Source organism: Halorubrum californiense DSM 19288, from assembly GCF_000336875.1.
Taxonomy (GTDB): Archaea; Halobacteriota; Halobacteria; order Halobacteriales; family Haloferacaceae; genus Halorubrum; species Halorubrum californiense.
Genome location: NZ_AOJK01000063.1, coordinates 57,672 through 170,151, shown reverse-complemented (window position 1 = coordinate 170,151; position 112,480 = coordinate 57,672). Strand labels below are relative to the sequence as shown.

Genomic DNA, 112,480 nt, shown 5'->3' with positions numbered 1-112,480 from the left:
GCCCGCGGCCTTCGAGACGCCGTAGAGGTTGCCGGGGCGGGGGAGCTCCTCGCCGTCGAGCCGGTAGTCGTCCTCGGGGCGGTACAGGTCCGGGGTCCGGTCTTCCGTCTCGTAGCCGCCGACGGCGTGATTCGAGGAGGCGAACGCGAACTTCTCGACGCCGGCCTCGGCGGCGGCGCGCATCACGACCTGCGTCCCGTCGATGTTGTTCCGGAGGACGGAGTCCCACGGGGCCGTCTTCCGCGGGTCGCCGGCGAGGTGGATCACGGCGCCGACGTCGGCGACCGCCTCGCGGACGGCGCGCTCGTCGGTGATGTCGGCGACGTACCGGTCGGCGTCGGTGACCCCGTCGGGCACCTTCGCGGCCGGGAGCGGCTCCCGGTCGAGGAGCCGCCAGTCGTAGTCGTCGCCGAGACCGCGGAGGATGGCCTGCCCCACCCGTCCGCCGGCGCCCGTCAGCAGGACCGGCTCGTCCATTCGACTCTACGTGGGCGGGAGAACGGCATATATGACACGGTTCGACCGGTACGGCCGAATACGGACCGGGAGAGCGGGACGACGGGAGAAGAACTGCGACGAGATCGCCGGAATGCGGCGCCTACAGCTTCTGTCGGGAGACCTTGACGCCGGTCGGGGTGACGATGATCTGGTCGTCGCCCTTCTGGACGATGTCGCCGTCGACCTCCTCGACCACCTGTCGGAGTTCGTCGTAGACGTGTTCTATCGTCCGGTCCGACGTGGAGTGGCGGGTGATGTCGGCGATGACGAAGTCGCCGTCGTACACCGCGTCCTTGATCGGAATGATGTCGCTCTGGTCCCCGATCTCCGCGAAGTGTACCTGCGTGCCCGTCTCCGCGTGCGCGTCGGCGAAGTCGTCCGTATCGAGTTCGACGTAGTCGTCGACGGAGCGGCTCCCCCCCCCGCCGAGGATCTTGCTCATGATGCCCATACACACCACACAAAGAGGGTAGACATTAGTTCTTACGTCAGACGCACCCGCGTCCGTCCCGAAGAGCGGTCAGTCGAGCCGCTCTTGCCACTCCTGGACCCGCGAGAGCAGCTCCACCGGGGTCGTCTCCGCGACGTCGACGTCGCTCAGTTCCTCGATCACGGCGCGGGTCTCGGGGTCGAGTCGTTCCGCCGCCTCGGCGTCGGTCGCCGCGACGGCCGACGACGACTCGGCCGCGGCGGGCGATTCCGCGTCGGTCGCGGCGGTCCCGTTCCGCGAGGCCGAGTCCGATCCCCGGTCGGAGTCGGACGCTCCGTCGCCCGCGAACGACCCCGACGAGAGGTCGAACACGACCTGCTGCGTCCCGCCTTCGCCTTCGCCGCCGGCGCCCGTGCCGCCCGCGTTATCCCCGCTCCGCGAGCCGCGGGCCTCGATGGCCTTCTCCTCACGGAGGCGGTCGAGGACCTCGTCCGCGCGGGAGACGACGGGGTCGGGGACGCCCGCGAGGTCGGCCACGTGGACGCCGTACGACCGGTTCGTCGGGCCGTCGCGGACGGTGCGGAGGAACGTCACCTCGCCGTCGCGCTCATCGACGGCGACGTGGACGTTCGCGACGCGCGGGAGGTGGTCCGCGAGCGTCGTCAGCTCGTGGTAGTGGGTGGCGAAGAGCGTCCGCGCGCGCACCTCGTTGTGGAGGTACTCGGTCGCCGCCCACGCGATGGAGATGCCGTCGTAGGTGGCGGTGCCGCGGCCGACCTCGTCGAGGATGACCAGCGAGTCCGCGGTCGCGGAGTGGAGGATGTTCGACAGCTCCTGCATCTCGATCATAAACGTCGAGCGCCCCTGCGCCAGCTCGTCGAGCGCGCCGACGCGCGTGTAGATGCCGTCGACGAGCCCGACCTCGGCCGCGCGGGCGGGGACGAACGAGCCGGCCTGCGCGAGCAGCTGGATCAGCGCCGCCTGTCGCATGTACGTCGACTTCCCGCTCATGTTCGGGCCGGTGACGATGAGGAAGCCGCGGTCGGCGTCGAGCCGCAGGTCGTTCGGGACGAAGTCGGTCGTCCCCTCGACGACGGGGTGGCGGCCGGCCTCCACGTCGAGCTGCCGCTCCTCGGTCAGCTCGGGCCGCGTCCAGTCGCGGCGGGCGGCGTGGGTCGCGAGCGAGGCGAGCGCGTCGAGTTCCGCGATCGCTCGCCCGGCGTCCTGGAGCAGTTCGGCGCGCTCGGCGACGCGCTCGCGCAGCTCCTCGAACAGCTCGTACTCCAGCTCGCCGCGGGCCTCTTCCAAGCGGAGGACCGCCCGCTCCTTCTCGGCCAGCTCGTCGGTGACGAACCGTTTCGAGTTCTTCAGCGTCTTGATCTCGCGGTAATGTTCGGGCACCTGATCCGCGACCGACTTGCCGACCTGAACGTAGTAGCCGTCCGTCTTGTTGCGGTCGACCGTGACGTGGCTGAGCCCGTGCGTTCGCTTCTCGCGCTCCGCGAGCCCGTCGAGCCACGACTTGACCGACTCGTGGCGCTCGATCAGCTCGTCAAGCTCGGCGTCGTACCCCTCCTTCAGCAGCCCGCCGCCCGTCTTCGCCTTCGGCGGGTCCTCGGCGAGCGCCTCGGCGAGCTCTTCCCGGAGCCCGGCCGCGCGCTCGCGGTCGACCCGGTCGAGGACGGCGGCCGCGGGCGAGTCGGCCAGCGCGGTGTCGTCGACCGCGTCGGCGAGGTCGGGGAGCAGCCCGAGCGTGTCGCGGACCGAGAGCAGTTCCCGCGCGCCAGCGCTCCCGCTCGTCGTGCGCGCCGCGAGCCGTTCGAGGTCGTACGCGTCGCCGAGGACCTCGCGGATCCGGTCTCGCGCGAGCGCCGCGGACGCCAGCGCCTCGACCGCGTCGAGCCGGGCCGCGAGCGTCTCGCGGTCGCGCCGCGGGCGGGTGAGCCACTCGCGGAGCAGCCGGCCGCCGGCGGCCGTGACGGTGTGGTCCACCGTGTCGAACAGCGAGCCGTCGGCGTCGCCCCGCATCGTCTCCGTGATCTCGAGGTTGCGCTGGGTGGTCGCGTCGACGTCGACGCGGTCGTCCGCGCCGTACGCGGTGAGCCGGGTCATCGAGGCCAACACGCCAGCGCCCGTCTCCTCGACGTACGAGAGGACCGCGCCCGCGGCCCGGACCGCGAGATCCGAGTCGAGGCCGACGCTGTCAGTCGTCTCGCGGCCGAACTGCTCTCGGACGGCGTGTCTCGCCCGGCCGGTCGCGAACGCCTCCGCGTCGAAGGCGGTGACGCGCCCCGAGAGGTCCTCGCGGACCGCCCCGAGGAGGCCGTCGTCGTTGCGGACCCGCGGCCCCGGGAGCACCTCGGCCGGGTCGAACCGGTAGAGTTCGGCGCGCAAGTCGCCCCCGTCGTCGACCGTCGTGGCGAGGAACCGGCCGGTGGTCACGTCGGCGAGCGCGAGTCCGTAGGGGCCGTCTTCGGAGTCGTTCCCTTCCTCCCGGACCACGGCCGCGAGGTAGCGCGCGTCGTCGTCGCTCGTCTCCAGCACCGTGCCCGGCGTGACGACGCGGACGATCTCGCGGGCGTGGTCGCCGCCCTCGGTCTCGTACTGGTCGGCGACCGCGACCCGGTAGCCGCGCTCGACGAGGGCGTTCACGTACGGCGTCAGCTCCGAGAGCGGCACGCCCGCCATCGGGTACGACGAGCCGTGAGAGGACTTCTGGGAGATCGACAGATCGAGCTCGTCGGCGACCAGCTCGGCGTCGTCCGCGAAGAACTCGTAGAAGTCGCCGCACTGCATCGCGAGGACGTCCGCGTCCGTCTCGGCCTTCAGGTCGAGGAACTCCCCGACGATCCCCGTTGCCATATGTCCGTACTCCCGCCGTGCGCGGCTAAAACCCTGCGGGTGTCCGCCCGATCGGGGCGGCCGGTTCCGGGGAGAGGCGCGCCGTCATCCCAGCCGGTTCCGCTTCGTCGACGCCCGGTGAGCGATCCCGGACGCCCCGAACACGAGCGCGAAAAGCGCCGCGTACGCGTACCCGGAGACCACGCCGAACGGGGCGGTCCCGGTCCACCCCGCCGCCGCCAGCAGTCCGCAGACGACCGCGAGCCCCGCGTAGTACTCGGCCCAGAGGATCTCGTTCTCGGAGACGATCTCCAGATACACTTCCAGCTGTCGGCTCTCCTCGGTGAGCGACACCAGCCCTCGGTCCGACTCGTAGTCGATGAACCCGCTCGCCGCCAGCTTCGGCAGGTGCGACTGGTGGAGCGCGGTGTACACGCGCTTGCGCTGCTTGTACGTCACCGCCGGAATCTCGACATCGTTCTCCCACGCGGCCAGCTGCTCGGCGATGTCCCTGACGCGCGACTCGGCGCCGTTGATCTTCAGGTACTTGATGACGTTGCGACGCCGCCGGTTGCTCAGCGCCGTGAACACCTCGTCGCGCGAGGGGCCGTCGCTCTCGGACTCCGACGATTCCGCCTGTTTGGTGATATGTGGTGTCATGACTCACGCATAGATATAGTGAGTACGATCCGTTCTGGAGGATATATCACTTCTTATTATAGTCTGAGAGGTTTGTAGATGAAATATAGATGGTTGAAATGTGGCTATTTGTGTCCTACAACCCTCTTTTAGACATTCGAGACGCGTGAGGAGCGACTCTGTCACTGACTTTTGTCCGAACGCTGTAACGAGCTTCGGCTCGGCGAGCGGCGCGTCGGAGGCGGTAGGCGGCGCATACATAGGTCGGCGTGTCCCGTCCGGACCGGTATGAACGCGTCACGAGACACCGACTCGGACCGCCTCCGACAGTCAGCGCTCGCCGCCGTCGGTCGGCTCCGGCGGCCCGAGTACACCGGATCGAATCGCTGTCTCCCGTGTACGGCCGTCAACGTCGTGATCGCGGCGGCCGGGGCGGGAGCGGCGGCCGCGGTCGGCGCGCCGCTGCTCGGCGCGGTCGGGTTCGGCGGCGCGCTCGCGGTCATCTGGCTCCGCGGGTACCTCGTTCCCGGGACGCCCGAACTCACGAAGCGCTACCTCCCCGAGCGGGCGCTCGCGCTGTTCGGCAAGGCGCCCGGCGGCGTCGAAGCCGGCGCGTCCGGAGACGCGTCGATCGATCCCGAGGCGTACCTCCACGACGCGGGCGTCCTCGTCGAGACGCCCGCGAGCGACGACTTCGCGTTCGCCCCCGACTTCGCCGCGGCGTGGCGGGCGGCGGCCGAAGGCGAGGCGGGGGCGACGCCCGGCGAGGGGGCGAGGGACGGCCGCGACGACCTCGCGGCGCTCGCGGGGCTCACCGGGCTCGACCGGGACGAACTCTCGATCGACTGGCGGGGCGGCGCGGGGTTTGCGTACGCCGGCGACGAGCGGATCGGTCACTGGGAGTCGCGGCCGGCGTTCCGGGCCGACGTCGCGGCCGACCGCGTGCTGACGGAGGGCGACCGCGACTGGGCGGGTCTGCCGCTCGACGAGCGGAGCGCGGCCCTCGGCGCCCTTCGGCTGTTCGTCGAGGAGTGCCCGACCTGCGCCGGGGACGTGGCCCTTGAGGAGCGCGTCGTCGAGTCCTGCTGTTCCAGCTACGACGTGGTCGCCGGTCGCTGTGCGGGCTGTGACGCGCGGCTGTTCGAACTACGGCTGCCGGCGTCGCTCGCGGCCGGAAGCGAGTAGGCCGGCGGAGAAGAGCGATGTTTCGAGTTTCAGTGGTCGAGACGATTCACCGAAGCCGCAGCTGTCGGAGCACCGAGAAGCGGTTGACCCACAGCTGGACGGCGCTGGCGGCGGCGAAGGCGCCGAGCGCGAGGCTGGTCCACAACACCGGATCGACCGCCGACACGAGCGGGACGTCGAGGAGCGTGGCGAGCACGACGAGGAGCGATCCGACCGCGAGCGCGCGGTACAGCTCCGACCACGTCGCGCCGCCGGGCGCGAGAATCTCCGTGTACAAGCGCACGTCGCGAGCGCGCCGCGAGAGTTCGAGGGTCTGCGACTCGCGGTCGTACGATATCACGCCCGCGTCGGCCAGCCTCGGCAGGTGCGTCTGGACCAGCGAGGTGTACACGCTCTCGCGAGAACGCTTCGGCGGCGGGGTCTCCCCCGTCTCGCGGCATGCGACGAGCGTCGACAGCTCGTTGACCGAGACCGTCCCGCCGGCGGAGCCGAGCTGTTCGATGGCGCACCGTCGGCGCTCGTTCGCGAGGATGGCGTACACCTGTTCGGCCGGAAGTACGTCGTTTCGGAGTTTCATGGAGATGGGCTCCAGGCGGCCGCGCTCGGCGGCGCCCGAGTTCTGCCGTCTCCTGCGTCAGACGAGGGGATATGTATGCGCCGGCTACCCGGGAAGGCCCCGTTCGAAGCCGAAAAGTACGGGACGCCTGCCGGATTCGACCAGCGAGTACGGCCCCCGTGCCGCGACCGGGGGTGTGGGTACGAACCGCATGCGGTCGGTGGTCACCGCGGTAGGGGCGACGGACCGCCGGTCGAAGGTGACGTTCGATCGGTTCTGAGAGACCTTCTATCGGTTGGAATCGGTCGTTCGACGGTGACGTGGTTGCTCCTAACTACGTGGGTATCCATCGGAGGGGGAAGTAACCGATTCGGGTGCCCGTCGGGGCGGGTCGGGGAGAAACCATGAGCCAAGACACGAACGACACGATCGGACTCTCGCGACGCAAGCTGCTCGCCGGCCTCGGGGCCGTCGGCGTTGCGTCCGCGGGTGCGGGACTCGGCACCACGGCGTACTTCAACGACACGGAGACGTTCGAGGGCAACACGCTCACCGCGGGCGAACTGGACCTGAAGCTGGACTACAAGTCGACGTACCTGGGCGGCCCCGGCCGTCTCGACGACATTCAGGCGATGGGGTACGGTGGCGGAAATGAGGAGTTCCTAGCACAGGACCTCGGCGACGGGCAATACCTGCTCGGGCAGGCCCCAAGCCCCGGTGACATGCAGGAGTGGGAAAATTACATACAGGAAGAGGAAGACTTCAGCTTCTGTTCGGACGAAGCCGACCAGTACCTCGTCAACGGCGACGGGATCCCGGTGTTCACGCTGGACGACGTGAAGCCCGGCGACTCCGGTGAAGTGACGATCAGTCTCCACATCTGTGACAACCCCGCGTACGTGTACCTCGCGGGCGAGATCACAGAGAACCTGGAGAACGGGCAGTCCGAGCCCGAACTGGACGAGGAGGGCGAAGACACCGACGGGATCGGCGAACTGGCCGACGCGATCGAGGTCTGCGTCTGGTACGACGAGGACTGCGACAACGTGTACGAGCCCACGGGCACGGGCGAGCAGAACGAACTGGAAGTCGCCTTGGTCAGCGACGTCTCGGGCTCGATGTCCCAGGAGATCGGTGACCTACAGTCCGCCGCGAAGGACTTCGTCGACAACCTCTCCAGCCCCGACGAGGCGGCGGCCATCTCGTTCTCCGACGGGGCCACTCTCGACCAAGAGCTGACGACCAACTACCAGTCGGTCAAGGACGCCATCGATCTGTACACCGCGGGCGGCGGGACGGACATGGGTCAGGGTATCTCCACCGGGTCCACCGAGCTCCTGACCGGGACGAACGCGACGGCCGGCGCGTCGAAGGTGATGATCGTCCTCACCGACGGCCAGCCGTCCAGCCAGAGCGCGGCCACGACCGCCGCGACGACGGCGAAGAACGCGGGTATCCGCGTCTTCACCATCGCGCTCGGCTCGGGTGCCGCGACGACCTACCTCGAGAACAACATCGCGTCCACCCCCGGCGACGCGTTCGTCGCTCCCGATCCGGCCGACCTCGATACCGTCTACGCCGAGATCGCACAGATCGTCCTCGCCGGCGAACAGAAGATCGCCGAGGGGACGATGACCGAGGTCTTCACCCAGCTCGCCGAGGGCGTCGCGCTCAACGGCGACCGCCAAGAGGAGGAGCGGCAGCCGTACCCCGGCGCGACCACGCAGTGCATCGGCTTCGAGTGGACGCTCCCGGCGGAGGTCGGCAACGAGGTCCAGACCGACTCCGTGAGCTTCGACATCGGCGTCTACGCCGAGCAGTCGCGGCACAACGACAACCCGGACGTGTCGGTCAACGGGACGAACGTGACCAGCAACAGCACCGGCAACGTGTCGAATTAGACGCGGAGACTTCGGGCGGGGAGACCCCGCTCACGCCCGGGCGACGCGCCCGGTTCCCGCTTCGGCGCCTTCGGGCGGCCGACGCGGCGGTTCGCGACCGCCGTCGGGAGTTCCCCATTGGGGACAACACATCATGAACGACGACAAAATCGGACTCTCGCGGCGCAAGATGCTGGTCGGACTCGGGGCGGTCGGCGTCGCCTCCGCGGGCGCAGGACTGGGAACGACGGCGTATTTCAACGACACGGAGACGTTCGAGAACAACACGCTGACGGCGGGATCGCTCGACCTGTTCGTCCACGTCGACTACTCCGAGGACCAGGGCAGCTACGGGGATTACTCGACGGAGCCGGGTACGTTCGTCGACGGCAACGTCGTCGGGATCGACGGCCAACAGACCGACGGCGAGCCGCTCAGCATTCAGGTCTCCGACCTGAAGCCCGGCGACTCCGGCGAGGGCGAGTTCTGCTTCTCGATCGTCGACAATCCCGCGTACATGTGGATGTGCGGTGAGCTGACCGCGAACGACGAGAACACGGTCTCCGAGCCCGAGGCAAGTGCGGAGGGAGAGACCAACCAGCTCGGCGACGACAGCGACGGGCTGATCGCCGGCGAGGGCGAACTCGCCGACGCGATGCAGGTAACCGTCTCGTACTGTACCGACGATGGCGAGGGCGGAAACGTGATCGGCGACGAGATCGTCTCCGGATCGCTGGCGGAGGTCATGCTGGCGCTCCAAGCAGGCGTCGCGCTCTCCTCCGACGGCGACTCGGGCGCGTCGCTCGCGGACCGCCCCGCGTTCGATGGCGTCGCGGAGCCGTTCGTCGAGGGCGAGCCGAACGTCGACGAACAGTGCGTCTGCTTCAGCTGGGAGGTGCCGACGAGCGTCGAAAACGAAATCCAGACGGACTCCGTCGAATTCGACTTCGAGTTCTACGCCGTCCAGTCGCGTCACAACGACGGGACACACAACCCCTGCGTCGACGAGACGGTCGTCACCGCGTACGACAACGACTGGAAGGGCTCGTCGATCGCGAACCCCACCGACGGGAACGTCTACACCAGCGTCTCGTTCGGCCAGAACCAGACCGTTCTGAGCTTCACCTTCGTCGACGACGGCGACGGCGTGGACTTCTTGGACACGGCGGACTACTCCAGCACGAATCTCCCCGTCATCGTCGACGCGGACGCGGACGGCACGCACGACTGGCAGGTCATCTGGCAGCCGAACGCCGGCTTCCCCGACGACCCGTTCGGGTACCAGCCGAACAACGGCGGGAGCTACGGCGCGACCGAACAGCTCCCGGCGGGCTTCGTCGCGTCGAAGGTCGGGAACACGATCCTGTTCGGGGTTCCGAACGCCGAGATCTCGTCGACGTTCCGCCTGCTCGGGTACGGGAGCACGGGCGGTGGAGGCCCCGTCGCGAAGGTCAACGCCGACCCTACCGTCGGGCCGGACTTCTACGACAGCAGCGACGCGGTCGAGTTCAGCGACTGACGTGCTGAATACGCCGCCGCGTCGGGCGGCGTGACCGCATCTCCCATTCCGGACCCGCGCGGGCGGCCGAGACGACGGTTCGACTCCGTCGGTGGGACTCCCTTCGGGGAATCACAATCATGACAGACAGAGACAACAAGGACACCATCGGACTCTCGCGGCGGACCGTGCTGGCGGGCCTCGGCGCGGTCGGCGTGGCCTCCGCGGGGGCGGGCCTCGGCACGACGGCGTACTTCAACGACACCGAGTCGTTCGAGGGCAACACCCTCACCGCCGGGCAGCTCGACCTGCTCGTCGACTGGCAACAGACGTACGACTTCGGCGAGGGCCGGCAGTTCGTCAGCGCGCACCCCGACCACGACCGCGACGGCGAGCAGTCGGTCGAGATCGACGGCACGGAGTTCAGCTACAGCGACTTCCCGGACGACACCGACGAGGACAGCAACGGCGCGAACCTCCCGATACTGGACTGCGAGAACATCCCCCCGCTGTCGGAGGCCGACTTCGGGACGGACCCCGTCACCGGCGAAGAGATGGAGACGCTCGTCCAGCTCACCGACGTGAAGCCCGGCGACTCCGGCGAGATCACCTTCTCGCTTCACCTCTGTGACAACCCCGGCTACATCTGGATGCAGGCGGACATGGTCGACGGCGACGGCGGGACGGCCACCGAGCCCGAGCTGGCGGTCGACCCCGACAACCTCGGCGACCTCGGCGACGCCATCGAGGCGACGCTCTGGTACGACGAGGACTGCGACAACGTGTATGACGGCGCGGAGCCGGTCGACATCATGCTGACGCTCGACTTCTCGGGCTCGATGCTGTACGAGGAGTTCGGCGGCGTGGTGAGCGGAGACGAGATCACGGTGGGCGGGAGTACCTACGACGAGACGACGAAGATCGACCTCGTCGAACTCGGTACCCGCCGGTTCGTCGACTACCTCGGGTCGCAGGGGTCGGACGTCCAGGTCGGCGTCGCGTACTTCGACGGCGAGGGGAGCGGCGACACCGAGCCCAGGACCGGGATCCTCCAGTCGCTGACCGCCGACCTCAACGACGTCGACGACGCGCTCGACGGGCTCCGGAAGAAGATCGCGAACGTCGTCAGCGGGACGAACAACGACCCCGACGTCGACGACAGCGACGCGGACCCGTTCTCGAACGCGAGCGGCATCGCAACGGGGACGTACATCGGCGAGGGCGTCGACGACGCACAGGCCGAACTCGACGCGAACGGCCGCGGCGGCGTCGAGTTCCGGAACATCGTCCTCTCGGACGGGGAGTCGTTCAACGGGACCGGCAGCACCCAGTTCTCCGACCCCGTGGACGCGGCCGACGACGCCCGCGCGGCGTCGCCGAACCCCGCGACCAACGTGTACACGATTTCGGTCGGGAGCGCGGACGATGCGGTGCTGTCGTCGATGGCCGGCCCCGCGGGGGGGTCGGGCGGCGATCCGGCGTTCTTCAACGACGTCGACGACCCGCTCGTCATTCCCTCGGTGTTCGGGAACCTCGCGGCACAGACCGGACGGGAGAAGGTCATCGTCGATGGCTCGCTCGCGGACGTGCTCGACGAGCTCGAGAGCGGCGACGGGATCCCGCTCGACGGGAACCGCTCGACGCCGTACGACGAGCTGACCGATCCGGCCGACGACGAGAACCGCGACCCGTTCGCGGGCGACGGCGTGATGCACTGCGTCGCGCTCGAATGGGAGCTCCCGATCGGCGTGGGTAACGGGGTCCAGGGCGACACGCTCGGCTTCGACCTCGGCTTCTACACCGAGCAGGCGCGCCATAACGACGGCTCGGGCCCCGAACAGCCGGCCTGATCCGACGACGGCCGGGACGGCCGCCCGCCGATCGCTTCGCTGCGACGGATCGGTATGTGGCTCGTACCGCTCGGGTACGGCCACCGGGCCGGGCGGGTAGGACGCGCATACATACGAGCGCGGTTGGAGTACGTAGGGTATCGACGACACGGCCGTCCGGAGCCGGAACGACACACAATGACACAGAAGGAATCGAGACTCACGCGGCGGGAGGCACTCGCGGGCGCCGGAGCCATCGGCTTCGCGGCGGTCGGGGCCGCCTCCGGACGCCAGACGGGAACGGACAACTGGGACGAGTACACCGACTACACGTACGCCCAGACCGACACGCCGTTTAATCTGCTCGTCGGGTGGCGCCGCACGGAGAACGGGACCGCGGTCGATTCGAGTCCGGTCGGCGCGATCGACGACGTCGACGCGGCCGGAATCCGGCTCGTCGACATCGAGAACGCGCTGCCGCACGATCGCGGGACCGCGAGCGTCGGGCTCCGACTCGAAGACCCCGAGGACACCGCCCGCGTGTGGCTGCGGGTCGACCCCGACCTCGACGGCCTCGACCCCGCGAGCGCCGCGCTCGCGGAGCGCGTCACGCTCACCGTCCGGCAGGACACCGGGATATTCGGCATCGGCAGCTGCGGCGGCGCCGAGGGCGAGTTCGCGAGCGCCGGGGAACTGATCACCGACGAGACGCTCGCGGACATCGACGGCTCCGCGCTCGCGGACGGGGTCGAACTGCGCCCGGGACTCCTCGGCGACGGCTGCCTCGGCCCCGGCGAACAGCGCTGCCTGACCTTCGCCTGGGAGTTCGACGGCGAGGGAGGCAACGCGGGGCAGGGCGGCGCGGTCGACTTCGACGTGGAGTTCATCGCGGACGAGTGCGACGCCGAGGGGAACCCCTTCGAGATGGACGACGGGTCCGACGCGAGCGGTTCGACCGACGCCGACGGAGGGGCCGCATGAACCCCGACAGCGACGACGGACGGCGCCCGAGCGGACTGAGCCGGCGCCGCCTGCTCGCCGGGATCGGCGGCGTCGGCGCAGTCGGGATGGCGAGCGGACTCGGAACGGGCGCGTACCTCGCGGACCGGGAGGCGTTCCCGAACAACGTCTTCGGCGCGGGCGAGGTCGGACTGACGGTCGACGGGAACCCCACCGACGGGACCGTCACCGTTGGTCCGTTCCCCGTTAACCGGACGACGTTCGACGAGCGCCCCGTTCCCGGGACGTTCGAGATAGGGGCGTCGGCGAACCCAGTGCGGGTGTGGCTCGCGACGGACTGTCCTGAGGACGACCCGCTCGGGGACGCCCTCGAAGTCGAGGTCGTCGTCGACGGTGAGCCGCTGACGGACGGCCACCGGCCCCTCGACGAGGTCGAACGCCTGCTCGCGGGCGGGCGACGGATCGACGACGGGTGTCTTGAAGCCGGTCCGGACGGCGGTTCGATCCTCGTCGAGGTGTCCCCGTATCTCCCGGCCGACGCGCCCGACGAGGTCGCCGGCTCGGAGACCGATCTGACCTTCCGACTGTACGCCGAGCAGTGTCGTCACGTCTCCGAGGCCGACGCCGCGGGGTCGAACCCCTTCGCGGGGACCGAGTGCGCCTCCGCGTGCGTCCCCTGCGAGGACGAGAACGGCGTCGCGGTCGGGTCGCTCACGCTCCGGTACCTGGGCGACGACCCGGCGACCGTGGTCGTCGTCGCCACCGGCGGCGGCGCGGGCGGCAACGGCACCGGCGGAACGACCGTGTTCGACGGCGACGTGGCCCCGGACGAGACGTTCGTGATCGACGGGACCGCCTCGCCGACCACCGGTGACCCGGGGTGGATCGGCCCCAACATCTACCTCGATGACGGGGCGAGCGCCGATCCGGAGACCGGCGGTGGCGGGGGGAACGGCAACGGCGGCGGCAATGGCAACGGAAACAGCGGCGGGAGTCAGGCGGGCGTCAACATCCACACGAGCTGTTCGGTCCCGCTCCGGGTCGGCGACGTCTACGGCGGGCTCTACGAGATCGTTGCGGCCGCGACCACGGACGGCGAGCCGCTGTGCGGCACGGAGGAGAACTGATGATCCAACTACTCACATCACCACGGACGAAACGCGCGGCAAACGTACTCGGTATCGTCCTGCTGATCGCGCTCGTCGCGCCGTTCGCGGTGTACGCGGCCCCCGAGGTCGTCGGCGCCGACGAGAGCTTCGTCGTGCTCACGGCGAGCATGACGCCCGCCATCGCGCCGGGCGACGTGGTGATCGTCGCCGAGCGCGACCCGACGGCGATCGCCGAGGGCGACGTGATCACGTTCGTCCGGGGCACGAGCGAGGTGCCGGTGACCCATCGCGTCATAAGCGTGGTCGACGAGGCCGGCACGCTCGCGTTCGAGACGATGGGCGATGCCAACGAGGGACCGGATCCGGGGCTCGTCGTCGCCGGGAGCCTCGTCGGCGTCGTGACGCTGACGATCCCGTACATCGGCTACGTGATCCAGTTCGCGGGCACCCGGATCGGCTTCGTCACGCTGGTCCTACTGCCATTCGGCCTCCTCGCGGTCACGGAGATCTGGTCGATCGTCGGCGGGCGCGGCGACTCGGAGCCGCAACCGGCGAGGACCGTCGATCCCGTGGACGAGCCGAGCGACGGTGAGGGTCCGGCGGCGGAGAGCGATTCCGCGGTCGCGGCCGAACCGACGGGGACGGCGGACGCGGCGGACGAGCCCGGCGGGGTCTCGGTCGACGCGGTCGGCGGCGCGGCTGCGGTGCTCGCCGCGTTCGCCCCGTACGCGGTGTCCGTCGCGCTCGAACTCCGGACCGCTGCCGCGATATCGGTCGCGATCGGCGCGTCGACGCTCCTGCTCGGCGCGCTCGCGGAGTGGGTGCCGGCGAGCGGGGTCCTCGACCGGAGCGGTCGGGGCGCGACGGCAGCCCCCGAGGCCGAGACGGCGGAACAGGCCGCGGCCGCCGACGGTGGGGATGCCGAGGCCGGGCTGCCCGCCGGCGAGGGCGGTGAGGAAGCGGACGAGAGTGATACGGAAGCGAGCGAGAGCGGGACGAAAGCGAGCGAGAGCGATGCGGACACCGACAGCGATGGCACGGAGGGGATCATCGAGGAGGCGGAGCCCGACGGGTCGAGTCGCCACGTGTCCGCGACGACGCCGCCGCACCCGGAGCCCGCGGGGGAGGGTGACTGATGACCGCGAACCGCAGGCTCGTCGCGCTCGTCGCGCTGGCCGTGCTGGTGTGGGGCGTCGCGTTCGCCGGCGGGGCCACCGTCGCGCTCCTCACGGCGGGCGTCAACGTGACGACGACGTTCGAGACACCGGACGAACTGCGCCAGATCGACGAGTCGGCCGACACCGAATTCGCGGCCGGCGGCGGGAACGAGACGAAATCCGGCGGCGGGAACGGGACCGCACCGTCGGAGAACGCGTCCGAACCGAAGCGGAACGACTCGTCGCCCGTTGGAGGTAACGCCTCCGATCCCACCGGTAACGCATCGGCACCCACCGACGGCAACGTCTCCGGACCCACGGGCGGCAACGAATCTGCGCCCACCGACGACAACGAATCTGCGCCCACCGACGACAACGAATCTGCGCCCACCGGCAACGCCTCGGAGCCGGCGGTCGACAGCCCGGAGCCCGAGCCCGCGCCGCCGGCGAAGGGGTCGGACGCCGGAAACGCGTCGAGTCCGTCCGAGTCGGCGCCGAATCAGCCGGCAAGCGCGAGCGAGCCGGCGGCGAACGAGTCGGCGACCGCGGAGAACGCGAGCGATCTGTCGGCCCCGCTGACCGCGGTAGGCCCCGGGCCGGCCGCGGTCGATCGACTGTCCGCGTCGGAGCGCTCGCGGGCGGGGGGTCTGCCGTGAACGCGCCGATCCGTTCGGGGGGGGGCGACGGGAAATGCTGCGGGGGCTCGCGCGGCCTCCGACGCGCGTCGGGGACGAAGCTCACCGTGCTGCTGCTCCTCGCGACGCTGTTTCTGATCGTGTTCGTCGTCGGCCTGGTTCGCGGTCTCGGCTGAGGTCGCGTTCGGCACGGGACGTCGGACGATTCCCGGAACGTAGGGGCGGCCGCCGAAGTTATCACCCGGATCGGCGTAGTACCACGCGAGCGATGATCTCCCTCGACGCCTCCGCGTTCGTGTTCGTCGCGGGACTGGTCACGGCGCTGGCGACCGGGATCGGCGCGCTTCCGTTTTTCTTCTTCGAGACGATCAGCGACCGCGGGAACGTGGCGCTGTGGGGGTTCGCGTCGGGGATCATGCTGTCGGCGTCGCTGTTCGGACTGGTCCAGGAGGGGCTCGCGGAGGGGACGCCCGCCGAGATCGGGATCGGCATGCTCGCGGGCGTCGTCCTCGTCATCGTCGCCCACGAGGTGCTGCTGGACGCCGAGATCGACCCCAAGGAGTACGAGGAGGCGGACTTCAGGAAGCTCGTCCTGATCCTCGGCGTGTTGACCGTCCACAGCTTTCCGGAGGGGATCGCGGTCGGCGTCTCCTTCGCGGACCTCGGGCTCGAGGGCGGCACGGCGCTGTTCGGCTTCACGGTCCCCCTCTTGGCCGTGTTCATGACCGTCGCCATCTCGATCCACAACATTCCCGAGGGAACCGCTATCTCGATCCCGCTGCGCGCGATGGGCGTCTCGAAGTGGAAGATGGTGTGGTGGTCGGTGTTCTCCAGCCTCCCGCAGCCGATCGGCGCCGTGATCGCGTTCGCGTTCGTGCGGTACGCCCGCGAGTTCCTCCCGTACGGCTTCGGCTTCGCGGCGGGCGCGATGATCTACCTCGTCCTCTCGGAGTTCATCCCCGAGGCGCTCGAAACGGGCGCCGACCTCCCGCACGGCGGCAAGCGCGTCCTCGCCGGCGGCAGCGCGCTCGGCAGCGCGCTCATGGTCCCGCTCGCGTACTTATAAGCGACCGAGAGCGACGGCGAGGTGTTTAACCGAGAGTGGCCGGCAGCGACTGCGATTTATCACTGGGCGATGCGGTGGCGCGTGCCTGCGAGCGGCCGCCTTTTGCGGCCGCGAGTCAGCACGCGCGAGGGAGTCGGGCGCGACGAGGGCGACCGGCGGGAGCCCGAAGACGCGCCCGACGAGGCTGGGGAGGCGTGAGGTGCTGTGCGGTTGCGGTCGGGGTGGGACTCGAAGGGGCAGTCGCGAGGGCGGCGCAGGCGACGCGAGCACCGCAGGAGCGAGTGAAACGAGCGACGAGGAGCGCGGCGAGCGTGCGCCGCCCTCGCGACTGGGGCTGTGGAGGCGTTCGTCGCCGATCCGGCAGTAACAATGTGTAACCGAGCGTCAGGGACTGCGGCGACGTTCGACTCGGGACGTACCGAATACGAAGCTCCGTCTCGGCCGATCTCGGTTCACTCTTCGCCCAACGCCGTCGGGTTGACCGCGCCCGGGCCCTCGCCCACGTCGTAGCCGCGCCGGACCGCCTCGGTCATCTCCTCGACCGCGGCGCCGACCGCCTCGCGGAGCGGCTCTCCCTTCGCCAGCCGCGCCGCGATCGCGCTCGATAACGCGCAGCCGGAGCCGTGCGTCGCGTCGGTGTCGATCCGCGGCGTCTCGAAGCGATCGACGGTCGGGTCGGTCCCGTCGCCGCCGGCCCCGTCGGCGCCGCCGGCACAAACGAGCGTGTCGACGACGACATCTCGATCGCCCGACTCGCCGTCGAGGTGCCCGCCCTTCACCAGCGCCGCGTCAGCGCCGAATCCGATGAGCGCTCGCCCGGCCGCCTCGGCGTCGGCCGGGGTCTCGACCGGCTCGTCGGTCAGCACCGCGGCCTCGTCGGCGTTCGGCGTGACGAGCGTCGCGGCCGCGACCAGCGCCTCGTACGCGTCCTCCGCGGCCGGCGAGAGCAGTCGGTCGCCGGTCGCCGCGACCATCACGGGGTCGACGACGAGGGGCGCGTCGGCGTCCGCGACCGACTCCGTCACGCGCGCGACGAGTTCGGCGGTCGCCAGCATTCCCGTCTTGATCGCGCCGACGTCGAAGTCGTCGGCGACCGCCGCGTACTGGCTCGCCACGTGGTCGGCCGGGAGCGGGTTCACGTCCTCGACGCCGCGGGTGTGCTGGGCCGTCGTCGCGGTCACGACCGACGTGCCGAACACGCCGTGCGCGCGCATCGCGGCCAAGTCCGCCTGAACTCCCGCCCCGCCGCCGCTGTCGCTGCCGGCGATCGTCAGCGCGACCGGGGGGTCGACCGGGTCGTACTCGGGCATGTGCGGTGGTACAACTTAGTGATATTAATTGGTGGTGGTCTCGTAGCGCCCCCCGCCCGACCGCCGCCTGCCGTCGCCGAACGACCTTTTCGGCTCCGCGGCGTAGCGGGCGGCATGGCAACCGACTCCGACGCCGCGACCGGCGCCGACGGGAGCGAGGCGATCACCGTCTACTCCGACTACGTCTGTCCGTTCTGCTACCTCGGGCGGCGGTCGCTCGCGAACTATCAGGAGACGCGCGAGGAGCCGCTCGACATCGACTGGCACCCGTTCGACCTCCGCGCGGGCCAGCGCGGGCCCGACGGCGAGATCGACCACGACGCCGACACCGGGAAAGACGAGGAGTACTACGAGCAGGCCCGCGAGAACGTCCGGCGGCTTCAGGAGGAGTACGGCGCCGACGAGATGGAGCTCGAACTCGCGAGCGACGTGGACTCGCTGCCCGCGCAGATCGTCTCGGTCCGCGTGCGCGAGACCGCCCCGGACGCGTGGCTCGCGTTCGACGAGGCCGCCTTCGACGCGCTCTGGCTGGCGGGGCGCGACATCGGCGACCGCGACGTGCTCGCCGACATCGCGGCCGACGTCGACGGGCTCGACGCCGCCGTCGTCGACGCGGCGCTCGACGACGACGACCTCCGCGGGCGCGTCACCGACATGTTCGACGCCGCGAGGCGGCAGGGCGTCACGGGCGTCCCGACGTTCGCGTACGACGGCCACGCCGCCCGGGGCGCGGTCCCGCCGGAGCAACTGGAACGGCTCGTCGAGGGCGTCTGATCACGACGGAGCCGAGAGCGAGGATCAGTCGTTCCCGTCGGTTCTGATTCGCCGATCAGGCGCTCGCGTCGATCTTGGATCCGGAACGCCCGCCGTCCCCGGTGTCGCCCGATTCGGCGGCGTCGTCGCGGGGATCCACGAACCGGTAGGCGAGCGCGACGCAGCCGAACGCGAGCGCGAACCCGGCGACGACGTCCGTGAGCCAGTGGATGCCGAGGTACATCGTCGCGACGACGACGGACAGCGAGAGCGGGACCGCGACCGGCGTCCACAGCGGGTACTCGTCGCGGGTCAGCACCGCGAACGTCCCCACGGTGACCGACAGCGAGGTGTGTAGCGACGGGAAGACGTTCGAGTTCTCGTTCACCTCGCTCGCGAGCAGTATCACGTCCGGCTGGTTGGTGAAAAGCAGCGGCGTCACCATGTCGGGCATCACGTTCCGCGGCCCGTGTGCGAACACCAGCGTGTACAGCACCAGCCCGATCCCGTAGTTGAGCGCGTACGCGACGAGCAGCCGCCTGAGATCCGCGGGGCGGGGCGACGTGAGGTACGCGACCGGCGGGAACGCGAGCAGGAACGCGTAGCCGTACACGTACACCCGCGAGAAGTACGCGGTCAGCGCGGGCGACGCGAACGTCGCCTGGACCCACGCGACGAAGCCGCCCTCCAGCCCGTAGATGAGCGCCGTCGCCTGAATCCCGAAGAGCTTGGAGACGTCCAGCAGCGGCGGGCGGCCGACCGCGCTAGCGAGAAGCACCACGCAGACGAGCGCGACGGCCCGACGCGCGTCCCAGATCCGGTCGCGGAGCCCGCTCCACGTCTCGCGGAGCCGGGCGGGACCGATCACCGCGAGGCTCGCGACGGCCAGCATCGCCCCGACCCACGCCACGACCGACGTGAGGACGGACAGGAACGGCGTCATTGCCCCCGCGAGAGCAGCCGTCCTTCGTCGTCGAAGCGATACCCGATGTCCCGCAGCGCCTCGCGAGCGGCCTCGACGTCCAGCGACCCCCCGTCGTCGAAGAACGGGTGAACGGGGTCGGTCCCGTCGGTCCACGCCAGCGACTCGGGGACCGCGTCCGGCGAGGCCGCGAGCGGGGAGGCCGCCGCCTGCGCGTAGCCGTCGAAGGTGTTGTCGACGATAGCGGACTTGTCTATCAGCCGCGCGATCACCGCCCGGAATCGGGGGTTCGACAGCGGGCTCCGCCGCGCGTTGTAGCCGACGTGGTAGAACGCCGCCGACTGGCCGCTCACGAGCCGCGTGTCGTCCGAGCGGCCGATCCGCGGGACCGACTCGGGGCCGAGGTTCGAGACGGTCGCGTCCGCGAGCCCCCCGGCGACCGACTCCACGGCCGAGATGTCCGAGGGCAACACCTCGACCCGGATCCGGTCGAAGGCCGGCTTCCCGTGGTACCGGGGCGGGATCCCCGCTCGCGGGTCCGCCGTCTCCCCCGAGGAGTCCGAGTCGGCGCCGGGCGCGGGGCGGACGAGGAAGTGGTCGGGGTTGCGCTCGAAGACGACCGACTCCCCGGCGGTCGCCTCGACGAAGCGCAGCGGCCCGCTCCCGACCGGGTCGGCGTTGTTCGAGACGACCGCCTCCGTGGTCTCGAAGTCGAGCTCGAAGCCCGCGATGGTCGCCGCGTCGGTCCGCTCCGACCAGACGTGTTCCGGGAGGATCGGCACCTGAAGCGCCCGCGCGGCGACCGTCTCGTTGACGTCGGGCACCGTGAGTCGGACCGTCGAGTCGTCGAGGACCCGCTCGTCCTCGACGAGGGAGCTCCGCCCGCGGAACCGCGGCGTCGGCACCGACGTCTCGACGCTCCCCAGCGAGGTGTCCCGGAGGAACCGGTAGGTGAACGCGACGTCGCTCGCCGTCACGGGCTCGCCGTCGTGCCACCGGGCGTCGCGGAGCGCGACGTCGAGGGTGTTCGCGCCGGGGCGCTCCCAGTCGGCCGCCAGCCACGGGACGGTCGACCGGTCGTCCGTGCGGACGAGCGGGTCGTACAACAGGCCGGTGAACGTGCCGTACTTCCGGTACTCCGCGGCGATCGGGTTCCAGTTCTCCGTGATTCGGGCGTCGGTCGTCACCAGCTGGAGGGCGGCTCCGCCCTCTTCGTCCGCGTCCGCCGCGTCGACCGTGGCGTTGCCGTCCGTCGCGTTGCCGTCGCCCGATCCGTCGCTCCCGTCGGCGTCGGGGACGGCGTCGAGGCCGAGGAGTCCGGTGACCGACACCGGCTGGCGGTCCTGTGTCCACCCGTCGAATCGGTCGCCCCGGACGGCGGTGAGCGCGTCGGGGAACGCGACGACGGAGAAGGGTTGGCGGTCACACACCGTCTCCTGAAGCGCGTCGACGGCGTCCGATCGGTCGGTCCCGGTCGCCCGGCGCTGTCGCTCCAGCAGGTCGTCGACCGCGATCTCCGTGAACCCGAAGGGGTTCTGCCACCCCGGCTCCGCGACGAACTGCGAGTGCGTCAGCCCGTACAGCGCGTCGGAATCGAAGGGCTCCGTCTCCACGAACTGCCCGACGTAGAGGTCGAAGTTCTGGTTGACGAGTACCTTCCGCCACAGGTCGGTCTGTCCGACCGTGTTGAGGCGGACGTCGATGCCGACCGCGGTCAGGTGCTCTTCGAACTGTCTCGCGATCCGGATCCCGTTCGGGTCGCCGTCGGCCGGCGTGGTGTTGATCTCGAGCGTCAGCTGCTCGTGCGGGTCCCTCCCGGCGATGTTCTCCGTCCGACCGAGACAGCCGGCGCTGGCGGCCGCGAGGCCGAGCCCAGCGAGCGCCGCCCGTCGACTGATCGGTCGCGTCATCCGTTCGTCTCCCCCTGTTTTCCGTCACCGTGTATATCTCTTCTGTGCTGTCGCCGCGCCGAAAGGTCGCGCCGATGCGACGGATCCCCCACACTCGGCCGAACCGACCGCACCAGTGCCGGAACGATCGCATCAGAGCCGAATTGATCGCATCAGAGCCGAATTGATCGCATCAGAGCCGAATTGATCGCATCAGATCACGTCCGCCAGCGGAAGCGCCAGCCCGACCGCCCACGCCAGCAGTCCGAGGACCGCCAGCGGTCGGTCCGCGGCCGCCCGCCCGATGGCGACGACGCCGAGCGCGGCGAGGAGCGCCACCCGGTGGACGATGAGGTCGGCGGGAACCGCCACGCCGAGCGCCGCGAAGTCGGCGACGAAGCCGCCGCCGAGGCCGGCGACGACGGCCAGCGCGGCCGCCGTCGGGTCCGACCGCGGCGCGCGCCGGACGACCAGCGCGGGCAGCCCGACCGCGAGGACGAGGTACAGCGGCGCCGCGATCGCCTTCGGCGACACCCCGGGGAGCACCGTCTCCAGCGCCACGCCCGCGAACCGGACGCCGACGAGGACGGTGCCGAGCGCGAGTCCGAGCGTCGCGGCCGCCGCGTGTCGCCCCGCGTCCGTCCGGAGCCGGCCGAGGAGGTCGTCGGCCGCCTCCCGGGTCCGCCGGCGGAGCAGTGCCCCGGCGAGCGCCGCGGTCGCTGCCAGCTCGATCACCGAGAGCCAGCCGTCGCTGCGGCCGCCGTCGATGCCGCGGTACTCGCGGCGGACGTCGCTCGCGCGGCCCGACTCGATGAACTCGTCCTCCAGCCGGGTCGCGGGGGCGTCGATGTCCGGAACGGTGTGGCGGAGCCGGAACCAGTCGTAGTACTCCTCGTGGGCCTGGACCGCGGTGTAGGCGCCGTCGGGCGACTCGTACGCGCGGAGGTGGTCGCGCACCCCGAGGTACGCCCCGTCGTGGAGCTCGAACGTCTCGGTCAGCCAGACGCCGCCGCTCGGCCCCTCGACGTACGAGTAGCGGAGCGAGCTGCGGGCGTCGCGCCAGTCGCGGGCAACGAACTCCCCGACCTGATCGCCGTCGTCGATCGTCGCCGCCGCCTCGTCGGGGTCGGTCTTCTCCCAGTTCGCGGCCGCGTCGCCCTCGATCGCCGCCCGGGTCGCCTCGGCGTCGGCGTGGAACACCACGTTGATCGCGAGCGTTCGCCCCTCGACGCTCCGGCTTCGGCTCGTGTACGGCCAGAGCCGGTAGTCGCCGTCGACCGCGATGAGGCGGTCGTCCGCGACATCGTCGACCGTCGGCTCCTCGGCGACACCGGCGAAGAACCCGGAGAGGACGAGGCCGACCCCGACGACGGCGAGGAGGGCGACGACGACGGCGACCCGTTTCATGCGCCTCACCAGCACACCCGGAAACAAACGCCTTCGGGTCGGCCCGCCGCGCTACCGCGAAGGGGCGTCGCGACGGGTCCCGACGGTCACCACGTCTCGACGACGCCGTCGCGGACGTCCTCGGCGCACCCCTCGCAGTCGGGGTGGCCGGAGTCGAAGCAGGCGGGGCGCCCCTCGGCGTCGACCGGGACGGTCCGGCGCTCCGCGTGGCGGCGGCAAACGATGCGAGCCGCGCCGGCGTCGTCGGTCGGGAGGTCGAACCGGGCCGCCGCGGCCGCGTCGCCCTCGGGGTCGTCGCGGCCCTCCGCGTAGGCCCGTCTGGCCTCCTCGAACTGCTTGCCCGCCTTCCGGAGCTGCTGGCGGATGACGCGTTCGAGCCGGTCGTCCATACCGCCCGTTTCGGCGCGGCGGATATAGGTCCGTTGGCGGAAGGGAGCCGGCGGACCGCCCGACGCCGGTCGGCCCCGGGAAACCGCGGCCCGGGAAACCTTGATGAGACGCCCGAGCGATCGCTCGGGTATGTCCGACGACTGCATCTTCTGTTCGATTGTCGCCGGGGACATCCCGGCGCGCACCGTCTACGAGACCGATTCCGTGCTGGCGTTCCTCGACGCGAACCCCCTCTCGCGCGGGCACACGCTCGTGATCCCCAAGTCGCACGCGCAGCACGTCGGCGACCTCGACGCCGCCCTCGCGAGCGACCTGTTCGACGCCGTCGCCGCGCTCACGCCGCGGATCGAAGCGGCCGTCGACGCCGACGGCGCAAACGTCGGCGTCAACAACGGCGAGGCGGCCGGGCAGGAGGTGCCGCACGTCCACGTCCACGTCGTCCCGCGGTTCGAGGGCGACGGGGGCGCGCCGATCCACGCGGTTGCGGGCGCCCGGCCCGACCTCTCGGACGACGAACTCGACGCCGTCGCCGACGAGGTCGTGGCCGCGATAGACGGATAGGGCAAAGAGGCGGCGACGGCACCGCGGCCCGCGCCGCCGCTCGGCTTCGCGGTTTTTACAAACTGGCTCCGACGAGACCGGGACATGCAGGCGACGACGCTCGCGCTGGTCGGGGCGACCGGCGGCGCGGGGACGACGCGGACCGCTGTCGAACTGGCGGCGATGGGCGCGCGCGACGGGAACGACGTGGCCGTCGTCGACGCCGCGTTCACGACGCAGGGGCTCTCCGAGTACGTGGCCGGGCGGATCGACCCCGACCTCACCGCGCTCCTCACCGACGATCCGGACGCGGCGCTGTCGGCGGCGGCGTACCCCGTCGTCGGGACCGGCGCGGGCGCGGAGCGGTCGGGGTTCGGCGGCGAGGGGAGCGGCCGAAGCGAGCGCGACGCGCCGGCCCTCCCGGGACGCGTCGACGCGATACCCGCGAAGGCGCCCTTCGAGCGCGTCGCGCGGGCGAAGACCGCGGAGGCCGCCCGGAAGCTGGAGCGGCGGATCGACGAGGCGGCGACGACGTACGACGCGGTGGTCGTCGACGCCGCGCCGGTCGGATCGAACGAGGCGGTCGCGGCCGCGACGACCGTCGACCGCGCGGTCGCGGTCAGGCCGGCGACCGCCCACGGGCTCGACGCGGCCCAGCGGCTCCGCGGGCGGATCGCCGACGTCGGCGGAAGCCTCGACGCGACGCTCGCGGTCGAGCGAGCGGAGGCCGGCGCGGACGACGGAGGTGAAACGGAGGGCGCCGGCGTCGTCCGGATGCCGGCGACCGACCCCGAGGTGGCGGCCGCGCCGACCGCGGCCGCCGAAGCCGACGCGTACGCGCGGGCGGTCGCGACCGCCTACGAGACCGCGTTCGACGCCTCACTCGACGTGGAGTTCCCGGAGCCGGGGCTCGTCGAACGGGTGACGCCCTGAATCGGCCGCAGAGAAGGATCGACGCTCAGCGGAGCCCGTCGGTGGAGCCGAGCGCGTCGCCGAGGGGGTCGTCGGCGCCGAGGCCGTCGCCCAGCGGCGCGGAGCCGGCGACCTGCGCGTCGACCGCCTCCGCCACGGGCTCGACCGGATCGTGGGTCTCGACGTACGTCGCCAGCGCGAAGTCTGCCTCGTCGCCGCCGGCCAGTTCGACCGCCTCGCTGCGGGCGATCCGGCCGGCGAGCCAGTCGCGGACGACGTCGCGGCCGGTGGGCGAGAGCGGACAGACACCCGCGACGCCGCACCGGTGGAGCGCCTTCGCGGCCGTCATCGGAGAGACCCCGGCCTCGCGGGCCGCGTCGCCGACGCTCCGCCCGGCGGTGTAGGCGTCGACGAGCGTGGCGGTCGCCTCGGGCGTACACGGGAGCGACTCGGCGTGGGCCGACAGGCGGTCGACGAGCGGCGTCTCCGTGTCGTCCGCGAGGGCGACTCCGCGATCGCGCTGGCGCGAGGTGACCTCGACCCCCGCCGCGATCTCCGACAGCGTCATGCGAAGGGATGGCTCTCACGGAGGGTTAAAACCACCGTACTGCGCCGACCTCACCCGTCCGATCACCGACCGATAACCGGTCGGTTCGAGCGCCGCGAGTCGGCCGATCGACCGCCGATCCGCCCGGGTTTAACTAAGGCATCGGGCCGGAGTTCGACGTGTGATGAGTGACGCACGCTCGACCCGCGTTCGTTCGCCCCGGACCGAGACCGACGACGCCGCGACCGCCGACCGCGCCGCGACCGCCGACCGCGCCGCGGACCCGAAACGTACCGCGGCGCACGAGGAATCCGAGACTGCGGCCACGGCCGAGACCGGCGACCGCGAGACCTGTCCCGAGTGCGGCGGCCGAACGCGCGTCGACGGCGCGGAGCGCGTCTGTACCGACTGCGGGCTCGTCGTCGAGGCCGACCGGATCGACCACGGCCCCGAGTGGCGGTCCTTCGACGACGACGACACGAACCCGAAGCGCACCGGCGCGCCGCTGACGCGCTCCCGCCACGACCGCGGCCTCTCGACGGAGATCGGGCGGTCGACGAAGGTGAAGGGGCGCAAGCGCCGGCGGCTCGCCCGGATGCGGACCCAGCACAACCGCGCGCAGATCTCGACGAAGCGCGACCGCAACAAGGTGTACGCCTACACCGAGATCCGGCGGCTCACCGGCGTCATGGGGCTGCCGGACAGCGTCCGCGACGCCGCCTGCGCGCTGTTCGACTCCGCGCAGGAGGAGAGCCTGCTCCGCGGGCGCTCGCTGGAGGGGTTCGCGGCCGCCTGCGTCTACGTCGCCTGCCGCACCGCCGACGTGGCCCGCACGGTCGGCGAGGTGTGCGCCGAGGCGAAGGCGACCGAGGACGAGCATCGGGCCGCCTTCGACGCCATGAACCGCGAGCTCGGTCTCCCGATCGCGCCGAGCGGCCCCGCGGAGTACCTCCCGCGGTTCGCCAGCGACCTCGACTGTGACCCGGCCGTCGAGCGCCGCGCCGGGGAGCTGGCCGACCGCGCCGTCAAGGAGGGGATCGCCAACGGCCGCAACCCGGTCGGCGTCGCGGCCGCCTGCCTCTACACCGCGGCCCGCGAGCTCGACGCCGAGTGTACCCAGCAGGAGGCCGCCGACGTGGCCGACGTGACGCCGGTGACCGTCCGGCGGACGTACGTCGACCTCACCGAGGAGTGAGTCGGAGAAACACCGACGGGAGGTCCGTCGGCCGTGACGGTCCGCCGGGCGGGCGCGGCGGCGTCAGCGGGGACCGGTCGCCGCGGAGGGAGCGGCGGCGACCGGGAACCGATAGCGGGCGGGCGGCCTGGAGGGCAGGGAGGGCAGTGAGAGCGCCCCGACCGCCCGGCGGGCGTCACGCAGTTGAATCGAGGTGCGGGGGATAATTCTACGTTAGCCGTCGGCAGTACGGACAGACCGTACAATCGGTTCGGATCGGACGGACCGCGTCTCGCGTGTCGATCGCTCACCGAACGTCGACCGAGCGAACTCCGGCTACTCGTCTATCTTGTGCTTGAAGGCGAAGAAGACGCGGCGGCCGGTCTCCGTGAGCCGGACGGTGTCGGAGCGGCCGACGTCCTCCAGTTCGACGTAGCCGCGGTCGCGCAGCGGCGAGAGGACGTGCGTCTCCAGCGCGCGGTACTTCGCGGTCCGGCTCTCGCCGGCCCCGCGCAGGAACGCGAGGTCGCGCTCGCGCGCCCACTCGATCAGGTTCCACTTGTCCGTGGTCACGTTCCCCTCGGCGCGCTCGTGGAGCCGGCCGAGCACGGCGACCTGATCCCGCGTCGGTGCGTCCATCGGGTAGATCGGGAGGTCGACGGTGCGCTCGACGCCCTCGGTGAGGGGCTCCTCGCGCCGGTCGTGGCGGTGGCGTTCAGGCTCGACGCTGTAGGGGCGCGCGCCGACGATCATACAGGCGAGGGCGACGCCGACCGCGGCGATCCGCGGGCCGGTCGAGACGTTGCCGAAGAGGCGGTCCCCGTCCGCTGCGCTCGCTTGGTGACGGGCGGCGACCGTCGTCGTCACGCCGAGCACGTCGTACACGTCCGCGAGCGCGACGGGGATCGGTCGGACGTCGGCGAACTCGGCGACGGCCGTCCACGCGTCGCGCTGGTAGTCGGTGAGGTCGTCGGGGTCGACGCGGGTCGACGCGGGGTCGGCGGCGCCGGCCGCCCCGAAGTCCACGTCGCCGCGGGCCCCCTCTCGGTCGGGGGCGTCGACGAGGAGGTAGGCGACGTCGGCGCCGTGGCGGCGGAGGGGCTCGACGATCCGGTCGCGCTCGTACCCGAGCGGGACGGCGTGGACGCGGCGTTCGGCGACGCTGGGGACCGAGGTGTCCATACCGACCTTCCCCGCGGCGGTCGGTTAAATCACCCGCCCGGGTCGACCGGGGCGCGCTCCGGCGCGGCTCCGGAGCGCTCGGTACCGATCACGTGTCGTGGGGCCACGTACCACGAAAACCGTTAAGCCCGGCTGTCGCCTACGGAGCGGTATGAGCGCTGACCGGTCCGCCCTCAGGCGGGCCATCGAGCGCGGCGAGCGGGACGGCGGCGCGATCGAGTTCAAGGAGCGGCTGACGCGCGAGGTCCACCTCGCCGACGGGCGCATGGAGTCGCTCGTGGCCCAGCTCCGCCACCGCGTCCTCTCCGGCGACGGCGAGGCCACCTACGTCCTCGGCGTGACCGACGACGGGGGACTGGCGGGCGTCTCCCCCGACGCCTTCTCCGAGACGATGGACGTGCTCTCGCTTTTGGCCGACGAGGCGGAGGCCCACATCGCCGACGTGGAGACGTGGAGCGCCGGCTCCGGCGGCGACGGCGACGAGGCGGGGCTGGTGGGGCTCGCCACGCTCCGCGACGGCGGCGTGTTCGAGGCCGACGAGGACCACCTCGTGGTCGGCACGGCGGGCCACGTCGACCACGGCAAGTCGACGCTCGTCGGGACGCTCGTCACCGGGCGCGCCGACGACGGACAGGGGGGCACGCGCGGCTTCCTCGACGTCCAGCCCCACGAGGTCGAGCGCGGCCTCTCGGCCGACCTCTCGTACGCGGTGTACGGCTTCGCCGACGGCGCGGACGAGCCGGTGAGGATGGACAACCCGCACCGCAAGTCCGACCGCGCGGGGGTCGTCGAGGCCGCCGACCGGCTTGTCTCCTTCGTCGACACCGTCGGCCACGAGCCGTGGCTCCGGACGACGATCCGCGGGATCGTCGGGCAGAAGCTGGACTACGGGCTCCTCGTCGTCGCCGCCGACGACGGCCCGACGAAGACCACCCGCGAACACCTCGGGATCCTCCTGGCGACCGAGCTGCCGACCACCGTCGCGATCACGAAGGCGGACGCCGTGAGCGACGAGCGGCTCGCCGAAGTCGAGCGCGAGGTCGAGTCGATGCTGCGCGACGCGGGACAGACGCCGCTTCTGATCGACCGTCACGGGGTCGACACCGCGGTCGCGGAGGTCGGCGACGGGGTGGTTCCCCTGCTGCGGACCAGCGCGGTGACGAAGGACGGAATCGAGACGCTCGACCGCCTGTTCGAGCGGCTCCCGAAGCGCGCGACGCCCGATCGCGAGACGTTCCGGATGTACGTCGACCGCAGCTACAAGGTCACGGGCGTGGGCGCGGTGGCGTCCGGCACGGTGAACTCGGGGACCGTCGAGACGGGCGACGAACTCCTGCTCGGCCCCATGCCCGACGGGTCCTTCCGCGAGGTGGAGGCGCGGTCGATCGAGATGCACTACCACCGGGTCGACAAGGCGACCGCCGGGCGGATCGTCGGCATCGCGCTGAAGGGCGTCGACGAGGCGGAGATCGAGCGCGGGATGGCCCTGGTGCCCCGCGGGAGCGACCCCGAACCGGTCCGCGAGTTCGACGCCGAGGTGATGGTCTTGAACCACCCGACCCGGATCCAGGAGGGGTACGAGCCGGTGGTCCACTTGGAGACGCTCTCCGAGGCGGCCGCGTTCTTCCCGGACGAGGGGCGGCTGCTCCCGGGCGACACGGGGAACGCGCGCGTCCGGTTCAAGTTCCGGCCGTACCTGATCGAGCCGGGACAGCGGTTCGTCTTCCGCGAGGGATCGAGCAAGGGCGTCGGGACCGTGACGGGTACCGGGGGGACGGAAGCCGACACGCCGGCCGACGACCGCTGACCGACACGGTGTCGGCCGGCGCCGGCCCCGAAACCGAGAGTGCCCGGGCCGAGTTATCGCGGGACCGACTACTCTCACGGCGGGTGCGCGCGAGCGTTCGGTCCTACATGATCGATCCAGATTTCACGGGCGGCGGTCGGAAACCCCCGATAACGGCGGACGGCTCACCGATTCGGACGGTGTTCGGCGGGATGAGATGTACAAAAAGACAGCGCAGCGAACAGAAGTGACCGTACGGACGGGGTAAGCCAAAATACTTATTTGATAGAAACAAGAGGTCGCCTGTATGCGTCGACAACACACACAACGCATTTCGCGACGGAAGGTCCTCGCCGGCGGAGCAGCCGGCACCTCCCTCCTGCTCGCCGGGTGTGCCGGCGGAGGAGACGGCAGCGATGGCTCCGACGGGTCCGACGGCGGCGATGGCTCCGACGGGTCCGACGGCGGCGATGGCTCCGACGGGTCCGACGGGTCCGACGGCGGGAGCGCGTCGAGCCTGTACTTCGCGCAGGCGAAGGGACCGCTCGACATGGACCCCGTCGTCATGAACGACGTGCCGTCCGCGCAGGTCGCCGGACAGATATTCGACGGGCTCTACGAGTACAGCGACGGCGTCAGCCTGGAGCCGAAGATCGCCGCGGAGATGCCGACGGTCGAACGCGAGGGCACGCGGTTCATCGTGCCGATCCGGGAGGACGCCCAGTTCCAGAACGGTGACCCCGTCACCGCGGAGGACGTCGTCCACACGATTATGGCGCCGGTCGAGGAGCAGACCGAGAACGCCTCCGAGGTGGACATGGTCGACACCGGGGAAGCGATCGACGAACACACCGCGCAGTTCGACCTCAAGTACCCGTACGGTGCGTTCACGATCGCCATGGCACGGAACGTCGTCAACGCCTCTGTCCGACAGGAGGACACCGAGGCGTACAACACGGAGCCGGTCACCTCCGGGCCGTACCAGCTCGCCGAGTGGGAGCCGGAGGGCTTCGCGACGCTGGAGCGGTGGGACGACTACTGGGACAGCGACAACCTCCCGGAGATCGGCACGGTCGAGTTCGAGCCGATCGTCGAGCAGACGACGCGGGTCACCGAACTTGAGACCGGAAACGTCGACATCATCGAGTCGATTCCGCCGCAGCTGTACGAGACGGTCGAGGCGAACCAGAGCGCCACGCTGACCGAAGAACCCGGTATCGGGTACTTCTACCTCGCGTTCAACTGTAACGAGGGTCCGACGAGCGACCCCCTCGTCCGCGAGGCGGTCGACTACTGCGTCTCGATGGACCAGGCGGTCGAGAACTTCGTCGAGCCGGCCGGCGTCCGCCAGTCCAGTCCCTACCCGTCCTCGATCTCCGAGGAGTGGGACTTCCCGACCGACGAGTGGTCGGACATTCAGCACGACCAGGACCTCGAGGAGGCGCAGGCGCTGTTCGAGGAGGCCGGCGTGCCGATGGACTACAACTGGCGGATCATCGTGCCGCCGGACAACAAGCGCGAGCAGATCGGCATCTCCATCGGTGACGGGCTCCAGAACGCTGGCTTCCAGAACGTCGAAGTCCAGCGTCTCGACTGGGGCACGTTCCTCGACACGTACAACACCGGGAGCGAGAGTGACTACAACATGTACACGCTCGGTTGGTCGGGCTCGCCGGACCCGGACACGTTCGCGTACAACCTGCTGAGCCAGGAGACGGAGGGCGTCACGAACGGGACGTTCCACGGCTACGACGAGGCCTCGCAGAAGCTGACGCAGGCTCGCGAGTCCGCCGATCGCGAGGAGCGCCGCCAGCTCTACGTCGACGCGACGACGTCGCTGCTCGAGGGACGCGTCCACCTCCCCGCGTACAACCTGAACAACTCCTACGGCGTGCGCAACGTCGTGGAGGGCTTCAGCTCGCATCCGATCTCGACGGAGATCCAGCTGGACGGCGCCACCGTGTCCCGGTAACTCGGTCGCCTCGACGGAGCCCGGGCCGCCCGCGCTCCGACGACCGGGATCAGCGTGAAAGGCCCCTCCGAAGCGGTCGCGGTCACCCTGACCGGCTGCCTACGGCCCGTATTGGTGTGTCGGCGGGAGCGAAACGGATAAGCGACAGCAAAAACCGAATCGAAGCAACGAGGATTCCACGACAGTGAGTTTACTTCGGTACACACTCCGGCGGTTCGCACAGGCGATACCCGTACTGATAGGTATCGTGACGATAACGTTCTTCCTAGCAAACCAGATCCCCGGCGATCCGGTCGAGATCATGCTGGGGCCGACGCCGGCACAGGAACAGGTCGAGGCGATCCGCGCGCGGTACGGCCTCGATCGCCCGATACACGTGCGGTACTTCGCGTACCTCAGTAGCGTCGCGGTGGGCGATCTCGGCCAGAGCATCTACTACGACCGCCCCGTCCTCGAGATGATCATCCTTCGGCTGCCGGTGACGCTGCTGCTCATGCTGTCGGCGTTCGCGTTCGCGGTCATCACCGCGATCCCGCTCGGCGTCATCTCGGCGAAGCGGCGGAACGAGCCGGCCGACCACATCTCACGGATCATCTCGCTCATCGGCGTCTCGACGCCGTCGTTCTGGATCGGGCTGGTGTTGATCATCGTCTTCGCGTTCTACCTCGGGTGGTTCCCAGCGCGAGGACTCGTCCTCCCGTGGGCCGACCCGTCGACCGTCCGCGGGGCGGCGACGCAGATGGAAGTGATCCGGCAGACGGCGCACCACCTGTTCCTCCCGATGATCGGGCTCGGAACGCTTCAGATGGCGCAGATCACCCGCATCGAGCGCTCGTCGATGGTCGACTCGCTTCAGGGCGAGTACGTGAAGCTCGCTCGGGCGTACGGCGTGCCCGAATCGACCATCGTCCGCAAGCACGCGTTCCAGGTGGCACAGCTTCCGGTGATCACCATCATCGGCCTCGGGCTCTCGACCGCACTCGGCGGCGCCGTCCTCACGGAGACCGTCTTCGGGATCCAGGGCATGGGGAGACTGATCATCACGGCGATCCAAAATCAGGACTACGAGCTGATCATGGGGACGACGCTCGTGTTCGGGTTCGTCTACGTGATCGGCGTGATCATCACGGACATCACGTACAGCTACCTCGACCCGCGGGTCACCTACGGTGACGAGTAATGTCGGTTAACAGCGCAACTTCGGACGACGACGTACCGGACGACGGCGAGGAAAGCGGCGGCGGGCCCGACGNCACCTACGGTGACGAGTAATGTCGGTTAACAGCGCAACTTCGGACGACGACGTACCGGACGACGGCGAGGAAAGCGGCGGCGGGCCCGACGAGGTCGAGGCCCGCGTCGGCCTGCGATACACGCTGAAGCAGGTCAAACAGGACACGACGGCGCGGATCGGGACCTACATCGTCGGGGTCATGACGTTCGTCGCGATCTTCGCCGCGTTCGACTACTACGTGCTCGACTACGCGATCGCGGAGGCGGTGCTGTACAACCCCGAGACCGATCCGGGGAACGTCCGGCGGCTGCTCCCGCCGGTCGGCATGGAGAACCAGTTCGGGCAGGGCGTGCTCGAACACCCGCTCGGCACCGACCACCGGGGGCGCGACCTGCTCTCCCGGACCATCTACGGGACGCGGATCGCGATGACGGTCGGGTTCCTCGCGACCGCCATCGGCCTCGGCGGCGGCACCGTCATCGGCGCGGTCTCCGGCTACTACGGCGGCTGGATCGACGACGTGCTCCAGCGGGTCACCGAGACCATCTACGCGATCCCGTTCCTCGTGCTGGTCATCGCGTTCATGACCGCGTTCGGGCGGAACCTCACGTTCGCGATGATCGGCGTCGGGATCACGGCGATACCCGTCTTCAACCGGCTCATCCGATCACGAGTCGTCTCCATCCGCGAGGAGGACTACGTCGAGGCCGCTCGGGCCGCCGGGGTGAAAGACCGAAACATCATCTTCAGACACATCATCCCGAACAGCTTCGCGCCGGTGCTGGTCCAAGCGACGCTTCAGGTCGGGGTGAGCATCCTCATCGTCGCCGGCCTCTCGTTCCTCGGCTTCGGCGCGCAGCCGCCGACGCCGTCGTGGGGACAGATGCTGTCGGCCTCGCGCGGGTACATGCTTCCCGCGCCGACGTTCAGCATCTTCCCCGGTATCGCCATTCTGATCACCGTCATCGGCTTCAACATTCTCGGCGACGGTCTGCAGGACGCCCTCGATCCGCGGATTAACAACTGATATGAGCGAACCACTACTCAGCGTACGCGATCTCAAGACACAGTTCTTCACCGAGGACGGGACGGTCCGCGCCGTCGACGGCATCTCCTTCGACGTCCACGAGGGGGAGATCGTCGGCCTCGTCGGCGAGTCCGGCGCCGGAAAGTCCGTCGCGACCTCCAGTATCCTCCGGCTCGTCGACAGCCCCGGCGAGATCGTCGGCGGCGAGATCGAGTTCAAAGGCGAGACGATCTTCGGGGTCGAAGAGGGCGACGACGGCGAACTCCGCCCGCGCGACGAGATGCTCACCGAGGAGGAGATGCGCAAGCGGATCCGCGGCCGCGAGATCGCGATCATCTTCCAGGACCCGATGGAGTCGTTGAACCCCGTGTTCACCGTCGGGGGACAGCTCCGGGAGTTCATCGAGATCAACCGCGACCTCGGCGCCGCCGAGGCGAAAGAGGAGGCGATCGACATGCTCCGGGAGGTCGGGATCCCCGCGCCGGAGTCGCGGTACGACGAGTACCCGCACCAGTTCTCCGGCGGGATGCGGCAGCGCGTGCTGATCGCGATGGCGCTCGCCTGCCAGCCCGACCTGATCATCGCCGACGAGCCGACGACCGCGCTCGACGTCACGGTCGAGGGCGAGATATTGGAGATGGTGACCGATCTCCAGGAGAAGTACGACACGTCGTTCATCTGGGTCACCCACGATATGAGCGTCGTCGCGGAGATCTGCGACCGCGTCAACGTGATGTACCTCGGCGAGATCATCGAGCAGGCCGAGGTGGACGACCTGTTCTACGACACGAAACACCCGTACACGTCGGCGCTGCTCGACTCGATGCCGCGGCCCGACCGGACGGTCGACGAGCTCAGACCGATCCAAGGGGTGATGCCGGAGGCGATCGATCCGCCCGCCGGCTGTCGGTTCCACTCGCGGTGTCCCGAGGCCCGGGAGGTGTGCCGCGAGGTCCACCCCGAGCCGCGGGAGCTGAGCGAGGAGGGCGGGGCGCCGCACACGGCCGCGTGCGTGAAACACGACGCGTTCGACGTGGGGTACGACGAGAGCCCGCCGATCGATACGCGGGCCACCGGCGGGTTCTCCGCCGGGTTCACGGAGACCGGGGGTGAGGCGGAATGACCGAGGTCGGCCCGCCGGAGTCGGACCCCGAGGCGCTGTTACAGGTCCGCGACCTCTGCAAGTACTTCGACAACGAGAGCGGGCTGCTGGCCGGCGTCCAGCTCGACGACGAGTTCCCGTACGTCTCCCGGTCGACCTCCGACGTCCGCGCCGTCGACGGCGTGAACTTCGACATCAAGCAGGGCGAGACCCTCGGGCTGGTCGGCGAGTCGGGCTGCGGGAAGTCGACGCTCGCGCGCACCGTCCTCCGGCTGCTCGAACCGACGAGCGGGAGCGTCTACTTCCAGGGCGAGGACCTCGCGTCCCTGTCCGGCGAGCCGCTGCGGCGGATGCGGAAGGACATGCAGATGATCTTCCAGGACCCGCAGTCGTCGCTCGACCCCCGGATGAAGGTCGGGCCGATCGTCGAGGAGCCGATGAAGGCCCACGGCATGCTCGACGAGGAGGGCCGGGAGGCCCGCGCGAAGGAGCTGTTGGAGAAGGTCGGACTCGACCCGCAACACTACAACCGGTACCCGCACGCGTTCTCCGGCGGGCAGCGCCAGCGCGTGAATCTCGCGCGGGCGCTGTCGGTGAACCCCGACTTCATCGTCTGCGACGAGCCCGTGTCGGCGCTCGACGTGTCGATTCAGGCGCAGGTCCTCAACACGATGGAGGAGCTGCAAGAGGAGTTCGACCTCACGTACCTGTTCATCGCGCACGACCTGAGCGTCATCCGCCACATCTCCGACCGCGTGGCGGTGATGTACCTCGGGAACATCGTCGAGCTGGCCGACAAAGAGGAGCTGTTCGAGAACCCGAAACACCCGTACACACGAGCCCTGCTCGACGCCATTCCCGTCCCGGACCCGCGGAGCGGCGGGCGGACGGCGCTGCTGTCCGGCGACGTGCCGTCGCCGATCGACCCGCCGTCCGGCTGCCGGTTCCGGACGCGGTGCCCCGAAGTGATCCAGCCGGACGAGTACGACATGACGGAGGACGCCTGGCGGAACGTCGTGGAGTTCCAGCGGGCGGTCGAGCGCCGGGCGTTCGAGGAGACCGACCCCGACATCCTCCGCTCGCGGTACTTCGAGGACGCGGTGCCGAGCGGCGACGCCGGCACCCTGCTCGACGAGGCGCTCGGACACATCGAGCGCGACGAGTTCGAGGACGCCGAGCAGATCCTCGTCGAGCGGTTCGCGGACCAGAGCGTCTGCGCGACGACGACGCCGGCCTACGAGGTGCCCTCGGACCTCACCGACGGCCGTCACTACTCGGCGTGTCACCTGCGTCGCGACGAGGCGCTCGCGAGCGCCGTCGACGAGCCGGCGGTGGACGACGCGGCCCGCCCCGGCGCGGGGGCGACCGAAGCGGACGACTGATCGGCCTCGTTTTTCGCCGTTCGGTTCAGAAGCGAAGCCGACCGCGAGATCCCGGCGACTCCCGGCTACCGGATCCGTATCTGCGTGGCGTCCTCGTGGCGCTCGTCGGCGCTGGGGACCGGCACGAACACGGAGACCGTGTGGTCGCCGCGCTCGGCTCGGACCGACCGGTCGAGCCCGTCGGCGCCGTCGGAGCGGCGGAACCGCCCGTTCCACGTGACCGTCGCGCGTTTCGTCTCGCCGGCCCGGAGCGACAGCGAGGACCCTTCGTCGGGCACGTAGCGACGCTCGTCCGTGGCCTCCACGACGCCGTCGACCGCCCATCCCCACAGTCGGCGGGTCGTCGTGGGCACCTCGATCGGGACCGGCAGGCGGTTGCGGATCGCGACGGTGATCGCGACCGGCTCGTCGGGCGCGTACTCGGCGGCGTCGGTGCTGACGGTCACCTCGATCGCTCTGCGGGCCACCGACCGCGGTACGACGCGGCCGATGGCCTCCGAGAGGTAGTTCTTCGTCTCGTCGAAGCCGGTTCGGTCCGTCTGGCTGTCGTGGCGTCTGTCGACCATGTGGGTCTCTGAGAGCGGGGAATTCGGAGCTTCGGCCGCCTTCGGGGCACGCCGCGGCCGACCTAATGCGCTCGGTTCACTCGCCTCTCACACCCCGGTCCGCTAAACCGTTTCGGGCACGGTCGCGAATCGGTGCCGTCGATCCGATCAGACGGTGTCGGTCCGCCGACGCGGTCCGCCCGAAACAAAAAAAGCCCGGCAGAACCGCTCAGACGTACTCGAGGATATCGCGGAAGTTGATCGCGACGGCTAACGCGAGACTGATGACCAGCACGATGATCGTCGCCATCGGGTCCATCGCCTCCGTGCCCTGGGAGTACACCACCATCCCGTACATCTCCTTGGTGAGCGCGTCCATCGTTCCGCCGACGAAGAAGACGCGGATGAAATCCTCGAACGATCGGAGCCAGGCGAACACGAAGCCGGCCGCGATCGCGGGAGAGATGATCGGAAGGGTGACGTCTTGTAGCACGGCGCGACCGTCCGCACCGAGGTCGCGCGCCCCTTCCTCGAGGTTGCGGTTGAACACGGCGAGCCTGGCGACCACCGGCAGGACGATGAACGGCAGCCCGTACACGGAGTGAGCGAGCACGGTCGTGAAGAAGCCGGACGAGAGTCCGACGACGCGGAACAGGATCAGGAGCGAGATCCCCATGATGACCCCCGGCATCAACAGCGGGACGATGACGAGACCCCTGAGCAGCGACTTCCCGCGGAAGCTATGCCGGGCGATGGCGAACCCCAGCGGGACGCCGAGCAGCGTCGCGACCCCGGCCGATACCGTCGCCACGAACGCGCTCTGTCTGGCCGCCGCGAGGAGCGACTCGTTGGTGAACAGGCTGACGTAGTTCTGGAGCGTGACTCCCCCGAGCGGGAACAGCACCGAGTTCTCAGTGAACGAGAGCGCGACGATCTGCGAGAGCGGGAGCCAGAGGAACACGACGATCCCGATCGTCAGCGCCCATATGCCGTACGAGGCGAACGCGGAGACGATCCGGTCGACGGAGACGGTCTCCGTGAGCCCGGGGCGCCCCACGAGACGCGACAGCCGGCTGTATTTCTCACTGTCCGACATGAGTCACCCCATCGCCTCCAGGCTGGTGGTACGCATCACGATCGCGAACGCGATGATCGTCGGGATGATGAGGAACAGCGACCCCGCCGCCCCGTAGTTGATCGCGTACAGCTCGTTTATTCTGCCCGTGAGCACCTCGGCGATCATGAGGAACTTCCCCCGGGCGAGGAACTGCGGCGTAATGAACGTTCCGAGCGCCGGGACGAACACGAAGACGCACCCGGTGATGAGTCCCTGTGCCGACAGCGGGACCACGACGTCCTTCGCGATCTCCAGCCGCGTCGCTCCGAGGTCACGCGACGCCTCGATGACGCCGTAGTCGATCCCTTCTAGGCTCGAGTACAGCGTCAGCAGCATGTACGGGAAGAAGGCGTGGGTGAGCGAGATGATCACCGCCAGTTCCCCGTACTCGAAGGCCCCGACCGGTTCGGAGATGAAGGGCATCGCGACCAGCGCGTTGTTGATCAGCCCCTGGCTGCCGAACAGGGAGAGCCACGAGTAGATGCGCACGATGAAGATGGTGAAGAACGGAACCAAGACCGCGAACAGCAGGATCTTGAACCGCCGCCCGGAGAGCCGCGTGAGCAGGTACGCGACCGGGTACGCGAGGACGACGGTCAGGAACGTGGTGACGGCCGAAATGCGCAGAGAGAGGATAAAGGAGTCGACGAACGGGGTCTGGAACAGCCCACTCTCCCCGATGAACAGCTCTCTGTAGTTCGACACCGAGAAGGACCACACCACGTCGTACGAGCTATTGATCTCGGCGAAGCTCACCATCACGAGGAACGCCGCCGGGGCCAGTATCAGCGTGAGCAGCCATCCGACTCCTGGCCCCGCCATGAGCGCGAGTTTCGCCCGTTCGCTCCGCCCTCCGAACGCGTCGTCGAGTTTTTTGAAGCTGCTCATCGTGCGCTCACGCGTTCTTGATCCGTTCGAACATCTCGATCCACTGGTCGTCCTTCTCGGCGGGCTTGAACGGGATCATTCCGTCGAGCACGCCCGGTTCGATCTGGAGCGCCTCCGCTTCGATGTTGTCCATCGCGTCCTGCGAGGTGTTCATGATGTTCCGGTTCTCCGAGAGCGCCGCGCCGGTCTCGGGGGAGATGTACTCGTTCAACACCTGGAAGGCGGCCTCCTTGTTCGAGGAGCCGGCTGTGACGACGGCCCCCTCGAACCAGGTGAGCTCCTCTTCTTTCGGCTGGGAGAACTCCACGCTGTCGACGTCGTTCATGATCCCCACGTGGGTGCTCCGGTTCGCGAACGACGCGACGATGTTTCCGTTCTGATAGTCCTGTGTGAGCGTCTCCTCGTCGTGGACGAACCCGAGGAGGTTCGGCTTGAAATCGATCAGCGTCTCCTCGATCGTCGTGAGCTGCTCCTCGGTGAACGAGACGGTGTCGCCCTCGAACGCATCGGTGTAGCCGAGCGCGAGCCCCGTCGCCATGATCGACTTGTAGTAGCCGTCGTACAGCGTGATGGCGCCGGTGAGGTCCACGCCTTCGTACTCCTCGCTGAAGAGGACGTCGTAGGAGTGCTCGTGGTCCTCCGGGAGCTTCGAACTGTCGTAGCCGTACGCGTACCACCCGAACTGGACTGGCATCCCGTAGACGTCCTCACCGTCGGAGAACTGTCCCTCCGCCGCGCTCTGGAACGTGGGATACAGCGCGTCGAAGTTTGTCATAATGTCCATGTCCACCGGCGCCGCCAGGTCGGCGTCGATGAACCGCGGGACGTACTCGTTGTTCGGGATGACGATGTCGTACTGTTCGCCCCCTCCCGCGTTCACCGTGGAGAACATGTTCGCGGAGCCGTCGGCGATCGAGATCTCCAGCTCGACGCCGTCGAGTGCCTCCTCGACCTGATCGTTGACCGCGTCGTATCCGGTCCACGTCAGAATCGAGACCGTCGTCGATCCGCCACCGCCCATACACCCGGACAGCCCTGCCATACCCGTAACGCCGGTCGCGCCTGCCGCTTTGATGAATTGCCGTCTGTGTACCATCGTCGTGAATCGACTTCTGCTTCTGTGTAATAAATCTACTCTGAGTAATACATGTTCATTGAGATATTGTCTTAATATACTTCTGAACGTTATATTCCTAACGTATTCATGGATCGATCATCATATTCTATTCGGCACCGTGAAGAACCCGCTCTCGGCCGCGAGACAGAGGAAACGCACAAGAATCCAACGATCACTGTTTTTATCCGAATTATTGTGCCTATTTACATATATAAGGACCGAGAATGTGTATACAGTATTGGGAATATGCCATCTAATTGGAAGAAAGCTTGAATAGTCGTGGTCTGGACGGTCGGGATATGACGACACCAACGACGGCAGTACAGCTCGACGGCATCCGTAAGGAGTTCGGTGACACGACCGCCGTCGACGGGATCGACATCGACCTCCAACGCGGTGAGTTCTTCTCGCTTCTCGGGCCGTCCGGGTGCGGGAAGACGACCACGCTGCGGATGATAAGCGGCTTCGAGACGCCGACCGACGGCTCGATCCGCATCGAGGGCGAACACGTCGTCCACCGGCCGCCGAACAAGCGGAGCACGAACCTGGTGTTTCAGGGCCTCTCGCTGTTCCCGCACATGACCGTGGCCGAGAATGTCGGGTACGGACTGAAGAAGGAGGGCGTCGACGCCGACGAACGCGAGCGGCTCGTCGAGAGGTATCTCGACATCGTGGACCTCTCCGGATACGGAGATCGGAAACCCCAGGACCTCTCGGGGGGACAGCAACAGCGCGTGGCCATCGCGCGTGCGCTGGTGAACGAACCGGACATCCTGCTGTTGGACGAGCCGCTCTCGAGTCTCGACCGCAAACTGCGCCAACAGATGCAGGTCGAGCTACAGGAGATCCACGACCGCGTCGAGAGCACGTTCTTCTACGTGACACACGATCAGGACGTGGCGATGAGCATGTCCGATCGCCTCGCGGTGATGAACGACGGGCAGATCGAACAGATCGGGACGCCCAAGGAGATCTATCGCGAGCCGGCGACCGCGTTCGTCGCCGATTTCATCGGCGACACGAACCTTCTCGACGGCGTCGTCGAGAACACGACGCACCCGCCGCGGCTCGAGCTCGACGCCGGAAGCGAGGTGACCGTCGAACTCGGCGACGCGTCCGCGAACGGCGACGTGGTCGCGTCCATTCGACCCGAAGAGGTAGAGGTCACGGAGCCGGGCGCCGGCGCCATCGACGGCACGGTCGTCAACCACTACTTCCACGGGGAACGGACGAACCTCGTGATCGAACCCCACGACGAGTCGCTCCCCAACCTCGACGTCGCCGTTCAAGGTCGGGCGAACGTCCCCGACTCCGGAGAGGTCTCGGTTGATCTCAATCCCGACGCGGTGAGCGTGTACGCCAAGTAGCCGTCCGGTTCGGCCGGCCGCGCGACCCGCGACGGTCGACGGGTCGGTCGTCGACCGGGCGCTCCGAATTCCAGAACACCGAACGTGAACGCAGACATCACTCCCGATCCGAACGGACGTATCGAACTCGCATGAACGAACGCATCGACGCGGCCACCGACTCCGGGGAGACGAACGTGTTGCTCCACCACAGCGTCTCGGCCGTCTTCGGCGACGACTTCGTTGAACGGTTGCGTTCCCGAGTCGACGGGGCGCTCCCGTCGGGCGATCGGGTCGAGACGGCGACGACCGCGGAGGAGTCCCACGCGGCCGTCGGCGACGTGGACATCGTCTTGACGATCCGATCGGTCAGCGAGGAACTCCCCGACGGAACGGCGCCGAACTGGATACAGACGCTTAACTCCGGAGTCGACTCGTACGACCTCGAGACGCTCGCGGAGCGGGAGGTCGCGGTGACGAACGCCGCCGGCGTCGCGGCCGAACCGATCGCCGAGCAGGTGCTCGGCTACCTGCTGGTCTTCGAACGCCGGATTCATAAGGGGATCCGCAGACAGGAGCGCGACGGCGTCTGGCGGCGGTACTCCGCGGGCGAGCTCAGCGGAAAGACCCTCGGGATTGTCGGCGTCGGCGCCATCGGCACGCGCGTCGCAGAGTTGGCCTCGGCGTTCGACATGGAGGTGATCGGCACGAAACGCACGCCCGAGACGGCCCCCGACGTCGTCGACGAGGCGTATCCGCCCGACCGACTCACGGAACTGCTCGCCCGTTCGGACTATCTCGTCCTCGCCTGTCCGCTCGTCGAGGCGACGCGCGGGCTGATCGGCGCCGAAGAGTTCATGTCGATGCGGTCCGACGCGGTGCTCGCGAACGTCGCCCGCGGGGAGGTCGTCGAGGAGGCGGCGCTCGAGACCGCCCTCCAACAGAACCGCATCCGCGGGGCCGCCCTCGACGTGTTCGAGGAGGAGCCCCTCCCGCCGGAATCGCCACTGTGGGACCTACCGAACGCCGTGATAACTCCACATATGGCGGGATCGACTCCGAAGTACGCCGACCGAGTCGGGTCGCTGTTCGAGGAGAACTACCGGCGCTACGCCGCCGGCGACCTCGAGGCCCTCCGGAACCGGATCGTCTGATAGATGGGTCGAGGAGGGCTCAGTCGCCCGCCTCGATCGTGGGCGCCTCGGCACGGACCGCGGCTGCCAACGCCGCGATCCCTTCGTCGATCTCGGCGGGCGAGGCGTGACTGAACGACAGTCGCGCGTTGCGCGTCCCTCCCTCTTCGTGGTAGAAGAACGACCCCGGGAGGTACGCCACGCCCTCGTCGATGGCGTCGTGGAGCATTCCCTCGGCGTCGACTCCTTCTGGGAACTCCACCCAGACAAAGAAACCTCCGTCCGGTTCGCTCCACGTTGTCCCCGGAGGCATCCGTTCGTCGAGACTCTCTAACATCCGATCGCGCCGCTCGCGGTACCCCGCTGACAGCTCCCCGACCGCCCGGTCGAGCCGGCCGTCCTCGGCGTAGCGAGCGATGAGGCCGCGGGTGAAGCTCGGCTCCCCGCCCGCGTTGATCCGGTCGAACTGCTTGACGAAGGACGGAGCGGCGATGATCCACCCGGTCCGGACGCCCGGAGCGATGGTCTTCGAGAAGGTGTTGACCCGGATCGCTCGGCCGGTCTCGTCGAGTGCCTTGATCGGCGGCGGCTCGGCGCCGTCGTACCGGAGCTGTCCGTACGGGTCGTCCTCAAGGACTAAGAAGTCGTACCGCACCGCCAACTCGAGCAGGCGCTCGCGGCGCTCCGCGGAGAGGGTCACGCCGGTCGGATTATGGAAGTTCGGGATGGTGTACAGGAGCTTCGGCAGCGGCTCGCCGGCCGCCTCGCGCGCGGCGAGGTCGTCGGCGAGCGCCTCGACATCGAGCCCCGACTCGTCCATGTCGACGCCCTCGATGTCGACGCCGTAGTTACGGAGGAGGCGCAGCGCGCCCATGAACGTGGGGGACTCGACGAACACCGTATCGCCTTGGTCGAGAAAGGTCTGACACACCGTGTCGATCGCGTTCGTCGCGCCGTTCGTCAGGTGGATCTTCTCGGTCGTACAGTCGATCCCCCGATCGCGGGCTCGATCGACGATCACCTCCGGGAGGGCGTCGGCGTACTCGCCGCCGCCGTATTGGAGCGCACAGTCGCCTTCGGCGTCGAAGAGGGATTTCGCCGCCGACACCAGCTCTCCGTTAGGGAACGAGTCCGGATAGGGGAAGCCGAAGCTCAGTGGGACGGCCTCAGGGTCACGGATTCCCCGCCACGCCCCGTATACGGAGCTGTCCATCGTCTCTTGAACGGTCTCGGTGAATAGGTGATCGAGCCCGTCCGACTGGTCGGGTTCGCGCATTCGATTTCGTCTGTTTACAATAGTGTCCGAAACATAAATCTATGGGGCAGATAGGATCCAAAACAACTACATATTAACAATATGGCTACCCTGTTAGTAATTTATGCTCGCCAATACTGATCGTTCTTAAGAGATCATCGTCGATCGCGTGATGGACGCACGCCGCCGATCAGTCGTCGCCGATCGAGACTATCTCCATCAGAGGGTAGCCGTCGGTCATCGTCATCCGTGTGTGGACGGTGACGCCCTCGTGTTCGATCCGCATCTCGACGTCCATCAACGAGCCCGTGAGCTCGGTGTAGTCGTTCTCATGGTCGATCGCGTCGGCGACGCGGTCGTCGCGGATGGCGACGGTCACCGACTCGCAGAAAGGCTGGTTCTCGATCGATTCCGCCATCGCCGCCTCAAGGCTCCGCGTGCTCGACGGGCTGACGGGGGTGCCGGCGAACTGGTGGTACAGCGAGCCGAACTTGATCCCCGCCTCGAAACACGCCTGCTGGGCGTCGGTTGCCATGGCGGAACGCGGCCGCGGGCGGGCAAGAAGGTTCGGACGGGAAGCGGGCGGAACGAGCCGGGGGAGGCGGACCGCGGTTATCGGTCGACGGCCAACGGGAGCAGTCCGCCGTCGTCGTCTCCGGAATCGTCGTCGGTCGTGTTGTCGCCGTTAGTGGTGTTGTCGTCGGAGGTACCGTCGTCGCCCGTGTTGCCGTCGCTCGTATCTCCGTCGCTCGTCCCGCCGTCGTCGGTCGTGGTTCCGTCGTCGCTCGTTCCGTCTCCCGAGCCGTCCGAGTCGGTCGTGTTTCCGTCGTCGGCCTCCTCGCCCCGGTCGATCCCCTCGTCGAAGATGTCGGTCTCGATCGTCTCCTCGTAGGTCAGCGCGTCCAGCGGGACGGTGACCGACTCGCCGCCGGGGAGTTCGACCACCGCGTAGAACTCGATCTGGAGGTCACTCACCTGGTGGCCATTGTCCGACTCGTTGAGGTGGGTCACCCACCAGTCGTCGAGGCGTTCGTTGCGGAGCGCGGCCGACAGTTCGACCGTCTCGGAGCCGTACGAGGGGATGACGTACTCTTCCTCGGTCGAGCCGGACCCCATCTCGACGCCGTTCATCGTGACGTCGTAGCCGATCTCGGAGACCACGTACGGTTCGAGGTTGGGGTTGTACACGTCGAACTCCATCTCGATCGGCGTCTCGGCCTCGCTCACGGTCCCCCAGCGCCCCCGCGTCTCGTTGACGTAGAGGACCGGGTCGTCGACCAGCGGCGCGTCGGCGTTCACCGGGCGGGTCTCCTCGGAGGTGAACGCGCCGATGAGGTCCGTCTCTATCTCGCGGGTGCGGGTGAGGTTCGTGCCTCGACCGAGGAGGTCGGAGGTGACCCGGGCGTCTATCGCGACGGTCGTCCGCTCGCCGTTGCGGACGTGGCTGGTCCACCACGGCGGGATCGCGTCGTTGTCCAGTTCCGTCTCGAACGCGAGCGAGGAGTTGCCGGACGCGACGCTGACGCCCTCGCGGCCGCCGCGGGCCATCTCGACGTCGTTCATCGAGACGGTGTAGTTGACCGAGACGCCGTCGAGGCCGATCCCGATGGGGTTCGGGTTCGAGACGACCAAGTCGGTCTCGACGACCGTCGTCTCGTTCGTCACGTCGCCGAAGGAGTTGTTCACGGCGGCGACGCTCGGGACGCCGAGGACGCCGAGGGCGAACGCCCCGCCGACCGCGGCGGCGACGACGAGCAGTCCGACGAGCGCGATCCGGAGCTTCCCCGCGGTGAGCGCCGAAACGATGCCCTTCAGAGCCATACCGGCCTGATTCGATCGGCGGATAAAGTCGTGTCGCTCGGGGAAGCGGCGTCGACGAGCGAATCGGTCGCCGACCGCGGTCGACGTGCGGGAACGAGGAACCGAAGGCGTTTGGTGCGGCGGGCGGAACGGGCGGACATGAACTACCTCCGCGTCAGCGGCGGACGAGTGCTCCGGCCCGACGGCCGGGTCGAGCGGGCGGACGTCGCGGTCGACCGCGACGAGGGGACGATTCGGGCCGTGGGGTCGCCGGACGAGGTCGACGAGGCGGTCGGCGAGGGGGCCGCCGAGACGCTCGACGCGTCGGGGTCGCTCGTGATCCCGGGGCTCGTCAACGCCCACACGCACGTCGCGATGACGCTGCTCCGCGGGTACGCGGACGACAAGCCGCTCGACCCGTGGCTCCGCGAGGACATCTGGCCGGCGGAGGCCGAACTGACGCCCGCCGACGTCGAGGCGGGCGCGGAACTCGGCGCGCTGGAGATGATCCGGTCGGGGACGACCGCGTTCGCGGACATGTACTTCGCGATGGAGCGCGTCGCGGACGCCGTCGACCGCGCGGGGCTGCGCGCGCGGCTCGGGCACGGCGTCGTCACGGTCGGGAAAGGCGACGCGGACGCCCGCGCGGACGTCGAGGAGAGCCTCGCTGTCGCCCGCGAGCTCGACGGCGCGGCGGACGGCCGGATCCGGACCGCGTTCATGCCGCACTCGCTGACGACGGTCGGCGAGGCGTTCCTCCGCGAGGGCGTCGCGGAGGCGCGCGAGGCGGGCGTGCCCGTCCACCTCCACGCGAACGAGACGACCGACGAGGTCGCCCCCATCGTCGACGAGCGCGGTGAGCGACCGATGGCGTACGCCGACGACCTCGACGCGCTCGGTCCGGACGACTTCTTCGCGCACGGCGTCCACGTCGACGACTCGGAGATCGACCGGCTCGCCGGGTCGGGGACCGCGGTCGTCCACTGCCCGGCCTCGAACATGAAGCTCGCCAGCGGGATGGCGCCGGTTCAACGGCTCCGCGAGGCGGGCGTGACTGTCGCGCTCGGCACCGACGGGGCGGCCTCGAACAACGACCTCGACGTGTTCGACGAGATGCGCGACGCCGCCATGCTCGGGAAACTGGCCGCGGACGACGCGAGCGCGGTCCCCGCCGGCGCCGTCGTGGAGATGGCGACGCGGGGGGGCGCGGACGCTCTCGGGCTCCCCGGCGGCCGGATCGAGGCTGGCGCGGCCGCCGACCTCGCGGTTGTCGACCTCGACGCACCGCACCTGACGCCGGTCCACGACCCCGTCTCGCACCTCGCGTACGCGGCCGGCGGGAGCGACGTGCGCCACACCGTCTGCGACGGCCGGATCCTCATGCGCGACCGCGAGGTGCTGACGCTGGACGCCGAGGCGGTTCAGGAGCGCGCCGCGGACGCCGCGAGCGACCTCGTCGACCGCGTCGAACCGGCGTAGCGGATGCGCAGCTGGTTATAAATAGATCCGCGGTGGCGCGCGCCTCCGAGTGGCCGACAGGCCACGAGGAGCGCGTGCGAGGGAGTCGCTGGCCCCGGAGCGAAGCGGAGGGTGCCAGCGACGAGGCTGGGGAGGTGTGAGGTTGCGGTGCTGTGCGTTCCCGCGAGCGAAGCGAGCGGGAGCACGGAAGTCGCAGCCCGCGCAGCGAAGCGAGCAGGAACGTCTTCCGGAGGGGCGGGACTCNGTGCGTTCCCGCGAGCGAAGCGAGCGGGAGCACGGAAGTCGCAGCCCGCGCAGCGAAGCGAGCAGGAACGTCTTCCGGAGGGGCGGGACTCAAAGGGGCAGTCGCGAGGCGGACGCAGGCGACGAAAGCACCGCAAGGAGCGAGTGAAACGAGCGACCGAGGCGCGCAGCGAGCGTGCGCCCGCCTCGCGACTGGGGCTTTGGAGGCGTTCTCGGTCGATCTTCGGTCAACTGTTCATAGGCGAGCGGCTAGGCATTTGAAGATGTTCTCTGCGAGAACGACTCGAAGTGAACCTGCGCGAACGTGTCGCGCGCGAGCGACGGGCGACCCGAAATCGGGGGTAAATCCGGGTTCGATCGCGGGCAGATCCGCGGTCGAACGCCAGATAGACAGAATAGCTGTTTCAGCGCCGTTAACCCGGATACAAACCGAATTAAACCGCGTTAAGGGACTTCGCTTCTTATCCGATAACAGGGGGTGGACCCGAGTGGACATGAGCGAACACATCACAGCGATCCTACTGGTCGCGGTCGTCGCGCTCGGCGCGATGACCGGCGTTGCGGCCGCCGACGGCCACCTCGAAGTGGGCGTCGAGCAGGACGCGGACGGCACAGCGACGGTCACGGTGACCGAGAACGACACCGCCGTCGAGAACGCTTCGGTGGTAGTGAGCGTGGTCGACACCGAGAACGAGTCGTACGCGGGAGCGGGCGAGTACGAGACGGACGCCAACGGCACCGTCGACCTCTCCGCCCCCGAGGAGGACGTGACGGTCGATATCACGGCCGCCGCGGGTAACGACACCGCCTCGACGACGGTCGATCTGGAGGCGCCCGACGGCCTCGAACTCGACGTCGAGAACACCGGCGGCGAGCCCGTCGTCACGGTGACGGACAACGACACCGCCGTCGAGAACGCCTCGGTGAACGTCACGACCGCCGACGAGAACGCCTCCTACGCCGGCGAGGGCGACTACGAGACGGACGCCAACGGCACGGTGACGCTGCCCGCCGCCGAGGCGGACGTGACGGTGAACGTCACGGCCGAGTACGAGAACGAGAGCGTCTCCGAGACGATCGAGCTGACCGCCGAAGAGGAAGACGACGAGGCCGAGGCGCAGCCGTTCGGCCAGCTCGTCCAGGACTTCATCGAGGGGCTCGAGAACCGCGAGGGCGGCATCGGCGCCGCCGTCTCAGACTTCGTGACCGAGAACAACCCCGGTAACGCGCCGGACCACGCCGGCGGCCCCGGTGGCCCCGACGACGCCGACGACGAGGACGCGGAGAACAAGACCGACGCGCCCGGTAACGCGCCGGACGGCGTCGGTCCCGACGGCGAGCAGGGCCCGCCAGACCACGCCGGCGACGACGCGGAGGACGGTGAGGACGACGCTGACGACGAATCCGAAGAGGACGGTGAGGACGACGACGCGGACGAGGACGAAACCGAGGACGACGACGCTGAAGAAGACGAAGCGGAAGAGGACGACGCGGACAAGGACGAAGCCGAAGAGGAGGACGGGGAAGATGACGACGAGGACGACGAAGAGGACGGCGAGCAGGGCCCGCCGGACCACGCGGGCGGCCCGGGCGGTAACTGACGACGCGGTCGGTGACGGGAGCGACGGTCGCTGACGTTCGGTTTTTTGTTTTCCGAGCGCACTCCGGTGTCGGCAGGGTTTAGTGCGCCGTGAGCGAACCGAGAGGTATGAGCGAAACCGCGTATCCGCCGGTGTCACAGCACCTCTCGGACGTCGAAGCGGCCCGAGAGGAGGGGCGCCGGAAGATGGACTGGGCGCTCCAGCACATGCCGATCCTGAACGCCCTCCGCGAGGAGTTCGTCGACGAGCAGCCGCTCGCCGGCGAGACGATCGCGATGGCGATGCACGTCGAGGCGAAGACGGCGAACCTCGTCGAACTGCTCGCCGAGGGCGGCGCCGAGGTCGCGATCACCGGGTGTAACCCGCTCTCGACGCACGACGACGTGTCGGCCGCGCTCGACGCCCACGAGTCGATCACCTCCTACGCGGTCCGCGGCGTCGGCGACGAGGAGTACTACGACGCGATGCACGCCTGTATCGCCCACGAGCCGACCATCACCGTCGACGACGGGATGGACATGGTGAAACTCGTCCACGAGGAGTACCCCGATCTGATCGACTCCATAATCGGCGGCGCCGAGGAGACGACCACGGGCGTCGACCGCCTGCGCGCGATGGACGCCGACGGCGAGCTCCACTACCCGGTCTTCGCCGTCAACGACACGCCGATGAAGCAGCTGTTCGACAACGTCCACGGCACGGGCGAGTCGTCGCTCGCGACCATCGCGATGACGACGAACCTCTCGTGGGCCGGCAAGAACGTCGTCGTCGGCGGCTACGGCCAGTGCGGGAAGGGCGTCGCGAAGAAGGCGTCCGGCCAGAACGCGAACGTCATCGTCTGCGAGGTCGACCCGCGGAAGGCTCTCGAAGCCCACATGGAGGGGTACGAGGTACTCCCGATGAAGCAGGCCGCGAAGAAGGGCGACGTGTTCATCACGACGACGGGCAACCGCGACGTGATCACCCGCGAGCACTTCGGGGAGATGCAGGACGGTGTCCTCCTCGCGAACGCCGGCCACTTCGACGTGGAGGTCAACCTCGACGAGCTCGACGGCCTCGCGGTCGACCGCTACGAGGTCCGCGACGGCGTCGAGGGGTACGAGATGCCCGACGGTCGCGTCCTGAACGTCATCGCGGAGGGACGGCTCGTCAACCTCGCCGCGCCCATCGCGCTCGGCCACCCGGTCGAGGTGATGGACCAGAGCTTCGGCGTCCAGGCGGTCGTCGTCCGCGAACTGGCTGCGAACGGCGACGCGTACGACGCCGGCGTCCACGACGTGCCCGACGAACTCGACCGCGAGGTCGCGGACATCAAGCTCGCCGCCGAGGGCGTCGAGTACGACGACCTCAGCGACGAGCAGCGCGAGTACATGGGGAGCTGGGAGCACGGGACCTGACTCGGCCCGAGGGCGGCCCCCGATCGCGCCGGTTCGACCCGCTTTTGTGCCGCGCGACCGTACCGAACGTATGAATCTCACCGCGGTGTTACACTCCGGATTCGGTGTCTCGGTGTTGGCCGGAATCCTCGTCTCGGACATGACGCTTCGCATCGCCGCGTTCGCGCTCGGCGCGGTCCTCTTCGTCGCCGGCATCGTCGTGTCGCGACGGGGCAACTGAGACGGCACACACCGCTCGCGCCCTTTTTCAGCCGCGACCGCGTACGAGAGCCAGTGACAGTCACAAGCGTCCATGACCCGAGCCACCGCGAGGCCCTCTGGGAGCTGGAGGACGCCTTCGAGCGCGGGGACCTCGTCAGCCTGTTCGGCCGCTGTACGGTCTCGTACGAGGGGCGGGCGGCCTCGGACCTGGGCGCCGGCGACCGCCTCCTCGTGTTGAAGCCCGACGGCGCGGCCCTCGTCCACACCGACGAGGGGCGCCAGCCGGTCAACTGGCAGCCGCCGGGGTCGGAACACCGCGCCGCGGTGCGCGAGGGCCGGCTCCGCGTGCGTTCGACGAGGAGCAGCCCCGACGAGACCCTGACGGTCCGCTTTTCGGGCGTTCACCAGCTCTCGGCGATGGCCGTGACGGGCGGCCGAGACCTCACGCTCCACGGCAGCGAGGAGGACCTCCGAACCCGAATTTTGGAGCGCCCCGACCTCGTCGAGCCCGGGTTCGAGCCCCGCGAGACCGAACGCCCGTCCAGCGCCGGCCCGATGGACATCTTCGGCGTCGACGCCGACGGGACGCCGGTCGTCGTCGAACTGAAGCGCCGCCGGGTCGGCCCGGACGCCGTGGGACAGCTGGCGCGATACGTCCGGGCGCTCCGCGAGGAACTGGGGGTCGAGGCGAGCGACGGCGAGACCGACGACGAAACCGCCAGCGACGGGGGCGACGACGGCGAGACCGACGACGAGGAGACCACTCGGGACGACTCGCCGGCCGTGCGCGGGATCCTCGTCGCGCCGTCGGTCACCGACCGCGCCGCGGAGCGGCTCGCGGACCGCGGGTTCGACCACGTCGCGCTCGAACCGACGCCGTCGGAGTGATCGGCGTGGCAACGCGTGGCGATGACCAACAGATCGCCGGCGTTGATTTCCCGACGAACCGGGGCGGACGCCTCGCTATCGAAGGGTTTATCGCCGCAGCGCGGGCTACATCGGACAAGTAGCCATGTCTGACAAACCCGCCTCTATGTATCGGACGATCGACAAGCCGTCGTACACCCGCCGCGAGTACATCACGGGCATCCCCGGCTCGAAGATTGCCCAGCACAACATGGGCGACCTCTCCGCGGAGCCGGACGACTACCCCGTCCAGATCAGCCTCCGCGTCGAGGAAGAGCTTCAGGTGCGACACGGCTCGCTGGAGAGCGCGCGCCTCTCGGCGAACCGCCACCTGATCAAGGAGCTCGGCGAGGGCAACTATAAGATGACTCTCCGCAAATTCCCCCACCAGGTCATCCGGGAGAACAAGCAGGCGACCGGCGCGGGCGCGGACCGCGTTTCCGACGGAATGCGGCAGGCGTTCGGCAAGCCCGTCGGCACCGCCGCGCGGCTCAGCAAGGACGACGTCGTCTTCACGGCCTACTGCGACGTCGAGCAGGCCGCCGTCGTGAAGGAGGCGTTCCGCCGCGCGTACAACAAGCTCTCGCCGCCGTGTCGGATCACGGTCGACCGCGGCGAGAAGCTCCTCGTCTCGTAACGACCCTCCCCGTCCGTGAGGCGGGTTCTTTTCCGCGCGTTCGCGTCCCGTAGCCGCGGCGCCGCGCGCCCGACGCCGGCGCCGCTCGGCGAGCCGAACTCCTGAAATACCTCCCTCGCGTACCGAACGGCAGTGTCACAGCAGTTGGCTGAGGTCGAGACGCTGTTCCTCCACGAGGCGCGGAGCGACTACACCGTCGTCGCGAACCGCGACGGCAAGCGCGTGCTCCGCGGGCGGCTCGAGCTCAAGGAGACCTCCGCGGGGCCGCGTCCGGGGAAGTTCCGGGTGATCCGCGACGGCGAGGACCACCCGCGCCAGCCGGACGAGTTCGTCGACCTCGCCCGCGCGGCCGGCCGGATCCGCATCTCCGAGCAGACCACGCCCGAGAACCGGGCGCGGCTGAAGGCGATGCTCGACGGCTACCAGCTGGAGGCGACCGCGGTCCGGACCTGTCGGCGCTGCGCGAGCGACGGGCGGTACGGGCCGATCACCTCGGAGGACGCGATCGATCACAACGGCGAGCTGATCTGCCGCGACTGCGCCCGCCGGGAGTTGGAGCGCGAGCTATCGTACAAGGGCGAGTTCACGGGCGCGGCCGAGGAGCGGCTGGAGGAACTCCTGTACGAGTCGGGCGACCTCGACCGGATCGTGAGCCTCCTCCAAGGCGGGCTCGACCCCGACCTCACGAAGTACGACGAGGTGTCGGCGAACGTCGACGACGTCTCCCCGGTCCGGACCGAGGACCTGGACCTCCACCCGGACCTGTCTTCACACCTCCAGGGCCGCTTCGAGGAGCTGCTCCCGGTCCAGAGCCTCTCCGTGCGGAACGGGCTGCTCAACGGCGACGACCAGCTCGTCGTGAGCGCGACCGCGACGGGGAAGACGCTCGTCGGCGAGCTGACCGGGATCGACCGCGCGCTGAAGGGGGACGGGAAGCTCCTCTTCCTCGTCCCGCTCGTCGCGCTCGCCAACCAGAAGCACGAGGACTTCGAGGACCGCTACGGCGACCTGCTCGACGTCTCCATCCGCGTCGGCTCCTCGCGGGTGAACGACGACGGCAACCGCTTCGACCCGCACGCCGACGTGATCGTCGGCACCTACGAGGGGATCGACCACGCGCTCCGGACCGGGAAGGACCTCGGAGACGTCGGGACGGTCGTCATCGACGAGGTCCACACCCTGAAGGAGGGCGAGCGCGGCCACCGCCTCGACGGGCTCATCTCCCGGCTGAAGTACTACAGCGAGGACCGGATGGAGACCCACGCGGGCTACGACGGCACCCAGTTCGTCTACCTCTCGGCGACGGTCGGGAACCCCGAGTGGCTCGCCGAGCGGCTCCGGGCGACGCTCATCGAGTACGAGGAGCGCCCGGTCCCCATCGAGCGCCACGTCACGTTCGCGGACAGCCGCGAGAAGGCGCAGATCGCCGACAAGCTCGTGAAACGCGAGTTCGACACGAAGTCGTCGAAGGGGTACCGGGGGCAGACGATCATCTTCACCAACTCGCGGCGGCGCTGCCACGAGATCAGCCGCAAACTGCGGTACGACTCCGCGCCGTACCACGCCGGCCTCGACTACGGGCGCCGGAAGAAGGTCGAACGGCAGTTCGGCAATCAGGACCTCTCGGCGGTCGTCACCACCGCGGCGCTGGCGGCCGGGGTCGACTTCCCGGCCTCGCAGGTGATCTTCGACTCGCTGGCGATGGGGATCGAGTGGCTCTCCGTCCAAGAGTTCTCGCAGATGCTCGGCCGTGCCGGGCGCCCGGACTACCACGACCGCGGCCGCGTCTACCTCCTCGTCGAGCCAGACGGCGTTTACCACGGCTCGATGGACCGCACGGAAGACGAGGTGGCGTTCACCCTGCTGAAAGGCGAGATGGAGGACGTGGCGACGCACTACGACGAGACCGCCGCCGCGGAGGAGACGCTGGCGAACGTCGTCGTCGCCGGCAAGAAGGCCAAGCGCCTCAACGACCGCATGATCGGCGAGGTGCCGACGAAGCACGCGCTCGGGAAGCTGTTGGAGTGGAACTTCATCGACGGGTTCGAGCCGACGCCGCTTGGCCGCGGCGTCACCAGACACTTCCTCGCGCCCGACGAGGCGTTCTTCATCCTCGACTCGGTGCGGAAGGGGACGGACCCCTACGACATCGTCGCCGACCTCGAACGCCGCGACGACGAGGAGTGAGCGCGGCGCAACGAAACCCTTTAGCGGCTCTTCGGGGTATGTACGGGTGCGGGGCCGTGGGGTAGTGGTATCCTCGCTGCCTTGGGTGCAGTGGACCTGAGTTCGACTCTCAGCGGCCCCATATTCATTCTTCGTCGTCACAAACAATTTCACGTAACTCCGCGTACAGCTCTGGATGGTGCTCTCGTAGAATACCGATATCAGTAGCTAGCTCGTCGTCGATGCGATTTCGAACCCTCGAAACCGCCTGATATTGTTTTGAATCGGCATCACTGGAGCGGAGATGCTTCCGCTCGGTTTCGGCTGTGACGTGGGAACGTCGATGTATCTGCGGGTCGATCCACCCGAGAAGGAGACGAAACAAGTCAACTGGGCGGAAGAGTATCAACTGGAGAAGCAGTGGCCAATAGAGGGAAACGAAAGCTCAAATGGGACAGTTTCAGCAGTTATCGAAAGACTTCGTCAAGAGGCCGAATCAGTATTTATCAGTTCAGAATCCGAGGAGCGAAGAACAGTCTTCGTAGGAAACTCTGCGGGTGACGCTACGAAAGTTTGTATCGAGATGGCTTGGCAGGTCGGTGATCGGATCAGGTCTACTCTAAGTGGGGAAGCAGACCACTATCTGATCTACTGTAAGGGCCTCGAAAAAATATATTCTGTTCACGGCGATGAGTTCGATGAGTCAGTCTCACTCCGAATCGGCGGATGCTCTGAGAACTCGTCCAGAGCAAAGTTGGCCGACGATTATTCGCTCGAAAACAACTGGCCTCCGGCTGTGAACCCTTCCGGGACGACCTCCGCAACCCAACTAGCGTCGAAAACCGTCGATACGGTCGAGACAGATGGATACACAGCAGAGGTACCATCCGACTGTGACGATGGGCGAACGATCATCGCTACCCGAGAAGAGAGCGAACTCCGCCTTCGAGCGGAGTCAGCTTGGCTCGAAAACGGCTTACTGCGATTCAACGTAACGGCGCCGGCCGATCTCTACGTAATCGAGCATCCTGAAGAATCAGAGATATATATGATACCGGACGATGCGTTCGAAAGTTCGATATCACTGAGAGTAGAGCCCCCCGAAAAGAGCAGCCCACGTATAAATTACGCGGAGGATTTCTTGTTCGAAAAGAGATGGCCGCCACAGGAGGCGAGTGGATGAATTAGTTTTCACCGGCTACCCACGCACGTAGAGCGACGCCGACTCAGGCCAGATCCGTCAGCGACTGCTGCTCGTACACGTCGGGGTCGGCGGGCGGCGCGTCGCGGACGTCGGGATAGTACTCCCGGAGCTGGGTCGCCAGCACCTCGCCGAGCCGGACCGGAACCGCGTTGCCGATCTGCTTCAGCACGTCGGTCTTCGTCCCTTCGAACGCGAACTCGTCGGGGAACGTCTGGAGCCGCGCCATCTCGCGGGGGGTGAGGTAGCGGTCCTCGCTCGGGTGGATGAAGACGTTCGTGCTCACCGTCAGCGACGGCTCGTCGGGGTCGAGCCGGCGGAGGTACGTGCCGTAGCGCTTGACGATCTCCGGCTCGTGCGGGCAGGCGTCTTTGTCCTCGCAGTCGCACTGGTACTTCTTCGTCTTCAGCCGGTCGGGGAGGTCGCGGTAGTAGCCCCCCGGCGGGACGTGGCGGATGCGTTCGAGCGTCTTCTCGCCGGTGTCCGCGTACGTCATGTTCGGGAGGTCGTCGCCCGCGTCCGCGAGCGCCTCGCCCGCGGTGCGCCAGTTCCCCTCGGGCGTCGTCGGCTCCGGGAAGCGGATCGGCACGTCGCGGTCGGTCCCCATGAAGAAGATCCGGCGACGCTTCTGGGGGACGCCGTACTGTTCGGCCTCCAGCACCCGGTACTCGCACTTGTAGCCGTGCGCCGCGAACTCGTCGACGATGAGGTCCTTCACGTACCGGTCGTCGCTGGTCTGACGGTTGATCAGGTCGCGGACGTTCTCCATCAACACCAGCTGCGGTTCGAGGACGGAGACGACTCGGAGGAACTCCTCGAACAGCGTGTTCCGGCGGTCCTTCTCCATCTCGTCGAGCTCGATCTGCTCGTTGTTGAGCCGGCTGAACCCCTGACAGGGCGGCCCGCCGATAACCACGTCGACGCCGTCGGGGTCGTAGCCCGCGCCCGCAACCGCCTCGCGGATCGTCGGGGCGTCCAGTTCGCGGACGTCGCCTTCGAGGACCTCGGTGTCGGCGAAGTTCCGTCGGTACGTCTTCGCGGCCGGCTCCCACTGGTCGCTCCCGAGGGCCACGTCGAAGCCCGCGCGCTCGAAGCCCAGATCGAGGCCGCCACAGCCGGAGAAGAAGCCGGCGACGACCGGCGCGTCGGCGTCGTCGCGTGCGGAGGGCCCCTCGCCGTCAGCGCCCACCGGCATCACCTCGCCGGAGCGTGGGCGCGCGTACTCGGTCCATTTCGTGACTCGATTCGCCGCGGGCGCATAAAAGCGTCACACCTCGGGGCGGGACGGGGGGTGCGTGAGCGGCCGGCGGGCCGTCGTCCGAGGTCAGGCCCGCCGCTCGCTGATCTCCTCGGCGATGCGCTCGTCGGGGCGGCGTAACTCGCCGGACTCGACCTCGTAGACGTAGCCGGAGACGGTCGTGTCGTCCGGGATGAAATCCGACTCGCGGAGGTACTCGACCTGCGCGGCGCAGGCCGCGTCGATGTCGTCGGTCATCTTCACCCAGTCGAGGAGGTCGGCGTCGCCGATCGTGAGCTCCGGCAGCGACGGGTCGAGGTCCGCGGCGTCGACGTCGCCCGCCTCGGCTTCGAGCCCCTCGCGGATCGCCTCGTCGGGCGCGCTCATCATCCCGCAGTCGGTGTGGTTGATCACGACGATCTCGTCGGTGTCGAAGAAGTTCGTCGTGAGCGCGGCCGAGCGGATCACGTCGTCGGTCACCTTCCCGCCGGCGTTACGGAACACCTGCGCGTCGCCGAGGTCGATGCCGAGGGCCTCCTCGATCGGGATTCGCTCGTCCATACAGGCAACGACGAGGAGGTTCTCGTCGGTCGGGATCCCCTTGCGCCGGCGGCGCGCCCAGTCGTCGCGCTCGTCGACCGCGGCGTCGAGGTGTTCGTGGTGCGCGTCGTGGTCGGCGTGGTCGTGCGATGGCATCGACGGATCGGAGGGGCGGGAGAAACGGGGCCGTTGCGGAAACCCCGATCCGCGCCGTCGCCCCGGATCGGCGGCGATATCGTCCGATTTCGAGGATCGGTCGAACCGGGTACCCCGGATTCGACCGACTCGACCGGGACGAGGCGGTCCGCCAGCGCCCTTTCGAAATCCTTTTGTCTCGAATCGGCGTTGGTAGGAGTGCGAGCCGCCTTAGCTCAGACTGGGAGAGCACTCGACTGAAGATCGAGCTGTCCCCCGTTCAAATCGGGGAGGCGGCATTCTCGTTTCCGCACACCGACAATGCGAGTGCCGACTGAAGATCGAGCTGTCCCCCGTCCCCGCGAGCGATAGCGAGCGGGGGCTCGGAAGACGAGCGGAGCGACATCTTCCGGCGTTCAAATCGGGGAGGCGGCATATTCTGAACCCGCGAGCGATAGCGAGCGGGTGAAGAAACGATGCCGGACCGATTTGAGCAGACGAGTCGCGAGTCCGAGCGGAGCGAGGGCGAGCGTCTCGGCGAGTTCAAATCGGGGAGGCGGCATTCTTCTTTCCACGTGAGCGTCGGCTGAGTGCCTGATCACTGATTCGGCCCCAGGGGGGCCGCGCACTCGCGGCAGAACGTGAACCGCGCGTTGTTTTCGGCGCCGCACTGCGGACAGGTCGTCGGCGCCGCCCCGTCAGTGTCCGGGTCCGGTGAGTCGCGGTCGTAGACGGGGTCTTCCGTGTACCGCTCGATCTCACCTTCGCGCCGGTTACGGCTGCGCTCGCGGCCCTCCCGGAAGATCGCGACGAGCGTCCGAACCCCGACCCCCAACGCGACGAGCAGCAGCGCGCCGGTCGCGAGGAGGTAGACGGTGCCGATGTCGAACACGAGGTGGACTACGGGCCGGAGACGTAGGTAATGTGGGGTGACAACACGGATCGTGGGCTTGCCCGGCCCCGAGGGGTCGACCGCGACTCACTCGTCGCCGACGAAGACGGTCGCGAGCCGGTCGCCGCAGTGCGGGCAGTTCAGCGTCTGCCACGTGTCGGGGTCGAGGTCGCCGAACGGCTCCGAGCGGCGGGCGTCCGCGACGGCGACGCTCGCGCCGCACGTCTCGCAGTCGTGGGTGTCCTCGGGATCGGTCATCACCGGACGTACGGACGCGTCGCCGAAACCGACTTCGCCGCGCGGCGCGATCTGTCTGTCATGAGCCGGTTCGCGGCAGTCGCGTTCGACCTCGACGACACGCTGTGCCGCCACGACCACGACGTGGACGCCCTCTACCGGCGGGCGTTCGAGGAGGCGGACATCGACCCGTTCGGCGAGCCCGACCAACTGTGGCCCCTCCTCGACGGCCCGCCCGACCCCGACGACCGGGTCGGCTATCTCGGTGCGGGGTTCGCGCGGCTGGCAGCCCAACACGGAAGGGACGTGGACCCCGTCGCGCTCGCGGCGGCGTTCGAGGCGGTCGCGGACGAGTCGCGGGTGGCGTACCTGCCGGGCGCGCTCGACGCGCTGGCGGCGGCGGCAGCGGCGGGCCCCGTGGGCGTGCTCACGAACGGTCCCGAGGACCGCCAGCGAGCGAAGATCGAGGCGCTCGGGCTGGACGACCTCGTCGACGCGATCGTGTACGCCGGGGACCTGCCCCGCCGGAAGCCGCACGCGGAGCCGTTCGAGCGGCTGACCGCGGCGCTGTCGGTCGACGCGGAAGAGACGCTGTACGTCGGGAACTCGCTGTCGTACGACGTCGCGGGGGCGCACAACGCCGGGTTCCGGTCCGCGTGGCTCCGCGCGAGTCCCGACGACGCGCCCGGCGCGTACGCGCCGGACCACGTCCTCGACTCGCTGGAAGAGATCCCGGGCTTGCTGGCCGAGGGGCCCGAAGCCGACGGCGGCGAGTCCGGAGACGGGGCGGCGGCGGCCGAAGCGGAGGAAGACCGGTGAGCGGCGCGGTCAGGAGTCGCGCCCTCGCCGAGACGCGACCCGGGGCGACGGTCGCGAGCGTCCAACCGCTCGGACGGGGAAACCGCAAGCGGACGGAGGTGGTACGGTTCGAGAGCGCCGCGCCGGTGGTCGTCCAGTCCTCCGAGACGCCGGCCGCGACCCGGACCGAGGCGGCGCTGCTGACGGCGATCGGCGGGCGGACGGACGTCCCCGTGCCGCGGCCGCTCGGCGAGGGCGTCACCGACGGGACGGGGTGGTTCGTGACGCCGTTGGTCGACGGCCGCGACCTCCACGAGGCGTTCGTCGACCTCGACCCGGCGGATCGCCGGAGCGTCGCACACGAGTTCGGGCGGTCCCTCGCGACGCTCCACGAGTCGTTCCGGTTCCCGGGGTGCGGGCGGCTGGCGGTCGAGGGAGCGTCGGGCGACGGGACGGCCGGCGGCGAAGCGACCGAGGCGGAGTCGGTCCTCGGACGCGACGCGTCGCTGTCCGTCCGCGACCCGACCGACGCCGAGACGTGGGTGCGGGCGTTCGGCGAGCGGCACGTGAGGCGGCTCCCCGCCGATTTCGACGACCTGCGCGAGCCGCTACTCGAGGCGCTCCGCGCCCCGATCGAGGCCGATTCCGAACCGCGGCTGTTTCCCTGGGACTTCCGGCCGGGGAACGCCATCGTCGCGGACGGCGCGGTCGCGGCCGTCCTCGACTGGGAAGCGCCGCTGGCCGCCCCGGGGGGCGTCTCGGTCGCGAAGACCGAACACCTCGTCGTCGACTGGTACGTGCCGGCGGCCGAGACCGAACCGCTCCGGCGGGCGTTCCGGGACGGCTACGAGTCCGTCGCGCCGCTTCCGCACGTCGAGCGCGTGCACCGCGCCGCGGCCGTCGCGAGCGCGGTCGTCGACGGCGACGAGGTCGTGACGAACCCGCGCTACCCGCCGGTCGACCGCGACGCGGCGGTCGAGTTCCACCGGGACGCGCTCCGACGGACGCTGGACGGGACGGGAAAGCAGGTGTGAGAACGTCGCGGCGGGTCAGTACAGCGCCGTGGCCGCGAGGATGCCCGCGGTCTGCCCGGTACCGACGAGCGCGATTCCCCAGACGGTGCCGGTCGGAGAGCCCGCGAGCGCGGCGACGGCGGCGCCCGCGACTGAACACGCGGCGGCGACGTGGTGGACCGTCGAGCGGGGGACCGCCGGATCGCGCAGACCCGTGTAGACGAGTGCGGGTGCGGGTAGCAGCATCCAGCCGTAGAAGGCGACCGCGAGGAGGGAGTCCGCCGGGAGCGGGGTCGGGAACGCGGCCGCGACCCCGGTTCCGTCGCGCGCGAGGAAGCCGGCGACGCCGGCGAGCGTGACAGGGGTTCCCGCGAGGATGGCCAGCTTCCACGCGCGGAGGACGCCCGTCGCCATGTCGCGCCACGAGGCGGCGACGAAGGTGACGAGCAGGACGCTCATGACGACGTGCGCGACGAACAGCGCATGGAGGGAGACGGCACCGAGGACCGCGCCCGCGGCGACGCCCCACGCCGCCGGGACCAGCAGCGCGGGACCGTTCTCGCGGAGCGTCAGGCCCGGGCCGTCCGCTCGGTGCGCGTGAGACACACGTCCCGCTTTCGCGGCCGGAAATATAAACGTCGGCGTCGGACGGGGCACCAGAGAACCCGACGGATCGGCCGAGTCCGCGAGAGGAACCCGTCGGACGGTCAGATCGTGGGGGAAGAACTGGAGTTTTTTGAAAACAAGCGTTCAGAGAGCGCCGTGGTAACTGTACACTCGCAAATCTTATGTCCGAACGGGGCATCTGTGTAGTCGCAATGGCGACCGGAAAGGTTGATTTCTTCAACGACACTGGCGGCTACGGATTTATTGAGACTGACGACGCGGACGACGACGTGTTCTTCCACATGGAAGACGTCGGCGGCCCGGACCTCGAAGAGGGCCAAGAGCTCGAGTTCGACATCGAGTCCTCCGAGAAGGGCCCGCGCGCGACCAACGTCGTTCGGCAGTAAGCCGATCCGAGAAGGTGGGTCGGTCCGGCTGACGCCGAACGCGACTCTGACACACGGTACCAAACGTTTCGTCCGCGTCGCGGGCTCACGTCCGCCGCGGCCGTATTTTACTCCCGACCAGCGCACCGCTCGTCGCATGCGCCGTCGATCGGCCTCGAAACGCTCGGCGAGAGCGTTGCGTCCGGACTCAGATGTGTTGGCCGAAGAGCCCGCGGCCCTTCGTCACCTCGACGTCGCCCTCGACTTTGGTCTGACAGGAGAGCCGGACGTCGTGGCTCGGGTGGTGCGGCGGGAGCCAGAGGCGGGCCTTCTCCTTCTTGCTCGGCTCGCTGACCTCGCCGTCGACTTGAACCGCACAGGAGCCGCACGACCCGGAACCGCGGCAGTTGAGCTGTTCCATCTTGCCGTTGTAGACGGAGAGGCCGGCCTCTTTGAGTACGTCGCGCAGGTTGGCGCCCTTCTCGCACTCGATTTCCTCGCCCTTGTAGGATACAGTAGGCATGTGGATAGACGGTACGCGAGCGATCCACAAAGAGTCTGTGTCCGCGAGGCGCGGGGCGGAACCGAGGGCGGTGACCGCGTCGTCCAGCGATACCGGCCGTGTGCCGAGCGTCGGACGCCGACGGGGCGTTTTTTACCCTCGGCACCGCAGGGTGGCACAATGGGACTCAGGTGTCTGCTCGGACACGACTTCGGCGAACCCGAACTCCAGCGGGACCGCGAGGAGGAGGGCGACGAGGTCGTCACGACCGTCAAGGAGGTGAAGACCTGCGCTCGCTGCGGCGAGACGCAGATCGTCAGCGAAAACACCGAGGTGACGACGATGGAGCAACTCGCCGACGAGGCCGCCGCGAACGCGGCCGGCGGGAGCGACGCGGGTGCGGCCGCGACGCCGGAACGCGGCAGCGGTCCGGGACCCGCCGACAGAGACACGGCCGCCGGCACGGCGTCCGGGACCGTCGACGGGGACGACGCGACCGTCGACGAAGGGGTGACCGTCGACGAGGGAGTGACCCTCGACGAGGAGCCCGGAGCCGGGAGCGACGACGCGGTGATCCTCGACGACGGGCCCGACGACGAGGCGTCCGAGACGGCCGCCGAAGCGTCCCCGGAGCCGGGCGACGCGCCGGCGGGTGCGTCGGAGCGCGCCGACGCCGCGAGCGCGCCTGACGGGTCGAGCGGCCCGGACCCGGCGGACGAGGACGCGGAACTGTTGGGCGCGGGCGAGGAGTCGGCGTCGTCCGCCCCCGCCGACGCCGCGGCGGAGTCCGCGGAGACCGACGAGCCCGACGCGAAGAGCGACGACGGCGTCATCCTCGACGAGGAAGAGGGGGACGCCGGTGACAGGGAGCGCGGCGCGTGGCCGTCCGTCGACGAGGGAGACGCCGACGCCGAGGGTGCGACCGCGTGGCCCGACCACGGCGGCGAAGACGAGGGATTCAGCGCGGAGGTCGGCGAGGGCGGCGACGCCGGCGTCGAGTTCGGCGGCGGGCTTACCCCGGAGGCCGCGGACCGACAGAAAGAGGGGGAAGAAGGAGCGGAGACGGAATACGTCGAGGGCCCCGACGACGGGGAGGGCGTGGCCTTCGACGCCAGCGACGAGGGCGAGACGGGCATCACCCGCGGCGAGAGCCCCGACCTGGAGACGGTGGGAGACAACGAACCGACGGAGTACTACTGTCCCGAGTGCGGGATGGTCCGGGCCGCGGACGGGAGTTCGATGCGCGCGGGCGACATCTGTCCGGAGTGTAAGCGCGGGTACGTCGACGAGCGGCCCCGGTAGACGGAGCGGAAACGGCGCGTATCGACGGCCGAGCGCGCGCGGAGCGACCGTGACGAAACTGGTTTACGCCGGCCTGTCGAACGGTCGCGGCATGAAGGAGTACAAGATGCGCCGCGGCGAGCATCTGGACGATCGGATGCCGGACCTGAAGGGCTCTATCGAGGAGTACTTCGGCGAGATCACCGGCACCGAGGAGTGGCAGGGCCACGAACTGTACGTCGTCGCGGACCCCGACAACCCGGTGTTCGACCGGATCGTCGCGGGCGCCGCCGAGTACGGGAGCAAGAAGGACAAACTGGCGGTCCACTTCGAGGAGCGCCCCGCCGAGGACGTCATCGCGGAAGGGAACGCCGACGCCGCCGCTGACGCCGTCGACGCGAAAAACGACTTTCTCTTGGAGGCGACCGGCCGCGACGCGAAGTCCCGCCGCGACTCGCTGAAGCGCGAAGTCGAGGACGACGCGCCCGACTACTGATCGGAGCCTCCCATCGTCAAGCGCCGCTTTTCCCTCGTCGGGAGTCGCTCGTCGTATCGGGAGCGCCTCGCTCGTCCGGTCGGGAACGTCGTCCCGTGGCCGGGAGAGTGTCAGGATCGATCGGTTAAATATTTATTCGCTTTTGAGTTAAAACTCCGATAGCATTAACTCGTCAGAGGACAAAAAGCGTGTATGAGCATCGAAACGGTTGTGTTAGCGGTCGGGAGCGAAGACGAGAAACGAACCGAGCGGCTCGCGGAGGAGATCATCGCCGTCGCGGAGCCCGTCGACGCCGAGGTCGTGCTGACCCACGTGTTCGGCGAAGAGGAGTTCGACGAGACCCGCGCGAAGTTGGGCTTCGACCCGGACGGCGAGAACTCGACGCCGGACGCGGTCGCGGAGCGACACCGGACCACCCGAGACCTCTCGAGGGCGCTGTCGGCGGCCGGCGTGCGACACTCGGTCCGCGGCGCAGTCGGCGACCTCGCGGACGAGGTCGTCGAGACCGCGGAGGGGCTCGAAGCCGACCGCGTCGTCGTCGGCGGCCGGCGCCGCTCGCCGACCGGAAAGGCCGTCTTCGGGAGCGCGGCACAGGAAGTCATGCTCTCGGCGCCGTGTCCGGTGACGTTCGTCCGCGAGACCGCGTCGTAACGCGATATCGCTGAAACGACTCAGTTCTTTACCCCCGTCCGACCGCCCGAAGCGTCCCGCTTAAGTGAGACCGGTCCACGGTTACACCCGATGTACTACGTGGGCGTCGATCTCGGGGCGACGAACGTCCGGGCGGTCGTCGGCGACGAGACCGCGGCGATCCTCGGCTCCGCGTCGCGAGGCACCCCGCGGGGACCGAACGGCATCGCCGTTACGGAGGCCGTCTTGGAGGGGGTTCGGGGGGCCTGTACCGACGCGGGAATCGCACCGAGCGAGGCGGTCGCGGCCGGGATCGGCTCGATCGGTCCCCTCGACCTCGCGGAGGGGGTCGTCCAAGGACCCGCGAACCTCCCCGACACCATCGAGCGCATCCCGCTCGCGGGGCCGGTCGGACGGCTGCTCGACACCGACGAGGTGTACCTCCACAACGACACCATCGCGGGGGTCATCGGCGAGCGGTTCCACTCCGAGCGCAACCCCGACGACATGGTGTACCTCACCATCTCCTCGGGGATCGGCGCCGGCGTCGCCGTCGACGGCAACGTGCTCTCGGGGTGGGACGGCAACGCCGGCGAGGTCGGCCACATGACCGTCGACCCGCACGGGTTCATGACCTGCGGCTGCGGGCTCGACGGCCACTGGGAGGGGTACTGCTCGGGGAACAACATCCCGAAGTACGCCCGGGAACTGTACGAGGAGGACCCGATCGAGACGAGCCTCCCGATCGAGGACCCGGACTTCTCGGCGGTCGACGTGTTCGAGGCGGCGGGCGAGGACACCTTCGCCGACCACGTGATCGACCAGCTCGCCCACTGGAACGCCATGGGGATCGCCAACGTCATCCACGCGTACGCCCCGCTCGTCGTGAGCGTCGGCGGCGCGGTCGCGCTCAACAATCCGGACCGGATCCTCGACCCGATCCGCGAGAAGCTCCCGGAGATGGTGTTCATCAACGTCCCGGAGGTGCGACTCACCGAACTCGGCGACGAGGTGGTGGTGAAAGGCGCCCTCGCGAGCGCGCTGACGGACGGCACCGGCGACCGCTCGCGCGTCGAGACCGCGCCCTGACGGCGGAGGGCGGAAACGAGAGCTACTCGGATCTCACTGCTCGAACTCGTCGAGCTCCGGCTCGACGTCCTCGCCCACCGCGTCGCGCGTGTCGAGGTACGCGTCGCGGTAGCGCCGGATCTTCCGGAGGAGGACGTAGCCGAACGCGCCCTGGAAGACCACGACGAAACCGAACAGCGCGACGACCTGCGGGAGGCCGAGCAGCGCCGAGGCGACGCCGGTCACCGGGCCGACGAGCGTGTTGTACAGCGCGTGGATCGCCGCCGCGAGGACGAGCCCCTTCACGATGATGGGGCCGCGGTTCTCGGGGTTGAACTTCGCGAGCCCGAGGTAGTAGCCCGCGAACGCCGAGTAGACGACGTGGCCGGGGCCCGCGAGCGCCCGGAGCGCGGCGATCCCGTCGCCGGCACCGAGGGTCGCGATCCCGACGGTCAGCTCCGCCATGTCGACGTTCTGCGCGATGTACACGAAGTTCTCGATGACGACGAAGCCGAGGCCCGCGATGGCCCCGTACACCGCGCCGTCGATGACCGCATCGAAGCGCTCGTCGGTGTACGCGTACAGCCGCACCGCGAGCAGCTTCACCGACTCCTCTATCGGCCCCACGACGACGAAGAAGAACACGACGAGCCCGAGGAAGCCGAACGGCCGGAAGGACGGCTGGAGTACGCTGTTCAGTACCGCCGCGAACGTCGCGGTGAGGATAGAGAGGAGGAACGTCGCCACGAGGAGCGACAGCGGCTCCGCGGTCGTGACGTCCGAGACGTACACGTACGCGGCGAGACCGAGGGCGGGGATCACCGAGAGCCCGAGGAGGATCGCGATCGCCGGGTCGAAGAGGAGCCCCAGCCCGAACGAGCCCAATATCGCGAGGAGTCCGACGAAGGCGACGAGGACGACGAGCGCCTTCGCCGAGCGGGTGATGAACCAGTGTAACGCGACCGACAGCCCGTCGAGGGAGGTCCGTTCCTCCCAGGTCGCGACGTCGTAGAGGTCACGGTCGTCGTCGGCCCGGGACGCGATCGGGTCCTCGTCGGATGGCATGGCTCCCGTTTACCCCCCGGATGACTTAATTAGTGGGCGGCGTCCGAGCGGCGGACGGCGGGAAGCGGGCGGAAGCGGCGCGGTCGACAGCATTGAAACGGCGGCGCCCGAAGGCCGGGTATGCACTTCGATCCACGGGTCCAGCGCGCCCTCCGAGAGGCCGGGCTGGACGCGGACGCCGTCGCCGACGCCTCGGACCGCGTCGCCGAACTCGTCGCGCGAGACGCCGATCGCCTTCGGGCGTTCTTCGACGCGGACAGTCCCTACTACTCGGACATGGAGATGGCCCACAGCGCGACGGCGACGCAGGAACACGCGACCGCCGACGTCGACCTCTTCACGCACGGGAGCGACCTCCGCGGCTACCTCTCGCTCGACGGGTGGGGGGTCCCGGTCGAGGACGGACGGATCCTCCGGGAGGACGACGCCGGCGACCCGGTCGTCGTCGTCGAACTCTCGCTCGGCGACACGGTGAACGACCGGGTGCGGTTCGCGCCCGAGCGCGAGGGACTGTGACGATGGTCCGGGCCCGCGTCCGCGGCATCTACGCGACGGCGCTCACCGCGCGCCTGCTCGACGCCGGCCACGAGGTGGTCGACGCCTCGCCGCCGATCCGGCGGCGCTTCGACGCCGCATTCGGGACCGACCCCCCGGACGTTCGGATCGAGACGAGCGGCGACCGGCAGGGGGTCGGCGCGCACGGCGCTCCCGACGCGCTCGACGCGGTCCGCGGCCTCCTGACCGACGCGGGCCGCGACGCGCTCGCGTGGCCCGATCCGACGCCACCCGGCGCGGTCCTCGACGGCGAGGTGACGGAGACGCTCGGCGGCGGCGCGGTTGTACGGCTTCGAACCGACGACGGCGACGCCGAGGGGTACCTCCCGTACGGCGACGTCGATGCCCGGGTGGAGACGGGGGACGCGGTCCGAGTTCAGGTGCGCGAGTCGGCGGCGCCGTGGACCGACCGCCGACCCGAACTTGCCGGCGAACTGCGGGTCGGCGGCGACCTCGTCGCGCTCGAACCGGGCTCCGGGACGCGGGTGGACGCCCGGGACGACGAGGCCGCCCGCGAACTGTCGGGGATGCTCGACCTGCTCGACCTCGACCCGCCGGACGGGTGGCGGGCGGTGTGGCAACCCCCTGCGGTCGACGCCGACACGGAGGCGCTGACCGCGGGCCTCGACGCGGCGGTCGACGCCGCCGAGGAGCTACGCGCGGCGGTCGAGTCGGGCGAGGGGTGCGAGGCGGACGACGCGGCCGATGGCGAGTGGCTCGCCGCCAGTGACGGAGAGGGCGACGGTGCGGGGCTCGGCGTCCTCGACGGTCGGAACCGGCTCCGCGACGCCCCGCTCGCTGCGCCGAACGCCGGCGTCTGGGTCTGGTTCGGCCGCGAGAGCCGGTTCGGGCTCGACGACGCGCGCCGGACCGCGACCGCGACGATGCCGGGTCACCACCGCGTGAAGGCCGGGTCGGCGGACGCCTCGACTGGGGTCGACCTCGCGGAGGCGCTCTGTGACCCCGCCCCCGACGCCGAGTTCCCGTTCGCGGTCGTGACCGACGCGTTCGGCCCGCGCGAGGGGGATGCGCTCCGGATCGACCACGGGAAGCCGGACGGCCGGCTGATCACCCTCGGCGAGGGGCGGGTCACCGGGGTCGACCCCGACGGGACCGTCGCCGTCGAGCGCGAGATGAGCGGCAGCGGGACCTACGACGGCCTCGGCGTCGACCGCGAGGCCGGCGACGTCGCCGAGACGAGCCTCAAGGAGGGGCGCTGGTGGTACCCGACGACGTACCGCGGCCGCGACGGGACCGTCCGCGGGACGTACGTCAACGTCTGCACGCCCGTGGAGGTGTTCCCCGACGCGGCCCGGTACGTGGACCTCCACGTCGACGTCGTGAAGCTGCCGGACGGGACCGTCGAGCGCGTCGATGACGACGAACTCGACGCGGCGGTCGCGGCCGGAACCGTCCCCGAGCCGCTGGCCGAAAAGGCGCGGAGCGTCGCGTCGGCGCTGGAAAACGCGCTGTGAGGCGGGCGGCGCCTCGGGGTTCTCCCGCGCCGCCGGTTCGGTCGTTTCGAAATTGAATCACCTCTATTCGTTACAATAACAGTATTGTTCATCGTGTAGACGGAATGCGTGAAAAACGATCACAGCAATCGTTAGGCGGAGCGACGCGACGGGGTTCCTCGGGAGCGTGGGGGCGCTGGTCGCCGCCGCGGCCTACTCGCGAGACGTGTCGGCCGACGACGCCACGCAGGTGGACAACGACGCGGACGACCCGGTCCAGCGGGTCGAGTCTCCCGACGGGTCGATCGCGGTCACGGTCGACGTCGGCGACGGGGTCCCGACGTACGAGGTCGCGCGCGGCGGGACGACGTACGTCGGCCCGTCGCCGCTCGGCTTCGACTTCCGGAACCAGCGGTCGTTCGGCGCGAGCGCGGACGGGTCGAACAGTGCGGTGGCGGTGACGGGCACGACCCGGCAGGTCGCGACGGAGGAGTGGGAGCCGGTGTGGGGGCTTACGAGGAGGTGTCCGCCGAGTACCACGCCCTGAGTATCGGGCTCGCCGACGCCGCCGCCGACGGGAGCGCCGCGGGCGACGCTCGCGCCGCGACCCTCCAGCTCCGGGTCTTCGACGACGGGCTCGGATTCCGGCTCGTCCTCGGCGAGGGGTTCGCGAGCAACTCGGAGCGGGCGGTCGTCAAGTCAGAGAACACCGGCGTCGACTTCGCGGACGACTACACCGCCTGGTGGATCGCGAACGCGGTGACGAACCCGCGGTTCGAGCAGGAGTACGCCGAGACGCCGCTGTCGGAGATCCCGGGCGAGAGCGACGACCGACGGCCAAGCGACACGCCGATGCGGACCGGGGCGCACACGCCGCTCACCGTCGACGCGGGCGACGCGTACCTCAGCGTCCGCGAGGCGAACCTCGACGACTACGCGGCCGCGACGCTCGCGCCCCGGAGCGACGACGGCGAGACGGCGTTCGCGACCGAACTCACGCCCCTACCCGACGGGACGCGGGCCTCGCTGGAGCTGCCGGCGGCGACGCCGTGGCGGACGATACAGGTCGTCGACGGCCCGGGCGAGCTGATCGAGTCGCAGCTGGTCCCGCTGCTCGCCGACCCGCTCGACGAGTCGGCGCTTCCGACCGCCGGGGGCGCGCCCGACACCGACTGGATCGAGCCCCGCAAGTACGTCGGCATCTGGTGGACGATGATCGCGGGGCAGGCGAACTGGGAGTACAAGTCGGACGACGAGATTGCGGGTGGCGACAACAATCCCGCCGCGTACATCCACGGCGCCCGGACCGAGCGGATGAAGCGCTACATGCGCTTCGCGAGCGAGAACGGTATCGACAGCGTCCTCGTCGAGGAATGGAACGAGGGGTGGGACACCTATCCGGGCGACGGCACCGGCTTCGGCTTCGGCGTCGAGGACTCATACCCGGACTTCGACGTGTCCGAGGTGACCGACTTCGGCGCCGGGCTCCCCGATCCGGTCGAGATGACGATCCACAACGAGACCGCCGGGAACATCCCACAGTACGAGGCCGCGGTCCTCGACGAAGACGTGTTCGCGGGGTACGAGGCGGAGGGGATCAACTCGATCAAGAACGGGTACGTCTCCGACCCCGGGCTCGGCATCGACGGCGACGGCGCCGAGCCGACCCACAACCAGCACAACCAACTCGCGGTGAACCACCACCGGCGGGTGATCCGCGAGGCGGCCGCGAACCGCCAGCTGCTGGAGATTCACGAGGGGATCAAGCCGACCGGCGAGATCCGCACCTACCCGAACCTGGCGAACCGCGAGGTGGTGAAGGCCCAAGAGTACGACGGGTTCGGTCAGCTGGGATCGAACGTCGGCCGCGACCACCACGTCACGGTCCCGAAAACGGCGCTCGGGGGGAGCGATATCAGCGACTGGGAGGTCCTGCCGGTCGTCGGCTCCGCCGACTTCGGCTCGTTCCGCGCCGTCCAAGTCGACGATAGCGGGTTCATCTTCGGCGGCGCCAAAGAGGGCGCGGCCGGCAACGCGCCCCGCGTGATCGACATGATCACGCCCGAAGGCGTCTCGCAGGCCGATGCGCTCAACTACGACGCCGACACGCTCGCGTCGCTGCCGTTCACGTCGTTGTAAGAGAGACGAGAGAGGCGGGGGACGCCGGGGACCGTCTCCCCGTCGCGATCAGAAGTGGTTCGCGGACTCGGTCTCGTGTTTGAGTTCGCCGCCGCGGCCGCCCTCGACGGTGGAGGCGCCGTTGTCACCGGAGGAGGCGGTCCGGACGGTGACGTTGTCGACCTCGTCGAAGTCCATGATGAGGTCGCGGCGGATGTTGTCGGCGGTGATGTTCGAGATGCCGCAGCCGGAGCAGGTGCCGCCGAGTTCGACGACGACCTCGCCGGTCTCGGGATTCGCCTCGCGCACGACGCTCGTGCCGCCGTGCATCTGGATGATCGGCATCTGTCCGACCATCCACTGTTCCACCCGGTCCGCGAGGCTTTCGTCGCTCTCGTCGCTCATTACCTCCAGTACATCGCCGACGGTATGGAAAGTTGCGGTTTAGGATCTCCCGAGCGCGACGAAAGGAACTGTGTCATCGTCGATGAGACGGAACGGCGCCGACTGGGGCCGCGATCGGCCGTCGGCGAACGTTCCCTGTCGGTCCCGGTCGTCGTCGGCGCTACGGATCCCGGTCGTCCGCGCTACGGATCTCGGTCGTCGCTCCGGTCGGTCGCGTCGCCGGACTGGCTGGGGAGCCGCGTGGGGTCGGCCGCGTCGTTGCCGTTCATCGAGTCGTCGCGTTCGAGCAGGTAGAGGAGGGGACCGAGCGCGGTCAACACGAGGACGCCGGGCAGGGGCGCGTCGGGGACGAGGACGAGCGTGACGAGGCTCGCACCGCCGGTGAGGGCGACGAGCGCGGCCCACGCCGCCGGCGAGCCGAGGTCGACGCCGACGCGGACCGCGTCGCGGTAGACGACCGCGGCGATCAGCGCGACGGCGACGCCCCCGCCGCCAGCGACGAGCGCCGTGGTGACGGACATACGATCGGTTGGGGCGAGACGCGAAAAAGGGTGTCGCGAGCGGACGCCGGCGGAGAAGGCCGAGGGGGGGTGTCGGAAGAAGCGGCGGGAGGAGAGCGGAGCGCGAACGCGAGCAGGGGGCTACGGCGCCTCGCCGGTCTCGATGCTGAAGGAGTCGCGCGGGTAGGCGACGCAGGTGAGCGTGTAGCCGTCGTCGATCTCCGCCTCTTCGAGCATCTGCTGGTTGTCGTGCTCGACGAAGTCCTCGCTCGGCCCGTCCGCGATCTGGCCGGCACACGAGACGCACTGGCCCTGCCGGCAGGCGTACGGGAGGTCCCACCCCTCGTCTTCGCCCTGTTCGAGGATTGGCTGGTCGTTGGAGAGTTCGACCGTCTCGCCCTGCTTGACGAACTCGACCTCGAAGTACTCCACCTCGTCTTCGGGGATGTCACCGGGGCCGGAGCTGACGGTGCCGCCCTCTTCGAGTTCGCCCTCCCCGCCCTCGGCGCCGCCGGCCGGGATGGCGCCGCCGCCGCCACCGCCGCCGACCGCGCGGTTACCCGGCTCCGGGAACTCCGTCTCGGGGACCGCGGACGCGCGGTGTTCGAGGACTTCTTCCGAAATGTCCGTCGTGGGTTCCCACCCCGTCCCCCGCACCGAGGTGACGAGGACCACGAGCAGCGTCGCGACCGCCGCGAGGACGATCGCGGGGGGATTCACGATCGCCACGAGCACGATCGCCAGTGGGTTGAGCATACGAGGGGATATGGAGAGGTGGATTAAGACCGTTTTGATCGGTCCAACGGGGCGAGAGCGGGATCGGGACCGGAACCGCGTCGCGATCGCCCGTCATCACGCCGCGGAGCGGTCCATTTATCGGCCGAGCGGTCGACCGGGCGCCCATGGAAGTGAAATCCCGGCACCACCTCCGGAGCGACGAAATCACGGCGATCCGCGAGGCGGTCGCCGACCACCTCGGGGTCGACATCGACGGGGACACCTTCGAGTTCGTGGAGTTCGTCGACGCCGGCTACGAACTCGTCCTCGTCGACGGCGAGCCCGCCGTCTTCTACGTCGACGACGACGAGCCGTTCCTCACCGTCCGCGGCGCGAACGACTTCGACCCGGAGACGGGCGTCGTCACGGTCGATTCGGGCGCGATATCATTCGTTTCCGACGGCGCCGACGTGATGCGCCCCGGCATCGTCGAGGCCGACAAAGCGATCCGCGAGGGCGACCTGGTCGTCATCGCCGAGGAGACGCACGGGAAGGTACTGGCGGTTGGCCGCGCGCTGGTCGACGGCGACGAGATGGTCGGCGACAGCGGGAAGGTCGTCGAGTCGATCCACCACGTCGGTGACGACCTGTACGAGTTCTCGGTGTGAGCGAGCCGGCGACGGCGACTGTTGGTAACTAAACGAGGCGGTGGCGCGTGCCGATGAGCGCCCAGAGGGCGCGAATCGCACGCGCGAGGGAGTCGCTGGCTCCCGGAGCGAAGCGGAGGGTGCCAGTGACGAGGCTGGGGAGGTGTGAGGTTGCGGTGCGGGGCAGTCGGGGGCGGGGCTCAAAGGGGCAGCCGCGAGGGTCGCGTACGCTCGCTGCGCTCCTCGCTCAGTCGCTGACGCTCCTTCGCTGCGGTGCTTGTGTCGCCTACGCGACCCTCGCGGCTGGGGCTTTGGAGTTGGTCTCCGTGGAAGCAGCGACGTACAGCCGAGCGGCTGCGGCTTTGGAGTTGGTCCGAGCTATCGGCTACCACGGATGAGCAAAACAAGAAGCATCGTGGAGATCGTGAACGCTCCGCGCATTTTAATCGCCTCGCCCGCGACGCCCGAGGTAATGACCGCGATCCGGGTGCTGAGCTACAACGTCCGCTACGCCAACCGAGGCGACCACCACGACGCCTGGCACGACCGCCGCGACGCCGTCGGGCGCCTCGTCCGATTTCACCGGCCCGACGTCGCCGCGTTTCAGGAGCCGATCCCCGAACAGCGCCGCGACCTCCGGGACCGGCTCTCGGAGTACGAGTTCGTCGGACGCGGCCGCGAGGCGGACGGCGAGGGCGAGGGGTGTCCGATCGCGGTCCGGGACGACCGCTGGGAGGTCGCCGAGGACGGGACGTTCTGGCTCTCCGAGACCCACGAGACCCCGTCGACCGGATGGGGGGCGACTCACCCGCGGATAGCGACGTGGGCCCGGGTGCGCGCCCGCGACGGCGACGCCGCGCTCCGCGTCGTCAACACCCACTTCGACCACGTGAGCGCCCGCGCGCGGCGCGAGTCCGCCCGCCTGCTTCGCGAGCGGCTCCCGACGCTCGCGACGGGCGACGGAACCGAGACCGGCGGGACGGCCCCGGTCGTCCTCGTCGGTGACCTCAACTGTACACCGGGATCGGAGCCGCACCGGATTCTCGTCGGAGACGACCCACAGCGCGACGGGAACGTCGCCGAGGGGGCGGCCGAGGCCCTCTCGCTCCGCGACGCCGCGGCCGAGGCGGACCTCCGACACGGCCCGAAGACGAGCCTCACCGACTTCTCGCGGCTGATCGACAGCCGCCGGATCGACCACGCGCTCGTCTCGCCCGCGGTGTCGGTCGACGCGTTCGCGACGCTCACGGACCGAGACGACCGCGGCCGATACCCCTCCGACCACCTGCCGATCCTGACACGGCTGTCGGTGTAGGCGAGGCCACTACTCCCCGGCGTCGTCGGCGGGGTTATCCTCGTTCTCGTCCTCGTCGCCCGCTTCGTCTTCGTCCTCCTCGGCGTACTTCTCTAGGATCGTCTCGTAGCCGCGTTTCGCCGTCTCGTACGTCTCGCGGAGGTCGGCCACCGGCGTCTCGCTCGCGTCGACCCGGAGGTCGTTGTAGTACGGGTCGTCGGCCGCTTCCTCGGTGTTCTTCACGAGCAGCGCCGCGGACTGGACGTCGAGGTCCTCTCGTTTGTCGCCGCCCGCGGCGTGGCCCGCCGCGAGGGCGTCGATCAGCCGCTCGGCGAGCGGCGCGTCGCCGTGCGCGTCGGACTCGTAGGCGGCCGCGGTGTCCTCGATCGCGTCCTCGCCCGTCAGGAGGTTGCCCGCGACGGTGTAGTTCTGCCCCTCGCGGTGGCCGTACCAGTCGTTACACTCGTCGCCGGAGAACGCGAACGTCCCGTCGGCGTCGACGCCGTGGAGCTGGCGCTGGGCGCTCCCCTCGTCGGCGTTCAACAGGGCTTCCAAGGCGTCGTCGACCGCGAGCCCATCGCCGAGGTACTCGATCCCCTTCCGCCCCAACTCGACGTTGACGAGCGACTGTGTCGCCACCGCGCCGTCCGACGAGGCGAAGGGACACAGCGTGCCGACGCCCGGCAGCCGAGTGGTCACCGCCACGCCGAACCGGATCTGGTCGTCGCCGTCGTCGTCGGTGTATCGCTCGCGGACGCAGATGCTGAACGTCACACACTTAGTGGGGCGGCGTCGCGCAAAAGGGTGGGTTCCGGGGCCGATGGTTCCGGTTCTCGGACGGCGGACGCGCGGTTCGACCGCACGCGGTTCGGCGGCACGCGGTTCAGCGGCGCGCGCGGTCCGACGGCGCGCGCGAACGATCTGCGGGGATCGCGGCCCATCCCCGCCGTGGATCTCACGGGGTGCTGATAAGACCGGCCGACAGACCGTCAGCCGACCGGACAGACTCGGCAACGGCGACGCCCCCGGACGGTGTGTATCGGGTGTCAACTGGCGACATACTTATCCGTGCCAATCCCTCTCACATATATAGCCTCGGATACGGGCGAGGCGATCACCGGCACCGACGCACACCCCGACGACGCGCTGCTCGCGGCTCGACGAGTTGTTGACACGCGCACGGAGAGCGGCTGCTCCGTCCGCCGCCTCGGGCACCGGGGACGCCGCCACGCCCCCCGAGCGAACGTGATACGATGGCAGACCGACACACGCTCGAACGGCTCAGCGAGGAGTACCGGACAGAGGTCCCGGACGATCTGAGAGCGGCGCGCTCGTTCGACTGGTACCTCGACGCGCTGTACGACGACCCGCGGATCGCGCGGAACGCGCACCAGCGCGTCGCGGACATGTTCGACCACTACGGGACGCACTACGACGAGGAACGCGGCGTCGTCGAGTACGCGCTCGCCGCCGAGGACCCGATCCACGACGGCGAGAACGTCTTCTACGGCCGCGAGGTCCACGAGGCGATCCACGAGTTCGTCAACAAGGTGAAGTCCGGCGCACGCGGGCTCGGCCCCGAGAAGCGGATCAAGCTCCTGCTCGGCCCGGTCGGCTCCGGAAAGTCGCACTTCGACTGGCTCGTGCGCCGCTACTTCGAGGCGTACACCCGCGAGGACGCCGGCCGGATGTACACCTTCCGGTGGGTCGACCTCTGTTCGGTGATCGACGACCAGGACCCGGACGACGACACGGTCCGCTCGCCGATGAGCCAAGACCCGCTCGTGTTGCTCCCCAAAGAGCAGCGACAGGCCGTCATCGACGACCTCAACGAGCGGCTCGACGCGCCCTACACGCTCCGGAACGACCAGCACCCGGACCCGGCCTCGGAGTTCTACCTGAACGAACTGCTCGCGCACTACGACGACGACCTCCAGCGCGTCCTCGACGAGCACGTCGAGGTCGTCCGGCTCGTCGCCGACGAGAACCGCCGAGAGTGTATCGAGACGTTCGAGCCGAAGGACAAGAAGAACCAGGACGAGACCGAGCTCACCGGCGATGTCAACTACGCCAAGCTCGCCGTCTACGGCGAGTCCGACCCGCGGGCGTTCGACTACGCCGGCGCGTTCTGTAACGCGAACCGCGGCCTCTTCTCCGGCGAGGAGCTGCTGAAGCTCCAGCGGGAGTTCCTCTACGACTTCCTCCACGCCTCCCAGGAGTCGACGATCAAGCCGAAGAACAACCCGCGGATCGACATCGACCAGGTGATCGTCGGCCGGACGAACATGCCGGAGTACCGCGAGAAGACCGGCGACGAGAAGATGGAGGCGTTCAACGACCGCACCAAGCGGATCGACTACCCGTACGTGCTGGAGTACGAGAGCGAGGCGGAGATCTACGAGAAGATGCTCGACAACGCGGACGTGCCCAACGTCCACGTCGAGCCGCACGCGCTGGTGATGGCGGGCCTGTTCGGCGTGCTCACCAGGCTGGAGGAGCCGACCGACGAGACGGTGAGCCTGTTGGAGAAGGCGAAGGCGTACAACGGTGAACTCGAAGACGAGGAGATAGATCGGCGGAAGCTCCGGGAGGACGCCGCCGAGTCAGCCGACGTCGGCGAGGGGATGGACGGGATCTCCGCGCGGTTCGTCGGCGACGAGATCGCCGAGGCGATCATGGACGCGACCCACCGCGACCGCAGCCACCTCTCGCCGCTGTCCGTCTTCGACCACTTCGAAGCGAACCTCGGCGGGCACGGCTCGATCGCGGCCGAGGACCTCGACCGCTACGAGCGCCTGCTCGACCAGGTCCGCGAGGAGTACCGCGAGCGCGCCATCGAGGACGTGCGCCACGCGCTGGCGTACGACGTGGACGAGCTCCGGCGGCAGGGCGAGAAGTACATGGACCACGTGATGGCGTACATCGACGACGACACCGTCGACGACGAGCTCACCGGCCGGGAGACCGAGCCTGACGAGACGTTCCTGCGCGCGGTCGAGGAGCAGCTCGACGTGCCCTCGGACCGGAAGGACGACTTCAGACAGGAGGTGTCGAACTGGATCTCGCGGCGCGCCCGCGAGGGGCGCGGGTTCGACCCGCAGGAGAACGACCGCCTCCGCCGCGCCTTGGAGCGGAAGCTGTGGGAGGACAAGAAGCACAACATCAACTTCTCGGCGCTGGTGTCCGCGACCGACCTCGACGACGAGGACCGGAGCGCTTGGGTTTCGGCCTTGGTCGACCGCGGCTACTCCGAGGACGGCGCCGCCGAAGTGTTGGAGTACGCGGGCGCGGCGGTCGCGCGCTCGGAGATCGAGGACGGCGGGGACTGAGATGAGCGAGCGCACCCGACCCGACGGCGAGGGGTTCGTCGACGCGGCCGACGAGGCGCTCCGGGGGGCGTACGACCCGCCGATGAGCCTCGCGGCCTACGTCGACCGCGTGCTGGAGCGGCCGACCGCGGCCGCCTCCGGCGCGGGGTACGTCCTCGCGGCGATCGAGTCGCAGGGGACCCGAGAGGTCCGCGAGCGCGGCGAGACGCTCGACCGGTACCGCTTCTTCGACGACCCGGCGAACGGCGGGGAACACGCCGTGCTGGGCAACACCCGCGCGCTCAACGCGTTCGTCGACGACCTGCGCGCGGCCGCGACCGGGCGGGGCAACGACGAGACGATAGTGTGGATCGACGGCCCCACCGCGACCGGCAAGTCGGAGTTCAAGCGGTGCCTGGTGAACGGGCTCCGCGCGTTCTCGAAGACCGACGCCGGCCGCCGGTACACCGTCGAGTGGAACGTCACCGGCGCCGGCGCGGGCGGCGGGGGCGGTTCGGGGGCCGCGTCGCTCTCGTACGGCGACGGCGGCGACACCGGCGCGTGGTACCGCAGTCCGGTCCAGACGCACCCGCTGTCCGTCTTCCCGGAGCCGGTCCGGGAGTCGATCGCCGACGCGGTCGACGGCGACGCCTACCCGATCGCCGCCGACGTGGAACTGGACCCGTTCAGCCGCGAGGCGTACGACCACCTGGAGTCGACGTACCGCGAGCAGGGGCGGCGGGACCTCTTCTCGGCGATCACCGACCGCGACCACCTCCGGGTGACCAGCTACGTGGTCGACGTCGGCCGGGGGATCGGCGTCCTCCACGCCGAGGACGACGGGACGCCGAAGGAGCGGCTGGTCGGCTCGTGGATGGGCGGAATGCTGCGCGAGCTCGACTCGCGCGGCCGGAAGAACCCGCAGGCGTTCAGCTACGACGGCGTGCTCTCGCAGGGGAACGGCGTCGCGACCGTCGTCGAGGACGCGAGCCAGCACGCCGACCTCCTCCGCCGGCTGCTCAACGTGCCCGACGAGCGGCGCGTGAAGCTCGACAAGGGGATCGGGATGGACCTCGACACCCAGCTGATCGTCATCTCGAACCCCGACCTCGACGCGGAACTGGACCGCCACGCCGAGCGGGGCGACGCCGACCCGCTGAAGGCGCTGAAGCGGCGGCTCTCGAAACACGAGTTCCGCTACCTCACGAACCGCCGCCTAGAGGCGCGGCTGCTCCGGCGGGAGATCGCCGGGGCGACCGCCGCCGGGGGAGTGACGATCGAGGGCGACGCCGATCAGAACGGCGCGGCGTCCGGCGGTCCGGGCGTCGGTGCGGTGGCCGCCGGCGCCGACGCGGACGACGCCGGAACCGACCCGGGGGCCGCGCCGCTGTCGGTGGACGTCCGGGAGTCGGACGGGAGCGTGGCCGAGCGCGAGATCGCGCCGCACGCGATCGGCGCGGCGGCGCTGTACGCGGTGGTCACGCGGCTCGACGCCGACGGCCTCCCCGGCGACCTCGACCTGATCGAGACCGCCGAGCTGTACGAGACCGGGCAGGTCGGGCGGGGCGACGACGCGGTCACCGTCGCAGACGTCGACCTCGCCGCGGGCGACGGCCGCAACGGGATCCCGGTCACCTACGCCCGCGACGCGGTCGCGGACCTGCTGGCGACGACGGCCGACCGACAGCACCCGGATCTCCCGGTCGAGCGCGTCGTCACCCCGACGGACGTGCTCGACGCGATGGCCGACGGGCTCGTCGACGCGCCGCTGTTCTCGCGCGCGGAGGTCACGGAGTTCGAGGGACGGCGCGGAGCGGTCGCGACCCGGATCCGCGAGCGACAGCGCGAGGACGTGATCGACGCGATGCTCGCGAAGGAGACCGTCTCGACCGAGACGGTCGCCGAGTACGTCGAGCACGTGTACGCGTGGGACGACGAGGACCCGACGACGCGGGGCCGCGAGGACGAGGCGCCGGACCCGCTCGTCATGAAGGTGTTCGAGACGGAGACGCTCGGGCGGTTCGACGAGAGCGACTACCGCGGGACCGAGCCCGGACGCGACATCGAGCAGTTCCGGCGCAAGCGCGTGATCCGCGGGCTCACGCAGTACGCGTGGCGCAACCGAGACGACGCGTTCGGCGTCGACGAGGTCGACCTCGCGGAGGTCCCGGAGCTGAAGGCGGTGATCCACGCGAACGACCTGACCGACGTGAAGCGTCGGTTCCCCGACCTCGACCCCGCGGCGTGGCCCGATCCGCCCGCGGACACCGAGACGGAGCGGGTGAAGAAGGCGACGGTCGATCGGCTGTGCGAGCGCGGGTACAGCCGCGCGTCCGCGGAACTGACCAGCCGCGCCGTGATGGAGCAGGTCCGCGACGAGTGGTCCGAGGTCGACGGCGGGCGCGTCGGTGACGACCCGGACGACGGCGTCGGCCAGAACGGGGGTGAGAGCCCGTGGGACTGACGGAGGACCGCGAACGGTTCCGGGAGGCCGGCGAGACGCGCCGGGAGGACCTCGCCGAGTTCATCAGCCGCGGCGACCTCGGCGGCTCCGGGGCCGACCGGATCCGCATTCCGGTCAAGATAGTCGACCTCCCGGCGTTCGAGTACGACCAGCGCTCCGCCGGCGGGGTCGGGCAGGGCGGCGACGGACAGCCCCAGCCCGGCCAGCCGGTCGAGCCCGAACCCGGCGACGGCGACGAGGACGGGGAGCCGGGCGAAGAGGGCGGCGACCACGAGTACTACGAGATGGACCCGGAGGAGTTCGCCCGCGAACTGGACGAGGCGCTCGGGCTCGACCTCGAGCCGAAGGGGAAGCAGGTCGTCGAGGAGGTGGAGGGCGACTTCACCGACACCGCCCGCGCCGGCCCGCGGGGGACCCTCGACGTCGACGAGTTCTTCAAGCGCGGGCTGAAGCGCCACCTCGCCACCGACTTCGACGACGCGTACGTCCGGGAGGGCCTGTTCGTCGCCGGCGCCGACGTGGACGACGTGTTCGCGTGGGCGCGCGGCGAGGGGATCCCGGTCTCGCGGGCGTGGGTCGCGGACGCGGCCGCGACGCTCGCCGACGAGCGGGGCGAGCCCGTCGCGGCGCTCGACCGCTGGGAGAGCTTCGAGGCGCTCGACGACGGGGTCGACCGCGAGCCGGTCACACAACGGATCCGGCGCGAGGGGCTCGACAGCGTTCCCTTCCGCCGGGAAGATGAGCGGTTCCGCCACCCGGAGGTGATAGAGGAACGCGAGCGCAACGTCGTCGTCGTCAACGTCCGCGACGCCTCCGGCTCGATGCGCGAGACGAAGCGGGAGCTCGTCGAGCGCGTGTTCACGCCGATGGACTGGTACCTGACCGGGAAGTACGACGCCGCCGAGTTCCGGTACGTCGTCCACGACGCCGAGGCCTGGGAGGTCGACCGCGAGGAGTTCTTCGGGATCCAGTCCGGCGGCGGCACCCGGATCTCCAGCGCCTACGAACTCGTCGAAGAGCTGCTCGAAGAGTACCCGTACAGCGAGTGGAACCGGTACGTGTTCGCCGCGGGCGACTCGGAGAACGCCGGCAGCGACACCAGAGACAACGTGATCCCGACGATGGAGTCGATCGACGCCAACCTCCAGGCGTACGTCGAGACCCAGCCCGGCGACGGCGCGGCGAACGCCCGCCACGCCGACGAGGTCGAGTCCGCGTTCGGCGACGCCGACGACGTTGCCGTCGCGCGCGTCTCCGAGCCCGACGACGTCACCGACGCCATCTACGAGATCCTCAGCACGGAGTCGAGCGGCGGGGGAAGTGCGCCCGACGGGGCGACCGTCGCCCGCCGGACCGACGGAGGTGAACACAGATGAGAGACGACCGGATCGAGGCGAAACGCGAGGCCGACGCCCTCGACGAGTCGGCGCGCGAAGCGCGCGAGCTCGCCGAGCGGCTCGGCTTGGAGCCGTACCCGGTTCGGTACTGGGTGGTCGACCACGACCAGATGAACGAGCTGATCGCCTACGGCGGCTTCCAGCGCCGGTACCCGCACTGGCGGTGGGGGATGAACTACGAGCGCCAGCGCAAGAAGGACCGCCACGGGCTCGGGAAGGCGTTCGAGATCGTCAACAACGACGATCCGGCCCACGCGTTCCTCCAAGAGTCGAACTCGGCGGCCGACCAGAAGGCCGTCATCACCCACGTCGAGGCGCACGCCGACTTCTTCGCGAACAACGACTGGTTCGGGCTGTACGCCGACCGCGGGGAGGACGGCCCGAACGCCGCGGCGCGGCTGGAGCGCAACGCCGACCGGATTGCGGCGATCGCGAAGCGGGCCGACGTCGACCGCGACGAGGTCGAACGCCTGATCGACGCCGTGAGCGCCTTGGAGGACACGATCGACCAGCACAGCCCGGTCGACGCCGCCCGCTCCGTTGAGGAGCCGGGCGTCGCGGCGGACGTGAGCGACGACGCCGACGACTCGCTCGCGGCGATCGAAGACCGGATCGACGACCTCGATCTCTCCGAGGAGGTGCGCCGGGACGTGTTCGACGACGAGTGGCTCGAAGCGCGCGGGGAGGGCGTCGAGCCGGAGGAGCCCCGCCCGGACGTGCTCGCGTTCCTGCGCGACCACGGGAAGCGGTACGACCCCGAGAGCGGGAAGGCGATCGACCGCGAGCCGTGGGAGACAACCGTCATCGACGCGATCCGCGAGGAGGCGTACTACTTCGCGGGACAGAAGCAGACGAAGGTGATGAACGAGGGATGGGCGACCTACTGGGAGTCGGTGATGATGGGCGGCGAGGGGTTCGCCGGTCCCGACGAGTTCCTCACGTACGCCGACCACATGTCGCGGGTGCTCGGCTCGCCCGGACTCAACCCCTACAAGCTCGGGTTCGAGCTGTGGACGCACGTGGAACTGCGGGCCGCCCGCCGAGAGGTGGTCGACAAGCTGCTCCGCGTCGAGGGAGTCACCCCGGAGAACTTCCACTCGCGGATCGACTTGGACGAGGTCGCCGACCTGCTCGAACCCCACCCGGCGATCGCGGGCGCCGGCCCGGCGACGCTGGACGAACTCGCCGACCTCGCCGCCGCGGGCGACCCGCGCGTCGACGCCGAGGCGGTCGACCTGGCGCTGTCCGCCCGGGACGACGCCGGCACCGATCCCGGCGAGACGGGCGGCGACAGACGGGGCGACATCGACGTCGAGCGGTACCCGTGGAAGCTACTCACGCGCGAGGGGCTCGCGGAGCGACACTTCGTCCTCTCGCGGCCGGACCACCGGGGCGCGCTCCGGAACGTCTCGCGGGAGGCGCTCGAAGAGCAGGCGCGGTACCTGTTCGACGTGGACCGGTACGAGACGGCGGCGGAAGCGATCGAGGACGTCGACCGCGCGGCCGGCTGGGAGCGCATGTTCGAGGTGCGCGAGAGCCACAACGACGTGACGTTCATCGACGCGTTCCTCACGGACGAGTTCGTCCGCGAGGGGAACTACTTCACCTACGAGTACAGCCGGGCCGCCGAGGAACACCGCGTCGCCAGCGTCGACGCCGACGACGTGCGCAAGAAGCTGCTCCTCCGGTTCACGAACTTCGGCAAGCCGACGGTCGTCGTGTTGGACGGCAACTTCCGAAACCGGGGCGAACTCCTCCTGGGCCACCGGTACAACGGGGTCGCGCTCGACGAGGAGCGCGCGAAGGAGACGCTGAAGCGCGTCTTCGAGCTGTGGGGCCGCCCGGTGAATCTCGCGACGGTCCGCGTCGAGTACGACGAGGGGGCCGCCCGGCGCGCCAAGCGACGAGGCGAGGAGCCGGCGGGCACCGAGGTCGGCGTGCGTTTCCAGTACGACGGCGGCGAGGTGACCGAACACGACCTGGACGGGGCGATCGAAGAGCGGATCGTCGCGGACGAGGTCGACTACGACACGAAGCCCGACGACTGGCTGGCGTGAGACGGGGGGGACGCCGACCGCGGTAACGACGCTGTGGCTGTCGGTCGCGGCGGCGACGTGACGAGCCGTCGAAATCGAGAGCCGAAAGAGGGCTACGCCAGCGACGCGGCCAGCTCGGACACGGCCGCGACCTCGTCGTCGTTGATCCCGTGTCCCATCCCCTCGTAGATCCGCTCGTCGACGTCGGCTCCGAGCGCCTCCAGCACCGCGGTCGTCTCGTGGACGCGCCCCTCGGGGATGTGCGGGTCGACGTCGCTACAGCCGACGAACGCCGGCGTCCCGGCAAGCGGCTCCTCGGCACCTCCCTCCGTTTCGCCCCCGGAGCCGCCGGTCGCGTCCGCGAGGTAGTCGTCGACGGCGACCGTCTCGCCGATCAGGCCGCCGCTGAAGACGGCAAGCCCGCCGTAGCGGGTCGGGTTGCGCGCGACGAACTCGCTCGCGAGACAGGCGCCCTGCGAGAAGCCGCCGACGAGGACGCGATCGCGAGCGATCCCCGCGTCGACCACGCGGTCGACCGCCGATCCGACCGCCCGGAGCCCCGAGGACCGACCCGGCTCGTTGTCCGCGACCGGGGCGAGAAATGAGTTCGGGTACCAAGTGTTGCCGGCGGCCGCGGGCTCAAGGATCGCGACGTCGCGGTCGCCGGCCGACTGCTCGCCCAAGTCGACGACGCTGCGGGCGGTCGCGCCGCGACCGTGGACGAACACGAGCGCCGCGTCGGCGTCGTTGAGCGGCGTCCCGGCCGTGACCAGCGGCTCGTCGCCGTGAGGGTCGTCGCCCGCGTGCGGTCCCGAAGAGCGATCGGCCATCTCAGACCCCGACGCCGGCGTCGGCGTCGGGCAGGTCGTGTTTGTTCACGGGGAGCCCGAGTTCTTTGAGGGCCGCCTCCATGTGCCGGTCCTGCGCGAAGTCGGCGCCGTCCTCCTCGCGGAGTCGCTGCGCGGTCGCGAGCACCTCGCCCTTCCGGTCGTCGGGAATCTCGTACTTGTCGGCCGACAGTTCGATGACGAGCCCGTTGTTATCTTGGGTGTAAATCGAGTGGAAGATGCCGCGGTCGAACACGTTGTACCCCTTTCCGGCGTCTTCGAGCGCCGCCATGATATCCTCGTACTCGTCAGGCTCGACGCTGAAACACAGGTGGTGGACGGCCCCCGTGTTGACGCGCTGGCCGCGCGCGGACGCCCGCTCGTCGCTCACGAACACCGTGAGGATCCGACCGTCGCCGGTGTCGAAGAAGAGGTGCGTCTGCGAGGGGTCGTCGAGGTTGGGCTGCCGCAACACGAGCGGCATCCCGAGGAGGTCGCGGTAGAAGGCGAGCGTGTCCTCCTCGTTGCTCCCCCAGACCGTGATGTGATCGGTGCCGCTGGTGTGGAACGGTGCGTCCGGCAGCTCCGACGTGACCGGAGCCGGGTTCTCGTCGCTCATACCGATCGAAAGGCGACCGAGGCGTATAAAAACGAGAGGGACGGGACGGTGACCGGCTGACACCGATGTTATCTGGCGACCCATCGCCGAGGTGGCAGCCGTCGAAGGCCGCCCGGCGAGTCGCCCTTGCCGACCGCCCTCGTCGTCGAGTCGCGAATCACCGTGAGCGAAGCTGTTCAGCTGTGGAGAAGCGCCGTCACCGCTGCCAGACTGGCGGCGCGACGCCGAGCGTCCGAACGGCGACGGGATACGCGACGGCGATACCCAAGACGATCAGCAGCGACGCCGCGAGCCCGAGCCCGCCGAGGACGCGCTCGACGACCGCCAGCGCGACGAACATCACCGCCCAGTGGGGAGCGAGCCGTCGCACCTTCTCCGTTGCCGAGCTCATGTCGGGATAGGGATCCCGACAGATAGTGGCTGTCGGTGAAAATTGGGCGGCCGAGCGGAATCGTACGAAATGTCGGTCGGCGATCAGTACCGCGACGGGATGAACGCCATCCCGGCGAGCATGATCGACGACAGGACCGAGAGGACGAGGATGCGCGAGAGGCCGCTGTTGTACTGGTTGAACCGGTCAATCTCGGAGACCTGCGCCTCGTACGCCTCGATGTCCGACGACATCTGAAGCGTCGAGGTGTCTTGGAAGTGCGCGACGTAGTCCGTGCCGCCGAACGTCACCACCGAATGCTGCCCGACCTCGACGGTCTCGGTCTGGGTGGTCTCCCACACGAGGACCGCACCGTCGGCCGTCACATCGTCCACTGTGACCGTCTGCCCGTCGTACTCGAGCGTCTCGCCCGTCGCGTACGACTGCTCTTCGGGCGCGGGGAAGTACTCGTCGACGGGCACCAGCGTCCGGTCGCCGTTCTCGTCGGTCACCGCGACGTACTCGCCGTCCTCGAGCGTGACCGTCTCGTTTTCGGCTGCGTCGTCGGCCCCGAGGATCGCCTGTCGGTCGAGCACCTCGACGAGCGTGAACTCGGTTGCGTTCTCGCCGGCGACCTCGACGCGCCACTCGCTGTCCTCAACGGAGACGGTCGACCCATTCGCCCACGTTTCGGAGGTCTCCGCCGTGAACTCGCGTTCGAGCGTCCCGGTGATGACGGCCCCGCCGCCCCCACCGCCGTGACCCCCTCCTCCTCCCGCCTCCGTCTCGGAGATGTCGGCCACCACGTACGACTCACCGCCGACTTCGATCGTGTCGCCTTGTGCGGCGTCGACATCCGGATTGTCGAACGCAATCTGCGGACTATCGGCCGTCGCGGTCAGCGCGCCCGCCACGCCCGCGACGGCGAGGAACAGCGCGACAAACACGGCCACAGCGCGTCGTTGCATAGTTGACGCATGGGTCACCCGGTGTTTAACGGTTACTAAGCGGGTCAGTCTGTGGGACCGATGCGGACCGCTACCGAGAAGAAACGAAAGCCAAGGGCCGGCTTTAGGGCTAAGGGTTAAAGCCCAGCAAATAAAATATATAAACATAGATGGCAACACGAGATCGTATTGAGAACCTCAGAGAACGAATCAAGAAACGGTCAGGTCTTGCTGACGAGGAGCTTGAAAATGCGGACGTACCTACAATAGCGGAGGATGATGCCGAAAAACTCCTAGAGTTTAGTCGTCAAATCGACCTACTCAACTCAGAGTATACCGACTACCGGCATGAGAAACTCCTCCGACACTGTGTCATCATGGCGGAGCAAGTTGGCGGTCTTGCGGGTGCCTTAGAAGAACGAGACGACGCTGAGAAGGTCTTGCTGTGGATCAACACTAAACGAGACACACCGGAGTACAGCGAAGAGACGAACCAAGATTATCGTGTCGCTCTCCGCATCTTCGGGAAACGGACGCTCAAGATGGACGAAGTTCCGGAGTCGTTAGCATGGGTTCCAACGGGCACGAGCAACTCCTACGATCCCTCGCCCAATCGGTCGGATATGCTAGATTGGGAGGAAGCCAAACACATGGCTGTTGAGGGTACGACCAACCGCCGGGACAAGGCACNACTCCTACGATCCCTCGCCCAATCGGTCGGATATGCTAGATTGGGAGGAAGCCAAACACATGGCTGTTGAGGGTACGACCAACCGCCGGGACAAGGCACTCATCGCCGTATCCCACGAACTCGGTCCCCGAGGAGGAGAGAATCATGAAGCTCTGATTGGGCAGGTAAACGATGCTGATCACGGGATTCAGATCATTCTCGACGGAAAACAAGGGGAGCATTCAGTTACTCTGATTAACAGCGTCCCTTACTTACAGCAATGGCTCAGTGAGCACCCCGGACGGGATGATGACGATGCGTATCTATGGTGTAACCTCGACGATCCGTACGATAATGCGAGTTACCAGACGTTTCTCGGTCGATTCAAAGAAGCGGGACGACGTGCTGACATCGATAAACCCGTCACTCCAACGAATTTTCGCAAATCAAACACGTACTGGCTCGCTAAACAGGGGGCGAACGAGTCGTTCATCAACGATCGACAGGGTCGAAAATCGACATCTGACCACGCTCGCCGGTACATCGCAGAGTTCGGTCCTGAAAACGAGAACAACCAGTACGCTGAACTTCAGGGGCTTGACGTGCAGACCGAGAAAACAGAAGATCGAACGCCGCTAACGTGTCCGCGGTGCGACAAGCAAACTCCACGTGATGAACCGTTCTGTGTCTGGTGTAATCAGGCAATGGAACCCGAGGCAGTTGATAAATTGGAGAAAGAGGAGTCCGAACAGCGCCGCAAACTTCTTCGAATTGCCAAAGAAAGCCCGGAGCTTCTCGATGCAGTGGAAGAAATTGAGCCACTTATAGACACTTTAGGCGGTGACGCAGAAGTGATAGACACGGCCCGTGACTTCGTTGAGGCATCTGAATCGGACAATAAATGAGAGTTAGCGACAGGGCCACACGTATGAAGCAGAAATGTGGAATTTCATATGATTAAACTGTCTAGCTCACGCTGTTTTCGTTTTTCTTGTTTAGTCCTGACACCGAACCGAATATAGAACAGATTAAAACTACAGTACGAAGAGGCGATGCGAAATAGTTGGGTGTCGCTATTTTCGAGGAGTACCGAATATACCCGCTTGGGTCAGGTGATCATAGAGTTTCGTGTTGTTCAACAACAGACCGAAAATGATGATTGAGAATATGATTCAGTTTCAGAGAACTCTCTAGGACATACATATTAATCGAAGTTCACCCACCTCAGTGAGTGACTACAATTCAACCCTTAGTAGGTTCGAGAACTGGTCGCTGTTAGAATAGTATTGTTTGTCTATTTGAGAGAGTATGGATCGTCGAGCCAGTGGTGGCCGCTAGGACCATCCGCAAACGAGTCCCGAGACTTTCTAGGCCCACAACCCCCCCGTGCTTCGATAGGTGCCAGTAACTCCGTAGGAATAACACAATTAAGTGAATATTCTACGTACTTCTCCTCATTACGGAGCGATACATCTTTTGTAATGAGTTCTTCCTCTTCTGCTCGCTCCAACCATCTCTGAAGAATTCCACCATTTGTGTTAGCGTATTCGGCTAGCTCCTGACGTCGTCTACTCGATTGAAGCAGTAGATAAACGACCTCGTACCCAGGCCTCAGGTCGAGCAGATCAACAATATCGCTCGTTCTCATAGATCTGTTTTGAAATAATCGCTTATAAAACCTCACAAGAATTCAGATTCGAGGATTGTGAGCACATATAAATTTTTGGGGATGGAGCCGACTCCATTGTCGAACAATCACACTACCCACGTTCAGATACAGATGTATGTCAAAATCACTTGACCCGGACCAGTATGTGAATGAAAATTCAGAGGAATTAACCCGCATCATCAAGCACTCGTCTAACACCTTCCCACGAGCGCTTGCTCTTGCGGCGCTCGTGGAGTACGGTGATGATCCAACGATAGAAGCCATCACTGAGGATCTTGAACGACTTCAAGAGCATAGTGAGGGAGGGCAGTAAGTCCATCAAATAAATGCCCTCAGAAAAATATCATAAGGAATACTTGGAGAAGCAGTTCCCAGTTGAGCTCCGAGAACAGTTGCGGGCTAATGCGTTAGATCCAACTCGACTCCCAACATACGAATATCTCAACGCGAAAGGCTTCGAAACTCGGGGATTGACCCGAGCAGTAAAACGGCACTATGAGGATGAAAAGACACTACACGAGTTTTTACGAGAGCAAGGCTTTGGATATCAAAAGAACAGTAGATGGCCGACTGAGCATCAAGAAACGATTAGCCTGCTCAATGGGTATCGAGAATCTCGGAGTGAACGAAATGATGATGCGGACACGACGCTATCAACGGTTGAGTCTGCACTGAGAACGGTCCTGCGAACGGCCCAAGATATTCACGGTACGGATAATCTCTTATTCTTCGCTCGGTACGATACAGAGAATGAAAAGTACCGACGGAATAAGCAGACAGAAGCGATTATAGACAGACTGAAGGCTGAGATATCAGGTGGAGCTACCGGAAATTATGTGCGATATTTCAGAGAGTTCTATGAGTACGCAAAGCTGCGAACGCGTATTGATCAGAATCCGGTTAGCCAAGTAGAAGTCCATTATGACTTTGATACAAGATCAGAGACAGATGTCCAACCGCTTACTGATAAGCAAATCCGGACATTGTGGGAGACACTAAAACAACTGCCAGACCGTGACGTACACGCAGTTTCGGTTAAGAATCTAGCTAAGCGTCATGGGCTTCAAGAGTGGCAGGTGCGCATGATGGTTTTGGTGGTGCTTGGTATCGGTGTCGGGCCTCGCTCTCAAGAGTATATTCGGACGCAATGTCGAGAGGACTGGGTGTTAGACGATGATCCATACATCGACTTCCCCGTGAGAAAGAACCTGCCAGGCCAAGTCCCGGTTCTCGCGCATCCTGAATTACTCGATGCCTTTCGAGAGTATATGGAGGCAACACAGTCAGATTGGAACGGAAAGCCCTTCCCCAGTACGACTTCGGAATCCGGATCTCGATGCGGTAATACACTCAATAATTGGTTAAAAGCTCTGTGTGAGGAGGCCGGAGTACGACTCGATGATGGAAACTACCCTACTCTTCAGAACCTTCGCCAAACATGGCACAATCAATACCACCAGATCCTGCGAAAAAACAAGGTTCAATTACAACTGGTGGCCGAAGAGCAGGGAACACAAGATGAGCGGCAAGTGAAAATGAGTTACAGGACAGAGGATGAAGAACGGAAATCGATTCGAACGTTAGCCACACGAGATTTCGAGGAATTACTCCCGCTTTCTGAATTACCCGATGTAATGTCCGAGGTTATTGAGGTTGGGGAGTACTTTGAGGAACAAGCAGATCTTAGTGATTTTAAGAGTAATAAAGAATAGCTCATGTTTCACCGTCCGATTCTAGACATGGTATGTATTCTGTCGAATCTCAGGGTCGCACTCGCCGTCGCTGAGGTCACTAAGCGACTCAAGGTAGTCATCGACACACCAGATACTGTCACGCCATCTCCTTGAGTTGCGCTGCCAAGGATTCGAGTTCGCCCACCTCATCGATGGCACTCACCCATCGGTCCGGAAGCTGTGACGCCCCGAACCGCGCACCTGCGACCGCACCGGCAATTGCCCCGATCGTGTCGGTATCTCCACCGCGATTGACCGCAGTCACGATCGCATCCTCGGCATTCTCTGTGACTAGTCCATCGTGGAGTGCCGTCTGTAGCGAATGTACGACGTATCCCGATGTCTCCAACGCGGTAGGCGAGTCGCCACGAGCGAGGGGTTGAAGCGCCGCCACCAGTTCAGCAGGCGCATCTGTACCGACGTAGTCGAGCGCATCCTGTAACGGTGTGTCCGCGTTATCGAGCAGGCCCGCCACCGTGAGGTTCAGAATTGCACAGCCGTACGTACACCGCGGATCAGCGTGCGTGATCTGCGAGGACTGCCGACTCACCTCTACGAGTCGATCCCAGTCGTCCGCGTACGGGACGGCGAGCGGCGCGCATCGCATCACACTCCCGTTCCCCGCGTTCTGACCCTCCGGACTGTTTTCCCAGACGTGCTGGCCCGCTTCGTCCCACTCGTCACCGTGTTTGAGTCGGCTCAATGACTTCATCGTCATCCGCCCGATGTCGAACGGATTACTGTCGTACCACGCGACAAACCGCTCGGCAATATCTTTGGGATCGAACCGCTGTTGCTCCACGAGGCTTCGCGCGATACACAGCGCCTGCTCGGTGTCGTCCGTAATCGTCCCGGCAGGCTGGTTCCACGTTCCGTGTCCGATCATCTCGTTGAGCCGCCCGTGCTCAGCACGAATCTCGGACGCAGGCATAAACTCAACTGGCCGGCCAAGTGCATCCCCACTGGCCACTCCAAAGAGAACACCACGAGCTCGATCGATATCCATACGGCACACAACGCAGGTCTCAACGAAAAGTGTCGGGTGAGGGGTGCCTCTTCATCAGGAAATAGATGGAAGCCGTCGCTCAGACACACATACGGGCGAAAGTCGTGTCCGGCGAGCAAATAGGGGCCTTTGACAACCATCCCGCGGGTGTAGCTCCCACTCATTCTTCACCGTAGTAATCGTCGCTCGTCGAAGTGGAACTGGCTCCGCTCTGGGCCGCATAAGAGGCGAGACGATCATCTTCGGCGATAGCCCAATATCTCCCGCAATGACGCACGAGGCACCGGTCCTTGAGACGCGAGAGAACGGCACCGACGCTCCCTCGCTTGATTCCTGTCACCTCATGGATCTCCGTTTGCTGTGGTCTCGGCTACTTGTAATGACAAGTAAGTACTCGTCATAACATATGTGTCTCTCCACGTCGAACGTCAGTGTATGAGCGGATCAAGCTATGACAAGACGATTCAGTTCCGTGCCGGAGCCGAAAAAGAGGCCGCGGAACTCCTCGATGAGATCCACATCGGTGGTGTCAACGTGAGCGAACTCGCCCGCGTCGGCCTGGTCGAAATGCTCCGACGGTCATTAGATGAACAAGACAAGATTGCGGTGTACGAACGATACAGTCGTGGTGAGGTCGGTGAGGACGTGGCCCGTGTCCTTCTTGGTGAGAAACTCGATAGGATGGACGAGGAAAAAGAGTCGTTCGAGGCGGCCATGAAACAGGACACGTCTGAATTCCTGACGGGCAGCAGTGGCGAGTGAGGCTCGTTATCTGCCCATCTGATCAGTACAGGTGGTGCAATTACCAACGACGCCCAGCTCAAATGAATTACCGGAACAAGGACAAATAGTCAAAAAGCCTATTATCACTACTATGTGGTTTCAGGTATGCCCTTGAAGCGGCGAGTCATTCTCTTGGGCGGTGCGGCAACGGTCGGATTCGGGGCTCTTGGTTACTATGGGATAACGAGGTGCGATGAGGTCGCCTGTTTTTCTTTTGAGTTTCAGGGTGCTGACCATGTGGCTAATAGATTAGATGTTCAGCATACAGGTGGCCAGGAGACCCTACAAGCGGGTGATGTGTACTTCCGCGAGGTTGTTGTTGATTGGGAGTCCCGAGAGACAGACACCATCGCATGGTCTGAGTTAGATGATGGGATGGAGCCAAGCGACACGATTGATGACGATGAGATACGGCTCCAACTCTTGTGGGAAACGAACGTTGTGGAAATCCTGTGGCGGCAGGAGGGGGAGGAGACACTCATCGGAGCATGGGTTGACGAAGACGACGATGCTAGATAGGCACTCTTCAGCGACCAGCTGTTTCAGGTGGATATTTATCTGAATAAAGGGATTTCAATAGAGTCGCTGGTTCTATGTCTCGAAATCAAAGCTACAGCTTGAACCGTGCCAAAGCGGTCTCTTATCGGCGTCCGCTATCCTGTGAACTGGCCAGTTCAACGGATACCAGAATCGGAATTCAAATGACCGATCGGTTGCTACAAGACATGTTCAAATGACAGAGGATAGCGGCTCCAACCAAGTTCCCAGCCAACCGGTTGTTGTCCAAGAGGATACTCATCAGAACGAGATCCCTGAGAATATTGACTCAGAACTGTATTCGGCAGACAGCCCGACCAACTCGTTCCACGAATTCACAATCGAGCCCGATGATGAGCTTGTTGAAGCACTTCGCAAGAACGGCTACACGGTTGAGTTTAGGGAGCGGTGACACCCTGAATCACGTGTTAGATTGTCTCACTGAACGGACCACTTCTTATCTGAATAGCTGTTCGTATTTTTCAAAATCCGCTGGTCTGGTGAGTGCTCCCGGAGTGTGAAACACCTCGTGGTTTCGATCAAGATCGTACTCTTTCGCTACCCAATCTTTGTAGGATTCAAATCCGGTAGCGTCTCCAAAATGGTCATCTCGATTGAAATGAACCCCTGCTACAAATTCAAATGATTCCCCACAGTAGAGACAAGGCGCTTCTTTTCGAGTCATAATAGTAATATATCTTCTATCCGATGTATGTCTGCCGGTCAGGGTGTGTCTCCTTTGTGGCCTGTGGGCCGAGCGGTGAACTGTTTGTGAACCATGCGGCGCTGTATCCCCTCCCAACTGTGCTCTTCGGTCGCTTCGCTCCCTGCGTTGTTCCTTGAGAGAGGGAGCTTAGCGCCAAATATCACTTAATTCACTCTCACTCACATGTCCGATACATATATCACGAAAGTTTGTTAATAGATACCAAGCCACGCCCAACGACGTGGCGATTAAAATCATGAACGGAATACAGGACGGAGTCGCGGTCGTCACTGGCGGTGGATCGGGAATTGGTCGGCAGTCCTCGCTTCGGTTCGCTGAAGAGGGGGCAAAGGTCGTCGTCGCCGATGTCGACGAGGACGGCGGTCACGAGACGACCGAGATGATCGAGAGTAACGACGGCGACGCGACGTTCGTCAGGGCAGACGTCACCAACTCCGACGACGTCGCCGCGATGGTACAGACGGCGCTCGACGAGTATGGTGGGCTTGACTTCGCCCACAACAACGCCGGCATCGCGGACGAGGGTACTCGCCTCGCGGAGTACGACGAGGCGGAGTGGGACCGAATGATCGACGTGAATTTGAAAGGCGTCTGGCGGTGTCTGAAAGCCGAGATCCCGGAGATGATCAAACGGAGCGGCGGAGCCGTCGTGAACACCTCCTCGGTCGCCGGCGTGAGCGCGAACGGGAGCGCACACTACGCCGCCAGCAAACACGGCGTTATCGGACTGACTCGACGGGCAACAGTTGATTACGCTGACGACGGCATCCGCTTCAATGCTGTCTGTCCCGGCGTCATCGACACGCCGATGGTCCAACAGGCGGGCGAGGACAACTCTGAGGAGTTGGACCGCATCACTGCGGGGATCCCCGCAGGGCGTCTCGGTGACCCCCGAGAGATAGCTGATACCGTCGTCTGGCTGTGTTCTGAGGACGCGTCCTACGTGATGGGACAGCCGATCATTGTCGACGGCGGCTTGCTCGCCCAGTAATGTAAATTACCTGATAGCCGTCCCACCCAGATTCCTGTAGACGCTTGGTGGGGGATCAAGGAGGCAGTAGAATAAATAGCCGAATATGACGCCTGTATCTATCGCTAAGCAGTTCTCCTGTATTGGGCATCCTCACTCACCGACTACCATTTGTAGAGCTGACCCTCGTCAGGCGGGAATTCAGTCAGCTCAATATCCTTTGGGTATGGGTCAGAAACAATCTCACGGTGATCCCGAATTATCCTCGTCTTCTTCTCCTCAAAGTTTTCTACGCCGAAGGTTCCGATGTATGCTCCTTCGGGGTACTGTTCTATATCGTGATTAGAAAGAACCCGTCGTATACGTTCCCCTGCGTCGGCTGGGAGTCGATCAACGTGTCGTCTTAATCCATAAGCAACTAGCTCATCACCATCAGAACTACCCGCGCGGATGTGAACACGGGTTCGTGGATCCTTCGTGTCTATACCAATAATGTCCATACGCTTGTCTACAGAATCCCGACCAATATTCATTTCGCTGATGGGAAGGCGGGATCGACAGACTCACCAAAGGAGCATATCACCTGAAGATCGAAAAAATAGATATAAGATCTGTATTGACCAACACCGGGTCAGAATGTATCACTCGCTGAGGATTTCAGCAGAGCCGACTGATTCCAACTCTTGAGGATTGACTTGACTCACGCAGCTCGATTCTTTCGCCTTCTGCGGGTTCATCAGAGCCAATTCGTGATGTCTAGGCTGTCCCACGGTCGGGCGCGGAGAGTTCCTCGTCAATAGCCACATCGTGTCCGGCAGCGTACCCGTTGAGCTTTGCAGCGATCGGCGACTCACGCAACTCCTCGTCGCCGTATCCCGCCGCCTCAAACGCGTCCATAAGCGAGGAGACGGACCGAAGCTTGTACTTCTGATGGTAGTCCTCAGCAGGGTAGAACCGTGAGAGCTGCTCGATGCGCGTTCCGATTCCATCGGCAGTAAGTCCTCGCGTAGTCAGAAATTCATCGAGGACTGCTCGTTGGTCTTCCGTCCCAGCGAACACGATGTTCTGATACTGTGTCTTTCTGGTCTGGTGCTGTGGATTGTGCGACTCGAACACCCGATTCAGGAGGTCTCGATACGCTACCGTGTCGGGATCGAATTCGACTTGGACCACTTCCGTGTGGTCGCCTAACGCCTGATACGTTGGATCGTGTTTTGTCCCGCCGGCGTAGCCGACACGGGTGCGAACGACGCCGTCCATCGCACCGAACTGGGCATCAGGCCCCCAGAAACAGCCGATTCCGAACGTCGCCGTGGCAGTGTCCGCACTATCCATCGCACGGCGGTCGTACTCGCGTATCTGTATTTGTGTGAGAGTCATTGGAGTCACCAGCCTCGAGAGTCGCCGGAGCGCGGGTCGTGGATCCCACCGCATCTACCACCAGTCAGGCTCGCAGCCGTATATGCTGAGTGTCGAGATTCGGCGCAGTCGGCAGCGAGAGTCTACCCAGGGTGTAGAGGCTATCAACGAGAATATATTCTAAACAAACGGGATTTATGTACTGTCAGTATGAATATGAATATATGGCAGAAGAAGACTTGTCTGAAGTGGATTATGATGACCTCACAATTGAACTTGTTACTGATGAGTACAAAGAAATTGAGGGTAAATTACTAGCTGCGAGCAAAGCGGAGATCGGTAGTAAAAGAGCCGACTATCTTATTCGGATACATAATGATACACTACAAGAGAAGAGAAATTATTCTCACAAAGGTGAGATATTCTATTCCACAGAATGGACCGAACCCGGCGATCTGTACGTGATCGACGGTGGCATCAAAACTACGTATGATAGAGGTGATGACCCTATGGAACCAATTGATTGGGCAGAAGGATATACAAAAGATCTAGTTGACGAGTTCTTGATTGATATTTGGCCAGTTGAAAAAGAGAAGTCTGAAAACTAAGATCGATATCAGATGCTGTAACTCTCCCGTATTAGCCACGCTGAATCACAATTTATACTGGCTAACAAGTCCAAAAAAGCCGCTCAACACACCGTAGACCGGTCAACCCTGGTCAGGTACCGTCATCAGACGGTGGTCGTTTTGACAGTCGATCGAACCGATCTTGCGCTGCCGAGGATCGTTCTGTTGTCTCTTCAGGCTCGTACACTGCTTCCTCAATGTCTCCATCACGAAGCGTTACTGTGAGGATTGCGTCGGCGTGCTGCGCATCTGTAGGGAACTGTGCCGCGTCGATCACAGCATTCCCAACTTCGTCTCCATCGCGTTCGAAAAATACGGTTGCGTAGCTGTCTTCGACGTTGTCGATAACAGCTGTGTACGTGCCGTCAGGTAGCTCAACTGTCGGCATTAGTATCTTTCCTCCACGACACGCTCTCCATCATCAGTTGTGACTATCACTGTATCGCCATTATTGTTCCATATTGGAGAGCCGGACCCCCAGTACAGTTCGGTTTCCGTACCGGTCCCGCTCCCGGTTCGAAGCGTTAGGGTTGCTTCTGGGCCGATCGTGACGCCATCAGGGATCGTGTAGGTGTGCCCAGCGTCATCAGCGACCGTCCACCCGGAGACATCAAGCGTGTCGTCTCCCGTGTTCTCGAAGACGATGTACTCGTCATTGAGATTCTCTCGATCATCACCTTCTGCATCGGCGTTGACCTCTGCGACTGCGAGTGTCGCGTTCCCAGTCGATGTCTTGTCATCAGCTTCTATAGAGTCATCGCTCCCCCCGGAATCAATCGCACCGGTCCCAGCCCCGCCAAGCCGGTCACGCTCAGTCACCGCGCCGGTCGTCCCTGGCTCGACAGCGTCTCCATCACGAAGCGCGAGCGGGTCTGTCGGCGCAGCCGCCTGGGTTTGAACGGAGACTGCGCTCCCGTCGCTCACAAGTACGATGTCACCGTGCGTCGCGGTCCAATACGTCGGGATCGACCGATCTGACAATCGCTGTAGCACCTCATCGTTCGGGTGCCCGTACTGCGAATCATACGCGCTTGACACCACAACCGCTTCCGGCTGTACTGCATCAAGGAACGCTTCACTCGATGAACTCGCAGAGCCGTGGTGTCCGGCTTTCAGCACCGTGGATTGTAACTGCTCGCCGTACCTCTCAACGAGGTATGCTTCCTGGTCGTCTTCAGCATCACCAGACAACAGGAAGCTCGTCTCGCCGTACGTGAGCTTCAACACGATGCTGTTCTCGTTGCGCGCTTCATTTTCTAGATACGGCTCCGGTGGCCCTAGCACATCAACGGTGACCGCACCGAACGCAAGCGAATCACCCTCTCGCGTCTCGTACAGCGTCACATCGTGTTCCTCGATCGCATCGAGGTACTCGCCGTACGTTTGTGTGCTCGCGGCAATTCCGGGATCGTACACCGCACCGACTCCGTCAGCTTCCGTCTCGTAATAGTCGATGATCGCTGCGTTTCCACCGATATGATCCGCATCATTGTGTGACGTGACGAGATGGTCGATCCGCGTAATGTCGTGGCGTTGTAGATAGTCGATGACGTACTCGCCGTCATCGTTGTAGTGGCCAGTATCAACGAGCATCGTCTCTCCATCCGGCTCAATAATGAGCGTACTCACTGATTGGCCGACATTGATGTAGTGGACTTCGACGGTTCCGTTTGTCGTCGCTACAGATTCGGTGTTATTCTCTGGTGTGGACTCTCCGGGTGTCGAATCACCAGGGACCGCACCCGCACAACCAGCGAGAACGACCATTATCCCGACGACAACCAACAGCACCCCGCGTCTCATACACACCAGTCTGCCGGGAGCGTGTTGAGCGTTCCGGGTGGCGTACTCATCGTAGGATCAATGCGTATCGGCTGTGGAGCTCTAGTTTCGATCACCCAGTACTCTCCTGCCAGAGATGACACTAAGCGTCACCATCATCCCAGTCGTGAATCCTGTGCCGTGCGCAACGACGTTCACGAAGCGACGGGTCGCATCGAGTTCAACTTGGAATAACACGGCAATCAGAACCACCACGACACCCCACCCGATACCCACACGCACCCCCGCATCACGATCGTGGGCCCAGGCACGTCGCATCCGTTGAATTAGAGCTCTGTGATACGCCCCGATTACAAACAGAATTACACTCGTCACCGCCAGGGTGATTCCTGCGATTTCCGGCAGCACATCGGATGTGACCGACAGCACGGTGAGTGACGCAGCTGTCACTGTCCCTGACGCGGCCACGCCAGCCGCATACCCGTACCACGCGGTTACTGTTCCAAGCAGTACTACATACAACATTCCACCGAACGCACTCACCACCCCAGAAAATCCGCTTGCCGTCGTGATTCCCGCAACGACTTCCCACTGAAGCAGGAGTACCCAGTAATCAACGAGCTTCGTCACTGGCGGCGCAACCACAACGCACCCAGCGGTAGCGAGCCAAAACGTGCGTCGACGTCCTCGCTTGGCGAGCAGTACATATGTCGAACCGACCACAACACCGTACCACGCAACGTTCGACACGAGATGCGACCAACTATCGTGGACCGCTGCCGCGGTCCATGCTGACACCAGCGACGGCTCCCCATACGTGAACGCAAGCTCTGTCCGGAGTGACGCAGGAAACAACAGATGGATCGCAACAAGGAGACCACCCACCCCAGCCAATATCGTCGCCTCTACCGACTGTTTGAGCGTAGATACTGGTTGGACTCCACTCATTTCCGTGGCGTAGCCAAGTCAGATGGAAAAATATCAAGAAGTCTGTCAGCCACGTACTCTTTTGAGACTACCGGAGGTGGTGTGTGTTATGACGGCGTTTCTGATTCAAGTGAGCGGCCATCCCATCGAAGAAAAGGCTGCCCCTGCCTATATTGAAGGAGCCAAAGGGCCGCGATTCTGTGATGAACCTCTCCGCCACAGGGAATACTTCAACGCGAGCCCATTTTGGAAACAGGAAGGATTCGGCAGGCACGAGGCTTGGCAGACAATTTCTGCTGGTGATGAGGGACTACTCTATTGTACGAGTAGTGTCGACGAGCATGGGGCCTGTCTGAGTCATGTACTGACCGTCAGTGAAATCGATCTTAATGACCACGAGGGCGCGAGGCTCACACTTTCGACGGTTCAAGAACTTGTCCCGAAGGTTCCCTACAGTGATATCCAAGCAGAAATCGGCGGAGACACGTTGTCAGAGCAGATGCGGTACTGCGGTCAAGAGGGCTTCAATATCACGCTGATTCCCCAATCGGATGTCGATCGAATTCGTGAGCTTACCAAGCCAAAAGAGAACAACAACACGTCGACGGAGTCTCATCCAAACGAGTCACTCAGAGACATCGCAGAAGACCATTTTGGAGACTCATAATCAGATCGTCAGTGCGCTCTATTGAATTCACAGACAAGCATCAATTATATATTATCTGAATATACATCTACACATACCAATATTGTTTGACCAGAATTACATCACTAATGGAGATCTATGACTAGTATCTTTGAATGTGAGTACTGTGAAAGAAAGCTTCCAAAATGGATGGATACTGGCGGAAGGAAATGTACAGACTGCTCTGATAACACCGATACCCAGCAGGTACTTGATGAGCATCGAGACGATGCTTCTGTCTCCGAGACACAAAGTAGCAGACCTCCATCCCAAACTACTGACCTTGGATTTCAACGTGATGGCACCGGATATCAAGGATCTTCCGAACCAGAAGTGGTTGACCTAAACGATAATGAGTCAACAAAGGCTTCTAATGATCTAGAGGTATCGCCAGAGGCAAACTCGGAATCAGAGAACGAAAGTATCTCACGTGGGCCATCACGTCAAGACCTGTCTAAAGATCCCACCGTGCAACAGTACCACCAGCCTACAAAGCCCGAGGCTCACCAAGATCTTCCTGATTGTGATGTGTTCACGTTGGGAGAATACTTCGTAGATGATTATCAAAGAGACGCCTACTCAAGTCGGCTTATACGGTTATGTAAAGAAGGAGAACTTTCTGACCTCCCGTTTTTTGGATCTCATCTAAACACCTTCTTTAATCAACGTCTCGGTGGAAATTTCCAACCAGATCTCATAACAGTTTATCCGGGACACGAAGGCGGTGTTAGTGAGGGGCTCGAAGCTCTCGCTGAAAAAGTTACAGAGGGCCAAAATTTTCAATATTGTCAAGTATTATATCGCACCGAGGAACGCCTTCCCCAGCATAGACAAGCCGATAACCGCTGGGATAATCAACGAGGAAGTATTGAAACTCAAGGTAATGTCGACAATAAAACAGTCCTTGTCCTTGACGATATTTGTACATCTGGTGCCTCAATGACGGTAGCAAAGCACACTCTACTAGAACAAGGTGCAGATCGTGTCATCGGGATCTGTCTTGGACTATCGACCAATCAACCTGGTGAGTATGTTAAGCGAGTCCAAAATGAAGAACACACCATAGAGAATCTCATTTATGAGTAAATCACAGTCCCCAGAAGTTCAAGCAAAACTCCTTGCACTAACGGAATTGAGTGGTATCGGAGATAAGCGTGCACTCAGTCTTGTTGAAGCTGCTGGCGGAATTGATTCTGTCTTTGAGGCATCGTTGGAGAAATTCCGCGATCTCCATTATGTGGACCAAGCTACGTATGACTCTCTACAGAAGCTTGATGAGACAATCGAACAGTATATCGAGCGAATCACTTCTGCATCTGAGGAGGGCATCTCACTTCTAACCCCTATCGACGACGAATATCCTGACAAACTTCTCTCTCATCACGCACCATTGACGCTATTTTTAAAGGGGGATTACAGCCTACTTGAGGCCAATCGTCTCTCGTTTGCAGGTTCTCGGGACGCATCAGATGAAACACTAGAATGGACGCAAGAAGTGAGTTCCACCCTTGCCGTAGAGGGTTATTGTATTGTGAGTGGAGGAGCTTTTGGTGTGGACGCCGCTGCTCATGAGGCAGCGCTTGACGCTGGTGGTAACACAATAATCGTGTCCCCAAGCGGGCATAACAACCCGTACCCAGCTGCTAACGCAGAATTATTCGATCGGGTAGAGCAAAACGGGCTGATCATATCTCATCGCTTTCCTGACGAGGAGCCTGCTCGTGGTGGGTTCCTTTACAGAAATAAGACCAATTCAGCCCTTAGTTCTGGCATTGTAATCGCGGCCGCTAGTAAAGACGGAGGGTCAATGGCACAGTATGAAGCAGCAATCAAGCAGGGTAAGCAAGTCTTTGTCCCAGCTAAAAGCGTAGGGGCGAATCCGAACGAAGGGCTGCGACAAATGCGTTCCTCTAACCAAGCCAGTATTATTGAATCAGCTAATGATCTCTTGTCTAAAGATAGTTCGCAGGCGGGGCAAAAGACGCTTGGTGACTGGTAGATCTTATCCTCAGAATTCCGCTCCGAATGCTCGCTGTCGGTGACTGACTATCCTCATCTCACGCGATGCCGCGTGCTGAGTTACTCTGTGATCTCACCGTCAAGTTCGTCGCCGTCGATCTCGATGATGTCACCGTCACCGACATCAAGCGTATCTCGAAGCATCGTAAGCTTCTCATCTGCCTCCTCACGCAGTTCTTTGGCCGTCTCGAGTCCGACTTCACCGTCTTCAAGCGTTTCAGCGATTTCTTCAAGACGATCAATTGTGCCGCCAATATCGACGTCGTCGCGCTGACTCATATCTGTGTGATTACCGCCCAGCCTTTTCAACCCTCAGAGAACACCCACGGCGAGTGCCAGCAGCGTAAGCCCCAGCACAACGAGCAGTACGATGATTGCAATCCGGAGGCGTCGTGTCTCACTCTCACTAGCTTGTACGCGGGCGTCGGTTTCGACTTCGCGGTACCCATCTTCGATTCGAGCTTCGAGCGTCCCAAGTTCACGGTCAACGCGTGTCTGATACGCCGTGTCGATCCGCGATTCAAGCCCTCCGACTCGACGCCGCCCAGCCCGAACAGTCACCGCATCCGTCTCCGCAGCATGTTCGAGGGCCTGGTACGCATCATTCAGCTGGGTTTCGATCGCAGTCAGCCGCGACGTGACAAGCGCCTTGTACGCGACCGTGATCCGGTGTTCAAGATCAGCAGTGCGTTGCCGTGTCGCCTCCCGAGCCTGCGCTCGTTGTTGAAGCGTTTGGAGCCCGGAGTCAAGCCGTTGGGTGAGTGTCGCCACGCGATCGGTGACGACCGAGGTGTAGGCACGATCCACTCGGTGTTCAATATCGGCGACGCGCTGGCGAACTGAAGCGAGGTCTGGGGCGACCGCCACACCAGCGTCGGTAGGCGTCATCGACCGGTGATCCGCTACCGCCTCCGCAAGTGTCTCGTCATCTTCGTGCCCAACCGCAACGACCGTCGGCGTCGCACAATCAGCGATCGCCCGAACAACCGGTTCCTCGTTGAAACACCACAGATCTGCGTCAGCGCCCCCGCCACGCGTCACGACAATCACATCGATCGTCGAGTCCTGCTCTAGTCGTCGTACCGCAGTAACGAGTGAGGCGACTGCGGCCTCGCCTTGGACTGTCGCGCCACAGACTGTAATCGAGACTCCCGGATGTCGGGCCCGGACCGCCTCCTCGAAGTCACGGCGAGCGGACCCAGCTAGCGACGTCACAACCCCAATGTGACGTGGGTACTCTGGCAGTGGTTGCTTCGCGGTCTCATCAAGCAATCCATCTTCCGCGAGCTCGGCCCGAAGCGCAGCGAGGTCCTCTGACCGGTCCGATTCCCCGACCGGCCAGAAGTTCTTCACCGCGAGCTGGGTGCGGCCATCATCGTGATAGAAATCAACGGTTGCGCGAACAATCGTTTCAGTTCCCTCCTCCAACTCATGGGCAATCGCCTCGCGTTGGTGGGCCCACATGATACACGAGATGGTGGCGTCATCGTCTAAATCGCGTAAATCGAAGAACGTCCCGAAGTCGTACCGGTTCACATCTGAGACCTCACCGACGACATATGACGGGAGCCGATCCTGCGCTGCATCCAACACCGACCCAATCTCCGCGTTCAAATCCCCAACTGACCACACGTTCCCTTCCGGAACAGATGGATCCTCTGGGTGCGGATCGTACGTATCGGCCATCTGGTCTGCGGTTTTATCTCTCACGGCTTGAGTCTGGCTCTGTTCCGTAGATATCTACCCATCGTATTCAGAAACCGGGNGCCATCTGGTCTGCGGTTTTATCTCTCACGGCTTGAGTCTGGCTCTGTTCCGTAGATATCTACCCATCGTATTCAGAAACCGGGTAGGGGGTAGAGTGAATAGATTCTATCAGTCACTCAATAGCTGTCCGAGTTGCGAAATATTTGTATCTTCGAAAATTTCATCCGGGTCCACCTCTCGGAGTGGAGAATCATCGGGTACATAACTATAGACCAGTCCTGCACAGGCCCCCGCAATTGTTCCCTGCTTCGGTGTAAATGGAACCTGCGCCTGCTTTCCAAGGCTTGAACCAGTCTGTGCGCCCTTCATAATCGTCTCTGGGTCCGTCCGTAGTACCCAATGCTTGTAGGATTCAGGAGAGATTCGTTCTGCAATATATCGGGCTGTTCCGATGCTCGCACCGGTCCGCCGTTCGCTATACTCAGGGATATCAAACTTCTCACCGAAGTCAGCACCTGCGAGCCCTCTATCCAATAGTTCATCTGGGTCGATTGATCTAGTTGAAGCTTCACCTGTCGCGGTATGGTGCGCTTTTAGTGCTGTACCAGCGAGGGTTGCAGCGCCAACTAAAACGGGTGTTGAGTAGCTTGTCATTGCGACGTAGCTGAGGGATCTAGACCCAACCCGGAATCCCGCTTCAACTGACGCCTGCCAATCTACATTCTCACGCATACTCCGCAGATCCGCCAACGTAGACGACGACACAGTTCCACTATTTTCAGTAGTGCTACTCGATCGATTAGTGGAGGTGGCCGCTCCGTTTGGAGAACCAATCCCTGTCTGTATGCCACTAGAGGAGCGCCGTAACGTCTCTAACTCGTCAGAAGTCACTGTCAGATCCGCTAGAAACTGAACCGCACTATTCACTTCTGCTTCCTCATGCTCTGGGTTGATGTACAGCTCTAATTTTGAATCCACCGTTGTAACATGAAGTTTGTATACAATATCATATCGAGATTTATCACTTGCTTCCCCATCAAACTCCCACACCTGATCGCTCGATCTAGAGTAAGTAGCCTCAATGTCGACTAAGTTCTCTATGCGAGCAGATGCAAGGAAATCCCCGCTTGGATCACCCAATATTATCAGTATTCGTTGATCTGTTATCACAATCAGCGGACGATATCCACCTTCTTCAGCGAGCGCTGAACCACTCTGTTCGTCACGAAGGTATCGACTCTCCTGTCGGTCCCGAAGTACGATGGTTTTGTTTGCGACAAAAATGTAGTGAGGTGTTTCGCCCTCAGAGAGGTACCCGATTATCGGCCGATCTCGGCTACGGTGTTTGAGTAAGTCATCTTCAGAAATAAGCCGTGAGATAAAACCGCTTTTGCGTTTTGTAAGGCGTTCAAGAGTAACACGGTCAGATTCTGCTTGGCCCACTAGTTCCTTAGCATACTCATCGTCCCACCAACCGGCACTGTCGGGATAGTCAACCAACCCGGTTTCGGACTCACACTCATGACAGTGACCGATAACCGCCGGGACTGATGCCCCACACACTTTACAAGTTGCCATATACCCTGATTATATTGAGTGTTGATAAATTTGTGAGTTTAATATTTATTATTCCATATGTTATCAGAATCAGACAATACCGTATTAAAATGTATTGAGCGATTTTCTGATCTGTGGTACCACCGGACTGCGGCTAGGTGTCAGTTTGAAAGTCGATCTCTGATCCGATCAATCAATGTACCTCCCTTCTCGGGTTTCCACTCAAAGCGACCGTACATGATGATAAGTTCATCTGCCATCTCTTCCCATCCAACGGTGTCGTCTTTTTGCAGATAACGTATTACTGCCGGGCCACTACCTCGGGGAACAACCTGATAGCGTCCTCCCCGACTTTGTCCTTCGATAATGAGTGTATCCTCGAACGCGAGGGGCTTGGTATCAACGACTCGATACTCCGAGCCGTGGTTGTGGTTTTCTGTTTCCCAAACCACAGAATACATCACCGCTTCATCACTCTCGATATCCGTAGCAATGTCTGAAATTACATCTGTCAAATTTTGATATGCCTGAACTGGTGTCGAATACTGGCTCTGGTCATGTTGGATCGCTGCCTGACTCATGCTCTTTTATGTGATTATGAACGTAATAAACAGTACCGGTAGTCGCGCATTCTTCAGCGACCCACTGTTGCGGACAAGAAATACTTACAGAAACCAATTTCAACAGAACTGACGCCGTCGAACACAACTTCCCAATCACCGCCACAACCATACCAGAAAAAAGCCGCCCGAAAGCGGGTTACGCCTCGGTGTCGTCGTCCCGCAACGCCTCAAGCGCCTCCTCTAACAACATCNCCGCCACAACCATACCAGAAAAAAGCCGCCCGAAAGCGGGTTACGCCTCGGTGTCGTCGTCCCGCAACGCCTCAAGCGCCTCCTCTAACAACATCTGAACGCTCTCCGCAGCAGCCCCTCCACCTGTCTCATCCTGATCCGCCTCGTCTGTTGGCTCACCCGCATCTGACACGACCTCGGCGGCAGTCTCCTCGCCCCCATCGGCAGTCACCTCGCTCGCCCGCGCCGCCGCGTTCCGTATCGCATCGCCCTCGTCTGACCCTCTTGCCGCCGTCGGCGAATCCTCCTCATCTGACCCTTCCTTCGAAACCCGCGGCCGCCCGCCCCTGCTGAACGCGTCGAGGGGAAAGTCGTACATCTTCGAGCGCGTCTCCTTGTAGAATGTGCCGCGCCGCGAGACGTCGAACACCTCCATCACCGTCTGTCGGTCACACCCACGGTCAAGCGCTCGCCGTACGAGCTCGTCTTCTGTTCGTTGGACGAGCAGTTTGGGATCGTCTGGGATGTGGCCGCGAGCGGTCGTCACGATATCATCGAGTAAACCCCACTCTTGGGTGGCGATATCTTTTGTCACAAGCGGCTCTGTCCGCTCAGTCACTTCATTATCGAGCCCGCCCAAATGCCACAACCGCTCTCGAACAGCCGTGACGGTCATCTCAACTGTTAATTTGTCCGCAATCTCCTTTGTGCGGAGTGGGCCGTTGTCATAGAGGATCCGTAAAATCTCGTACTCGTGGGACTTCAATTCCTTGTCATCGGCCTCCGTCAGTCGGATGGGTACATCGCTGGGCGTCGATCTCATGTGATGCCACGAGTGGCAACTCCGGCACACCGTGAGGAGGTTCGCTGGGTCGTGTTCGCCGACAGCATCCGGATCCCGATCTGCGTGGTGGACCTCGAGATCTGCCAGGCCGCCAGCGGCTGGCGCTTTCACATTACATATCCGGCAGCGATACCGATCGCGTTCGAGCACCTTCTTCTGCGTCGCCTGATCCACCGTCTCATTCCGCTCTGCGTCCGAGCCCATCGACGCCGTCTCTACCTGGTCCGATGGCGTCTCTGTATCGGCCGGCTCCTCGTCCGCTGTTGCTTCGTCGTCTGTGCCGTCAACCGTCTCATCGTCTGCTGCGTCTGTCATATATATCGTTCCGTAGTCGATTTCGCACGCACTGCGACCGCCAGCATCGCTCATCCTCCTGGTGTATCGCTTCAATCAGTGGCCCCGCTTGGGGACTCTACGCGCCGCAACCGCTCACCGAGCCGGACTCACGCGTCCCGTGTCGGCGTCAACGATTTCACGTTGAACTCCGCCTTCCCGCAGTACCGCTCAGCAACCCGGCCGAGCGCCTGCGTCCGCAGGATATCTGCCACGTTATGCAGGACGAGTTCGTCGAATCGCCCCTCCTCGAAGGCGGTCACCGCCGCCGCACTGTCCTCGAACGGATCGATATCACTGTGGGACCCGTCGCCGAGCAGCTCGTACACAGCCGCCAACCCGTGTTGTTCCTCGCCGTCAACCGTCGTGTTGAACCGATCCGAAACCACCGGCAACACGTCCGCGTACGGCACATCCACGAACGGCCACGCCAACTCATGGCGGGCAAACCGGGTCCGCAGAAACGGTAGATCGAACCCACCGCTCCACACCTCGCCGTTGTATGCGATGAGTAGCACATCTGCGTCCTGTATCCGCTCGGCGACGAACTCTGTCACCGCCGCCAGCAACGCAGCCTCATCGGGGTGTGTTGAGATATTCACGAGTGTCTCCGCCAGCCGCGCTTTCACGCTGGCCTCGATGTCGTCACTTCCCCGCCCGCTAGTCTGCGCGAACGCCCGCACGCCCATCGGCAGTGCGAATCCGACAGTCGTCACTTCATCGTCGACGTCGAAGCCGGTCGTCTCGATATCGAACGCCACCTGGTCGAGCATTACGCTACACCCCGCTCTGGCACACGATCGTGACTGGCCGGCCGCACTCGCAGTTCACCGAACCCAAACCGCGCATGCGTCCCCAGCCGTCGCACGCCGTTCTTTGCCGTCTGTACCGGGTCGTTCCCAGTGTAGCCGACGAGTTGCCCGTGATCGACTGTCGCCAGTTCGTACATCTTCTCCCCAGCGAGGCGCTCCTCGCGGCGACGCAACCGGCGGTCTCGTGTCGGCGCATCGCTCCCCAGGCCCGTCACCGACGTGTCCCACCACCAGGGTACCGACTGGGCGTCTGCGTCCGGTGCCTCACTTTGGAGGACGTACGGTGTCACCAGCTCGATGGAGTACGCGTCGTGCCCCCGCAGCCCATCGAACGACAGTGCGTCGAGATCAACCACCTGTGAGTCGACAAGCGACACTTCTCCAAATCCGTAGTTCCGAGCACCACCCAGCTGAATCCCATCGAGTACGGTCTCATCAAGCGGGAGCACGCCTTCGCGCTCGCTGTGGAGATACGCGTGGACGTACCATTCCACTCGGCGTTTCGAATTCCGCTGGTGTTCGGGGACGCCGAAAAACGACTCTGGCGCGACCGTTAGCCGTCCCCCGTGGGATTGGCGATCCATCGTGTTCTGGGCGTCCCGGGGCCGAGAGGGCAGCAGCCATCGCTGGGCCGCATCTCGAAACAGAAACAGGTCCTCGTACGTCTCAACCGGTGGCAGCGACCCACCGAGTTTGCCGGCGTACCCATTTTGTGAGTGTGACTCAGGGTAGGAGCCGTACTCTGACGGCGCGAACATCCCATGACTTACTTGTAGTTCGCGTCGGGCTTGGTCATCGACGTCGGACGCGATCGCCTGAAACAGCGCGTTGCCCGATACGTGGTATGGCCGCCCCGCATACGGGGTCGACAGCTTGAACACCAGCTGTTGGATCGTCGTCACGCCACACCCCCTCCGATTCGAGTGGAGATTGTAACACGTTCACGTAACACACGATCGGTAGCTGTGGTAGATCGACCCGCCCACAGCAGGCACCCACGATCGACTTGGGCGTACAGGGGCGTCGCCCGCCATCGGCACGCACACACGTGTCCGGCATGGTGGCTCGCAGCCCGCCCCGCGGATTCACGGCCCGACCATTCCGCTGGGGCGCTGGGGTGTGAGTTTGTTTGGCTTCGCCCGAGTGTGAGGTGGTCTGCGCCCCCAGCTGTCGTCGACATTCGTCGAGCCGACAGTGTCGCGGGCGCTCCCGGGCGGGCCAGCAGACGTCGACGCCCACTCACTGGTGACGCCGGCGGACAGTCAGTCCGGCCCACAGGCTCACCGCACGACCATATCGCATGGGTAGGGTTGGCGGCTCGCCAATCACGATCGTGTCCGCGGGTCACTCGCTCACCTCCGTTGTCCCGCGCGTATCCTCCGCGACAGCGTCTTCGATGTACTGTAGTGCCGTCGACCATGACCGGATGCGGCGGAGTTGTGCGTCGATGTGTCGCCACCATTGTGCCTCCCGGCCGAGGGGCGACCCTGACACCCGACTCCACACGTCTGCGAACGATTCGGCTGGCTCTGGCCCAAGCCACGCTGCGGGTCCATCTGGTGACGCCGTCAGCCGCATCGTCACCGCTTCCGTCCACAGTATCGTTCGGTGTGGGACCACGCAGTCCGCGTCGAGTGCAGCTTCTCGTCTCGCTGCTCGATCAGCGTTCCGTGGTGGCCCGTCCGGCGTTGGCTCAGCAACCAAGTACAGGTCGTCAAATGCGTGGCCCGCCCGATATGCGTCGAGCAGTGCTGCCACCACCAGTACGTGGTATTTGAGCGACGAGTATGGGAGATACACCGACTCGTTCACCAGCGCCGCAGTCTCGCTCGTCAACCACGCTGCGTGGAGCTCGTCTGACGAGCCATCGATCAACGGCGTAATCGCGGTATATTGTACGGGGACCGCCCCCGTTTCAAGTACCGAGCCCGTGAGCAGCGACAGCCGCGCCGGCGACGCGTGATTTGCGACTGTCTGTTCGGGTTCGCCATCTGGCCGGCTCAGCAACGCCGCATCTCGATCCGCCTGCATCGGGACTGGTTCGTTGACCGCCACGTCGAACAACTCGTCACGCCCCGACCCGTGCTGGCGACCGCGCAATTTGTGGATGTCATGGCGGTACGCGATCGCCATGTCCACGCTCGCGGCCTCATCCGTTGCCGCCGGGGGCATTATGTCGCCCCCGTATCGCCGTTAACCCGCTCTTGAAGCGGTTTCACGAACTGCTGACGCACCGACTCCCGCCACAGGTCGTCCTTCCACGTCATTCCTGAGGTGGCGTCCTGGGCGCGATTGTACACCCGCTTGATCTCCGCGTCCGTGTACAGCGGGTTGATGACGCGCGCCTCGGCCATGCCCGCCCCGAAGTTCCGCGCGCCGCCAAGTTGGAGTTCGAACTCGTCGCTATGTGCATCGAGGTAATCGACCGCCTCGACGAGCAGCCCAACGTACTCCGGCTTCAGCTCTCGCAGCGAGAGTTTCCACGTCCCCACCAAGTTGCCGACGACGTCTCGGGACGCCATCCGCAGTGGTTGCCCGTCGTCCTCGGCGTTCCGTGAGCGTACCTGCGTGTTCAGTTGGCGGTAGTGCGCTTCCGCTTCGCCTTGGAGGACGTCAACTTGCCGGCGGATCGGCGAGAACCGGAGCGGTCGGCGTACCAGTCGCCCCGCACGATCGTTGAACCCGCCGAACAAGTCGTAGAGGACGCAGCCCGCATCGTCGTCGACGCACGACCCCTTCTCGTGATAGCCCGCGTCGAGGTCGCGCTCGTACACGTCCTCGAGCATGTAGTCCGCGTTTGCTTCGCCCGGGTGGCACGCCGTGCCGCCCGCCACCTGAATCACTCGTTCACAGCCGTGTCGTAGCCACCCTGAGAGTGGGAACGGAGACACCATCCCGCCGATTTGGTTTTGTGGGTCGTCCGCCTCGTAGCGGTCGGCAGAGGCATGGTGGCGGTCCGTCACGATCCCATCGCCCGGTGCGAGGAGTGGGATTTCGAGCCCCACGTACAGGCCCGGGAGTGTGAGCCCCTCGATGTCGTCTGGGAGCGACATCTCGTGGTCGAGGGGTTCGGTGTCGAACTCCGGAGGCATTACTCGGCCCCTCTCTGATTGGTCGCCTGTTGGTGGACCTGCTCGTTGTGTTCGGCTTGGTGTGTTCCGTCTCTCTGAGAGTAGTCGGCCGTGTGCTCAGTAGTCCCTTCGAGTTGTGTGGACCCGCGCTCGTGGATCCCCTCGAACAGCGGTGTCGGGCGCTTCTCGGAGGTGTCAGTCTCGCGCGTCGTGTTCTCGCCGATCGTGTAGGCGTCGCTTGTTCTGGGTCGGCTCGCCACGATCGGTTCTGGGGCGAGGAGTACCAGCCACGATGATTGAGTCGCCGCGTCAGTACACAGGCCGATGCGGCCCGTTACGACGAGTTCGTGGACGCCGCGCATGAACTCTGTCGGGTGCGCGTGCTCGTCGTCCCCGCACATCACGTATCCGATTTCAAAAATGGAGTTGCTAGCCGCCCGGAAGGCATACGTGGTCAGCTCGTCGCCTTCGCGGAGCTCACGGCCGCAGATTTGACATTCTGCCGGCCCTTCTCCGAGCGCAATTTTTTGTAGTTTGTTTATAGATTCAATTAACTGTTCACCGATAACCTCTTGATACCTCAGATTTGATTGTATCATGGGATTCTCACGTCCGTGGGAAACCCAGCCCGGGTGTCACTACCACCCAGGCATTCGTTCGATCGTCACGCCCCGTCGGGGCTGGGCTCCACATCCATTAGGAGAACTCATAGCGGTAAATACCTTTCGGAGTTCTCATAATGGTGGTGAAAATACCGTCAGGACTAATCAGAAGCGAATAGAAGCGTTAAGCAATGCCCGGCCGTGATGAAGATACTGGTCAATATACTGGCCAATACCCTACGCAGGATTTCCTTGATGCCATTAATGAAGAAGGGGGAATGGCCGGAACGGGAGAAATTGCTGATCGGGGGGGTTGTGCGCATGATACTGCATATAAGCGCCTCCAAGTAATGGAAGAGAAAGGTTTGGTTACATCTCAAAAGGTAGGAAACGCTCTCCTCTGGGTTAATAGCCAGGATAAGTAGATATCGCCAATCATCATTCTAAGCGGCATATAGGAGGAATTGTATTGTTGAAGCCTCCTACAATAATTATATATCTGACAACTAATTAGGGAAACGTGTAAATTGTAACGCCGAAATTGTGTGTACAATGGAGGCCGACACAATCGCAGGAATCAGTACTGATTCGATTATTGTTATGACTGATTCCGCAACTGGTGGAAGTGATCGGGGAAACATGGGTTGGCTTCGAAGCCTTCCACTTCTATCGAAGTGGGGAGTCACAGACTATACTTTTCCAAATTCTTGGCTCGGATATGGATCGTCGGTTACCTTTGACGAAGTTCTAATTGGTGAAGATAACTGTTTTGAGTACTCTATAACTCCCGGACTTGAATTCACCTACCACCTCTACGGTTCGGATAGCACTTGGTCGGAGATTTCTGAGCAACACCTTTGTCAGTACACCAATCAAGAGGTTGAAAACAAAGGGAAATCAAGCACGACCCAGAAACTCATTCGCGCCTATAATGAAGACCAGTTAGACAAGTTGTTTCTCGTAGTGGATCGGTCCGATTTTCGACTTGACGATGCTGATCGAGAAAAGCCGTTAACTGAAACAATCGAAAACGTCGCAGAATTCGGATATGAGGGAGCCGCAATCTACTACATTCAGCATGAACTGCCCACTCATTACCTCTCTCTTGATGAGACTCTGAACATCTGGATTCATGAAGCAGCAGTTGAATACGCCAGTAGTATGGATCGAGAGCCAACACGAATCGCAGACCTGTTCGAGTTTTCCGAAGTACACCCTAGTGTTCGAACTTGGGATTTCTTTGAATTTCTCGCGTCACAAGTTACTCGAGACGACATGGAACATATTCAGGCAACAATTCGGCCTTGGGTCGAAGCAGACATTTCCGTAATCCGCGACCACATTCTGAATGAACTCCAAAAGTTCGATTTCGAAGCAGAACAGGTAAGGGATTATCGTCAAGCAAATACTGAATGACACGCTTAAAAAAACTAATCTCTGGGATAGGACCTTGTAAGCAAACTAACCCGATACTCACCTCAAAATTCCACAATAATGTGATCATGGGTGAAATATCTGCGGCGATTTGGAGGAAGAATTGTCAAGAATAATTAATGGTCTCTCTGTATCTAGGAGCGTATTTATTTCGTATTCCTTCAATTTAAGGAACAAGTTTATTAAATAGGCCATGGTCCTTTGAGAGGAAGTAGCAACCCGATATAGTCGGGCAAATTCACAGATGTCACTACTAGGACGTAACGTAACTGGCGACGACACATTGGCCCTATGGAAGCACATTGCTCGTTGTGGACCCATCGAGAGATCGGTACTTCTCCAACGCTATTACCCGGGAGATGCTAATGACCCTAACCAGAGTGATTCTCGGAAAACGCTAGAAGATGCAATCGACTTCCTCGAGGAGTCAAACCAGGTTGTA

At 65.6% G+C, this 112,480-nt stretch carries 111 protein-coding genes, 2 tRNA genes and 2 pseudogenes (2 of these 115 only partly in view); 63 read left to right on the top strand and 52 right to left on the bottom strand.

The window, feature by feature from the left end; genetic code table 11:
- The 4 genes from azf to C463_RS12525 all read right to left on the bottom strand — a co-directional run.
- Positions 1 to 477, bottom strand: the 5' portion of a protein-coding gene (gene azf, locus C463_RS12540; protein ID WP_008444316.1) for an NAD-dependent glucose-6-phosphate dehydrogenase Azf. Its footprint begins 423 nt before the window's first position; only the first 477 of its 900 coding nucleotides appear in the window; it begins with the start codon at positions 475 to 477; the stop codon falls past the left edge of the window.
- Between the two features lie 121 nt (positions 478 to 598).
- On the bottom strand, positions 599 to 949 hold the full coding sequence (locus C463_RS12535; protein ID WP_008444315.1) for a cell division protein SepF: 351 nt from the start codon (positions 947 to 949) through the stop codon (positions 599 to 601).
- 69 nt (positions 950 to 1,018) lie between these two features.
- On the bottom strand, positions 1,019 to 3,790 hold the full coding sequence (gene mutS, locus C463_RS12530; protein ID WP_008444313.1) for a DNA mismatch repair protein MutS: 2,772 nt from the start codon (positions 3,788 to 3,790) through the stop codon (positions 1,019 to 1,021).
- Between the two features lie 84 nt (positions 3,791 to 3,874).
- Positions 3,875 to 4,429 (bottom strand): DUF7344 domain-containing protein, encoded by a 555-nt coding sequence (locus tag C463_RS12525; protein ID WP_008444312.1) that lies wholly within the window; start codon positions 4,427 to 4,429, stop codon positions 3,875 to 3,877.
- 267 nt (positions 4,430 to 4,696) lie between these two features.
- On the opposite strand from C463_RS12525, the gene C463_RS12520 reads away from it, so the two are divergent.
- Positions 4,697 to 5,593 (top strand): hypothetical protein, encoded by an 897-nt coding sequence (locus tag C463_RS12520; protein ID WP_008444311.1) that lies wholly within the window; start codon positions 4,697 to 4,699, stop codon positions 5,591 to 5,593.
- 46 nt (positions 5,594 to 5,639) lie between these two features.
- Here C463_RS12520 and C463_RS12515 read toward each other — a convergent pair whose 3' ends face one another.
- On the bottom strand, positions 5,640 to 6,170 hold the full coding sequence (locus C463_RS12515) for a DUF7344 domain-containing protein (protein ID WP_008444310.1): 531 nt from the start codon (positions 6,168 to 6,170) through the stop codon (positions 5,640 to 5,642).
- Positions 6,171 to 6,553: 383 nt separating this feature from the next.
- On the opposite strand from C463_RS12515, the gene C463_RS12510 reads away from it, so the two are divergent.
- The 9 genes from C463_RS12510 to C463_RS12475 all read left to right on the top strand — a co-directional run bounded on the left by C463_RS12510 (position 6,554) and on the right by C463_RS12475 (position 16,283).
- The gene (locus tag C463_RS12510; protein ID WP_008444309.1) at positions 6,554 to 8,050 is read left to right on the top strand and encodes a vWA domain-containing protein; all 1,497 of its coding nucleotides are present in this window, start codon (positions 6,554 to 6,556) and stop codon (positions 8,048 to 8,050) included.
- A gap of 133 nt (positions 8,051 to 8,183) precedes the next feature.
- Positions 8,184 to 9,548, top strand: a complete 1,365-nt coding sequence (locus tag C463_RS12505) for a SipW-dependent-type signal peptide-containing protein (RefSeq protein ID WP_008444308.1) — start codon at positions 8,184 to 8,186, stop codon at positions 9,546 to 9,548.
- A gap of 119 nt (positions 9,549 to 9,667) precedes the next feature.
- On the top strand, positions 9,668 to 11,377 hold the full coding sequence (locus C463_RS12500) for a SipW-dependent-type signal peptide-containing protein (protein ID WP_008444307.1): 1,710 nt from the start codon (positions 9,668 to 9,670) through the stop codon (positions 11,375 to 11,377).
- 177 nt (positions 11,378 to 11,554) lie between these two features.
- Entirely contained in the window at positions 11,555 to 12,337 is a 783-nt protein-coding gene (locus tag C463_RS12495; protein ID WP_008444306.1) for a hypothetical protein, read from the top strand.
- Positions 12,334 to 13,443, top strand: coding sequence for a DUF7467 domain-containing protein (locus tag C463_RS12490; protein WP_008444305.1), 1,110 nt, complete (start codon positions 12,334 to 12,336; stop codon positions 13,441 to 13,443). The genes C463_RS12495 and C463_RS12490 overlap by 4 nt, the downstream gene beginning before the upstream one ends.
- The gene (locus tag C463_RS12485) at positions 13,443 to 14,561 is read left to right on the top strand and encodes a signal peptidase I (RefSeq protein WP_008444303.1); all 1,119 of its coding nucleotides are present in this window, start codon (positions 13,443 to 13,445) and stop codon (positions 14,559 to 14,561) included. Before C463_RS12490 ends, C463_RS12485 begins: the two co-directional genes overlap by 1 nt.
- Positions 14,561 to 15,238 (top strand): hypothetical protein, encoded by a 678-nt coding sequence (locus C463_RS12480; protein ID WP_008444301.1) that lies wholly within the window; start codon positions 14,561 to 14,563, stop codon positions 15,236 to 15,238. The genes C463_RS12485 and C463_RS12480 overlap by 1 nt, the downstream gene beginning before the upstream one ends.
- Positions 15,235 to 15,393, top strand: coding sequence for a hypothetical protein (locus tag C463_RS19025; RefSeq protein ID WP_160163105.1), 159 nt, complete (start codon positions 15,235 to 15,237; stop codon positions 15,391 to 15,393). The genes C463_RS12480 and C463_RS19025 overlap by 4 nt, the downstream gene beginning before the upstream one ends.
- Positions 15,394 to 15,485: 92 nt before the next feature.
- Positions 15,486 to 16,283 (top strand): ZIP family metal transporter, encoded by a 798-nt coding sequence (locus C463_RS12475; protein WP_008444299.1) that lies wholly within the window; start codon positions 15,486 to 15,488, stop codon positions 16,281 to 16,283.
- A gap of 452 nt (positions 16,284 to 16,735) precedes the next feature.
- Here the strand turns inward: C463_RS12475 and thiD are convergent, their stop codons facing one another.
- Positions 16,736 to 17,593 (bottom strand): bifunctional hydroxymethylpyrimidine kinase/phosphomethylpyrimidine kinase, encoded by an 858-nt coding sequence (gene thiD, locus C463_RS12470; RefSeq protein WP_008444298.1) that lies wholly within the window; start codon positions 17,591 to 17,593, stop codon positions 16,736 to 16,738.
- A gap of 114 nt (positions 17,594 to 17,707) precedes the next feature.
- Between thiD and C463_RS12465 the strand changes: the two genes are divergently transcribed.
- A complete protein-coding gene (locus C463_RS12465) occupies positions 17,708 to 18,367 on the top strand; it encodes a DsbA family oxidoreductase (protein ID WP_008444296.1) in 660 nt (219 codons plus the stop codon).
- Between the two features lie 55 nt (positions 18,368 to 18,422).
- Here C463_RS12465 and C463_RS12460 read toward each other — a convergent pair whose 3' ends face one another.
- From C463_RS12460 to C463_RS12445, 4 genes are all read right to left on the bottom strand, one after another.
- On the bottom strand, positions 18,423 to 19,289 hold the full coding sequence (locus tag C463_RS12460; protein WP_008444294.1) for a phosphatase PAP2 family protein: 867 nt from the start codon (positions 19,287 to 19,289) through the stop codon (positions 18,423 to 18,425).
- On the bottom strand, positions 19,286 to 21,178 hold the full coding sequence (locus C463_RS12455; RefSeq protein WP_008444292.1) for an ABC transporter substrate-binding protein: 1,893 nt from the start codon (positions 21,176 to 21,178) through the stop codon (positions 19,286 to 19,288). Before C463_RS12455 ends, C463_RS12460 begins: the two co-directional genes overlap by 4 nt.
- Before the next feature lie 192 nt (positions 21,179 to 21,370).
- Positions 21,371 to 22,564: a hypothetical protein gene (locus tag C463_RS12450; RefSeq protein ID WP_008444289.1), complete on the bottom strand. Its 1,194-nt coding sequence runs from the start codon at positions 22,562 to 22,564 to the stop codon at positions 21,371 to 21,373.
- Between the two features lie 86 nt (positions 22,565 to 22,650).
- Positions 22,651 to 22,953, bottom strand: a complete 303-nt coding sequence (locus tag C463_RS12445) for a DUF7091 family protein (RefSeq protein ID WP_008444288.1) — start codon at positions 22,951 to 22,953, stop codon at positions 22,651 to 22,653.
- Positions 22,954 to 23,083: 130 nt separating this feature from the next.
- Here C463_RS12445 and C463_RS12440 point away from each other — a divergent pair, with 130 nt between their 5' ends.
- Both C463_RS12440 and C463_RS12435 read left to right on the top strand, forming a co-directional pair.
- Complete coding sequence (locus C463_RS12440; RefSeq protein WP_008444286.1) at positions 23,084 to 23,515, top strand: HIT family protein; 432 nt, start codon at positions 23,084 to 23,086, stop codon at positions 23,513 to 23,515.
- Between the two features lie 84 nt (positions 23,516 to 23,599).
- The gene (locus tag C463_RS12435; protein ID WP_008444285.1) at positions 23,600 to 24,427 is read left to right on the top strand and encodes a cell division inhibitor; all 828 of its coding nucleotides are present in this window, start codon (positions 23,600 to 23,602) and stop codon (positions 24,425 to 24,427) included.
- Between the two features lie 25 nt (positions 24,428 to 24,452).
- On the opposite strand, the gene C463_RS12430 is transcribed toward C463_RS12435, so the two are convergent.
- A complete protein-coding gene (locus tag C463_RS12430; RefSeq protein WP_008444283.1) occupies positions 24,453 to 24,974 on the bottom strand; it encodes a DUF7858 family protein in 522 nt (173 codons plus the stop codon).
- A 163-nt stretch (positions 24,975 to 25,137) separates the two neighbouring features.
- On the opposite strand from C463_RS12430, the gene C463_RS12425 reads away from it, so the two are divergent.
- Positions 25,138 to 26,148: a transcription initiation factor IIB gene (locus C463_RS12425; RefSeq protein WP_008444277.1), complete on the top strand. Its 1,011-nt coding sequence runs from the start codon at positions 25,138 to 25,140 to the stop codon at positions 26,146 to 26,148.
- A gap of 315 nt (positions 26,149 to 26,463) precedes the next feature.
- On the opposite strand, the gene C463_RS12420 is transcribed toward C463_RS12425, so the two are convergent.
- A complete protein-coding gene (locus C463_RS12420) occupies positions 26,464 to 27,309 on the bottom strand; it encodes an HFX_2341 family transcriptional regulator domain-containing protein (protein WP_008444276.1) in 846 nt (281 codons plus the stop codon).
- Positions 27,310 to 27,460: 151 nt separating this feature from the next.
- Between C463_RS12420 and C463_RS12415 the strand changes: the two genes are divergently transcribed.
- The 6 genes from C463_RS12415 (at position 27,461) to C463_RS12390 (ending at position 35,812) form a co-directional block, all read left to right on the top strand.
- Positions 27,461 to 29,116: a GTPBP1 family GTP-binding protein gene (locus tag C463_RS12415; protein WP_008444275.1), complete on the top strand. Its 1,656-nt coding sequence runs from the start codon at positions 27,461 to 27,463 to the stop codon at positions 29,114 to 29,116.
- Between the two features lie 286 nt (positions 29,117 to 29,402).
- Positions 29,403 to 31,067, top strand: a complete 1,665-nt coding sequence (locus C463_RS12410; protein ID WP_008444274.1) for an ABC transporter substrate-binding protein — start codon at positions 29,403 to 29,405, stop codon at positions 31,065 to 31,067.
- A 184-nt stretch (positions 31,068 to 31,251) separates the two neighbouring features.
- A complete protein-coding gene (locus C463_RS12405; RefSeq protein ID WP_274595620.1) occupies positions 31,252 to 32,247 on the top strand; it encodes an ABC transporter permease in 996 nt (331 codons plus the stop codon).
- 91 nt (positions 32,248 to 32,338) lie between these two features.
- Positions 32,339 to 33,328, top strand: a complete 990-nt coding sequence (locus C463_RS12400) for an ABC transporter permease (RefSeq protein WP_008444272.1) — start codon at positions 32,339 to 32,341, stop codon at positions 33,326 to 33,328.
- 1 nt (position 33,329) lies between these two features.
- Positions 33,330 to 34,451: an ABC transporter ATP-binding protein gene (locus tag C463_RS12395; RefSeq protein ID WP_008444266.1), complete on the top strand. Its 1,122-nt coding sequence runs from the start codon at positions 33,330 to 33,332 to the stop codon at positions 34,449 to 34,451.
- Entirely contained in the window at positions 34,448 to 35,812 is a 1,365-nt protein-coding gene (locus C463_RS12390) for an ABC transporter ATP-binding protein (protein WP_008444265.1), read from the top strand. Before C463_RS12395 ends, C463_RS12390 begins: the two co-directional genes overlap by 4 nt.
- A gap of 65 nt (positions 35,813 to 35,877) precedes the next feature.
- Here C463_RS12390 and C463_RS12385 read toward each other — a convergent pair whose 3' ends face one another.
- From C463_RS12385 to C463_RS12370, 4 genes are all read right to left on the bottom strand, one after another.
- Entirely contained in the window at positions 35,878 to 36,378 is a 501-nt protein-coding gene (locus C463_RS12385) for a hypothetical protein (RefSeq protein ID WP_008444263.1), read from the bottom strand.
- Positions 36,379 to 36,586: 208 nt separating this feature from the next.
- Positions 36,587 to 37,453: an ABC transporter permease gene (locus C463_RS12380; RefSeq protein ID WP_008444262.1), complete on the bottom strand. Its 867-nt coding sequence runs from the start codon at positions 37,451 to 37,453 to the stop codon at positions 36,587 to 36,589.
- Between the two features lie 3 nt (positions 37,454 to 37,456).
- Entirely contained in the window at positions 37,457 to 38,362 is a 906-nt protein-coding gene (locus C463_RS12375) for an ABC transporter permease (protein WP_008444261.1), read from the bottom strand.
- Between the two features lie 7 nt (positions 38,363 to 38,369).
- Positions 38,370 to 39,404, bottom strand: a complete 1,035-nt coding sequence (locus C463_RS12370) for an ABC transporter substrate-binding protein (RefSeq protein ID WP_049905897.1) — start codon at positions 39,402 to 39,404, stop codon at positions 38,370 to 38,372.
- A gap of 374 nt (positions 39,405 to 39,778) precedes the next feature.
- On the opposite strand from C463_RS12370, the gene C463_RS12365 reads away from it, so the two are divergent.
- The gene (locus C463_RS12365) at positions 39,779 to 40,846 is read left to right on the top strand and encodes an ABC transporter ATP-binding protein (RefSeq protein ID WP_008444259.1); all 1,068 of its coding nucleotides are present in this window, start codon (positions 39,779 to 39,781) and stop codon (positions 40,844 to 40,846) included.
- A gap of 131 nt (positions 40,847 to 40,977) precedes the next feature.
- Positions 40,978 to 41,979 carry a D-2-hydroxyacid dehydrogenase gene (locus C463_RS12360; RefSeq protein WP_008444258.1) on the top strand — a complete coding sequence of 334 codons (1,002 nt, stop codon included), beginning with the start codon at positions 40,978 to 40,980 and terminating at the stop codon, positions 41,977 to 41,979.
- A 19-nt stretch (positions 41,980 to 41,998) separates the two neighbouring features.
- Here C463_RS12360 and C463_RS12355 read toward each other — a convergent pair whose 3' ends face one another.
- The 3 genes from C463_RS12355 to C463_RS12345 all read right to left on the bottom strand — a co-directional run bounded on the left by C463_RS12355 (position 41,999) and on the right by C463_RS12345 (position 45,034).
- On the bottom strand, positions 41,999 to 43,234 hold the full coding sequence (locus C463_RS12355) for an aminotransferase-like domain-containing protein (RefSeq protein WP_008444257.1): 1,236 nt from the start codon (positions 43,232 to 43,234) through the stop codon (positions 41,999 to 42,001).
- Between the two features lie 169 nt (positions 43,235 to 43,403).
- Positions 43,404 to 43,748, bottom strand: coding sequence for a dihydroneopterin aldolase family protein (locus C463_RS12350; protein WP_008444256.1), 345 nt, complete (start codon positions 43,746 to 43,748; stop codon positions 43,404 to 43,406).
- 77 nt (positions 43,749 to 43,825) lie between these two features.
- A complete protein-coding gene (locus C463_RS12345) occupies positions 43,826 to 45,034 on the bottom strand; it encodes an LEA type 2 family protein (RefSeq protein ID WP_008444254.1) in 1,209 nt (402 codons plus the stop codon).
- A 138-nt stretch (positions 45,035 to 45,172) separates the two neighbouring features.
- On the opposite strand from C463_RS12345, the gene C463_RS12340 reads away from it, so the two are divergent.
- The 9 genes from C463_RS12340 to C463_RS18790 all read left to right on the top strand — a co-directional run bounded on the left by C463_RS12340 (position 45,173) and on the right by C463_RS18790 (position 54,826).
- Entirely contained in the window at positions 45,173 to 46,492 is a 1,320-nt protein-coding gene (locus C463_RS12340) for an amidohydrolase (protein ID WP_008444252.1), read from the top strand.
- Positions 46,493 to 47,229: 737 nt separating this feature from the next.
- Entirely contained in the window at positions 47,230 to 48,336 is a 1,107-nt protein-coding gene (locus C463_RS12335; protein ID WP_049905912.1) for a hypothetical protein, read from the top strand.
- A 107-nt stretch (positions 48,337 to 48,443) separates the two neighbouring features.
- The gene (locus C463_RS12330) at positions 48,444 to 49,733 is read left to right on the top strand and encodes an adenosylhomocysteinase (protein ID WP_008444248.1); all 1,290 of its coding nucleotides are present in this window, start codon (positions 48,444 to 48,446) and stop codon (positions 49,731 to 49,733) included.
- Positions 49,734 to 49,803: 70 nt separating this feature from the next.
- Entirely contained in the window at positions 49,804 to 49,953 is a 150-nt protein-coding gene (locus C463_RS19255) for a hypothetical protein (RefSeq protein WP_167539451.1), read from the top strand.
- Between the two features lie 53 nt (positions 49,954 to 50,006).
- Positions 50,007 to 50,822 (top strand): endonuclease NucS, encoded by an 816-nt coding sequence (gene nucS, locus C463_RS12325; protein ID WP_008444246.1) that lies wholly within the window; start codon positions 50,007 to 50,009, stop codon positions 50,820 to 50,822.
- Positions 50,823 to 50,946: 124 nt separating this feature from the next.
- A complete protein-coding gene (locus C463_RS12320) occupies positions 50,947 to 51,477 on the top strand; it encodes a 50S ribosomal protein L16 (protein WP_008444245.1) in 531 nt (176 codons plus the stop codon).
- A 132-nt stretch (positions 51,478 to 51,609) separates the two neighbouring features.
- Positions 51,610 to 53,664: a DEAD/DEAH box helicase gene (locus C463_RS12315; protein ID WP_008444243.1), complete on the top strand. Its 2,055-nt coding sequence runs from the start codon at positions 51,610 to 51,612 to the stop codon at positions 53,662 to 53,664.
- Positions 53,665 to 53,714: 50 nt separating this feature from the next.
- Positions 53,715 to 53,785, top strand: a tRNA-Pro gene (locus C463_RS12310).
- A 162-nt stretch (positions 53,786 to 53,947) separates the two neighbouring features.
- A complete protein-coding gene (locus tag C463_RS18790; protein ID WP_158294479.1) occupies positions 53,948 to 54,826 on the top strand; it encodes a hypothetical protein in 879 nt (292 codons plus the stop codon).
- Between the two features lie 43 nt (positions 54,827 to 54,869).
- Here C463_RS18790 and C463_RS12305 read toward each other — a convergent pair whose 3' ends face one another.
- Positions 54,870 to 56,039 carry a DNA cytosine methyltransferase gene (locus tag C463_RS12305; protein ID WP_008444241.1) on the bottom strand — a complete coding sequence of 390 codons (1,170 nt, stop codon included), beginning with the start codon at positions 56,037 to 56,039 and terminating at the stop codon, positions 54,870 to 54,872.
- Between the two features lie 129 nt (positions 56,040 to 56,168).
- Positions 56,169 to 56,777 carry a beta-class carbonic anhydrase gene (locus C463_RS12300; protein WP_008444239.1) on the bottom strand — a complete coding sequence of 203 codons (609 nt, stop codon included), beginning with the start codon at positions 56,775 to 56,777 and terminating at the stop codon, positions 56,169 to 56,171.
- A gap of 204 nt (positions 56,778 to 56,981) precedes the next feature.
- On the opposite strand from C463_RS12300, the gene C463_RS12295 reads away from it, so the two are divergent.
- Positions 56,982 to 57,055 (top strand) — tRNA-Phe (locus C463_RS12295).
- Between the two features lie 299 nt (positions 57,056 to 57,354).
- On the opposite strand, the gene C463_RS12290 is transcribed toward C463_RS12295, so the two are convergent.
- Together C463_RS12290 and C463_RS19250 are read right to left on the bottom strand one after the other, a co-directional pair.
- Positions 57,355 to 57,648 carry a zinc ribbon domain-containing protein gene (locus tag C463_RS12290; protein ID WP_008444237.1) on the bottom strand — a complete coding sequence of 98 codons (294 nt, stop codon included), beginning with the start codon at positions 57,646 to 57,648 and terminating at the stop codon, positions 57,355 to 57,357.
- A gap of 87 nt (positions 57,649 to 57,735) precedes the next feature.
- Positions 57,736 to 57,906 carry a hypothetical protein gene (locus C463_RS19250; protein ID WP_008444235.1) on the bottom strand — a complete coding sequence of 57 codons (171 nt, stop codon included), beginning with the start codon at positions 57,904 to 57,906 and terminating at the stop codon, positions 57,736 to 57,738.
- 60 nt (positions 57,907 to 57,966) lie between these two features.
- Between C463_RS19250 and C463_RS12285 the strand changes: the two genes are divergently transcribed.
- A complete protein-coding gene (locus C463_RS12285; protein WP_008444234.1) occupies positions 57,967 to 58,704 on the top strand; it encodes an HAD family hydrolase in 738 nt (245 codons plus the stop codon).
- A complete protein-coding gene (locus C463_RS12280; RefSeq protein WP_008444233.1) occupies positions 58,701 to 59,717 on the top strand; it encodes a phosphotransferase family protein in 1,017 nt (338 codons plus the stop codon). Before C463_RS12285 ends, C463_RS12280 begins: the two co-directional genes overlap by 4 nt.
- A 15-nt stretch (positions 59,718 to 59,732) precedes the next feature.
- Here C463_RS12280 and C463_RS12275 read toward each other — a convergent pair whose 3' ends face one another.
- Positions 59,733 to 60,329 (bottom strand): hypothetical protein, encoded by a 597-nt coding sequence (locus C463_RS12275; RefSeq protein ID WP_049905910.1) that lies wholly within the window; start codon positions 60,327 to 60,329, stop codon positions 59,733 to 59,735.
- A 185-nt stretch (positions 60,330 to 60,514) separates the two neighbouring features.
- Between C463_RS12275 and C463_RS12270 the strand changes: the two genes are divergently transcribed.
- Positions 60,515 to 60,709, top strand: a complete 195-nt coding sequence (locus C463_RS12270) for a cold-shock protein (RefSeq protein WP_004599158.1) — start codon at positions 60,515 to 60,517, stop codon at positions 60,707 to 60,709.
- A gap of 187 nt (positions 60,710 to 60,896) precedes the next feature.
- Here the strand turns inward: C463_RS12270 and C463_RS12265 are convergent, their stop codons facing one another.
- The gene (locus tag C463_RS12265; protein WP_008444231.1) at positions 60,897 to 61,211 is read right to left on the bottom strand and encodes a 2Fe-2S iron-sulfur cluster-binding protein; all 315 of its coding nucleotides are present in this window, start codon (positions 61,209 to 61,211) and stop codon (positions 60,897 to 60,899) included.
- A 159-nt stretch (positions 61,212 to 61,370) separates the two neighbouring features.
- Here C463_RS12265 and C463_RS12260 point away from each other — a divergent pair, with 159 nt between their 5' ends.
- From C463_RS12260 to C463_RS12245, 4 genes are all read left to right on the top strand, one after another.
- Positions 61,371 to 62,492, top strand: coding sequence for a DUF7093 family protein (locus C463_RS12260; protein WP_008444229.1), 1,122 nt, complete (start codon positions 61,371 to 61,373; stop codon positions 62,490 to 62,492).
- Positions 62,493 to 62,583: 91 nt separating this feature from the next.
- Positions 62,584 to 62,967 (top strand): DUF5611 family protein, encoded by a 384-nt coding sequence (locus C463_RS12255; RefSeq protein ID WP_008444224.1) that lies wholly within the window; start codon positions 62,584 to 62,586, stop codon positions 62,965 to 62,967.
- A 192-nt stretch (positions 62,968 to 63,159) separates the two neighbouring features.
- Complete coding sequence (locus C463_RS12250) at positions 63,160 to 63,618, top strand: universal stress protein (protein ID WP_008444223.1); 459 nt, start codon at positions 63,160 to 63,162, stop codon at positions 63,616 to 63,618.
- Positions 63,619 to 63,708: 90 nt separating this feature from the next.
- On the top strand, positions 63,709 to 64,686 hold the full coding sequence (locus C463_RS12245; protein ID WP_008444222.1) for an ROK family protein: 978 nt from the start codon (positions 63,709 to 63,711) through the stop codon (positions 64,684 to 64,686).
- 33 nt (positions 64,687 to 64,719) lie between these two features.
- Here C463_RS12245 and C463_RS12240 read toward each other — a convergent pair whose 3' ends face one another.
- The gene (locus C463_RS12240) at positions 64,720 to 65,730 is read right to left on the bottom strand and encodes a PrsW family intramembrane metalloprotease (RefSeq protein WP_008444221.1); all 1,011 of its coding nucleotides are present in this window, start codon (positions 65,728 to 65,730) and stop codon (positions 64,720 to 64,722) included.
- Positions 65,731 to 65,850: 120 nt separating this feature from the next.
- Between C463_RS12240 and C463_RS12235 the strand changes: the two genes are divergently transcribed.
- The 4 genes and pseudogenes from C463_RS12235 (at position 65,851) to C463_RS20190 (ending at position 69,878) form a co-directional block, all read left to right on the top strand.
- Positions 65,851 to 66,246, top strand: a complete 396-nt coding sequence (locus C463_RS12235; RefSeq protein WP_008444214.1) for a DUF7532 family protein — start codon at positions 65,851 to 65,853, stop codon at positions 66,244 to 66,246.
- A gap of 2 nt (positions 66,247 to 66,248) precedes the next feature.
- On the top strand, positions 66,249 to 67,760 hold the full coding sequence (locus tag C463_RS12230) for a DUF402 domain-containing protein (protein ID WP_049905895.1): 1,512 nt from the start codon (positions 66,249 to 66,251) through the stop codon (positions 67,758 to 67,760).
- 166 nt (positions 67,761 to 67,926) lie between these two features.
- Positions 67,927 to 69,635 (top strand): annotated as a pseudogene (locus C463_RS12225) (glycoside hydrolase family 97 N-terminal domain-containing protein); the annotation flags it as partial.
- Positions 69,636 to 69,653: 18 nt separating this feature from the next.
- The gene (locus C463_RS20190; protein ID WP_394295270.1) at positions 69,654 to 69,878 is read left to right on the top strand and encodes a glucodextranase DOMON-like domain-containing protein; all 225 of its coding nucleotides are present in this window, start codon (positions 69,654 to 69,656) and stop codon (positions 69,876 to 69,878) included.
- A 48-nt stretch (positions 69,879 to 69,926) separates the two neighbouring features.
- On the opposite strand, the gene C463_RS12220 is transcribed toward C463_RS20190, so the two are convergent.
- The 3 genes from C463_RS12220 to C463_RS12210 form a co-directional block, all read right to left on the bottom strand.
- Complete coding sequence (locus C463_RS12220; protein WP_008444204.1) at positions 69,927 to 70,262, bottom strand: NifU family protein; 336 nt, start codon at positions 70,260 to 70,262, stop codon at positions 69,927 to 69,929.
- 182 nt (positions 70,263 to 70,444) lie between these two features.
- Entirely contained in the window at positions 70,445 to 70,783 is a 339-nt protein-coding gene (locus tag C463_RS12215) for a hypothetical protein (protein WP_008444202.1), read from the bottom strand.
- Between the two features lie 120 nt (positions 70,784 to 70,903).
- Positions 70,904 to 71,518, bottom strand: coding sequence for a 2Fe-2S iron-sulfur cluster-binding protein (locus C463_RS12210; RefSeq protein ID WP_008444200.1), 615 nt, complete (start codon positions 71,516 to 71,518; stop codon positions 70,904 to 70,906).
- Between the two features lie 146 nt (positions 71,519 to 71,664).
- On the opposite strand from C463_RS12210, the gene C463_RS12205 reads away from it, so the two are divergent.
- Positions 71,665 to 72,147, top strand: a complete 483-nt coding sequence (locus tag C463_RS12205; RefSeq protein WP_008444198.1) for an RNA-binding protein — start codon at positions 71,665 to 71,667, stop codon at positions 72,145 to 72,147.
- Positions 72,148 to 72,598: 451 nt separating this feature from the next.
- On the top strand, positions 72,599 to 73,441 hold the full coding sequence (locus tag C463_RS12200) for an endonuclease/exonuclease/phosphatase family protein (protein ID WP_008444196.1): 843 nt from the start codon (positions 72,599 to 72,601) through the stop codon (positions 73,439 to 73,441).
- 9 nt (positions 73,442 to 73,450) lie between these two features.
- Here the strand turns inward: C463_RS12200 and C463_RS12195 are convergent, their stop codons facing one another.
- A complete protein-coding gene (locus C463_RS12195; protein WP_008444194.1) occupies positions 73,451 to 74,194 on the bottom strand; it encodes a DUF1028 domain-containing protein in 744 nt (247 codons plus the stop codon).
- A gap of 479 nt (positions 74,195 to 74,673) precedes the next feature.
- Between C463_RS12195 and C463_RS12190 the strand changes: the two genes are divergently transcribed.
- The 4 genes from C463_RS12190 to C463_RS12175 are packed head-to-tail and all read left to right on the top strand — an operon-like array spanning position 74,674 to position 82,646.
- Complete coding sequence (locus C463_RS12190) at positions 74,674 to 76,749, top strand: PrkA family serine protein kinase (protein ID WP_008444192.1); 2,076 nt, start codon at positions 74,674 to 74,676, stop codon at positions 76,747 to 76,749.
- Between the two features lies 1 nt (position 76,750).
- Positions 76,751 to 79,192, top strand: a complete 2,442-nt coding sequence (locus tag C463_RS12185; protein WP_008444187.1) for a serine protein kinase PrkA — start codon at positions 76,751 to 76,753, stop codon at positions 79,190 to 79,192.
- Positions 79,183 to 80,568 carry a DUF444 family protein gene (locus C463_RS12180; protein ID WP_008444182.1) on the top strand — a complete coding sequence of 462 codons (1,386 nt, stop codon included), beginning with the start codon at positions 79,183 to 79,185 and terminating at the stop codon, positions 80,566 to 80,568. The genes C463_RS12185 and C463_RS12180 overlap by 10 nt, the downstream gene beginning before the upstream one ends.
- Positions 80,565 to 82,646, top strand: coding sequence for a SpoVR family protein (locus tag C463_RS12175; protein ID WP_008444181.1), 2,082 nt, complete (start codon positions 80,565 to 80,567; stop codon positions 82,644 to 82,646). The genes C463_RS12180 and C463_RS12175 overlap by 4 nt, the downstream gene beginning before the upstream one ends.
- Positions 82,647 to 82,738: 92 nt before the next feature.
- Here C463_RS12175 and C463_RS12170 read toward each other — a convergent pair whose 3' ends face one another.
- From C463_RS12170 to C463_RS12155, 4 genes are all read right to left on the bottom strand, one after another.
- The gene (locus C463_RS12170) at positions 82,739 to 83,455 is read right to left on the bottom strand and encodes an alpha/beta hydrolase (RefSeq protein ID WP_008444180.1); all 717 of its coding nucleotides are present in this window, start codon (positions 83,453 to 83,455) and stop codon (positions 82,739 to 82,741) included.
- A gap of 1 nt (position 83,456) precedes the next feature.
- A complete protein-coding gene (locus C463_RS12165; protein WP_008444179.1) occupies positions 83,457 to 84,071 on the bottom strand; it encodes a VOC family protein in 615 nt (204 codons plus the stop codon).
- Positions 84,072 to 84,267: 196 nt separating this feature from the next.
- Complete coding sequence (locus C463_RS12160) at positions 84,268 to 84,462, bottom strand: hypothetical protein (RefSeq protein WP_049905894.1); 195 nt, start codon at positions 84,460 to 84,462, stop codon at positions 84,268 to 84,270.
- A gap of 83 nt (positions 84,463 to 84,545) precedes the next feature.
- On the bottom strand, positions 84,546 to 85,394 hold the full coding sequence (locus C463_RS12155; protein WP_008444176.1) for a hypothetical protein: 849 nt from the start codon (positions 85,392 to 85,394) through the stop codon (positions 84,546 to 84,548).
- A gap of 717 nt (positions 85,395 to 86,111) precedes the next feature.
- Here C463_RS12155 and C463_RS19455 point away from each other — a divergent pair.
- Positions 86,112 to 86,963, top strand: a complete 852-nt coding sequence (locus tag C463_RS19455; RefSeq protein ID WP_204365875.1) for a tyrosine-type recombinase/integrase — start codon at positions 86,112 to 86,114, stop codon at positions 86,961 to 86,963.
- Positions 86,964 to 87,352: 389 nt separating this feature from the next.
- Here the strand turns inward: C463_RS19455 and C463_RS18785 are convergent, their stop codons facing one another.
- Complete coding sequence (locus tag C463_RS18785) at positions 87,353 to 87,706, bottom strand: hypothetical protein (protein ID WP_152422420.1); 354 nt, start codon at positions 87,704 to 87,706, stop codon at positions 87,353 to 87,355.
- A gap of 136 nt (positions 87,707 to 87,842) precedes the next feature.
- Between C463_RS18785 and C463_RS18015 the strand changes: the two genes are divergently transcribed.
- Together C463_RS18015 and C463_RS18780 are read left to right on the top strand one after the other, a co-directional pair.
- Positions 87,843 to 88,040, top strand: coding sequence for a hypothetical protein (locus C463_RS18015; protein WP_080510847.1), 198 nt, complete (start codon positions 87,843 to 87,845; stop codon positions 88,038 to 88,040).
- 13 nt (positions 88,041 to 88,053) lie between these two features.
- Positions 88,054 to 89,439 carry a hypothetical protein gene (locus tag C463_RS18780; protein ID WP_152422419.1) on the top strand — a complete coding sequence of 462 codons (1,386 nt, stop codon included), beginning with the start codon at positions 88,054 to 88,056 and terminating at the stop codon, positions 89,437 to 89,439.
- 118 nt (positions 89,440 to 89,557) lie between these two features.
- On the opposite strand, the gene C463_RS12145 is transcribed toward C463_RS18780, so the two are convergent.
- The gene (locus C463_RS12145) at positions 89,558 to 90,466 is read right to left on the bottom strand and encodes an ADP-ribosylglycohydrolase family protein (RefSeq protein ID WP_049905891.1); all 909 of its coding nucleotides are present in this window, start codon (positions 90,464 to 90,466) and stop codon (positions 89,558 to 89,560) included.
- 160 nt (positions 90,467 to 90,626) lie between these two features.
- Positions 90,627 to 90,824, bottom strand: a pseudogene (locus tag C463_RS19760) (MarR family transcriptional regulator); the annotation flags it as partial.
- 77 nt (positions 90,825 to 90,901) lie between these two features.
- Between C463_RS19760 and C463_RS12140 the strand changes: the two are divergent.
- The 4 genes from C463_RS12140 (at position 90,902) to C463_RS12125 (ending at position 93,504) form a co-directional block, all read left to right on the top strand.
- Positions 90,902 to 91,228 (top strand): hypothetical protein, encoded by a 327-nt coding sequence (locus C463_RS12140; protein WP_008444167.1) that lies wholly within the window; start codon positions 90,902 to 90,904, stop codon positions 91,226 to 91,228.
- Between the two features lie 126 nt (positions 91,229 to 91,354).
- Positions 91,355 to 91,768 carry a hypothetical protein gene (locus C463_RS12135; RefSeq protein ID WP_008444166.1) on the top strand — a complete coding sequence of 138 codons (414 nt, stop codon included), beginning with the start codon at positions 91,355 to 91,357 and terminating at the stop codon, positions 91,766 to 91,768.
- Between the two features lie 214 nt (positions 91,769 to 91,982).
- A complete protein-coding gene (locus C463_RS12130; protein WP_008444165.1) occupies positions 91,983 to 92,198 on the top strand; it encodes a hypothetical protein in 216 nt (71 codons plus the stop codon).
- A gap of 550 nt (positions 92,199 to 92,748) precedes the next feature.
- On the top strand, positions 92,749 to 93,504 hold the full coding sequence (locus C463_RS12125) for a glucose 1-dehydrogenase (RefSeq protein ID WP_008444164.1): 756 nt from the start codon (positions 92,749 to 92,751) through the stop codon (positions 93,502 to 93,504).
- Between the two features lie 143 nt (positions 93,505 to 93,647).
- On the opposite strand, the gene C463_RS18775 is transcribed toward C463_RS12125, so the two are convergent.
- Together C463_RS18775 and msrA are read right to left on the bottom strand one after the other, a co-directional pair.
- The gene (locus C463_RS18775; protein WP_152422418.1) at positions 93,648 to 93,983 is read right to left on the bottom strand and encodes a hypothetical protein; all 336 of its coding nucleotides are present in this window, start codon (positions 93,981 to 93,983) and stop codon (positions 93,648 to 93,650) included.
- Between the two features lie 256 nt (positions 93,984 to 94,239).
- Positions 94,240 to 94,863: a peptide-methionine (S)-S-oxide reductase MsrA gene (gene msrA, locus C463_RS12120; RefSeq protein WP_008444163.1), complete on the bottom strand. Its 624-nt coding sequence runs from the start codon at positions 94,861 to 94,863 to the stop codon at positions 94,240 to 94,242.
- A 203-nt stretch (positions 94,864 to 95,066) separates the two neighbouring features.
- On the opposite strand from msrA, the gene C463_RS12115 reads away from it, so the two are divergent.
- On the top strand, positions 95,067 to 95,450 hold the full coding sequence (locus C463_RS12115) for a hypothetical protein (protein ID WP_049905890.1): 384 nt from the start codon (positions 95,067 to 95,069) through the stop codon (positions 95,448 to 95,450).
- A 112-nt stretch (positions 95,451 to 95,562) separates the two neighbouring features.
- Here C463_RS12115 and C463_RS18005 read toward each other — a convergent pair whose 3' ends face one another.
- From C463_RS18005 to C463_RS18770, 3 genes are all read right to left on the bottom strand, one after another.
- On the bottom strand, positions 95,563 to 95,859 hold the full coding sequence (locus tag C463_RS18005) for a DUF3006 family protein (protein WP_008444162.1): 297 nt from the start codon (positions 95,857 to 95,859) through the stop codon (positions 95,563 to 95,565).
- The gene (locus C463_RS12110; protein WP_080510846.1) at positions 95,859 to 97,274 is read right to left on the bottom strand and encodes a lamin tail domain-containing protein; all 1,416 of its coding nucleotides are present in this window, start codon (positions 97,272 to 97,274) and stop codon (positions 95,859 to 95,861) included. Before C463_RS12110 ends, C463_RS18005 begins: the two co-directional genes overlap by 1 nt.
- An 81-nt stretch (positions 97,275 to 97,355) precedes the next feature.
- On the bottom strand, positions 97,356 to 98,201 hold the full coding sequence (locus tag C463_RS18770; RefSeq protein WP_152422417.1) for a hypothetical protein: 846 nt from the start codon (positions 98,199 to 98,201) through the stop codon (positions 97,356 to 97,358).
- Between the two features lie 88 nt (positions 98,202 to 98,289).
- Here C463_RS18770 and C463_RS12100 point away from each other — a divergent pair, with 88 nt between their 5' ends.
- The 3 genes from C463_RS12100 (at position 98,290) to C463_RS17995 (ending at position 100,864) form a co-directional block, all read left to right on the top strand.
- Positions 98,290 to 98,847, top strand: coding sequence for a hypothetical protein (locus C463_RS12100; RefSeq protein ID WP_049905887.1), 558 nt, complete (start codon positions 98,290 to 98,292; stop codon positions 98,845 to 98,847).
- A 117-nt stretch (positions 98,848 to 98,964) separates the two neighbouring features.
- Positions 98,965 to 99,951, top strand: coding sequence for a ComF family protein (locus C463_RS18000; protein WP_080510845.1), 987 nt, complete (start codon positions 98,965 to 98,967; stop codon positions 99,949 to 99,951).
- Positions 99,944 to 100,864, top strand: coding sequence for a DNA-processing protein DprA (locus tag C463_RS17995; protein ID WP_080510844.1), 921 nt, complete (start codon positions 99,944 to 99,946; stop codon positions 100,862 to 100,864). Before C463_RS18000 ends, C463_RS17995 begins: the two co-directional genes overlap by 8 nt.
- A gap of 80 nt (positions 100,865 to 100,944) precedes the next feature.
- Here C463_RS17995 and C463_RS12090 read toward each other — a convergent pair whose 3' ends face one another.
- From C463_RS12090 to C463_RS12055, 10 genes are all read right to left on the bottom strand, one after another.
- Positions 100,945 to 101,163 (bottom strand): exodeoxyribonuclease VII small subunit, encoded by a 219-nt coding sequence (locus tag C463_RS12090; protein ID WP_008444145.1) that lies wholly within the window; start codon positions 101,161 to 101,163, stop codon positions 100,945 to 100,947.
- A 33-nt stretch (positions 101,164 to 101,196) separates the two neighbouring features.
- Positions 101,197 to 102,570 (bottom strand): exodeoxyribonuclease VII large subunit, encoded by a 1,374-nt coding sequence (xseA, locus tag C463_RS12085; protein ID WP_008444143.1) that lies wholly within the window; start codon positions 102,568 to 102,570, stop codon positions 101,197 to 101,199.
- A gap of 189 nt (positions 102,571 to 102,759) precedes the next feature.
- On the bottom strand, positions 102,760 to 104,169 hold the full coding sequence (locus C463_RS18765; RefSeq protein WP_152422416.1) for a hypothetical protein: 1,410 nt from the start codon (positions 104,167 to 104,169) through the stop codon (positions 102,760 to 102,762).
- A 140-nt stretch (positions 104,170 to 104,309) separates the two neighbouring features.
- Entirely contained in the window at positions 104,310 to 104,729 is a 420-nt protein-coding gene (locus C463_RS18760; RefSeq protein WP_152422415.1) for a hypothetical protein, read from the bottom strand.
- Positions 104,730 to 105,003: 274 nt separating this feature from the next.
- Complete coding sequence (locus C463_RS12080) at positions 105,004 to 106,101, bottom strand: HNH endonuclease (protein WP_008444134.1); 1,098 nt, start codon at positions 106,099 to 106,101, stop codon at positions 105,004 to 105,006.
- 128 nt (positions 106,102 to 106,229) lie between these two features.
- The gene (locus C463_RS12075) at positions 106,230 to 106,892 is read right to left on the bottom strand and encodes a hypothetical protein (protein ID WP_008444133.1); all 663 of its coding nucleotides are present in this window, start codon (positions 106,890 to 106,892) and stop codon (positions 106,230 to 106,232) included.
- Positions 106,892 to 107,833 (bottom strand): hypothetical protein, encoded by a 942-nt coding sequence (locus C463_RS12070; RefSeq protein WP_008444131.1) that lies wholly within the window; start codon positions 107,831 to 107,833, stop codon positions 106,892 to 106,894. Before C463_RS12070 ends, C463_RS12075 begins: the two co-directional genes overlap by 1 nt.
- Before the next feature lie 442 nt (positions 107,834 to 108,275).
- Positions 108,276 to 109,103, bottom strand: coding sequence for a hypothetical protein (locus C463_RS12065; RefSeq protein ID WP_008444129.1), 828 nt, complete (start codon positions 109,101 to 109,103; stop codon positions 108,276 to 108,278).
- A complete protein-coding gene (locus tag C463_RS12060) occupies positions 109,103 to 110,023 on the bottom strand; it encodes a hypothetical protein (protein ID WP_008444127.1) in 921 nt (306 codons plus the stop codon). The genes C463_RS12065 and C463_RS12060 overlap by 1 nt, the downstream gene beginning before the upstream one ends.
- Entirely contained in the window at positions 110,023 to 110,601 is a 579-nt protein-coding gene (locus C463_RS12055; RefSeq protein WP_008444125.1) for a hypothetical protein, read from the bottom strand. The genes C463_RS12060 and C463_RS12055 overlap by 1 nt, the downstream gene beginning before the upstream one ends.
- Positions 110,602 to 110,795: 194 nt before the next feature.
- Between C463_RS12055 and C463_RS17990 the strand changes: the two genes are divergently transcribed.
- From C463_RS17990 to C463_RS18750, 3 genes are all read left to right on the top strand, one after another.
- A complete protein-coding gene (locus C463_RS17990) occupies positions 110,796 to 111,029 on the top strand; it encodes a winged helix-turn-helix domain-containing protein (protein WP_008444124.1) in 234 nt (77 codons plus the stop codon).
- A gap of 127 nt (positions 111,030 to 111,156) precedes the next feature.
- Positions 111,157 to 112,020 carry a hypothetical protein gene (locus C463_RS18755; RefSeq protein WP_152422414.1) on the top strand — a complete coding sequence of 288 codons (864 nt, stop codon included), beginning with the start codon at positions 111,157 to 111,159 and terminating at the stop codon, positions 112,018 to 112,020.
- Between the two features lie 262 nt (positions 112,021 to 112,282).
- On the top strand, positions 112,283 to 112,480 hold the 5' portion of the coding sequence (locus C463_RS18750; protein WP_152422413.1) for a hypothetical protein. The gene runs 588 nt beyond the window's last position; the window shows 198 of its 786 coding nt (coding positions 1-198); its start codon is at positions 112,283 to 112,285; its stop codon lies beyond the right edge, outside the window.

What these genes read in the sequence shown, in the direction of transcription:
- C463_RS12240 (WP_008444221.1), bottom strand. Translation starts at nt 65,730, where the DNA reads ATGCCATCCGACGAGGACCCGATCGCGTCCCGGGCCGACGACGACCGT.
- C463_RS18785 (WP_152422420.1), bottom strand. Translation starts at nt 87,706, where the DNA reads ATGAGAACGAGCGATATTGTTGATCTGCTCGACCTGAGGCCTGGGTAC.
- C463_RS19455 (WP_204365875.1), top strand. Translation starts at nt 86,112, where the DNA reads ATGCTAGATTGGGAGGAAGCCAAACACATGGCTGTTGAGGGTACGACC.
- C463_RS12090 (WP_008444145.1), bottom strand. Translation starts at nt 101,163, where the DNA reads ATGAGTCAGCGCGACGACGTCGATATTGGCGGCACAATTGATCGTCTT.
- C463_RS12300 (WP_008444239.1), bottom strand. Translation starts at nt 56,777, where the DNA reads ATGCCATCGCACGACCACGCCGACCACGACGCGCACCACGAACACCTC.
- C463_RS12200 (WP_008444196.1), top strand. Translation starts at nt 72,599, where the DNA reads ATGACCGCGATCCGGGTGCTGAGCTACAACGTCCGCTACGCCAACCGA.
- C463_RS12490 (WP_008444305.1), top strand. Translation starts at nt 12,334, where the DNA reads ATGAACCCCGACAGCGACGACGGACGGCGCCCGAGCGGACTGAGCCGG.
- C463_RS12235 (WP_008444214.1), top strand. Translation starts at nt 65,851, where the DNA reads ATGCACTTCGATCCACGGGTCCAGCGCGCCCTCCGAGAGGCCGGGCTG.
- C463_RS18760 (WP_152422415.1), bottom strand. Translation starts at nt 104,729, where the DNA reads ATGAGTCAGGCAGCGATCCAACATGACCAGAGCCAGTATTCGACACCA.
- C463_RS12445 (WP_008444288.1), bottom strand. Translation starts at nt 22,953, where the DNA reads ATGGACGACCGGCTCGAACGCGTCATCCGCCAGCAGCTCCGGAAGGCG.
- C463_RS18765 (WP_152422416.1), bottom strand. Translation starts at nt 104,169, where the DNA reads ATGGCAACTTGTAAAGTGTGTGGGGCATCAGTCCCGGCGGTTATCGGT.
- C463_RS12135 (WP_008444166.1), top strand. Translation starts at nt 91,355, where the DNA reads ATGCCCTTGAAGCGGCGAGTCATTCTCTTGGGCGGTGCGGCAACGGTC.
- C463_RS12320 (WP_008444245.1), top strand. Translation starts at nt 50,947, where the DNA reads ATGTCTGACAAACCCGCCTCTATGTATCGGACGATCGACAAGCCGTCG.
- C463_RS12075 (WP_008444133.1), bottom strand. Translation starts at nt 106,892, where the DNA reads ATGCTCGACCAGGTGGCGTTCGATATCGAGACGACCGGCTTCGACGTC.
- C463_RS12390 (WP_008444265.1), top strand. Translation starts at nt 34,448, where the DNA reads ATGACCGAGGTCGGCCCGCCGGAGTCGGACCCCGAGGCGCTGTTACAG.
- C463_RS12440 (WP_008444286.1), top strand. Translation starts at nt 23,084, where the DNA reads ATGTCCGACGACTGCATCTTCTGTTCGATTGTCGCCGGGGACATCCCG.
- C463_RS12375 (WP_008444261.1), bottom strand. Translation starts at nt 38,362, where the DNA reads ATGAGCAGCTTCAAAAAACTCGACGACGCGTTCGGAGGGCGGAGCGAA.
- C463_RS12255 (WP_008444224.1), top strand. Translation starts at nt 62,584, where the DNA reads ATGAAGGAGTACAAGATGCGCCGCGGCGAGCATCTGGACGATCGGATG.
- C463_RS12450 (WP_008444289.1), bottom strand. Translation starts at nt 22,564, where the DNA reads ATGAAACGGGTCGCCGTCGTCGTCGCCCTCCTCGCCGTCGTCGGGGTC.
- C463_RS18015 (WP_080510847.1), top strand. Translation starts at nt 87,843, where the DNA reads ATGTCAAAATCACTTGACCCGGACCAGTATGTGAATGAAAATTCAGAG.
- C463_RS12495 (WP_008444306.1), top strand. Translation starts at nt 11,555, where the DNA reads ATGACACAGAAGGAATCGAGACTCACGCGGCGGGAGGCACTCGCGGGC.
- C463_RS12305 (WP_008444241.1), bottom strand. Translation starts at nt 56,039, where the DNA reads ATGCCGGTGGGCGCTGACGGCGAGGGGCCCTCCGCACGCGACGACGCC.
- C463_RS12100 (WP_049905887.1), top strand. Translation starts at nt 98,290, where the DNA reads ATGACGGCGTTTCTGATTCAAGTGAGCGGCCATCCCATCGAAGAAAAG.
- C463_RS12285 (WP_008444234.1), top strand. Translation starts at nt 57,967, where the DNA reads ATGAGCCGGTTCGCGGCAGTCGCGTTCGACCTCGACGACACGCTGTGC.
- C463_RS12145 (WP_049905891.1), bottom strand. Translation starts at nt 90,466, where the DNA reads ATGGATATCGATCGAGCTCGTGGTGTTCTCTTTGGAGTGGCCAGTGGG.
- C463_RS19250 (WP_008444235.1), bottom strand. Translation starts at nt 57,906, where the DNA reads ATGACCGATCCCGAGGACACCCACGACTGCGAGACGTGCGGCGCGAGC.
- C463_RS12205 (WP_008444198.1), top strand. Translation starts at nt 71,665, where the DNA reads ATGGAAGTGAAATCCCGGCACCACCTCCGGAGCGACGAAATCACGGCG.
- C463_RS12355 (WP_008444257.1), bottom strand. Translation starts at nt 43,234, where the DNA reads ATGCGCGAACCCGACCAGTCGGACGGGCTCGATCACCTATTCACCGAG.
- C463_RS12270 (WP_004599158.1), top strand. Translation starts at nt 60,515, where the DNA reads ATGGCGACCGGAAAGGTTGATTTCTTCAACGACACTGGCGGCTACGGA.
- C463_RS12360 (WP_008444258.1), top strand. Translation starts at nt 40,978, where the DNA reads ATGAACGAACGCATCGACGCGGCCACCGACTCCGGGGAGACGAACGTG.
- C463_RS12525 (WP_008444312.1), bottom strand. Translation starts at nt 4,429, where the DNA reads ATGACACCACATATCACCAAACAGGCGGAATCGTCGGAGTCCGAGAGC.
- C463_RS12415 (WP_008444275.1), top strand. Translation starts at nt 27,461, where the DNA reads ATGAGCGCTGACCGGTCCGCCCTCAGGCGGGCCATCGAGCGCGGCGAG.
- C463_RS17990 (WP_008444124.1), top strand. Translation starts at nt 110,796, where the DNA reads ATGCCCGGCCGTGATGAAGATACTGGTCAATATACTGGCCAATACCCT.
- C463_RS12380 (WP_008444262.1), bottom strand. Translation starts at nt 37,453, where the DNA reads ATGTCGGACAGTGAGAAATACAGCCGGCTGTCGCGTCTCGTGGGGCGC.
- C463_RS12065 (WP_008444129.1), bottom strand. Translation starts at nt 109,103, where the DNA reads ATGCCCCCGGCGGCAACGGATGAGGCCGCGAGCGTGGACATGGCGATC.
- C463_RS12515 (WP_008444310.1), bottom strand. Translation starts at nt 6,170, where the DNA reads ATGAAACTCCGAAACGACGTACTTCCGGCCGAACAGGTGTACGCCATC.
- C463_RS12230 (WP_049905895.1), top strand. Translation starts at nt 66,249, where the DNA reads ATGGTCCGGGCCCGCGTCCGCGGCATCTACGCGACGGCGCTCACCGCG.
- C463_RS12160 (WP_049905894.1), bottom strand. Translation starts at nt 84,462, where the DNA reads ATGAGCTCGGCAACGGAGAAGGTGCGACGGCTCGCTCCCCACTGGGCG.
- C463_RS12520 (WP_008444311.1), top strand. Translation starts at nt 4,697, where the DNA reads ATGAACGCGTCACGAGACACCGACTCGGACCGCCTCCGACAGTCAGCG.
- C463_RS18790 (WP_158294479.1), top strand. Translation starts at nt 53,948, where the DNA reads ATGCTTCCGCTCGGTTTCGGCTGTGACGTGGGAACGTCGATGTATCTG.
- C463_RS12170 (WP_008444180.1), bottom strand. Translation starts at nt 83,455, where the DNA reads ATGGCCGATCGCTCTTCGGGACCGCACGCGGGCGACGACCCTCACGGC.
- C463_RS17995 (WP_080510844.1), top strand. Translation starts at nt 99,944, where the DNA reads ATGAGTAAATCACAGTCCCCAGAAGTTCAAGCAAAACTCCTTGCACTA.
- C463_RS12080 (WP_008444134.1), bottom strand. Translation starts at nt 106,101, where the DNA reads ATGACAGACGCAGCAGACGATGAGACGGTTGACGGCACAGACGACGAA.
- C463_RS19255 (WP_167539451.1), top strand. Translation starts at nt 49,804, where the DNA reads ATGAATCTCACCGCGGTGTTACACTCCGGATTCGGTGTCTCGGTGTTG.
- C463_RS18755 (WP_152422414.1), top strand. Translation starts at nt 111,157, where the DNA reads ATGGAGGCCGACACAATCGCAGGAATCAGTACTGATTCGATTATTGTT.
- msrA (WP_008444163.1), bottom strand. Translation starts at nt 94,863, where the DNA reads ATGACTCTCACACAAATACAGATACGCGAGTACGACCGCCGTGCGATG.
- C463_RS12510 (WP_008444309.1), top strand. Translation starts at nt 6,554, where the DNA reads ATGAGCCAAGACACGAACGACACGATCGGACTCTCGCGACGCAAGCTG.
- C463_RS12465 (WP_008444296.1), top strand. Translation starts at nt 17,708, where the DNA reads ATGGCAACCGACTCCGACGCCGCGACCGGCGCCGACGGGAGCGAGGCG.
- C463_RS12335 (WP_049905912.1), top strand. Translation starts at nt 47,230, where the DNA reads ATGAGCGAACACATCACAGCGATCCTACTGGTCGCGGTCGTCGCGCTC.
- C463_RS12385 (WP_008444263.1), bottom strand. Translation starts at nt 36,378, where the DNA reads ATGGTCGACAGACGCCACGACAGCCAGACGGACCGAACCGGCTTCGAC.
- C463_RS12250 (WP_008444223.1), top strand. Translation starts at nt 63,160, where the DNA reads ATGAGCATCGAAACGGTTGTGTTAGCGGTCGGGAGCGAAGACGAGAAA.
- C463_RS18000 (WP_080510845.1), top strand. Translation starts at nt 98,965, where the DNA reads ATGACTAGTATCTTTGAATGTGAGTACTGTGAAAGAAAGCTTCCAAAA.
- C463_RS12055 (WP_008444125.1), bottom strand. Translation starts at nt 110,601, where the DNA reads ATGATACAATCAAATCTGAGGTATCAAGAGGTTATCGGTGAACAGTTA.
- C463_RS12220 (WP_008444204.1), bottom strand. Translation starts at nt 70,262, where the DNA reads ATGAGCGACGAGAGCGACGAAAGCCTCGCGGACCGGGTGGAACAGTGG.
- C463_RS12190 (WP_008444192.1), top strand. Translation starts at nt 74,674, where the DNA reads ATGGCAGACCGACACACGCTCGAACGGCTCAGCGAGGAGTACCGGACA.
- C463_RS12130 (WP_008444165.1), top strand. Translation starts at nt 91,983, where the DNA reads ATGACAGAGGATAGCGGCTCCAACCAAGTTCCCAGCCAACCGGTTGTT.
- C463_RS12060 (WP_008444127.1), bottom strand. Translation starts at nt 110,023, where the DNA reads ATGCCTCCGGAGTTCGACACCGAACCCCTCGACCACGAGATGTCGCTC.
- C463_RS12420 (WP_008444276.1), bottom strand. Translation starts at nt 27,309, where the DNA reads ATGGACACCTCGGTCCCCAGCGTCGCCGAACGCCGCGTCCACGCCGTC.
- C463_RS12370 (WP_049905897.1), bottom strand. Translation starts at nt 39,404, where the DNA reads ATGGCAGGGCTGTCCGGGTGTATGGGCGGTGGCGGATCGACGACGGTC.
- C463_RS12400 (WP_008444272.1), top strand. Translation starts at nt 32,339, where the DNA reads ATGTCGGTTAACAGCGCAACTTCGGACGACGACGTACCGGACGACGGC.
- xseA (WP_008444143.1), bottom strand. Translation starts at nt 102,570, where the DNA reads ATGGCCGATACGTACGATCCGCACCCAGAGGATCCATCTGTTCCGGAA.
- C463_RS12165 (WP_008444179.1), bottom strand. Translation starts at nt 84,071, where the DNA reads ATGAGCGACGAGAACCCGGCTCCGGTCACGTCGGAGCTGCCGGACGCA.
- C463_RS18775 (WP_152422418.1), bottom strand. Translation starts at nt 93,983, where the DNA reads ATGGACATTATTGGTATAGACACGAAGGATCCACGAACCCGTGTTCAC.
- C463_RS12435 (WP_008444285.1), top strand. Translation starts at nt 23,600, where the DNA reads ATGCAGGCGACGACGCTCGCGCTGGTCGGGGCGACCGGCGGCGCGGGG.
- C463_RS12345 (WP_008444254.1), bottom strand. Translation starts at nt 45,034, where the DNA reads ATGGCTCTGAAGGGCATCGTTTCGGCGCTCACCGCGGGGAAGCTCCGG.
- C463_RS12500 (WP_008444307.1), top strand. Translation starts at nt 9,668, where the DNA reads ATGACAGACAGAGACAACAAGGACACCATCGGACTCTCGCGGCGGACC.
- C463_RS12245 (WP_008444222.1), top strand. Translation starts at nt 63,709, where the DNA reads ATGTACTACGTGGGCGTCGATCTCGGGGCGACGAACGTCCGGGCGGTC.
- mutS (WP_008444313.1), bottom strand. Translation starts at nt 3,790, where the DNA reads ATGGCAACGGGGATCGTCGGGGAGTTCCTCGACCTGAAGGCCGAGACG.
- C463_RS12455 (WP_008444292.1), bottom strand. Translation starts at nt 21,178, where the DNA reads ATGACGCGACCGATCAGTCGACGGGCGGCGCTCGCTGGGCTCGGCCTC.
- C463_RS12410 (WP_008444274.1), top strand. Translation starts at nt 29,403, where the DNA reads ATGCGTCGACAACACACACAACGCATTTCGCGACGGAAGGTCCTCGCC.
- C463_RS12185 (WP_008444187.1), top strand. Translation starts at nt 76,751, where the DNA reads ATGAGCGAGCGCACCCGACCCGACGGCGAGGGGTTCGTCGACGCGGCC.
- C463_RS12125 (WP_008444164.1), top strand. Translation starts at nt 92,749, where the DNA reads ATGAACGGAATACAGGACGGAGTCGCGGTCGTCACTGGCGGTGGATCG.
- C463_RS18770 (WP_152422417.1), bottom strand. Translation starts at nt 98,201, where the DNA reads ATGAGTGGAGTCCAACCAGTATCTACGCTCAAACAGTCGGTAGAGGCG.
- C463_RS12110 (WP_080510846.1), bottom strand. Translation starts at nt 97,274, where the DNA reads ATGAGACGCGGGGTGCTGTTGGTTGTCGTCGGGATAATGGTCGTTCTC.
- C463_RS12350 (WP_008444256.1), bottom strand. Translation starts at nt 43,748, where the DNA reads ATGGCAACCGACGCCCAGCAGGCGTGTTTCGAGGCGGGGATCAAGTTC.
- C463_RS12260 (WP_008444229.1), top strand. Translation starts at nt 61,371, where the DNA reads ATGGGACTCAGGTGTCTGCTCGGACACGACTTCGGCGAACCCGAACTC.
- C463_RS12365 (WP_008444259.1), top strand. Translation starts at nt 39,779, where the DNA reads ATGACGACACCAACGACGGCAGTACAGCTCGACGGCATCCGTAAGGAG.
- C463_RS12475 (WP_008444299.1), top strand. Translation starts at nt 15,486, where the DNA reads ATGATCTCCCTCGACGCCTCCGCGTTCGTGTTCGTCGCGGGACTGGTC.
- C463_RS12395 (WP_008444266.1), top strand. Translation starts at nt 33,330, where the DNA reads ATGAGCGAACCACTACTCAGCGTACGCGATCTCAAGACACAGTTCTTC.
- C463_RS12425 (WP_008444277.1), top strand. Translation starts at nt 25,138, where the DNA reads ATGAGTGACGCACGCTCGACCCGCGTTCGTTCGCCCCGGACCGAGACC.
- C463_RS18005 (WP_008444162.1), bottom strand. Translation starts at nt 95,859, where the DNA reads ATGCCGACAGTTGAGCTACCTGACGGCACGTACACAGCTGTTATCGAC.
- C463_RS12460 (WP_008444294.1), bottom strand. Translation starts at nt 19,289, where the DNA reads ATGACGCCGTTCCTGTCCGTCCTCACGTCGGTCGTGGCGTGGGTCGGG.
- C463_RS12505 (WP_008444308.1), top strand. Translation starts at nt 8,184, where the DNA reads ATGAACGACGACAAAATCGGACTCTCGCGGCGCAAGATGCTGGTCGGA.
- C463_RS12115 (WP_049905890.1), top strand. Translation starts at nt 95,067, where the DNA reads ATGGCAGAAGAAGACTTGTCTGAAGTGGATTATGATGACCTCACAATT.
- C463_RS12330 (WP_008444248.1), top strand. Translation starts at nt 48,444, where the DNA reads ATGAGCGAAACCGCGTATCCGCCGGTGTCACAGCACCTCTCGGACGTC.
- C463_RS12265 (WP_008444231.1), bottom strand. Translation starts at nt 61,211, where the DNA reads ATGCCTACTGTATCCTACAAGGGCGAGGAAATCGAGTGCGAGAAGGGC.
- C463_RS12210 (WP_008444200.1), bottom strand. Translation starts at nt 71,518, where the DNA reads ATGCTCAACCCACTGGCGATCGTGCTCGTGGCGATCGTGAATCCCCCC.
- C463_RS12480 (WP_008444301.1), top strand. Translation starts at nt 14,561, where the DNA reads ATGACCGCGAACCGCAGGCTCGTCGCGCTCGTCGCGCTGGCCGTGCTG.
- C463_RS18780 (WP_152422419.1), top strand. Translation starts at nt 88,054, where the DNA reads ATGCCCTCAGAAAAATATCATAAGGAATACTTGGAGAAGCAGTTCCCA.
- thiD (WP_008444298.1), bottom strand. Translation starts at nt 17,593, where the DNA reads ATGCCCGAGTACGACCCGGTCGACCCCCCGGTCGCGCTGACGATCGCC.
- C463_RS12140 (WP_008444167.1), top strand. Translation starts at nt 90,902, where the DNA reads ATGAGCGGATCAAGCTATGACAAGACGATTCAGTTCCGTGCCGGAGCC.
- C463_RS12430 (WP_008444283.1), bottom strand. Translation starts at nt 24,974, where the DNA reads ATGACGCTGTCGGAGATCGCGGCGGGGGTCGAGGTCACCTCGCGCCAG.
- C463_RS12485 (WP_008444303.1), top strand. Translation starts at nt 13,443, where the DNA reads ATGATCCAACTACTCACATCACCACGGACGAAACGCGCGGCAAACGTA.
- C463_RS12175 (WP_008444181.1), top strand. Translation starts at nt 80,565, where the DNA reads ATGAGAGACGACCGGATCGAGGCGAAACGCGAGGCCGACGCCCTCGAC.
- C463_RS12535 (WP_008444315.1), bottom strand. Translation starts at nt 949, where the DNA reads ATGGGCATCATGAGCAAGATCCTCGGCGGGGGGGGGAGCCGCTCCGTC.
- C463_RS12340 (WP_008444252.1), top strand. Translation starts at nt 45,173, where the DNA reads ATGAACTACCTCCGCGTCAGCGGCGGACGAGTGCTCCGGCCCGACGGC.
- C463_RS12215 (WP_008444202.1), bottom strand. Translation starts at nt 70,783, where the DNA reads ATGTCCGTCACCACGGCGCTCGTCGCTGGCGGCGGGGGCGTCGCCGTC.